This is a genomic window from Microbacterium sp. GXS0129, assembly GCF_044769785.1.
GTDB lineage: Bacteria > Actinomycetota > Actinomycetes > Actinomycetales > Microbacteriaceae > Microbacterium > Microbacterium nymphoidis.
Genome location: NZ_JBIZVZ010000005.1, coordinates 225,004 through 337,734, shown reverse-complemented (window position 1 = coordinate 337,734; position 112,731 = coordinate 225,004). Strand labels below are relative to the sequence as shown.

Below are 112,731 nucleotides of genomic sequence, written 5' to 3'. Positions count from 1 at the left end.
TCGCGAAGAGGAACTCGTTCCACGCGAAGTAGGCGGTGAGCACCCCGGCCGTGACGAGGATGGAGCGGCTGAGCGGGAGGTACACGTGACGGAACACCCCCAGCGAGCGGCATCCGTCTATGGTGGCGGCATCTACCAGCTCCAGCGGGATCGCGAGGAACACCGACCGGATCAGCAGGATCGCCATCGGCAGTCGGAAGGCCACGTACGGCAGGATCATCGCCCACAGCGTATCGAGCAGCCCCAGCGCATCGAGCATCTGGTAGAGCGGGATGAGGCTCACCTGGGGCGCGACGACCAGGCCTCCCACGGCCAGGATGAGGACCACGCCTGCCACCCGATTGGCCATCCTCACCATCCCGTATGCGCACAGAGCCGCCAGCAGCACCGTCGCGATGGTCGTGACGACGGTGACCACGAGGGAGTTCACGAAGTACCCGGAGATGCCCTTCTCCCACGCCTGGGCGTAGTTCTGCACCAGCCAGGTCTGCGGCAGTCCCCACGGATCACCGTAGATCTCCGCGGAGGTTTTGAAGGAGGAGATCACCATCCAGATCAGCGGATAGGCGATCACGATCGCGTAGACGGCCAGGAGCAGATAGACCGGACTGTTCCACACGTGCTCCCGCGTGCGCTTGGGCTTGTCGTGGATCGTCGAGATGGTGGTCGTCGACATGGCTCAGTCCTTTCCCGTGCGGAACGAGATCATCTGCACGAGCGACAGGATCAGGGTGATGAGGAAGATGAGGGTGGCGATGGCCGAGGCATACCCCATCTGGTTCTGGAAGAACCCCTGGTTGTACATGTAGGTGGCGAGCACCTGCGTGGTGTTTCCCGGTCCACCTCCCGTGAGGATGAACGGTTCGTTGAAGACCGTGAACGCCCCCGAGACGGTGAGGATCATCGCGACGAAGATCATCTCCTTCGCCTGCGGAACGGTGATGCTGAAGAACTGACGGATGCGGCCGGCGCCGTCGAGCGCGGCGGCCTCGTAGTAGTCCGCCGGGATCTGCTGCAGCGTGACGATGTAGAGCATGCAGATGTAGCCGATGCTCTGCCACTGGGAGACGGCGATCACCGCCCCCATGGCCGTGTCGACGTCGGCGAGCCAGGCCGTCTGCAACCCGCCCAGCCCGATGAGTTCGAGGAAGGCGTTGAGCAGCCCGCCGCGCGAGCTGTAGATGAATGTGAACATCAGCGCGATCACGGTGATCGAGATGACCGCGGGCATGAAGTAGACGCTGCGCAGGAAGGTGGCCATACGAGGGCCGAGCAGGTGCGTGAGCCATGCGGCGAGCACGAGGCCGCCGCCCACCTGGCAGATGATCGAGACCACGGCGTAGATCACGTTGTTCAGCAGCGCCGTGTGCACGATCGGATCGGTGATCAGCCGGGTGAGGTTGTCGAACCCGACGGGGCTCATGCCGCCCGAACCCGCGCGGAACGAGAAGAAGCTGTAGATGAGGTTCGCCAGCAGCGGGTAGTAGACGAAGAGTGCGATGAGGATGAGGGCCGGCAGCACATAGAGCCAGCTGCCGAGAGCACGGAGGCGAGGCTTCATCGTCGATTCCTCTTTCAGTATGGGCTTCGCCATCGGCGAAGCGGTGTCCGGGGCGGGCCGCCGGCGGCAGGAGGGACGCCGGCGGCCCGGGTTTCAGGACGCGTCGCGCACGCGCTTCGCGGTCTCCTGCACCTTCTCCATGACGCCCTCGGGCGTCTGCTGTCCGCCGAGCATGAGCTGCGTCTCGGTGAGGTAGGTCGCCACGATCTGCGGGTCGTAGGCGTTGTCGAGCCAGGCCGTCATCTCGCTCGCGTCGAGGATCTGCTGTGCGAGTTCCTTCGTCGTGTCAGAGACGTCGGCCTCGTCGACCGCTCCCTGCACCGCGCTGAGCTCGCCCGTGGTCTCGGTGTAGGCGATGCCGTTGGCCTTGCTCAGCATGAACTTCAGGAACTTCTTCGCTTCCTCGGGGTGCTTCGTGTTCTTCGAGATCGCGAAGCCCTCGGGCGCACCGGTCAGCTGATCCGGGTCGCCCTTGCCGCCCGCGACGGCGGGGAAGTTGAACACCGAATAGTCGAACGCGACGTCCGTGAAGTAGCCGATCTCAGCGCTCTGCGCGTAGAACAGCGGGGCGCCCTCCCCCGACATCCAGGCGTTTCGCGCCATCTCATGGTCGATCGCGAGGAAGTCGGCGTTGACGTGCTTCGAGATCTCGGCGAGTCGCTCGAGCGCCGTGACGTACCCGGGATCGGTGAACTCCCCCTTCGCCGGATCCTGATCCGCGACGAAGACCGCGGGGTCCACGACGCGCTGGTTGAGCGTTCCCAGGTAGTGCGCGATGGTCCACGTGTCGACCGCACCGAACTCGATCGCGTGCTTGCCCGACTTCTGCTCGATGGTGTCGAGCACCGTGAGGAACTCGTCCCATGTCTTCGGAGCGGTGAGACCGTACTCGTCGAAGATCTCCGTGTTGTAGTAGAACACCTTCGAGTGCATGCCGATCGGCAGGCCGTACTGGGCGTCCCCCTCCGCGAACGGCGGCAGCTGGCTCTCGTAGAAGCTGTCGCGGAAGTCGGTGTCCTCCGCCAGCCACGGGCCGAGGTCCATGAGGGCGTCGCCCTTCACGAGCTCGGCGATGAACGAACCGCTCCAGGTGAACATGACGTCCGGCGCGTTCGCGGACCCCGCGACGACCTTGATCTTGTCCTTGTAGTTGTCGTTGAGGACGCTCTCGGTTTTGATCGTGATGTCGGGGTTCTCGGCTTCGAACTCCTTCACCAGGTTGTCGAAGTAGGTCTTCTTCGGCTCGTTCGGCCAGCGGTGGAAGAAGTTCAGCTCCACCTGGCCGCCGGCGCTGCCACCTCCGGAGGAGTCTCCTCCGGAGCAGGCCGCGAGCGGCAGGGTGAGCGCGGCGACCGCCAGGGCGGCCGTCGCGATCCGGGTCTTGATACGCATCGTTGCGTGCCTTTCTTCTCAGTACTCCATGCGCCACATGTACCGGCGAACGCTCAGGGGGTGGCCGCGGTGGTCGGCCAGAGCGTCGGCGTACGTGCGGAGCACGATGTTGAACAGGATGTGAGCGAAGTCGCCGCGGATGCTCTCGGCGACATCGTCGAGACCGAATTCGTTCGCGTCGATGACGAGGACGTTGCCGGAGTGGGCGGTCGCGAAATCGATCGCGCGCTGTTCGACCGGGCGCGTAGCGTCCAGGCCCAGCAGCGCGATGAACGGAACGTCGACGTCGGTGACCTCGAACGGCCCATGGAAGTACTCACCCGCATGGATGCAGGCGGAGTGGACCCACTGCATCTCCTGCAGCAGGCAGATCGCGAACGAGTAGGCGCTGCCGTAGTTCGAACCGGAGGCCATCGTGTAGATGAGCTCCTCGCGACGGTTCGCGAACGCCCAGTCGTTCGCGCGGTCGGCATAGGCCTGCCGGAGAGCGGGCGCGCGCTCGGCGAGGCTCGCGACGGCGGCGTCGGTGTCTGCCGAGAGGGACGTGCCGTCGCGGTCGTCGACGATGCCGGCGGCGAGGCGGAGCAGCAGCGTCGGGCCGATGTGCGCTTCGCTCTTACCTTCACCGTGCTGGTACGCGATCACGTACTCCGACTCCTGGGCGAGCGGTGACGCGGGGTCGAACGTGTACGCGATCGTCAGCGCGCCCCGTTCACGGGCGTGCTTGGCGGCGGCCACCGTCTCGGGGGTGGTGCCGGAGTGCGAGCAGAGGATCACAACCGTGTCGGCGTCAATGCGCGACGAGTTCCGCGAGGTGAACTCGGCGGCGTTGATCGCCCGCGACTCGACCGAGGCGGCACGGGTGTCGAGGAAGTACTCGATCGGCATCATGTTGGCGTACGAGCCGCCGCACGCGGTGAGGATGATGCGGGCGACGCTCGGACGCGCCGCAACGGCCGCACGGGCTGCGGTGAGCTGCTGCTCGATCGTCTCGGCGTCAACGAAGGGGGCGGTGGCAGTCAAGAGTGACCCTTTCTCCAGTGAAATTCGTCATGACACGTTCTATAACGTCTCATGACGACTCAACGTACAGAGCGGCGCGTTCGCTGTCACGAGATTTCTCGGAAGAGAAAGGTCACGATTCAATAACGCCCCGGCGGGACGATCAGGAGCAGTGCAGCAGCACCGCGCGCACGGCAGCACGGTCATCTGCGGGCAGAGCGAGCCCGTAATCGGCCACGACCTGGGTGAAACGTGTGGCGTAAGTGCAGTGATAGGCGGCGTCAGGGGGGAGCCAGCGGGCGGGTCCCGACGCCGACTTCGACTGGTTCGCCGCACCGGCGACGGCCTGCAGGTTGGCCGGGTCGTTCGCCAGTTCCAGCCGGCGTTCGGGGCTCCAGCCATCGGCACCCTGACGCCACGCCCACGCCAGCGGGACGATGTGGTCGATCTGCACCAGTTCGCTCGTGCCCTGGCCACGACGGAACTCGATCCGCTCGCCGGTGTAGGCGTCATCGAGCACTCCGGTGAGCACGACGCACTCGCGGGTACCGGGTTTTGCCACCGCATCGTGCAGGTCGCGGCGCAGCACGTCATTGCGGGTGTCGCAGCCGTTGTGGTCGGTGTCGGCCCAGCGCTGACCGAACGCGTCACGGTCATATGGCAGACCCGAGGAGAGGGCAGGACCGGCCGGAATCGTGTCGAGGACCGCGAGCGCGGCGAGGATCTCGGCCGGGGAGGAATGCTGGCTCGCCGGGCCGTCGGCGCTCGGCGTGGCCGCGCCCGTCGGCGACGAGGGCCCTCCACCGGGCTCGCCCGCGGGCGTCGTCGCCGTGTCGGCCGGCGCCGTGGCACCCACCGACGACGTCGGCCCGGCGTCCGGAATCAGTTCCGGCAGCACCGCTCGCATCCCACCGAGCACCGCGACGGCCACGATGATCCCCACGATGACAGCGATCGGGGGAATCGCGGTACGTCTGCGCCGCCTCACGGGCCGGCGAACAGCGCTTCGCGCACGGCGGTTCAGGGCGTGGATGAGACAACTCCAGGTCGGGCCTTCCATCGTGTCACGCACCTCCGACACGGCCCGGCGCGCGCCGTCTGCCGCACCGGCACGAAGCCCCGCACCTCGGCGGGACCCGACGCACCCGGGCGTGAAGTCTGCCGCACCTCGGTGACCCGCTCCGCACCTCAGGGGAGATGCATTTCGCATCGCGCAGGCCCCCGCGCGATGCGTTTTCGATCCCCCAGCCCGCCGAGCGCACAACGAAGGCCCGCGACGGAGAGAGGATGGAGTCATGACGAACCCCGCGCCCGTCTCGCGCGCCATGGACACCGCAGCCCCACCCGCCATCTCCGCTCGCGGACTCGTGAAGCGATTCGGCGGTTTCACGGCTGTCGACGGTGTCGACCTGCACATCGAGCAGGGCGAGGTGGTCGCCTTCCTCGGGCCGAACGGCGCGGGAAAGACCACCACCATCGACCTGCTGCTGGGGCTGTCCCAGCCGGATCAGGGCTCGGTCGAGCTGTTCGGCGAGACACCGCGCGCCGCCATCGGCCGCGGCCTTGTGTCGGCCGTGATGCAGACCGGCGGGCTCCTGAACGATGTCACTGTCCGGGACACGCTGAGGATGACGGCGTCACTGTTCGCCCATTCCACCTCGGTCGACTCGGCGCTGCAGCGTGCGGGCATCAGCGAGATCGCCGACCGCAAGGTCGGCAAGTGCTCGGGTGGGCAGCAGCAGCGGCTGCGATTCGCGATGGCGCTGCTGAGCGATCCGGGACTGATCGTGCTCGACGAGCCGACCACCGGCATGGATGTGGAGGGCCGCCACTCGTTCTGGCAGGCGATCCACACCGACGCCCAGCGCGGGCGCACCGTGGTATTTGCCACCCACTATCTGGAGGAGGCGGACCGCTACGCGAACCGGATCATCCTCATCCGCAAGGGTCAGATCGTCGCCGACGGCACCACCGCGGAGATCAAGGCGATGGCCTCGGGGCGCACGATCGAGGCGGAGCTCCCGGGCGCTGATCGCGCCTCACTCGCGGCCCTCCCGGGCATCGACTCGGTCGAGGTCCAGGGCAATCGCGTGATCATCCGTGCCGCCGACTCGGACATCGTGGCCCGGCACCTGCTGACGCAGACCGAGGCCCGCGACGTCACCATCACCAGCCAGAACCTCGAGCAGGCGTTCCTCGCCCTCACCGGCGACGAGCAGCAGGAGGCCTGAATGTCCATCGATTCGCAGCGCCGGGACCGCATCGATCCCACCACGCGCCGGGTTCCTCCGCTGGGAGGGTTCAGCTGGACGTTCCTCGGGATCGAGCTGAAGCGCGTGTTCCGCAACTTCTCGGTGGTCGGTTTCACGCTGATCTTCCCCATCGCGATGCTGTTCGCGATCGCCCTGCCGAACAAGGGCTACTCGGCCACGGACGTGCCGGTCGCGGACGGCGGCATCTCGGCCGCGGTGCCGATCATGATCTCCATGGCGGTCTATGGATCGATGGTCGCCGCGTCGATGACCGGCGTCTCGGTGGCCGCCGAGCGCGCACAGGGGTGGAGTCGTCAGCTGCGGCTCACCCCCCTCAATCCGCTGGTCTACATGCTGATCAAGGTGATTACCGGCCTCGCGCTCGGGGCCATCGCGGTCGCGGTCACGCTGATCGCGGGCGCCATCCTGGGCATCACCGCGCCGCTCGATCACCTGATTCCCGCCGCGCTGCTGGCCTGGCTCACCGCACTCAGCATGACCAGCCTCGGCCTGGCCGTGGGTTACGCCTTCCCGGCCCAGAACGCGATGCGCTACCTCGGCCCGCTCCTGCCCATCCTCAGCTTCATGGGCGGCCTGTTCGTCCCCCTCCCACTGCTGCCCGAAGGCCTGCAGACCGCGGCCACCTTCACGCCGCTGTGGGGCATCGCCGATCTCTCACAGAAGGCGATCATCGGAGCGCCGCTGGACCCGATGGCCTGGGTGAACCTCTTCGCCTGGTTCATCGTCTTCACCGGACTGGCAGTGCTGATGTTCCGCCGCGACACCAAGCGCGTCTGAGGCGGCTCTCCTCATCCGCGAGGAGCGGGCGACGGGGTGGCTTCGCTCGGAGGTTGCCGAGAAGTTGCACAAGTGAGTGCACTTTAACTTGCACAGGACTGTGCAGATTCATACGCTGGGTACATGAGCACCGTTTCGATCCCGCGCCGACGCGACGCCGAGGAGAACCGCGCCGGCATCCTCGCCGCCGCGGTGGGCGTTCTCGCCTCCGACCCGGCGGCGTCCGTCGACGCCATCGCACGCGAAGCGGGACTCAGCCGGCGCGCGCTGTACGGGCACTTCGAGGACCGCGATGCGATCGTCGCCGCGGTGATCGCCGCCGGGGCCGAGAAGTTCAACGGCATCGCTGAGACCGTGCAGGACGACGATCCCCGGGCAGCGCTGGCTCACCTCGCTGCGGCACTGTGGGCGCAGGCCCGCCACGTCCACGCGGCCGCAGCTCTGGCCCTGAACGAGAAGCTGGTCGCGCAGACGGCCGAGGCCATCCTGCCGCTGCGTCGTCGGCTGATCGAGATCTGCGAGCGCGGCGCGGAGCGCGGGGTGCTCCGTCAGGATCTGCCGCCCCACCTCACGGCGCGTCTCGTCGAGGAGGCCGCCCGTGGCGTCATCACCCACGTGGACTCCCAGGAGGCCGACGCCACCCGCCTGGCGACCCGCGCAGCATTGAGTGCAGCAGGCCTGTCCTGGCGCGAGGTCGACACGCTCGTTCGCGAGTACGACGCCACAGAGTCTGCCGACCGTGCAGAATCTGCATCAACCACATCGACCACCGAGACCACCGGAACGAAGGTTCGCGCATGAAGCGCCGCCCCCTCTTTCGCGCCCGCCGGGCGTCCACCGACCCGCTGCGGATCGAGCTGATCGGCGTTGCGAAGGGATCGGAGCGATCCCCCATCCTGGCCCCGACGACCACCGGATACGCCACCGGTGAGGCAGTGCTGGTGGAAGCCGAGACCGAACAGCGCCCCACGGTGCTCGGCCTCATCGCCAGCGGACGCATGAAGCCGGACGCCGGAGAGGTGCTGATCAACGGCCGCCACCGCGCCGGGGAGCTGCGCCGTAAGGTCGCCCTCATCGACGCGCCGGATGTGAGCGACCCCGATCCCAACGTCATCACGGTGGGAGTCGTCGCGGAGGAGCTGATGTTCGCGGGACTGCCGTCCAATCCGATCTCCGCACGCAAGTGGATGGGCGAGCACGGCTTCGCCGACCTCACGATGATGCCGATCGGCAGTGTCGAGCCGTCGCGACGCGTTCGTCTGCTCACTGAGCTCGCCTCGCAGCGGGAGGGCGTCGAGGGCCTGGTGATCGTGTCGCCCGACCGTCACGGCGGCCGTCCGCAGACGTGGTGGGCCGTCGCGGAGGACTTCGCCCGCCGCGACTTCGCCGTCCTCGTGATCGCAGGGCGCGCGTCCTGGCAGGTGCTCCACGAGGACCGCACCGACACGGTCGGGCTGGCCGACGACGAGCGAGATGCCATTCTCGCCGCCTTCAGCCAGACCGAGGTGATCGTGTCCGATGCCGCCACCGACGAGGAGGAGGCGATCGCCGAGCACGCTCTCGGTGCCGTCGACTTCGACGAAGCGCTCACCGATGCCGGCGACCCACCCGACGAGGAGGAGGCCGTCGCCGAGCACGCTCCCGGTGCGGGCGACGTCGGCGAAGCGCTCCCCGATCCTGAAGACGCCACGGCGGCTTCGCCCGAGGACGCCTCCGCAGACGACGACGCCACCGACGACGCCACCGACGCCCTCGGTGCGCTCGACTTCGACGAGCAGCTCGCCACCGCGATGGATGACGCCGCCGAAGACGCGGCAGCCCTTCCGCACCCCCACACCCCGCTCCCGGAGGATCCGTCCTCCGGGGAGACGAACGACCTGTCCGCAGCGCGACCGGAGACGGCCGGCGACGACGCGGAGGATGCACGATGAAAATGCCCCAGATGATCGCAGCCGAGTTCCGTCGGCTGTTCTCCACCAAGATGTCGGTGATCGCCCTCATCGCGCTGCTCTGCGTCCCCATCCTCTACGGCGGGCTGTACCTCTGGGCCAACCAGGACCCGTACAGCAACCTCACCAACGTCCCGGTGGCCCTGGTGGTCAACGACAACGGCGCCGAGGTGAACGGCAAACAGCGCGACATCGGCGATGAGGTCGCCAAGGAGCTGCTGGATTCCGACACCTTCGACTGGCACCGCGTGTCCGCCGCGGAGGCGGAGAGCGGCCTCGATGCCGGCGCCTACGACTTCACGGTCGAGATCCCCGCGGACTTCACCGAGGGCATCGCATCCATCGCCACCGATGATCCCCACCCCGCCGACCTCGTGTTGCGCACCAACGACGCCAACAATTACCTCGCCTCCACGATCGGCAAGACGGCGATCGAGACCATCCAGCGCACCGTCACCGAGAAGGTGGTGTCGGAGGCCGGCCTCACCATGCTCGATGCGCTGCACGAGATCCGCACCAAGCTGGTCGACGCCACGGACGGCGCCACCCAGCTGGTCGATGGTCTGGTCACGGCGCAGGACGGCACGAGCAAGCTCGGCGATGGAGCTCAGCAGCTGGTCGACGGCTCGCAGGCCCTTGCGGATGGTGCCACCACGTTGGCGGACGGCGCGAGCCAGGTGGCCAGCGGATCCGCCAGCGTGCGCGATGGTGCCGGAACCCTCGCCGACGGCACCGTGCAGCTGCGTGACGGGCTCGCCACGCTCGCGGACGGTGCGAGCCAGGTGGCCGGCGGAACCGGTCAGCTCGCCGACATCGCCGACCAGATCGGCGATGCGGCTCAGAACGCGGCCGATCAGCTTCCCGCCGTGCGTGAGGACATCCGCACACGCCTCACCGAGCAGGGCCTCACCGCCGATCAGATCGATCGCGTGCTGGCGGCCCTCGACCCCGTGGGAACCGAGCTGACGAACGCCGTGGACAAGGTGCAGGGGGCGCGCGACAAGATCGACACGCTCAACAGCGGCGCGGTCCAGGTGGCCGACGGCGCCTCACAGCTCCACGACGGGGCGGTGACCGCCGCCGAAGGCGCCGCTGCGCTGCGCGACGGTGCGAGCCAGGTGGCCGACGGCGCCTCCCAGGTGAGCACCGGTGCCGCCACCCTCCGCGACGGCACCGTCACGCTCCACACCGGAACGGTGACGCTGAAGGACGGCGTGGGAACGCTCGCCGACGGCCTCACCCAGCTGCACGACGGGGAGGTCACTCTGCGCGACGGCCTCGCCGCCGGTGTCGAGCAGATCCCCAACAGCGACGACGCCACCCGCTCCGCCCAAGCGCACACACTCGGCGCCCCCGTACAGATCGCGAAGACCACGCTCACGCAGGCCCAGAACTACGGCGCCGGCCTCGCACCGTTCTTCGCAGCGCTCGCCGCGTGGATCGGCATCTACGCCCTGTTCCTCATCGTGAAGCCGATCTCGCGCCGCGCTGTCACCGCACTGCACTCGCCGGTACGCGTGACCCTGGCGGGCTGGGCGACGCCCGCACTCCTGGGTGCCGTGCAGATGGTCGGCCTGTTCGCCGTGCTCTCCATCACGCTCGGCTTCAACTTCGCGAACCCGGCGGCGGCGCTCGGGCTCCTGGTACTCGCCTCGGCCACCTACACGGCGATCATCCTCGCGCTGAACGTGTGGCTGGGATCGGTCGGCCAGTTCATGGGCCTCATCCTGATGGTCCTGCAGCTGGTGACCGCCGGTGGCACGTTCCCGTGGCAGACGCTGCCCGCCCCACTGGCATCGCTGCACCACATCCTCCCGATGGGCTACGTGGTCGATGCGATGCGCCAGATCATGTACGGCTCCGGCGGCTGGGACCGGGTGTGGAGCGACATCGGCGTGCTGCTCATGTGGCTGATCGGAGCCGTGGTGCTTGCGATCCTCGGGGTCTCGCGGATGACGCGTCGCCGGACGATGCGCGACCTCGCCCCGAGTCTGATCGGCTGATCTGCGCCTCGCGCGCGTCGTCTCGCTACGCGGTCGCCGACCGATCGTGGCGAGACGACGTGCGCCGGGAACCGAGCAGGACGGCGGCACCGAGCACAGCGCATAGCGGCCGGTAGGCACGCGCGTCGAGTCGGCGGAAGCGCGGATCCGCCGGCCCCATGCCCAGCACCCGCAGCGCGACCTCGCCGCCGAGAACCGCGCGTGTGAGCAACCCCAGGCCGATCAGCCGGCGCCCCGACACGATGAGGCGAGACTCGCCGAGCGCGCCCGCCGTCACCACTCCTCCGACGAGCGCAACCGCCCCCACCACCGCGGTGGGCCCGGGCGCCGGCATCGCGCGGGCGTTTCCCACGGTGGCTGAGGCGAGGCGAGCGCGGTTCTTCGCGGGCCAGTTCAATCCGGCCGACCAGCAGAGGTGAAGCACTCCCACACCGGCCAACCCGATCCCGCTGATGACCCGCGCGGCACCCCGGACGAAACCCATGCTCTGAGCCTAGGCGCAGGAGAGCACGCGTTGCGGTTGCCCCAAGACCGTGTGAAAATTACTCCCACGATCACGGGATGATCTGAAAAAGATTAACCAGTCCTCATCTACGGAGTTGCAATGACGCCCCCATCGATCCCCACCATGAACCGCCGCGGGTTCCTCACACTGGCCACCGCGGGTGCCGCCGGCGCTCTCTTCAGCGTCGCGATCGGTCCGCTGTCCGTCGCCCACGCGGATGACTCCACGAGCGCCGGCGTGACGCCCGGCACCACCGTCCGCAAGCGCGAGCTGCGCGCGATGTGGATCGCCTCCGTCGTCAACATCAACTGGCCATCGCGCACGGGATTGTCGGCCGACGAGCTCAAGGCCGAGCTCATCGGGTGGCTGGATCTCGCTGTCTCCTACCGCCTCAACGCGGTCTTCATCCAGGTGCGGCCCACCGCCGACGCGTTCTGGCCGAGTCCTCTCGAACCCTGGTCGAAGTACCTGACCGGCACGCAGGGCGGTGACCCCGGATTCGATCCGCTCGCCTTTATGGTGGAGGAGGCGCACGCCCGCAACCTCGAACTGCACACCTGGTACAACCCGTACCGCGTGGCCATGGACACCAATCGCGATGCCCTGGTGCCGGAGCACCCCGCGCGGGTGCACCCCGAATGGGTGTGGGCGTTCGGCGGCAAGCTCTACTTCGACCCGGGCCTGCCGGAGGTGCAGGAGCACATCTACGCCGCCATCCTGGATTCCGTCGCCAAGTACGACATCGACGGCGTTCACTTCGATGACTACTTCTACCCCTACCCGGTGGCCGGTCAGACCATCCCGGATGCGGCGACCTTCGCTGCTCACGGTGGCGGATTCACCGATATCGGCGATTGGCGCCGCCACAACGTCGACACCTTCGTCCGCACCATCAGCGAGCGGATCAAGCAGACCAAGCCCTGGGTGAAGTTCGGGATCTCGCCGTTCGGCATCTGGCGCAACCGCGCGACCGACCCGCTCGGCTCGGACACCAACGGCTCCCAGTCGTACGACGGGCAGTTCGCCGACAGCCGCAAGTGGGTGCTGGAGGGATGGCTCGACTACATCAACCCGCAGATCTACTGGCAGATCGGCCTCGCCGTCGCCGACTACGCGAAGCTCGCGCCCTGGTGGGCGGATGTGGCGAAGGCGTCGAACACGCAGCTGTACATCGGCGAAGCGGTCTACAAGGTCACCAGCGGAGCGTTCACCGACCCTGCCGAGCTCAGCAACCACCTCGCGCTGGATGCCCAGCTGACCGCGAGCGGCCGGCCGGTGCATGGCAACGTCTACTACTCGTCCGGCGATGTCCGCACCAACGCCCTGGGCGCCATGACCCGCGTTCGCGAGGACCACTACGCCCACCCCGCGATCATCCCGACGATGCCGCACCTACCCGCGGTCGCCGTCCGCCAGCCGGTGCTGTCCCGTGCCGCCGCCTCCGCCGGCGGCGTGGAGCTGCAGTGGCAGGACACCGGTCCCGCTCGCACCAAGGCCACCTCCTTCGCGATCTACCGCGTCGCCGGATCGGTGCGTTCGATCGACACGGATGACGCGCGCAACCTGATCGCCACCGTGCGCACCCAGGGCGGGACCGTCCAGCGCTGGGTCGACGCCACGGCCATCGCCGGAACCACGTACACCTACGTGGTGACGGCGCTCGATCGCCTGTGGAACGAGTCCGCCGCCAGCAAGCCCCGCACCACCGGGAACTGAACGCACGAAGTCGCCGGGGGCGCCCGTGATCGCTAACATCGAGAATGGGCGCCCCTGGCGCACTGCTGTTCGTGGGGAGCAGCGGGGAGGGAAGTTCTCAATGGCGAAGACACCTGGCGGCACGCGTACCCGAGGGCGCGCCCGCATCATCGTGACCCGGACGCTGTGGATACTACTGGCGGCCGTCGTCGCGATCATCGTGGTGGCGGGGGTGCTGATCAGCTGGACCATCCAGCGCTCATTCCCGCAGGTGCGCGGTGAGGTGCAGCTGTCCGGGCTGTCGGCCGAGGTCACCGTGCAACGCGACGCGGCCGGCGTGCCGACGATCACCGCCGACACCACCGACGACCTCTTCTTCGCCGAGGGGTTCGTGCACGCGCAGGACCGCTTCTGGGAGATGGACTTCCGCCGGCACACCACATCCGGGCGCCTGTCGGAGCTCTTCGGCGAATCGCAGGTGGACACCGACAAGTTCCTGCGCACACTGGGCTGGCACGAGATCGCGGAGCAGGAGGTGGCGGCGCTCGATGACACCACCCGCAGCTACTACGAGTCGTACGCGAAGGGCGTGAACGCGTACCTGGCAAAGCACCACGGTGCAGACGTGTCGCTCGAGTACGCGGTGCTGGGCCTGCAGAACCCGGACTATGAGATCGAGCCGTGGACGGCGGCGGATTCCGTGGCCTGGCTCAAGGCCATGGCGTGGGATCTGCGCACCAACATCGAGGATGAGACCGATCGCGCCATCCTTGCGCAGGACTTCACGCCCGAGCAGATCGCCGAGCTCTACCCCGCCTACCCGTTCGATCAGAACCCCACGATCGTGCCGCCGCTGCCCGAGCAGAAGAGCACCGGTGCCGTTCGCGTGCCGTCGGTGTCGGACACCGGCATCGAGTGGAGTGAGGTCGGCACGGTCATCGAAGCCGCCGACGCGCTGCTGGGCGACCCGGGCGAGGGGATCGGATCCAACTCCTGGGTGGTCGCAGGCGAGTTCACCGACACCGGTCTTCCGCTGCTCGCCAACGACCCGCACCTCGGCGCGGCGCTCCCCAGCGTCTGGTACCAGGTGCAGCTGCGGTGCTCCACCGTGTCGGAGGAATGCCCGTTCGATGTGGGCGGGTTCAGTTTCTCCGGGCTTCCCGGTGTGGTGATCGGCCACAACGCCCAGGTGGCGTGGGGTTTCACGAACCTCACCACCGACGTCGCCGATCTCTACATCGAACGGCTGCAGGGCGATCAGTACTGGCGCGACGGCGCACTGGTTCCGATCACCGAGAAGCAGGACGTCATCACGGTCGCCGGCGGCGCCGATGTGCCGCTGACGATCCGCTCCACGGTGCACGGCCCGATCCTCTCCGGCCTCACCGGCGACTTCACCTCCATCGCGGAGCATGCCGACATCGCGGGAGCCCCCGCCGGTGACGCATACGCCGTCAGCCTGCGATGGACAGCCCTTCAGCCGGGCAACACCGCGAAGGCGATCTTCGTGCTGAACACCGCGAAGGACTTCGACGATTTCCGCGCGGCAGCATCGGTCTTCGACGTTCCCGGCCAGAACCTCATCTACGCCGACAAGGAGAACACGATCGGCTACCAGGCTCCGGGGCTGCAGCCCATCCGCGGGGCCGGTGACGGATCCGTGCCCGCTCCGGGCTGGGACAGCTCCTACGACTGGACCGGCTACATCCCCTTCGATGAGATGCCGATGGTGAAGAACCCTGCGCAGGGCTTCATCGTGACCGCGAACAACGCCATCGTGGATGACAGCTACCCGTACTTCCTCAGCCAGGACTGGGACCACGGCTACCGGGCAGCGCGGATCACCGAGCTGATCGCCCAGACGCTCGCCGAAGGCAAGATGGACGCGAGCCGGATGCAGGAGATCCAGAACGACAAGCAGTTCTGGCTCGGCCCGCAGCTGGCATCCGCCATCGCCGACCTGCCGATCGACCGGAAGGGCCCGCAGGCGGCGGTTGCGCTCCTGGGCGAGTGGGACGCACAGAACTCGATCGACTCCCCCGCTGCGGCATACGCGAACGTGCTGTGGGACACCCTCGGAACGGCGCTCTTCCGGGATCACGAACCGGCCCCCGCGCCGGTGAGCGGTCAGGGCCGGATGTTCCAGGTGGTCTCGACGCTGCTGGAGCAGCCCGACTCACCCTGGTGGGTGGACCCGGTCTCCGGGGCCACCGGCCGGGACGCCGTGCTCACGGCCGTGGCGAATCGCGCTTACGACCGACTCGCCGCGTTGCAGGGTGAGGACGTCACGAAGTGGAACTGGGGCTCGCTGCACGCCATCACGCTGACCAGCGCGACGTTCGGGAAGTCGGGCATCGCTCCCATCGAATGGCTCTTCAACCGCGGCCCGTACGCCGTGGGCGGCGGCTCGTCCGTTGTGGACGCGACGGGGTGGAACCTCGGTTCCAGCTTCGCCACCACGTCGGTGCCGTCGATGCGGATGGTGCTGGACGTCTCGGACTTCGACAAGTCCACGTGGATCCACCTCACGGGCGCGAGCGGCCACGCCTTCCACCCCAACTACGTGGATCAGACACCGGACTGGTCGGTGGGCGTACAGCGCCCCTGGGCCTTCAGCTCCGACGCCGTCGCCGCGGCCGCGACGGACACCCTCATCCTGCGGCCCTGATCCGGCGAGACTCCCCGCGTGGGCGAGAGACAGCGCGTTGTTGGCAGTTCTCGCCCACGGACGGGCGTCTCAGGGGACGGGGCGGTGCTGAGAGCGCTCCAGTGCGCGGGAACGGTAGCCGAAGATGATCCACAGCAGGCCACCGGCCACCAGGAACGCACCGCCGATCGAGGCGATGAAGATGGCGATCCCGTCGGCCCGTGTCGCATTCAGGAGCACGATGCCCAGCGCCAGGAGGACAGCGCCCGCGATGGTCAGCGCCATGCCCATTCGCGTTGCGATGCGAAGCGAGCGCTCGACGCCGTAGATCGGCTCCACCTCGCCGTTCTTGGCGACGTACTGCGACCAACGCGCTCCCGTCCACCACCGTGTGCGGCCGGGCTGATCGCCGGGATACCAGCCTGCGCCGGCGGCCTCGGCCTCGCCCGGCAGAGGGCGAACAGCATCGAGCACGATTGCGGCGTCCACGGGTCGCGGTGCCCGTTCCCGCTTGCGAGCCCGCAGCGCTCCATAGAGCCAGAACGCGCCGAGCGCCAGGAACAGGCCGCCGCTCGCGATGAACCCGCGGTTGCTGATCGCCAGCGATGTCTGCATCATCCCGACGATCAGGTAGAGGATCGCGAGGATCAGGCCCTGCGACGAGCGCTGCGAGCCGGTGATCCGATCGGGCTTGGGAACGCCGTCACGCAGCGAATAGCCCGACCAGATCGTGCCGGTGTGCCAGCGCACCTCGCCGGTGCTCGGCATCCGGTACCAGCCCGGGATGATCCTCATATCCGGTGCTGCGGTGCCGGTCGCTGATATCGGGCCTGCCCCGAACCCAGGTGCCGGCGACCCGAGAGGCGCCGGCGGTGCCGGTGTCGTTCGCACGTGCTCCGTCCACCCCACACCGTCCCACCACCGCTGGAGTCCCGGCTGCTCAGCGTCGTACCATCCTGGCTGCGCGCTCATTCTTCCCCCTGTCGTCTTCTCCATCGTGCCGCGAGAGCTCTCTCTGCGGGCGAGACTCGGCGCGTTGCGGTGATTCTCACCCGCAGATGGACGTCTCGTGTCAGTCGTCGTTGTCCGAGGACTGCGCGTCGGCGAGCTCGTCCACCAGAAGCGAGTCCTGGTCGAGAGTGCGGTTGCGATAGGCCTGACGCCCGATGATGTGCGCGGACAGCGGAGCGGTGGCGAACTGCATCAGCACGATCGCCACGAGCATCCCGACCGCCGGCCAGGACCGCACGGAGATGCCCACGGCCAGCGCGATGAGCACGAGGCCCAGCACCTGCGGCTTGGTGGCGGCGTGCAAGCGGGTGGGCACATCGCGAAAGCGCAGCAGACCGATGGCGGCCACCAGACACAGCAGCGCTCCGATCAGGATCAGGACGAGAGCGGCGGTGTCCCAGAGAATGTCCCAGCTCACGGCTTCTCCCTCCGGGCGACGAATCGCGCGACGGCAATCGAACCGAAGACCCCGACCGCGGCGACGATCAGCAACACCGGCAGGTTGCGGGTGTGGTGGTTGATGGCCATCTCCGCACCCAGCACGCACAGCACCTCGGTGAGCAGCACGTCGGATGCGACGGCACGGTCGAGGATGGAGGGTCCGCGCACGATGCGCACGAGCGTCAGCAGCGCCGCGATGCCGAACACCACGATGATCACGATCAGCAGGGGATTCATGCCTTCGCCTCCGCTCGTCGCAATGCGTCCATCTGGTCTCGGGAGCCCACCGCACGGACGATGCGCCGCTCCCACCTGCGCACTTCGGCCTTCGCTTTGCGCAGGCTCTCCTCATCGTCGATGTCCAGCACGTGCAGGTACAGGATGCGGTTGGTGCGATCGGTCTGTACCACCAGGGAGCCGGGGATCAGGGAGGCCGTGACGCCCACGTGAGTCATGATGAGGTCGTCGTCCGTCTCCAGCTGGACGCCGATGATCGCGGTGCCCGGATAGCGGCGCGGGTTCAGCACCTGCAGCGTCACATGGAGCGAACCCGCCACCACGGCCACGCTGAAGGTCACGGCCAGCACCGCGAGGTACCAGACGTTCACGCGCCCGGACAGTTCGACCGGCGGCAGCAGGAAGATGCGCGTGACGACGAAGGCCACGATGACGCCGCTCACCAGTGAGAACGCGGAGAACTCTCCCCACAGCAGCATCCACACCACGATCAGCCAGACGAAGAACGGCAGCTGCCGCCAGAGTGATTGGCCGAACGTGCGACGGGTCTCCGGACTCATGAGGGCACCTCCTCCTCGAGCTGCGAGAGCGTGACGGGTGTGGTGAGTGCCGATCCGATCCGATCGCACAGCTCGAAGAGGGGACCGGCGAACACCGTCAGCGCGATGGTGACGGCGACCAGTCCCGCGGTCGCCGCGGTCATGATCCGGGAGTTCGCGCGCTGTTCGGACGCGTCGTCGGCCGCGGGTGCGTCGCCCAGGTGCCGGATGCGCGGCTCGATCTCGGCCGCGTCGTCTTCTTCGCGCCAGAACGCGAGGTTCCAGGCGCGCATCAGCGCGTACAGCGTGAGGAGGGAGGTGATCACGCCGGCGGCGATCATCACCCACATCAGCGGTGTGCCCACGTCCGCTGCGGCGACGAACAGGGCGTACTTGCCGATGAACCCCGAGAACGGCGGGATGCCACCGAGGTTGATCGCCGGGAGGAAGTAGAGGACGGCCAGCAGTGGAGCGGCCGTCATGAGGCCCCGCACGCGCAGGATCGAGGTGGACCCGGCCCGCCGCTCGATCAGCCCCACCGCGAGGAACAGCGTCGTCTGCACGATGATGTGGTGCACGGTGTAGTAGACCGTCGCGCCGTAGCCCGCCGAGGTTCCGATCGCGATACCCAGCACCATGTAACCCACGTGGCTGACGAGCGTGAACGACAGGATGCGCTTGAGCTCCGCCTGCGCGACGGCGCCGAGCACTCCGACCACCATCGTGGCCACCGCCACGACGCCCAGCACCAGGGACATGTCATTGTCGGGGAAGAGCTGGGTCTCTGTGCGGATCAGCGCGTACACGCCGACTTTCGTGAGCAGGCCGGCGAACACGGCCGTCACCGGCGCGGGCGCAGTCGGATACGAGTCCGGCAGCCAGAACGACATGGGGAACACGGCGGCCTTGATGCCGAACGCCACCAGCAGCATCACGTGCAGCACGGTCTGCGTCTCCTGCGGCAGCGTGGCCAGGCGCTCGCCGAGCTGCGCGAGGTTCACCGTGCCCACGGCGCCGTAGATCATCGCGATCGCGGCGAGGAAGAGGATCGACGACACCAGCGAGACCACGATGTAGACCACGCCGGTGCGGATGCGCGCCGCCGTGCCGCCGAGTGTGATGAGGACGAACGAGGCCACGAGCAGGATCTCGAAGCCGACGTACATGTTGAACAGATCGCCGGCGATGAACGCGTCGAAGATGCCGGCGCCGAGGATCAGATACGACGGGAAGAAGATCGACACCGGGGTGTCCTCATCCCGATCCGCCGCGCCCTGTCCGACGGAGAACAGGAGGACGGCGAGCAGCACGACCGCGGAGACGGCTACGAGCAGCGCCGAGAGCCGGTCGACGTAGAGCACGATGCCGAACGGCACCGGCCAGCCGCCGACGGATACCGCAAGCGGCATATCTCCCTGGTCGACGATGATGAGCATCGCAGCGGCCACCAGGAAGACCGCGGACAGCGTGATGACGGAGACCAGGATCTGCGTACGTCGCTGACGACCGAACACCAGCGTGAGGGCAGCGCCCAGCAGCGGCAGGATCACCACCATCGGGACGAGCGCGTGAGCGGTCATGCGTTCCCCTCCCGCGAGTCGTCGTCATCATCGGCCTTCGTGACGGGAACGGGCCGGTCGACCGGCGCGTCCTCGTCGATTCCGGGCACGTCCCAGCTGTGCAGGATGGTGATGGGCGATGTGTCGACGCCCACGAAGTCGGTGGTGGCGTCGTCGGCACTGAGGTCGGCGTCGTCGTGGATGACGTCTTCCTCCGCGTCCGAGCGCTCGCGCACCGCAAGGTCCTCCTCGTCGTCCTCGACGGTGTCGGCCTGCCCCAGCTGCCACGAGCGGTAGATCAGGGCGAGGAGGAACGCGCTCACGGCGAACGTGATCACGATGGCGGTGAGGGTGAGCGCCTGGGGCAGCGGATCGCTGATGTCGTCCGCGCTGGCGGGGTTGTCGGGATCGTAGAAGGCGGAGATCCCGGGCGCTCCCATCACGATGAGCAACAGCAGATTGATCGCATTGCCCAGCAGCAGGAAGCCGATGAGCACGCGGGTGAGGCTGCGCTCGAGCATCGCGTAGACGCCCGCCGCGGCCAGCACGGCCATGACGATGATGAGCACTCCGGATACGGTCATGCGATCACCACGTCATCAGCCGGGTCGTCGTTCTCGTGCAGCTGCCTGTCGACTTCCGCGCCGAGGCTGCGCAGCACGTCCAGCACCAGGCCGATGACCACGAGGTACACACCGAGGTCGAAGATGGTGGACGAGCCGAACTCGATGTGCCCGAGGAAGCCGGCATCCACACTCCAGAACGATGAGGTCAGTGCCGCCTGGCCGAACAGCATGGGAATCAGCGCCGACCCCACCGCGAGAAGCATGCCCACGCCCAGGAGTCGTCCCGCATCGGTCGGAGCGGCGGCGCCGAGCTCGTACCGGCCACCGGCGATGTAGCGCATCACGAGCGCCATTCCTGCGACCAGACCGCCCGCGAAGCCGCCGCCGGGGAGGTTGTGCCCGGCGAAGAGCAGATACACCGAGACCACGATGATCGTGTGGAAGAGCAGCCGGACGATCACCTCGAGCATGATCGAGCGGGACCGGGGGTCCATCGTGGAACCGCCCACCAGCCAGGCGCGCGGCGCGAGGGCGTTGCTCGGATTCTGCACGGCGATGCTGCCGGTGGTGGTCTCGACGAAAGGGCGGAGCCGGGCTTTGCGGTTGCGCGCCTTGGGCACGGCGCGCACCTGCGAGAGCAGATCGGTGCGGTTGGTGACGAACACCAGCGAGGCCACACCGGTGGCCGCCAGCACCAGCACCGACAGCTCCCCCATGGTGTCCCAGCCGCGCAGGTCGACCAGCGCCACATTGACCACGTTCTTGCCGTGGCCGAGTTCGTAGGCGAGCGCGGGGAAGTCGTCGGAGACGGGCCGCAGACTCCGGGCGTCGGTGGCCACCACCACGATGAACGCCAGCGTCAGGCCCACGGCGGCACCGATGATGGCGCGGGTGACCGGCCAGACGCTGGCGTGGCGGTCACCCATCCGGGCCGGGATACGGCGGAGCACCAGGGTGAAGGTGACGAGGGTCACGGTCTCCACGAGCACCTGGGTGAGTGCGAGGTCCGGGGCACCCATCGTGGCGAACAGCACAACCATCCCGAGACCGGTGACGGAGACCAGGACCACGCCGGTGTAGCGCTTGCGGGCGCGCACCGCCACGATGCCGGCGATGATCATCACCGGGGCGAGGACGAGCTGGACGGGATGCTGCCAGGCATCGATCGCACCGCGCCACGATGGCGACGCGAGCAGCGCGGGGATCTCGGCGCCGACGAAGACCACGAAGATGGTGCCGACGTAGATGGGAAGCGAACCCCGCTGGAAGAGTGCGGTGACCAGCACGGAGAGCCGGTCGACGGCGTGCTGGGTGCCGACATACGCATCGACGCCCGTGAACGGCAGCAGGTGCGGACGACGATCCCAGGTGGCGGCCCGGCTCCACCAGAACACCAGCGCACCGATCACGATCGCGCCGATGGTGATGAACAGTGGAGCCTCGAATCCGTGCCACAGGGACAGATGCGCGTCATATGCCGGTTCGGGAATACCGCTCGACGAGCGCGGCGCCGTGTCCGCGTAGAGCGCCAGGGGGTGATCGAGCAGAGGCGCGACGAGGCCGGCCACGAGGCTCAGCGTGGCCAGGATCGCCGGGGCCAGCACGAAGCCGAAGGGCGGCCGCGGCCAGGAGATCGTGGGCACGGCCACGCCTGACTCATCACGCTTGCTCCAGAACGCGCCCCAGACGAAGCGGATGCCGTAGGCCACGGTGAGCGCCGAACCCACCGCGAGGCCGACCAGGCCGATCCATCCCCACACCGATCCGCCGAACGCCTCATCCCAGAAGGCGGCGAGCGCGCCCTCCTTGCCCGCGAAGCCGATCGTGGGCGGAAGTCCCGCCATACAGGCCACCGCGATGATCGACACCGTCGCGAGGGCGGGCGCTTGACGACCGAGACCGGAGAGCTCGTAGACGTCGCGGGTGGACAGCTGGCGGTCGATCACGCCCACCACCAGGAAGAGGGCCGACTTGAAGAGCGCATGCCCGATGAGCAGCGCCATTCCGGCCAGCGCCGCGTCGCGCGTGCCGTAGCCGAGGATCGCGGTCAGCATGCCGAGCTGGCTCACCGTGCCGAAGGCCAGGATGCGCTTGAGGTCCGTCTCCCGCAGCGCTTGCGCACCGCCGAGCAGCATCGTGACGATGCCGAGGATCACGACGACCGGCCGCCACGGCATCACGTCCGCGAACGCCGGGGCGAAGCGGGCGAGCAGGTAAATGCCGGCCTTGACCATCGCCGCAGCGTGCAGATAGGCGCTGACCGGCGTGGGGGCGGCCATGGCTCCCGGAAGCCAGAAGTGGAAGGGGAAGATCGCCGATTTGCTGAGCGCGCCCACGAGGATGAGCGTGAGTGCGAGGCCCAGCCAGGCGTTCTGGGGCGGATCCGACAGGATCGCCGTGATGCTGGTGGTGCCGGACTGGACGACCAGCATCACCGCGCCGACGAACATCACCAGTCCGCCGAGTGTCGTCACCAGAAGCGCCTGCAGTGCCGCACGGCGACTGGCGGAGCGGCTGTGGTAGTAGCCGATGAGCAGGTAGGAGAGCACGCTCGTGGTCTCCCAGAACATCACCAGAACGATCAGATCGTCGGTGAGGACCAGCCCGTACATCGCACCGGCGAAGGCCAGCAGAACCGCGCCGAACAGGCCCAGGCCCCGCGCTTCCTTTCCCGCGAAGTACCACCGGCAGTAGAGCAGCACCAGCGCGCCGACGCCGGTCACGATCAGCGCCATAATCCAGCCGAGCAGATCCATGCGCATCGAGAGCGAGATGCCGAGTTCCGGAATCCAGGTCAGGCTCTCGTCCACCTCGCCGCCCGCGAGCACGGACGGTCCCTGCGCGGCGGCGTGGACGAACGCGGCAGCGGACAGCGCCGCTCCGATGAGAAAGCCATCAGAACGCCAGCGCTTCATCACCGCGGGCAGGATCAACGGAACCACCGCGAACGCGGTGAGAAGAAGCAGCATGGGCGACCTCCGGACTCGTCGGTCGGCAGTACGTCGACACAGGCGGGCGGGGTACGACCATTTTACAGGCTGGCTGCCTGTCTCCGGCGAAAAAACCAGGATCGCGGTAAAAGACGGACACGATGGCCCGCCGCAGATCGTCACCTCGGGCGGAGCACGCGGCCTCCTCCGGCACTTCTCCACATGGTGGATGCACAACTAAATGAGGACCCTCACATACACGTACGATCCGATCGACGATTCGCCCGAGTCGTCGCAGCCGTGTGGGGACGCGGCTATTTTCACAACCCTGGGGAAAGGTCACAGCAGTGGCTCACATGCGACTTGTCGCGCGCCCGAGACGGCATCTCGGCGCCGCACTCGGCATCGTTCTGGCGCTGGCCGCCGGGACGATGGTCAACATCAACAATCCCACGTCCGCGGCAGCGGAGACGGCACCGGTGGCAGCGGGCGATCCGTCTCCCGCGACGGTTTCCGCCGATCCGCTGCCCACCGTCCAGATCAACGGCGTCGTCTGGTCGCAGACCGTCGTCGGCGACTGGGTGTACGCCGGCGGGCAGTTCACGCAGGCGCGGCCCGCCGGTGCGGCACGAGGGGTCGATGAGACCCCGCGTCAGAACTTCCTGCGCTACAACCTCCAGACCGGTGAGATGGATCCCAACTTCAACCTGCCGGTCAACGGGGCGGTCTACGCGACGGAGCTGTCGCCCGACGGGAAGACGCTCTACGTCGGCGGCGCGTTCACGCAGATCGGCGGCCAGCAGCGCTACCGTCTCGCCGCCATCGACACCGCGACCGGCGCCGTGAACGCCCTCAACGTGGGCACGAACGCGGCGGTGTACGGGATCGCAGCCACGGACGACACGGTGTACCTGGCCGGCGGATTCAGCACGCTGAACAATGTGGCCCGCACCCGGGTCGGCGCGGTCAGCGCCACCACCGGCAAGGTCCTGCCCTTCCAGGCCACCCTCACGGGGAACGGGATCGCGCGCAGCGTGGTCGTCTCCCCCGACCGGTCCAAGGTCGTCGTCGCCGGAAGCTTCGAGCGCACGAACGGCTCGACCAACCCGGGTCGTGGCATCGCCGCCCTCGACGCCACGACCGGAGCGCTGCGTCCGTGGGCGATGAACTCGATCATCTACAACGCGGGATCGTCCGACGGCTTCATGGGCCTCGCGTCCGACGATCGCGGCGTGTACGGATCCTCGTACCAGTTCGCCACCGGCGCGGGCAGCGAGGGCACCTTCTACGCGAGCTGGGATGACGGATCCATGATCACGATGGAGGACTGCCACGGCGACTCCTACGACGTGGCGCTCTTCCGGGGCCTGATGTACAAGGCCACCCACCAGCACTCCTGCGACACCGTGCCCACCGGCTACCTGCGCACGAGCCCCGAGACCTTCTTCCACGCGTTCGCCTGGGACATGCGCCCCACCGAGGCAACCCTCACCAAGTCGCGGTACGGGTACAAGAGCTTCCCGGGTCAGCCGGCCGCGAAGCTGATGCACTTCAACCCCGCCTTCACGATCGGCACGTACACCGGTCAGCGCCAGGCCACCTGGACGGTCACCGGCGGGGGCGACTACGTCATCTACGGCGGCGAGTTCCTCGCCGTGAACAACACGCCGCAGCAGGGCATCGTCCGATTCGGAACCCGCGAGGTCGCACCGAACAAACAGGGTCCCGTGCTCACCGATCCGGCATCGTTCGCCCTCAAGGCGAGCAGCCCCAAGCGGGGACAGGTGCTGCTCACCTGGACGGGGAACTTCGACCCGGACGACGCCGAGCTCACCTACACCGTCACGCGCAAGGGCGTCGCAGCCCCCGTCTACACGACGAAGGCGACCTCGACGCGCTGGAACCGGCCGCAGCTGACCTTCCGTGATGTGGGCCTCACCCCGGGCACGGCGTACGAATACCGGATCACCGCCACGGACCCGTACGGCAACAGCGCCCAGAGCTCGTGGGTGAAGATGACCGCCACGACCTCGGCGGGAAGCAACGTCGCCCCCAAGGCCGCGTTCACGTCCTCCGTGACCGACGGGCTCGTCTCCGTGGACGGCACGACGTCGGTCGATCCCGACGGCGGCATCGTCAAGTACTCGTGGGACTTCGGCAACGGCCTGACGGGTGAGGGCGCCAAGGTCGACTACCGCTATGCCGCGGCAGGCAGCTACCCGGTGAGCCTGACCGTGACGGACGACTCCGGCGCCACGAACAAGGTGACGCAGACCGTCACCGTCGACGAGACGGGCATCATCGCGGAGAACGTGGTGGCCGCAGACGCCTTCGAGCGCACGACCACCGCGGCCTGGGGTGCCGCCGACACCGGCGGTGCCTGGGCGACGGCAAACGGCAGCACGTCGTTCGATGTGGACGGCAAGGCCGCCACGATGACGCTCGCCGCAGCGCAGACGCGCACCGGGCTGCTGAAGTCGGTGTCCGCCGCCGACACCATCTCCACGGTGCGTGTGTCGCTGCCCGCGGCACCCGTCGGCGGAGTGGTGAGCGCGACGGTCCTCGGACGCGTGGTCAACGGCATGAACTACTCCGCGCGCGTGCGGTTCGAGCCAGGCGGAACAGTGCGTCTGTACCTACTGCAGGGCGAGACTCCGCTGGGCGGCAAGAGCGTCGTGCTGACCGACTACAAGCCGGGAACCGACGTCTTCGTCTCCGTGAGCGTCCGGGGCTCTTCGCCCACAGAACTGGGGGCCAAGATGTGGTACGCGTCGACCGTGGAGCCGGTGACGTGGCAGATCGCCGCGATCGACTCGACGAACGAGCTGCAGACTCCCGGGGCCGTCGGGCTGATGGGCTCGGTGAGCTCGCTGTCCACCGTGCCGCGATCGGTCATCCGGTTCGACGACTACTCCGTGACCGACGGCAAGCCGCTGGTCGTGCCCGGTCAGAACAACCCGCCGGTCGCCGCCTTCACCGCCACCACCACTGGCCTGGACGTGGCGTTCGATGCGAGCGAGTCCTCCGACGTCGAGGGCCCGATCGTGAAGTACTCCTGGGACTTCGGCGACGGTCAGTGGGGCGAGGACGATGAGGGCGTCACCAGGACCGCCATCACCTACGCCGCCGAGGGGCAGTACACCGTCAAGCTCACGGTGACGGACAACACCGGCGCGACCTCGGAGACTTCGCAGGTGGTCTCCGTCACCGCACTGCCGCCGGGCGACGTGCTGGGACAGGACTCCTTCGCACGCTCGGAGGCCGGACAGTGGGGCACCGCGGCGACCGGCGGGGTGTGGCAGACGCTGGGCGGTGATTCGGCCTTCGCCGTAGCCAATGGCATCGGCGGCACCATGACCGTCGCCCCGTCCTGGACGCGTTCGGCGCTGCTGTCCGCTGTGCAGACCGATTCGGTCGTGGTGTCGACGGCATTCCGTGCCGACGCCGTTCCGGCCGGCACGGGCGCGGTCGCCCTGACCGTGGTCGGGCGGCAGACGGATACGGGCGCCTACCAGGCACGCGTGCGGATCGAGCCGAACGGCACAGCTCGCCTCTACATCCTCCGGGACGAGGCGGCGCTGGGCGGAGCAAGCTACGTGCTGCCGGGGAAGTACAACCCCGGGACGCTGATCCACGCTTCCGTCATGGTCACCGGAACGGGCACCACGACGGTGTCGGCGAAGGCGTGGATCGATGGCACGACGGAACCGACCAGATGGCAGCTGACGGGAACCGACAAGACGGACGGTTTCCAGAAGGCGGGCTCGGTGGGCCTGCGCGCCTCGATGTCGTCGACCATCACCAGTCCGCAGGTGATGTTCACCGTCACGGACTTCATCGCCCAGGCACGCGCCGCCGCGCGCTGATCCCGGATACACCGCAGACGCCCCGTCGAGCCCAGCTCGGCGGGGCGTCTGCGATATGCAAGCCGCCGCGAGCCCACCGACACACACCAACACCACAGCGGCAACCGCATGCGTCCCGGGCGGGGTGCGGGTAGCGTGGTCGTCAAGGGGGAAAGGTGTCTGCCGTCCCCGCGCACTGAAAGGGATCACGATGCAGCAGTCCGCCGCCGCACCCACCGAGCAGGAGATGGCGCGGGCGCGCGACGTCCTGAAGATCGTGTCTGATGCCTACTCGGCGCGCATGGTGGGACAGGAGCGGCTGCGCACCAGCCTTCTGATCGCGCTGATCGCCGGCGGACACATCCTGCTGGAGTCCGTGCCGGGCCTGGCGAAGACGACGGCCGCTTCCACTCTGGCGGCCACCGTTCAAGCCGACTTCAAGCGCATCCAGTGCACGCCCGACCTGCTGCCGAGCGACATCACCGGAAGCCAGATCTACGACGCGGCGCACGGCACCTTCCGCACGGTGCTGGGGCCGGTGCACGCCAACTTCGTGCTGCTGGACGAGATCAACCGGTCTTCCGCGAAGACCCAGTCCGCGATGCTGGAGGCGATGCAGGAGAGGCAGACCACGATCGGCGGCGAGCTCCACAAGCTCCCGCGGCCGTTCCTGGTGATCGCGACGCAGAACCCCATCGAGCAGGAGGGCACGTACGAGCTGCCCGAGGCTCAGATGGACCGCTTCCTCCTCAAGGAGATCGTCGACTACCCGAGCCCTGCGGAGGAGCTCGAGGTGCTGAATCGCATCGATGCGGGCATTCTGGACCCCGACCATCCGGGTGACGGGAAGGTGACCCTCGACGACGTGCGCGACCTCCAGTCGATCGCCTCCCGCGTGCACGTGGATCCGGCCATCCGCAACTACATCGTCTCGCTCGTGTACGTCACGCGGAACCCGGCGCCGTACATCGGCGAGGACCGCGCCCGCTACATCAAATACGGCGCGAGCCCGCGGGCCAGCATCGCTTTCCTGCAGGCGGCCCGCGCGTTCGCGCTGCTGCAGGGGCGGGCCTATGTGATTCCCGAGGACGTCCGGTCACTGCGTCACGTGATCCTTCGCCACCGCGTGCTGCTCACCTTCGAGGGTCAGGCCGACGGCGTGCGCGGCGAGGACCTGATCGACGCGATCTTCGGCGCCGTGCCCACCCCGTAACCGGACGCGAAACCTCTCATGGCCAGTCTCCTCCCGCAGGTGAAGAGCAAGCTCTTCATCTCTTCCGGGCGATCGTCGATGCACCAGCTCGACGGCGCCTACAAGTCGCTGCTGCACGGGCGCAGCCTCGACTTCGAGGACCTGCGACGGTACGAGACCGGTGATCAGGTGCGCGACATCGACTGGCGTGCATCGGCTCGCCTGGGCAACCTCGTGGTCAAGCGCACGCGCGCCACGCGAGCACAGACCGTGCTGTTCGTGGTGGACACCGGTCGCACCATGGCTGCACTGGCGGAGGATGGCGCCCCCAAGCAGGAGCTGTCGATCCTCGCCATGGGAGCGCTGGGCTATCTCACCGTCCGCCACGGCGATGACGTCGGCCTCGTTTCCGGCGATGCGGATCGGGTGCGGCGCATGCAGACGGGAAGCAGCGAAGCCGCGCTGGAGCACATGCTCCGAACGATCGAGACGACCACCGCGGCTGCGACCGCGCCCGGTTCTGTGGACGACCTGCTCGACTTCGTGGCGCGCACGATCGCACAGCGGATGATCGTGGTGGTCATCGCGGATGAGGATCCGCTCACCGAGCGCACCGAGCAGCTGATCCGGCGGCTCCGGTTGCAGCATGACCTGCTGTGGATCACCGTGGCCGATGCCGACGTGGTGCTGGCGCACCGGTCCGCATCGGTGCGCAGCGACGTGGTCAGTGGCTGGCGGGTGCCCGACTTCGTGAACGGGGACGCCGAGGTACTGGCTGAGCTCACCGAGTTGCGTGAGCAGGCGGAGGATCACCGCCGCGAGTTCTTCAAGCGCTGGGAGATCGATCACACCGTGCTCCGCAATCAGGACTATGCCGTCGGCGAAATCCTGCAGATGCTGAATCGGAGGTCGCGTGCCCGCTCCTGACGACCTCTACCCGCCCACCCAGTACGGTGGCGGCTGGCTGCTGCTGGCGTTCGGGATCATTCTGTTCATCGTGATCGCGGCGATCCTGCTGGTTCTGCTCACGCGCCCGAAGCGGGTCGCCGATGCGATCGCCGATCAGCCGGAGGCGCAGCTCACCCTGCCCGAGGTCGTGGCGCGGCTGCAGGGCGACTACCTCCATCAGATCGACGCGATCGAGCGGGCCTACCGCGAGCGCACGCTCCCGCCGCGCGAGGCCAATGTCCGGCTCAGCCGGCTCGTGCGCCGCTACGTGAACGAGTACAGCGGTCTGGAAGCCCCGGTGCTCTCGCTGCAGGATCTGCAGCAGCTCGGCGTCAATCCATCTCTGATCGACGCGCTTCGCCGCCACTACTACCCCAGCATCTTCCGCAGCGGCCCGCCCGTGGACCCGGTGGCCGGCGCAGAGGCCGCGCGAACGGTGGTGCGGTCATGGCGTTGAACTGGCCCTTCATGCTCCTCATCGTGGCCGGGGTGCTCGTGGTCGCGATCGGCATCGGCGTGGCCATCGGCCTGGCCGGTACCTCCCGGCGCGCGAGCGGCGGCGGCGCCCAGCTGGCGCGCGCGGAACGTCTGCGAGCGCTGCCCTCGTTCTCCCGGGCGGTGCGCACGCGGCGGATCGCGCTTGCGGGCATCCTCGTGCTCGGCGCGCTCGCGGTGCTGTCGGGAGGCATCGCTGCGGCACGTCCGATGACCGCGCAGACCATCCAGCCGGTGAGCACCAACCGGGACATCATGCTGTGCCTGGATGTGTCGGGGTCGATGAGCGAGGTCGACCTGGAGATCATCGACGTCTTCGAGAACCTGCTCGACGGCTTCCAGGGTGAGCGGCTGGGACTAACGATCTTCAACTCGTCACCGGTGCAGGTCTTCCCGCTCACCGACGACTACGACTTCATCCGTGAGCACCTGCAGAGCCTGCGTCGCAGCTTCGACTACACGGACAGCGTGCCGGAGCACTACAGCGGCACGCTCAACGGACCGGGCGCTTCGCTGATCGGCGATGGGCTCACCGCCTGCGCGATGCGGTTCGATCATGTCGAAGAGGAGCGATCACGCACCATCATCTTCGCGAGCGACAACGAGGTGAACGGCGCGTCCATCGTGTCGGTTCCTGAGGCGGCGGCTTTCGCGAAGTCGATGGGTGTTCGGGTGTTCGCCATCAACCCGGTCGCGGGCAAGGACGCCGCGATCACACAGGAGCTCGCCGACGCGGCGACGCTCACCGGGGGCAAGGCGTACGAACTGCGCGATGCCACCACCGTCGACGACATCGTGACGGAAGTCCAGCAGCAGGCGGCCACGCAGCTGAAGGGGCAGGTGCAGATCATCTGGAGCGATTCGCCCAACCTCGCGCTCGCCGTGCTGGCCGTGCTGTCGATCGGATTCGTGGCACTGATGTGGAGGGTGCGGCTGTGATCTTCCACCCGGTCCTGAACGTCTTCGTGCTGATCGTCCTCGTCGGCGGCGGCGTGTTCGTGGCGGTGCGCAACATCGTGACCGCACCGACGACGGCGCGGCGCTGGCTGTGGGCCGAGCGGACCCTGCTCGTCCTGCTCTGCTTCGTGATGCTGCTGCGTCCGGCGGTGCCGGGCGGGCAGACCCAGACCCTCACCACCAACACGGACATCCTCATCGCCGTCGACACCACGGCAAGCATCGTCGCGGAGGACTGGGGCGACGCACAGCCACGACTGGAGGGCGTCCGTCAGGATGTCCAGAGCATCGTGGATGCCTATCCCGGTGCGCGCTTCGCCCTGATCACCTTCGATGCGGAACCGGTTCTGCGCCTGCCGTTCACCACCGACGCGAACGCGCTGATGAGCTCGATCGATGTGCTGCGTCCCGAGGTCACCGGGCAGTCGCGCGGGAGCTCGGTGGGAATCGCCGCGCCGCTCGTGCAGCAGACCCTGCGCAGCGCCGCCGAGGCGGAGTCGGGGCGCGATCGCTCGCGCATGCTGTTCTATCTGGGTGACGGCGAGCAGACCGTGAGCCAATCGGTCGAGTCGTTCTCGGGCGCGAAGAAGTACGTCGACGGCGGACGCGTGCTGGGGTACGGCACCGCGGAAGGCGGGCCGATGAAGATCACCTCCGGCCGCGCCGACGGCGAGGACCCGGGCTACATCGAGTACCAGGGCGCCAACGCCATGTCGGTGATCGACGAGGCGAACCTCCAGCAGATCGGATCCGATCTCGGTCTGGAGTACGAGCACCGCACCGCCGACACGGCGATCACGCTGCCGGACGCGCCGCAGTCGTCGACGAACTACTCGGAGGCGGGAAGCACGGGCAACGTCACCGAGCTGTTCTGGGTCTTCGCGCTGGCCGTGGTGGCTCTGCTCGCCTTCGAGCTGGCGCGGGCGGCGCTGCTGGTCACGCGCATGCGCGGACTTCGCGCGACGAAGGCGGGTGCATCATGACGGATCCCCGTTCCACCGCCGACGCGCTGATCCGCGGCAACCGGACCCGGCGGCGCGTGCGATTCTGGGTCGCGATCGGGACGCTCCCGCTGACGATCGCCGCCCTGGTACTGGTGGCGAAGCTGTTCAGCATGTTCGTGTTCGCCCATTTCGCGATCACAGACTACGTCGGCGGCGACGGCGAGGGCACCGTGCGCAACGCCGGCTGGCAGAAGCCGCTGAACTGGTTCGAGCCCTACAAGGCGCCGTACAACGCCGGTGACGGATACGCGCTGTCGGAGAAGCTGCCGGAGGCTCGCGCGGAATTCGAGGACGCCCTCTCCCTGGCCCGCGGCCTGGAGGTATGCGCCGTGCGCATCAACCTGGCGTTCGTGATCGAGCGCCAGGGAGACGCCGCCACCGAGGCTGGCGACCTGAAGTCGGCGCAGGCCTTCTACGCGGAGGCGCTCACCGTCAACGCGGAGACACCGGAAGAGTGCAAGAGCGACGAGGCGCAGGACCAGTCACCCGACCCGAACCGCGACATGTCGGACACCCTCGAGCAGCAGCAGAAGGATCTGTCGGAGAAGCAGCAGCAGAATCAGCAGCAGCAGGACAGGCAGCAGAACGGCGAACAGGACCCGCAGCAGCCCACCGAGCCGGACGAGGAGAAGCAGCAGGACCAGCCGTCGCAGGAACAACTGGACGAACTGCAGCGGAAGCTCGAAGAGGGCCAGCAGGAGCGTGACCAGCGCGGGGACGACGGCACGGGCGGCGGCGGAACGGAGAAGCCATGGTGAACGACTCCGATCCGCGTCCGGAAGGCATCGAGGGCGCGGGCCGCATGGGTGATGTTTCGGGCGCTTCCGGTGCTTCCGGTGCACGATCGCGTGCGGAGTCAGCGACCACACCGGGTGCGCCAGCGCGCCCTGACCCGGCAAGCGCCGCACCGCTGAGCTCCGTGCCATCGGAGTCGGTCCCGGAACCGGCCCCGGCCCCGCCGTCCGCTGCGGTCGGCATGCCACCCGTGCCTCTTGCCGGGCAGAGGCCGGATGGCGGGTCCTCCGTCGCGGTGCCGGATGGGCCCGAGCGTCCAGGCACCCGCTATGTGACCAGTTCCGAGGGTGCCCCTCCCGTGCCCCCGCCCGGTGGTTATCGCGGCGCGCGCAATCCCGAGCTGGAGAAGGCCCGTCACGCCCTCGTCTCGCCCCTGGACGTGCTGGCGCGTCCCGTGGCGGCGCCACCCCCGATGGCCGACGGGCCTCGTCCCCTCGCTCGCGTGGGCGTGGCCGCGCTGGTCGTGGCCATCGGATGGGCGGTCGTGCTCCTCGGCGCGCTGGCGGTCTCGGCGACGGACTTCCTGTTCAACCTCAACGTGGTGGTCATCCAGCTGCTGATCGTCGGCGTGATCATCGCCGCCATCGCCCTCAAGGATGCACGACGGCTCGGCGGCATCGCACTGGCGATCGCCTTGGTCTTCAACGTGGTCACCATCGGCGGAGTGAGCGCGGTTCGCACCGCGGCTCAGGGCAGTTACGAGGGGCAGAAGAGCGACGAGCAGAAGTTCTGGGAGAAGTACCCGGGCGTGAAGGGGATGTCGGCCTCCGAGATCAAGGCTCAGCCCTCGCTCGAGGAGGTGCGCGCCCGCACCGAGGAGATCCTCGCCGCCGTACGCGAGAGGCTGAGCGCGGACTATGGCGTCACCTGGGTCGAGCAGCCCGTGCCCGAGGACATCTCACCCGAGCGCAATGGTTACGGCGGGGAGTCGATGCTGCGCACGTACACCTCGACGATCTGGTCGACGAACGAGGCCATCACCGACAACTCGCTGAAGCTGCAGATGATGAACACCATTGACGAGGTGCTGTACCCCTACGGCATGTCGCAGTTCTACCCGGTGAACGATCCCGCCGAGTCGACCATCGATCCGTCGATCATCGAGAAGATGTTCGGCTCCACCGATCCCGATCTTCAGGCGCAATGGGAGTGGGCCTCCTACGACTACGACACGGGCGGCTGGTTCTACGGCGATCTCTATGACCTGTCCAAGGACACGACGGGTCGGTTCCGCACCGAGAGGCAGGCCGATCACGACCGCACCGGTGTGCCTCTGGAGGGGCTCTCCATCATGCTGCGCGCCGAGAAGCTGCTGAGCGAGAGCGACGTGCAGACCTTCGACCAGCGGATGTCGGAGTACGAGTAGTCCGAAGCTCGCCGCCCCGTCCGTATCGCGTCGGCGACGGCGACCGCATCGGCATCGGCATCGCTTCGGCGACGGCATCCGCATCGGACGTCGCCAGCGGCATCAGGCGTTGGCATCGGGCATCGGGCATCGGGCATCCGGCATCGGGCATCCGGCGCCGGCACCGGCACCGGCACCGGCACCGAGCATCGGCATCGAGCATCGGCATCCGCATCCGCATCCGCATCGGCATCGGCACCGGCATCGGCATCGGCATCGGCATCGGCACCGAGCATCGGCATCGGCATCGGCATCGGTCCCCGATTCGTCGAAACCTCCTCGACCGACGACCCCGGTATCAGGCCAGACATCAGCGGAAGCGCAGCCGCTGAGGCACCGCTGCCCCACCCCGCCCCCGGAGGACTGTCGCGAGAACAGGAACATGACGCCAAACAAGGACCACATCCAGCGTCCCGTCCTCGTTTGAGCGAGATCCCCTCATTTCACGACCCCGCACCGCCGTCGAGCTCAGCCCATACCGGCCCGCTGAGGCATCCCTGCCCCACCCCGCCCCCGGAGAACTGTCACGAAAACAGGAAAGTGGCGCCAAACAAGGACCAGGTCCAGGATTCCGTCCTCATTTCAGTGAAATCCCCTCGTTTCACGACACCCGCACCGCCGCCGAACTCAGCCCAAGCCAGCCCGCTGAGGCACCGCTTCCCCCTTGGTCCCCCAGCGACTCGTCGCGAAGACAGGAACATGACGCCGAACAAGGACCAGATCCAGGATTCCGTCCTCATTTCAGCGAAATCCCCTCGTTTCACGACACCCGCACCGGCGCCGATCTCAGCCCATGCCAGCCCGCAGAAGCACCACTGCCCCTCCGGCCCGCGAAGAACCGTCGCGAAAACAGGAAAATGGCGCCAAACAAGGACCACATCCAGGATTCCGTCCTCGTTTGAGGAAGAATTCCTTGTTTCACGACCCCGTGTCGCCGCCGAACTCAGCCCGTGCCGGCCTGCTGAAGCACCACTGCCCCTCCGGCCCGCGAAGAACCGTCGCGAAAACAGGAGAATGACGCCGAACAAGGACTCTGTCCAAGATTCCGTCCTCATCTGAGCGAAATCCCCTCGTTTGACGACACCCGTACCGCCGCCGGCCTCGGCCCAGACGAGGGGCAGGGCGGTGGGCACCCAGGACGGAGGACGCCCGCGGTCAGACGGGGGCCGGGCCGGTGGTGTTGCCCTCGATGAACTCACACGTGAAGCGGAAGGAGGCGGCCGGTTCGTCGGCGAGGAGGCGCGCGAGGGCCTCACCGGCAGCGCGACCCTTGTCGAGTGCCGGCTGGGCCATGGTGGTGAGCCGGTACGGCGCGATGCCGTCCACCGTGATGCCGTCGAAGCCGGTGATGGAGACCTCCTCCGGCACGCGGAGCCCGGCGTCGAGGGCGGCGCGCAGCACGCCGGCCGCCAGCATGTCGCTCTGCGCGAGCACCGCCGTGGGGCGTTCGCCCGAGCCGAAGAGGAGCCGGCCAGCCTCATAGCCGTTGTCGATGGTCGAGCGTGCCGTGCTGACGACCACCGCGTCGGGGAAGATCTCGCGGGCCCCTTCGAGACGTTCACGCGTGACGTCGACCTCGGCCTGGACGGCGTGTGCGGCACCGGCCACCGACATCCCGGTCCGGCGGCTCAGCGGCAGAGTGACGAGCGCGACGCGCTCATGCCCGAGGGAGCGGACGTGACGTGCCAGCTGACGCTGGGCCTCCAGCGAGTCGATCGTGATCTGCGGAACGTCGGGTCCCGCGTCTCCCTCGATCACGACCATCGGAATGCCGCGGGAGCGCGCGGCATCGAGCGAGTCACGAAGCGTGGGGTTGCAGCCGATGAGCGCGACCGCGTCGATGGGCGCCGTGGCCAGTGTGGGACCGCCCCATTCCGGGTCATCACGCAGCAGCAGGATGCCCGCCCCGGACGAGGCGATGGACTCCGCAACGCCGTCCATGGTGACGGTGAGGATGGGATCCGCGAATGCGCTGCGCAGGTCGGAGCCGACCACGACCCCGACGATGCCGCTGCGACCGCGCCGCAGCGAGGCGGCGCGCGGGTCGGGCCCGGCATAGCCGAGTTCGGCGGCGGCGGCGAGCACCTTGTCTTTCGTGGTCTCCGCGACGGCAACCTTGCCGCTGTAGACCACGGATGCGGTCGAGGCGGACACCCCCGCTCGGCGGGCCACGTCTGCGAGCGTCGGTTTGCGCGTCATTCCGCCAGTGTAGCCCGAGCGTTCACACGACGACTTTCAGGATCGAATCGATTCGATGTAGGGTGTTGCCTATGCAGGTCACCCTCACCCATTCGCAGTTCGTGCGCTGGCGCGCGGCCATATTCGTGATCTTCGCCGCCTGCGGCCTCGGTTTCGCGACCTGGGCATCGCGCGTTCCCGCGATCAAGGAGGGCCTCGGCATCACGAAGTCCGAGGTGGGCCTGCTCCTGGTCTCCAGCGGCATCGCCTCGATCATCGGACTGTCGGTGTCGTCCGTCCTGATGCTCCGCTTCGGCGCGCGCCGGGCGATGCTGGGACTGCTGCTGGTGGCAGCCGCCGGCATCACCACCATCGGTCTCGGGGTCGACGTGTTCCACTCGTTCGGCGTCGTGATCGTGGGTCTGGCTTTGTTCGGTTTCGGCAACGGCTGCTGCGACGTGATCATGAACGTCGAGGGCGCCGGCGTCGAGAAGCACGGCGGCAAGACCGTCCTCCCGATGATGCACGGCTTCTTCAGCCTGGGCACGTTTGCCGGTGCCGGACTCGGCGCCATCGCGGAGGGCATCCGTCTCCCGGTGAGCGTGCACACCGGCGTCATTGGCGCTCTGATCGTGGCCTGCGCGCTGTGGGCGGTCGCGAACATCCCTGCCACGACGGATGCTGAGACGGCACCCGACGAAGGCGCGGGGCACCAGAGTTTCGGCGCGCGTCTCAAGGTGGCGCTATCGGCGTGGACAGAACCGCGTACCTACGGCCTCGGCCTCGTCATGCTGGGCATGTCCTTTGCTGAGGGCGGCGCGAACGACTGGCTCGCGCTCGGCATCGTCGAGGGTCACGACGGCTCACCCTCACTCGGCGCCGTGGGCCTGGCTGTCTTCTCCGGCGCAATGACCATCGCCCGGATGTTGGGCGGCCCGTTGGTCGATCGGTTCGGCCGAGTTGCCACGCTGCGCACGCTGGCCGCTCTCGCCGTCGTCGGTCTCCTGCTCTTCATCTACGCGCCGAACATGCCGCTGGTGATGGTCGGAACGGTGCTGTGGGGCATCGGCGTGTCGTTCGGCTTCCCGTTGGGCATGTCGGCCGCCGCCGACGATCCGTCCAAGGCAGCCTCCCGCGTCGCCGCGGCGTCGACCATCGGTTACGTGGCGTTCCTGGCGGGCCCGCCGGTGCTGGGCTTCATCGCCGACCACATCGGGCTGCTGAACACGCTGCTGATCATCGCCGGCCTCGCTCTCGTGTCCGGTCTCGCGTCGAACGCCGCGAAGCCCATCAAGAACTAGTTTCATTGCGCGCGATTGGCTCCCATCCCGCGGGTTTGGGAGCCGATTGCGCGCTATGAACGGGGGTCGCGAGCGATCGCGGCTGCCTCCGTGCGACTCTCCGCGCCGAGCTTTGCCAGCACGTTGGACACGTGGGTCTTCACCGTCGGCACGCTGATGCCCAGCTGACGGGCGATTCGGGCGTTGGAATGCCCCGCGACGATGCCGGCCAGCACCTCGTTCTCACGCACGGTGAGCCCTTCCGGGGCGGCGACCGGCTCTGGCGCCGCGGACACCGCGGCGAGGGCCCGTCTCGTGACCACCGGATCCAGCACACCCTCACCCGCCGCCACCCGCCGCACCGCGTCGGCGAGGGCGGGGCCGTCCGTGGTTTTCAGCAGAAAGCCCACGGCACCCGCACGAATAGCGCCGAGCACCAGCTCATCCTCGTCGAAGCTCGTGAGGACCAGCACGTCCGCGAGCGCCTCGGCAACGATCTGCGCCGTGGCGGCGATCCCGTCTGTGCCCGGCATACGCAGATCCATCAGCACGACGTCCGGACGCAGCGCACGCGCGTTGCGGATGGCGACCGCTCCGTCCGCAGCCTCCGCCACGACCTCGACGCCCTGTGCCTCGAGGATGAGGCGCAGACCCTCACGAATGGCCGCGTGGTCGTCCGCGATCAGCACCCGAACCGTCATGACTCCTCCGCTGCGACCGCGGCGCACGGCACCGACGCCTCCACCACCCACGACTCCCCCTGCGCCCCGGCGCGGAAATCGCCACCGAGCGCGCGGACATCCTGATCCAGGGACCGCAGCCCCCATCCGCCTCCCGGCAGCCGCGGCACCGGCTCCACCGCGAGCGGTGACACCACCCGCACACGTGCGAAGTCGACGTCGGCCGTGACGTCCACCTCGACGATGCCCGCTCCGGCATAGCGCGACGCATTGGTGAGGCTCTCGCGCACGACTCGTGCCAGCGCGCGCCCGGCGGACTCGGGCAGCGCGGGCGCGGCCGCGATGTCGGCAGTCACGGTGAGCCCCTGGTCCCGCGCCGCACCGATCACGCTCGCCAGTTCGCTCGTCTCCGAACCTGGCGCCGTGGTGGGATCGGCGAGAACGTCGATCATCCGCCGCAGCGCCGCGTGGGCATCGAGGCTGGCGCCGCGCACCGATCGCAGGGCCGTGCGCGCACCGTCGAGATCCGTGTCGGCCACCAGCGCCGCTTCGGCGCGCAGCGCCGCGGCGGAGACGTGACCGGCGACGAGATCATGGAGTTCGCGCGCCATGGCACGCCGGTCACTCGCCCGCTGCGACTCCAGCTCGACTCGGGAACGCGCCTGATCCTCCCGGCGCAGGCGGGCCTGCAGGTCGGCCAGTTCATGCGCCTGACCCAGCGACATGGCGGTGGCGAACGTGACGCCGAAGAGCGAACCGAGGCCGAGAGCCAGCATCACCGCCAGCTGGACGTTTCCCGAGCGCACACCGCCGATGAGCACGAGCGCAGCTACCCCGATCACCACGGTCACCAGGATCCGTCGCCGTCCCCGCTGATCGGCACGTCGAGTGGCGTTCCACAGCAGGTCCATGAGCATCACCATCGTGCCGAGGCTGCCCACCGTGACCAGATCGATGAGCCAGAGCACCGACCCGAGAACGAGCATCGCCATCGGAGCGCGCAGCTTGCCGAGGATCAGCAGGCATCCGGGCAACGCCGTGACGAGCCCCCACCACGGATCGGGCGCGGCCGGAAGCACGGAGAACACGTCCCAGAGGGCGCGGACTCCGAGCGACGCCGCAAGAACGGCGATGCCCGCGATGCCCGCGGCATCCACCGGCGCCTGGTGACGCGCGTACCAGCCACTGATCCCTGTGCCCACTCGCCCATGCAAGCACACGGCCCGGCGGCGTACCTCCGACCAAAGGATGAGGGGCATTCGGTCCGATGCCCGATCCGCGCGCGAGCGCGACGACGGACGCTGGGAGCATGGACGCACTTCTCGACGCCTCGCTCTCGCTTCCGCTGCTGGGCTTGGCCCTGCTGGACGGGCTGAGCATCGGGACTCTGCTCATCCCGGTGTTTCTGCTCCTGGCACCCGGGCGGCTGCGGACCGGCAGGATCGCCCTGTACCTGGTCACCATCTCGGTGTTCTACCTGCTGGTGGGAGTGCTCTTCTCGCTCGGCCTGGTGAACCTCGTATCGGTGGCCTCTGGGTTCCTCGACTCCACGGCCGGGCTGGTACTGCGGTTGATCGCGGGGGCGGCGCTCCTGCTGACCGGCATTCTGATGCCCACAGGCAAACGCAAGAGGGAGCGGGAAGCTGTAGCCACGGCAGCGACCGCCGGCGGTGATGACCCGCTGCTGCCACCCGCACCAGCACCGACGACGCCGACGACCCCGCCGCGCGCTCCCCGGCTGCTGCGCTGGCGCGACGCGCTGCTGGACGCACGCACCTCCCCCCTCGCCGTGATGGGCATCGCCCTGGCGGCGGGCATCGTGGAAGTCGCCACGATGCTCCCGTACATCGTGGGCATGACCATGATGGCGGAGGCGGACCTGCCGCTGTTCGCACGCGGCCTCGGTCTCGTCGCCTACTGCGCCGTGATGATCCTTCCGGCGGTGGTCCTGCTCGTGCTGCGTGCCGTCGCCGCCGGCCCCATGCGACGCCCCCTGGAGACGATCGCGGGCTGGATGCAGCGATCCGGCGCCGAGACCACCGCGTGGATCCTCGCCATCATCGGCTTGCTCATCGCCCGCGATGCGGCGAACAAGCTGGGGCTGTTCTCCGCGCTCGACACGATCACGAGGTGACTCAGGCGGTCTGCCCCCGCTCGAAGTAGGCCACCAGTTCGGCATCCAGCGCGGGCACCGCACGCGCCGACCCGTCGGCCCGCAGCGATTCCGTGGCGAGCACACCCGTGGCCACGGCCTCACGAGCGGCCACGGGCGAGGTCTGCGTGCGCCCGCCCTCGCGGACGAAGCGGCAGAACTCCGCCACCAGAAGGGCATCCGCTCCGCCGTGACCGCCCTCCGCGTCGGGGATCTCGAAGGACTCGTCCGGCTCCGCCCACCCGCGATGACGCCGGTTCCACAGCCCCACACGCTCGCCGGCACCGTCTCCGAAGTTCTCGATGCGCCCCTCGGTTCCGATGATCGTGTAGTTGCGCCAGTAGTCGGGTGTGAAATGGCACTGCTCGTACGAGGCCAGCACACCATTGTCCAGCCGCAGGTTCAGCTGGGAGATGTCCTCCACATCGATCACCGGGTTGAGGCCCGTGAGGGAGGCGGGCGGCCAGTTGTCGAGGCTGAACCAGTCGCCCATACGCTCGCCGGAGCGATCCCGGCGATCCGCGATGGCACCGTAGAGCACGTTGTCCCCCATCGCCGCGACGCTGCGGGTGTATCCGCCGGCCAGCCAGTGGATGACATCGAGGTCGTGCGCCCCCTTCTGCAGCAGCAGAGACGTGGTGCGCCGGCGGTCGGCGTGCCAGTCCCTGAAGTAGTAGTCGCCGCCGTGCCCCACGAAGTGGCGGCACCACACCGCCTTCACGTCACCGATGCGCCCGTCGTCGATCAGCTGCTTCATCAGCGTGATCACCGGCATGTGACGCATGTTGTGGCCGATGTACAGCCGGGAGCCCGTCCGGCGCGCCGTCTCGAGCACGCGGTCGGCATCGGCCACCGTCACCGCGAGCGGCTTCTCCACGAACACCGCGGCTCCCGCTTCGAGGGCTGCGGTCGCGGGAGCGGCGTGCAGATCATCGGGAGTGAAGATCATCACCGCGTCCAGATCGAGTGCCAGCAGCTCGTCCAGCTCCGCGGTGACGAGTGCGTCCGGGTATGCAGCACGCGCATCGGCCGCTCCCCGCTCGCTCACCTCGCACACCGCGACCACGGCGGCGGCGTTGCCGTCCCGCTCCAGCTCGCGGGCCAGCCGCGCCCGCTGGCCGTAGCCGATGAGACCGATCCGAAGTGTCATCTGTCTTTCCCGTCCTCCCCCGCCGCGGCGGAGATCATTCGTGTGGCGTCCTGCACGCACGCCAGGAGCACGACGGCTTCGTCCGCGAGCGCGATGACGTCCCCCTCCGCCGTGCTGTGGATTCCGTGGCGGTCCACGCTGTCCACCCAGCTCTGGTCGCGAGCCCACCATTCCGCTTCGGTGAGGGGCGCGGCGCCGCTTCCCGGCCGCGCCGCCGCGAGGAAGGCCGACCAGCGTGACCGGTAGAGCGTCCCGACGAGGCCCTGGGCATCCCGCCCCGCGTAGTCGGAGAGCTGACCCTGGGTGGCGGCGCGCTCCGGACCCCAGCTCGTGAGGATCAGGCGCTGACTGCGTTCGAGCCGATCGCTCTCGGCTTCATCCTCGCCTGCCGCGCGAGCCTCATCCAGCAGACGCCCGAGCAACCACAGCTGCTGTGTTCCCGCGATCCGGTCCAGCAGATCCATCGCCGACAGCCACAGGTCGGTGGCATGGTCGTACCGCGCGAGCTCTCCGGTCGCCGCGGCCTCCGCCAGAACCGGAAGCAGCTGGCGCGCGGTGTTCGTGACGGCCTGACGGGCGACGTCGGCGAGATCGAACCGGTAGGCGCGGTGCCCTGACAGTTCCTCGGCCGCAGCGAGCAGCACCGGCAGCGCCGCGGCGAATGCCGGCAGGTCGTAGGTGTCCTGCGCGGGAGAGAACGAGGACGAGGTGCCCACGGTGAACGACGGCCACGCGGCGAACAGCGAGTCGTGCGGTTCGGAGAAGCCGTTGTCGTCGGGCAGCGAATAGGCGGTGCGGACGATCCGGCGCCAGGCCTCCTCGGCCGCGACGTTGCTGCTCCCGTAGCGCTGCCGGACCCACTCGGTGGCCCAGGGCTCCAGCTGCACGGCATCGGCACGCCAGCTCAGCTCCGCGAGCAGGTCCATGGCCAGCGGATTGTTGAACCCGCCTTCGGGCATCGCGGCGACTCCGCGCAGGCGTGAACCAGGCCGATCCCGCCAGCGGGTGAAGCGCTGGGTCCAGGTGCTCGCCTGCGCACCCATGGCCGTGTCGCCGCCGAAGTTCCAGATCCCGCCGAAGGCGTAGTCGGTCCCGAGGAACTCCTCCTCACGATCCGTGTCCTCGTAGCGATCGGACAGACCATCCACGACCAGCACCCGATCCCGCTCGACGGCGGCCAGCACCTCGCGCGGCGGGTTGTGCTGCCAGCCGAGCATCACCCAGGTCGACTCCGGCGCCGCCGCGAGCATCGCGCGCTGAACGGCGACGCCTGCCGCACTCACATCGATGTCGCCGGGCTGTCCGCCCTCGTGCAGCAGATCCGTCTTGTACATCGTGACCGCACCGAGATGGCGAGCGGAGGAGGCGTAGAAGGTCGCAGCGAGGGCCGGGAACATCGGATCGGACGGATCCAGCCACCCGGGCCGGTCGAAGCCCTGCCAGTCGCCGGAGGGAACCGTGACGTGGGCGCCGGGATTGCGCTCGCCGAAGTCGCGAGGCACCGTCCCGCCATAGCCGGGGAGCACGGCGCGCATCCCGAGCTCCTGCAGTCGCTCGACGATCCGTCGTCCCAGCGTCGTGCGCTGTGCGAGCAGTCGCTCGTTCATCCCCGAGGGATATCCGGACATGTTCTGCAGCAGCCACCAGGGCTGATGGCTGGGCAGCGGGATCCAGGCGAGCGCTTCCTCGCGCGAGTACCCGTACGCGGTGAGCAGATCGACGTAGGCACTCTCCGTCCCCACCGGCACGAAGACCTCGGTGTAGCCGCGTGCGGCGATGCCGTCGATCAGGTCCTCCCACGCGGCGAAGTCGCGGTACGGCCCGACGTAGGCGTCTTCCGTGTCGTTGCCGTAGAACCGGTGAGGAAGCGTGAAGACGCGACGCAGTGGCTGCGCTGGCGGATGCGGCACGGCCCCGCGCGCGCCCGTGAGGATCTCGTCGAACTGGTCGCCCGTGGTCGCAAGGCAGGCGCGCAGTCCCGCGAGGGAGAGGGCCGGAGACGATGCCCGGATCACCGTGCGCCCGTCGCGGGCAGAGACCTCGAAGAAGTCCGGCGAGGACTCCTCGATGCTGACGTCGACGGTGGCCGCGCTGTTTCCGAGCACGCGTCTGATCGCGGCCTCAGCGGCCGCAGGGAAGGGTGACATTTACTCTGACTCTCCGTGCACTCGCGCGTGCGCTGCGCGGTCGGGAATGGATGTGGAGGCTCGGGCACGCAGCGACCAGTCGAACTCGTGCACGCTCCCCGTCCCGGGCGGCCGGTCGGCGGCCGCGATGATCAGCTGGGCCTCACGCGTGAACGCGTCGTCCGGGCCCGCCGAGGTGAGCGACGGCGTGGACTCCTGCCCGTCCTGCGTGTTGTCCATGCCGGCGATCAGCACGTCATCGGGGACGCGCTTTCCGAGGAAGTAGGCGGCCTGGATGACCTGCAGCGCCGCATCGTCGGTGTGGCACATGACAGCACGCGGCGCGCCGTCGCTCTGCAGCAGGGCCACCGCCTGGCGGAACGCGTCCGCGCGGCTGCCGTCGTACACCGTGACCGCACGCGGGCGGATGACGCCGCTGCTGACAGCCGCGAGATAGGGACGCGCGCGCGAGTTGTCGGCGAGGCTGTGCGGCTCGGTGGTGAGAAACGCGATGTCGTCGGTCTGCTCGGCCAGGTGCGCCACGATCTGCGCGGCACCGGGCTCCGGGCGAGGACGGATGACGTCGTAGCCCTCCGAGGGCATGAGTTCGTGGTGCACGACGATGCGCTGCCCCGCCGCGGTCAGCTCTCGCGCAGACGCACGGGTCTGGGGGAGGTCATCGAGCACCTCGATGAATGCGACGTCGGGCCGGAGCTCCGCCACCGAGTCGTACCAGTCCTCTCCGCGGGCCTCGCCCGGCAGCACGATCGTGGAGCGACCGGTCTCCCGCGCCGCGCGTTTGACGGCGTCGGTGAGCGCCACCGCCCAGGGATCGAACGCGCGATGCAACGACAGCAGGACCACGCCGGTGCGGCCAGTGCGCACCGCTCGCGCTGCGGTGTTCACCCGGTAGCCGAGCCGCTCCGCCACCGCGCGCACACGGGCCGCGGTCTCGGCCGACGCACCGCGTTCGATCCCCCGCAGCACGTACGACGCGGTGGCTGAGGACACCCCGGCCTCGCGTGCGACGGTCTGCAGGGTGGGACGCTGAGAACCGGTCACGTCAGCCCTTTCCGCCCGTGAAGGCGATGCCCTGGATGAACTGCTTCTGCAGCACGATGAACACGATCACCATCGGGATGGTCGCCAGCACCGAGCCTGCCATGAGCACCGGGATATCGGTGAAGTTCATCCCCTTCAGCGTGGCCAGCCCCACCGACAGCGGCATGTTCTCCGACGTCGAGGTCACCACGAGGGGCCACAGCAGGTCGTTCCACGAGTTCAGCGAGGTGAACACCGCCAGCGCGATGATGCCGGGTTTCGCGAGCGGCAGCATCACCTTCTGGAAGATCTGCCACTGGTTGGCCCCGTCGATGCGGGCGGCTTCTTCGAGCTCCACCGGCAGCCCCAGGAAGAACTGGCGCATGAGGAACGTGCCGAACGCGGCGAACATCCCGGGGATGATGATGCCCGGCAGGGAGTCCAGTAGCCCCAGGCTCTGGATGATCTCGTACTGCGGCAGCAGGAAGAGCTGTCCCGGCACCATCAGCACCGACAGGAACAGCACGAACACGAAGCCGCGACCACGGAACGGGATGCGGGCGAAGGCATAGCCCGCCATGGTGCAGAGGATGACCTGCGCGATCGTGCGGCACACGGTGATGATCGCCGAGTTGAGGAACATCTGCCCGAACGGCATCGCCTCGAACGCGCGAGCGTAGTTGCTGAAGTCCCACGGGTTCGGCAGCACCTGCGGGGGCACGGCCGTCGCACCGGCGAGCGTCTTGAACGACGTCATCAGCTGCCAGAAGAACGGGAACACCATGATGATGGCGCCCACGATGAGTATCGCGTGGATCAGATACGGCTGACGCCGTCGGCGTGGTCCGGGCGTAACCCGGTCTCCGGTGACGAGCGTTGCGGTGGCGAGCGTGTCACTCATAGTGCACCCACTTTCGCTGCATGCCGAACTGCAGCACGGTCACGACCAGGATGATCAGCAGCAGGACGAAGGCGATGGCAGCCGCCAGTCCCGGGTTGTGGTCGATGAAGCCGGCTTCGTAGAAGAGGTAGACGATGGTCTTCACGTGCGGCATGGCCGGGCTGGTCTTGGCGACCATCACGTAGATGAGATCGAACGCCTGGAAGGCGCCGATCACGGTGGTCACAGCGACGAAGAAGACGCTGGGCGAGATCATCGGCACGGTGACCGACACGAAGCGGCGCACAGGGCCTGCGCCGTCGAGCTGCGCGGCCTCGTACAGGTGTCCGGGCACTCCCTGCAGCGCAGCCAGGAAGATCACCAGCGTGGTGCCGATGCCCGACCAGATGCCGACGGCCGCAATCGCCCCCAGCGCCGTGGCGGGGTTGGTGAGCCAGCTGGTCCCCGCGATGCCGAAGAAGCCCAGCAGCTGGTTGAGCACGCCGTAGTCGCCGTTGTAGATGACCTTCCACACCGCTGCGACGGCGGCGGCCATGGTCACCACGGGCAGGAAGTAGAGCGTGCGATAGATGCCCCGCCCCTTCAGCCCCGCGGTGTTCAGCAGCGCGGCGATCACCATGGCGATCGGGATCACGAGCAGGGCGATGAGCGTGTAGATCAGGGTGTTCAGCAGCGCCTGCGGCAGATCCGGGTTGGAGAACAGCTTCTCGTAGTTCGACAGTCCCGTGAAAGTCGATCCACCGAACGGGCCGGTCTCGGTCAGCGACATCCAGGCCGTGCGGACGATGGGCCAGAGATAGAAGACCGCGAGCCCGATGCCGACGGGCCCCACGAACAGCAGTGCCCACCACCCGGACTGGCCGGGCGCGCGACCACGGTCGCGGCGCAGGCCCGGCGGGGCGGCGCCCGGCTGCGCCGAGCCCCGCCCCGCGAAGGAGATTCCGGTCATGCGGGAGGCCTCAGTTCTCGCCGTCCAGCGAAGCCTGGAGCGCGTCGGAGATCTTCGTCAGCCCCTCGGCCACGGGAGTGGCACCCGTCCAGATCTGCGTCAGCGTTTCATCCTCCACCGTGTGCCAGTCGGCGCCGGCCAGCGTCGAGGGGTACGGCTCGGCCGTCTCGGCCGCGTCGAGGAACACCTGCATGTTCAGTGAGCTGAAGCCGGCGAGCCAGGCATCTTGCGTGCCTTCGTAGGCGGGAAGGGCGTTGCCTGCCTTCGCCTGGATGTCCGCGGCGGCCTTCCCCGAGGCGAACTCGGCGAACTTCACGGCGATGTCGACGTTCTTGCCCTTGGCCGCCGCGACGTTGGCGAGGCCGTGGATCACGGAGATCGAGCCCGCGGGACCCTTCGGCAGCGGCGCGACCTGGATGTTCTCCCCCTCGGCACTCTTCAGGAAGAAGTTGGCGTTGGTGTTCTGGCTGAACATCATCGCGACCTTCCCGGAGCCGAACATCTCGGTGGGGGCGGTGTCGGTCATCTGCTCCTGGGTGGGCGAGGTGGCGTCGTTGATGAAGGAGAGAAGGAACTCGATGCCCTTCTGCGCGTCGGCGGAGGCGAACCCGCTCTTGCCTCCGGCAATCAGGTCGCCGCCGGCGGAGTAGATGGCCGGGTAGACGTTCTGCTGGGATGCGGCCACCGAGGCGAAGCCCTTCACATCAGCCGTGGTCAGCTTCTTCGCCGCCTCCTGCATGTCCTCCCAGGTCCAGTCCGCGGTGGGCTCGGCCACACCGGCCGCCTCGAACAGGCGCTTGTTGTACCAGAGCGCGATCGAGTCGAAGTCCTTCGGCGCTCCGTAGGTCTTGCCGTCGAGCGTGTACAGGTCGACGATGCCCTGCGGGTACTTCGAGGTGTCCAGATCGGTGAGCTCAGCGAGCTGACCGTTCGAGGCGTAGAGACCGAGGTTCGGCCCGTTCATCCAGAACACGTCGGGACCGCCGCCGCCGGTCATGGCCGTCTGCAGCTTGGTCCAGTAGCTGTCCCACGGTGTGACCTCCACCTTGACGGTGACGCCCTCGTTCTCCGCCTCGAACGCGGTGGCGATCTGCTGCATCGCGTCCTTCTGGGTGTCGTCCCAGATGGCGTAGGTGATCGTCGTCGACCCTCCCGCACCCCCGGTCCCGTCCGCCGAACCGCCCTCCGATGCACCGCATCCGGCCAACCCCAGACCGAGAACGGCAGCCGCTCCCGCGGCGATGATCCTGCGCTTCACGTCATCTCCTTCGACCGTGGCTGCTCGACTCCTTGCTAGGTTAGCTAATCGATTAGCCTCATGAATGAGACGACTGTATGTGATCGAGACTGATCGCGCAATCAGCGTTTCGATCACGTTTACGCAACGAGACGGCGCATCCACGCTTCACCGGCGGATTCCCCTGCTCCAGCGTCACTCCAGGGGATGCAGGTGCAGCCTCTCGCCGATCGAATTGAAGATGCTGATGACCTCCGTGCGCTGGGATCCGTCCGCCCGCATGCGGTGCGGCGTCGTCGTGGCGAACTCCGCCACCTCTCCGCGATGCAGCACGAACTCCGCATCCCCGAGGCCGAGCCGGAGGCGCCCGGACAGCACGTAGATCCACTCGTGACCGTCGTGCACCTGAAGCGGCCGCTCCGGCGCACCCGGATGATAGGTGAGCTTGTAGGCGCGCACCTCCGACTCCTCGCGCGTGAGAGGCGCCACGGTCATCCCATCGCGCTGCACGGCGACCTGCCGCACCCGCGGATCGCGATCCGCGGGCTCCAGAAGATCGTCGACCCGGATTCCTAGTTGCCGCGTCAGTGGGATGAGCAATTCCAGGCTGGCCTGGCGCTTTCCGGACTCGAGGCGCGAGAGCGTGCTGGCGGACATTCCGGCACGTTCAGCCAGTTCGTCCAGTGTCCAGCCGCGATCCTTGCGGGCGGCCCGGAGGCGCGGTCCCAGCCTCAGCAGTTCTTCCATCCGTCCATTCTTGCCGATACTGCAAGAAGACGTGCGATTGTCGCATGAACCTCGCAGACTGGTGCCATGACACAGCGCATCTGGGACGCCCTCATCATCGGAGCCGGAGCAGCCGGGCTCAGCGCCGCGCAGGCATTGGGACGATCCCTGCGCGCCACACTCGTGATCGACGCGGGCGAGCCCCGCAATCGCTTCGCCGCACACATGCACAACGTGCTGGGACACGACGGGAGACCGCCGGCTGAGATCCTCTCCCGAGGACGAGCCGAAGCTGAGGGCTACGGCGTTGAGTTCCACACCGGCTCGGTCACGGCCGTGCGCGAGGGGGACGGCGGCCTGGCGCGACTGATGGTGGAGCTCGCCGACGGCGAGGCGATCGCCACGCGTGCCCTGATCGTCGCCACCGGCGTGCGCGATGAACTGCCCGAGATCCCGGGACTCGCCGAGAACTGGGGCGCGAGCGTGCTGCATTGCCCGTACTGCCACGGATGGGAGGTGCGCGGCCGTCGGCTCGGCGTGATCACGACCTCGCCGGCGGGGATGCACCAGGCCCGGCTCGTGCGTCAGTGGAGCGAGGACGTGACGGTGTTCACCGCGGGCCTCGGTGAACTCGACGAGAACACCACCCGCGAGTTCGCGGCACGCGACGTACGGCTGGTGACCGAACCGGTGGTCGAGGTGGTGGGCGATGCCGAGGCGATTCGGTCGGTCCGTACCGCGGACGGCGCCGAGCATCCGATCGACGCCGTGTTCACGGCGAGCACTCCGGTGACCCGTGACGCGTTCCTGGACGGCCTGGATCTCACCCGCGCCCCGCGCGAGCAGGGCGGCGCGCTGATCGTGGACGCGATGCAGCGCACCAGCCACCCCCGCATCTGGGCGGCGGGCAACGTGGTGGTCCCGTTCGCTACGGTTCCCCTCGTGGCGGGCGCCGGCGCATTCACCGGGTCAGCGGTGAACGCCGCCCTCGTCGAGGAGGACTTCGAGCTCGCCGTCGGCTCCTGAGCGACGGCGGTGACGTAGGCTTTTCCGGTGCGCCTCGTCATTGCCCGTTGCAGCGTCGACTACACCGGTCGGCTCAACGCCCATCTGCCCGAAGCGACGCGTCTGCTGATGCACAAGGGCGACGGCTCACTGCTCGTGCACTCCGACGGCGGCTCCTACAAGCCGCTCAACTGGATGAGCCCGCCCTGCTCGTTCTCCGTCGAGGATCTCGATGACGACGACACCGCCGCGGGCGTCGTGGAACGCTGGCGCGTCGTGCACAAGAAGTCCGGCGACGCGCTCACGGTGCGCATCTTCGAGCTGATCCATGATTCGGCCCACGACCTGGGCGTCGACCCCGGGCTGCAGAAGGACGGCGTCGAAGCGGATCTGCAGCGGCTGCTGGCCGAGCAGATCGGCCTGGTGGAGGACGGCGCACAGCTCGTGCGACGCGAGTACCCCACGGCCATCGGACCCGTGGACCACATGGTGCGCGACATCAACGGCAACCACATCGCCATCGAGGTGAAGCGCAAGGCGAACATCGACGCCGTCGAGCAGCTCACCCGCTACCTCGAACTCCTCAACCGCGACCCGGTGCTCGCCCCCGTGCGCGGCATTCTCGCGGCGCAGTCCATCGCCCCGCAGGCGCGGACTCTTGCGGTGGACCGCGGCATCGAGGTGCTGCTGCTGGACTACGACGCCATGAAGGGCGTGGACTCCGGAGCCCCCACGCTGTTCTGATCAGACCGGGATGCGGCGGGCGCCCGAGCCCGAGTCGCCCAGTTGATCATCCGGGTTGAGCAGGCTGCACGCCTTCATGGAGAGGCAGCCGCATCCGATGCAGCCGGTGAGTTCCTGTTCCAGGCGTTCGATTCCCTGGCGCCGCTGTTCGAGCACCTTCTTCCACCGCCGCGACGCCCGCTGCCAGTCCTCGTGGGTGGGCGTGCTCGACAGCGGCACGCTCTCGAACGCCTCCTTGACGTTCTCCAGCGGGATGCCGAGCCGCTTGGCCACCGAGATCAGCGCCACGCGGCGGAGCATGTGGCGCGGGTAGCGACGCTGGTTTCCCGACGTGCGCAGGGATGCGATGAGCCCCAGCCGCTCGTAGTAGTGCAGCGCGGAGACGGCGACACCGGTGCGATGACTCATCTCGCCGACGCTCAGCAGCTCGTCCGGACGATGCGCGGCTTCCATGGCGTTCCCTTGACTTGACCTCAACTTCACTTGAGGTTTTAGCGTAGCCGTTGTGGGACCCGAAAGGTCCCGGATCATCGTGAGGGAGGTCTGCGTGACCTATGTGATCGCGTTGCCCTGCGTCGACGTGAAGGATCGCGCGTGCATCGACGAATGTCCCGTCGACTGCATCTACGAGGGCGAGCGGATGCTCTACATCCACCCCGACGAGTGCGTCGACTGCGGAGCCTGCGAACCGGTGTGCCCGGTGGAGGCCATCTACTACGAGGACGACCTGCCGGACGAGTGGTCTGCGTACTACAAAGCCAACGTGGAGTTCTTCGACGGTCTCGGCTCCCCCGGCGGAGCAGCCAAGACCGGTCTCATCCCGCGCGATCACCCGCTCGTCGCCGCCCTCGCACCCCAGGAGACCGAATGACCATCCCCGTGATCGCGATCGTCGGCGCGGGCCCCGCCGGGGTGTACGCCGCTGACATCCTCCGCACCCGCGTGCCCGACGTGCAGATCGATCTGTTCGAAAAGCTCCCGGCGCCCTACGGCCTGGTGCGCTACGGCGTCTCGCCGGATCATCCGCGCATCAAGAAGATCCAAGACGCGCTGCACGAGGTTCTCGAGCACCCGGGAATCCGTCTGCTCTGCAACGTCGAGGTCGGAACCGACGTATCGATGGACGAGCTGCGTGCCGCCTACGACGCGGTGATCGTCTCCACCGGGGCGGATCGGGATGCAGACCTCGGCATCCCGGGCGAGCAGCTGCCCGGATCCTTCGGCGGGGCGGACTTCGTCGCCTGGTACGACGGCCACCCCGATGCTCCGCGCGAGTGGCCTCTGGATGCCCAGGCGGTGGCCGTGATCGGCGCGGGCAACGTCGCGCTCGACGTCGCCCGCATGCTGATCACCCACGCCGAGGACCTCGCCCACACGGACATCCCGGACCATGTCGAGCGCGGCTTCGTCCACAATCCCGTGACCGACCTGCATCTGCTCATCCGTCGCGGCCCGGCAGATGTGCGCTTCTCCCCGCTGGAGCTGCGCGAGCTCGGCACCCGCCGGGACGTCGATGTGATCGTGGACCCCGCCCAGCTCGTGCTCGATGAGCACGCGGAGCGCATGATCGCCCAGTTCTCCCAGCGCCGCATCGTCGTGCGCACGCTGTCCGAATGGGCTGCGATCGACCCCGCCACGAGAACCGCCTCCCGCCGCATCCACCTCCACTTCTATCAGCAGCCCGCGCGCATCCTCGGTGAGCATCGCGTCACCGGGATCGAGATGGAGCGCACACGCCCGGACGAACTCGGGCGTATCGCGGGCACCGGCGAGATCATCCGCCACGAGGTCGGAGCGGTGTACCGCACCATCGGCTACCGCTCCTCCCCCCTCCCGGGCGTTCCGTTCGACGAGGCCACCGGCCGCGTGCCGAACGCGGCCGGGCGAGTGCTCGGCGCGGACGGATCGCCCATCCCGGGACTGTATGCGACGGGATGGATCCGGCGCGGCCCCGTCGGTCTGATCGGTTCGACGAAGTCGGACGCCGCGGAGACGGTCGACAGCCTGATCTCAGACCTCGGCGGGAAGGCCGGCGTCGGGCCGGAGGGCTCAGCGCGACTACGTGACCGCCTCGCCGGGGTCGTCGGCTGGGACGGGTGGCTGCGCATCGACACGGCCGAGCGCCTGCTCGGCGCCGAACGCGGTCGCGAACGCACCAAGATCGTCGACCGCGACCTCCTCCTCGACCACGCCCGCACCACGGAGCACGCACGATGACCCCCACCACCGTCGACCTCGCCACCGACTTCAAGGCCGCGTTCCGCGAGCACCCCGCCGGCATCGCGCTGATCACCGCACGCTCGCCGGAGGGGCCGGTGGGGCTGACCGCATCGAGCGTCGCCTCGGTCGCCATCGACCCGGCGGCCCTCGTGTTCTCCGTCACGCGCACCACCGGCAGCGCGGGTCTCATCCTGGCGGCGGAGTCGTTCCTGGTTCATCTCCTCGATGCCAGACATGCCGCCATCGCCGGCGCGTTCGCCGTCTCGGGCGGGGAGCGATTCACGCCGGAGCAGGGATGGGCGACGCTGGCGACCGGTGAACCACACCTCGCGGAGGCCCGGGTGGCCCTGCGCTGCCGGAGCCTGCAGCAGGTGCCGGTCGGCTCATCCATGCTCGTGGTGTCCGAAGTCCTCGACATCCACACCGCGGAACAGCCCGGAGGCGGCGTTCCGCTGATCTACCACGACCGCACCTTCCGAGCCGTCGGCGATCCGATCTGACCTCACCGACGTTTCCTGGCCACGGGCCGTCCGGCCCGCGACAACCGATGAAAGGAACGGACATGTCCGTCTACACCCTCCCCGACCTCCCCTACGACTACAGCGCTCTCGCTCCGCACATCTCCGCGCGGATCATGGAGCTGCACCACTCCAAGCACCATCAGGCATACGTCACCGGTGCGAACACCGCACTGGAGCAGCTCGCCGAAGCCCGCGAGTCGGGGAACTTCGCGAACATCAACAAGCTCGAGAAGGACCTCGCGTTCAACCTCGGCGGACACCTGAACCACAGCGTCTTCTGGGAGAACCTCTCCCCGAACGGCGGCGGCGAGCCCGAGGGCGAGCTGGCCGAGGCGCTCGGGTCGCACTTCGGCTCGATCGAGCGGTTCCGCGACCACTTCACAGCCACCGCCCTTGGCGTACAGGGGTCCGGGTGGGCCGTGCTCGCGTGGGATGACCTCGGCCAGCGTCCGGTGATCTTCCAGCTGTTCGACCAGCAGGGAAACGCCCCGCTCGGGGTGACTCCGCTGCTGCAGCTGGATGTGTGGGAGCACGCGTACTACCTGGACTACGCGAACGTCCGCGCCGACTACGTGAAGGCGTTCTGGAACATCGTGAACTGGGATGACGTGACCCGGCGCTTCACCGCTGCCCGGGGCTGATCTTCCCGTTCATTGCGCGCGAATGGCTCCAGAACCCCCGGTTTTGGAGCCATTTGCGCGCAATGAACGCCGCTACGCTGGGGAGGTGGCGAACTGGTCTTGCGTGCTCTGGGATGTGGATGGAACCGTCGTGGACGCGTCCGAGGGGATCCTCCGCCGCCTGATCGAGGCCCACGAGCACTTCGGCCACGTACCGCCGACGCACGACGACCTGATCCACTGGATCGGCCCGCCGATGTACCAGTCCTTCCAGGAGCGTCTCGGGATGACCTCGGAAGAGGCGACCGGGGCCGTCACCTTCTACCGCACGCTCAACAAGCGCGACGGATATGCCACTGGCGTGCGTCTGTACGACGGTGTCGCGGACCTCATGGCGGACATCGCCGCTGCCGGGATTCCCCAGTCCACCGCCAGCTCCAAGCCGGAGCCGCAGGTGGTGGCCCTCATGGACCATTTCGCCCTCGACGGACACCTCACCGCAACGGTGGGCTCGTCTCCGGATGAGCGCACTCGCGCAAGCAAGACCGACGTGATCCGGGAGGCGCTGCTGCGTCTCGAAGCGCAGGGCGCCGACATCTCGCGTCCGGTGCTCGTCGGCGATCGTCATCACGACGTCGACGGCGGCGCGGAGACCGGTGTTCCGGTGATCTTCGTGTCGTGGGGATTCAGCGAGCCGGACGAGTCAGACGGCGCGATCGCCGTCGCACACGATGCGCTGGAGCTGCGCGCACTGCTGTTGGGGGAATGACATGTGGGAGGCGATCTACCCGTCACTGATCATCTTCGGGGGCACTGCGGTGGCGATCACCGCCCTCACCTGGATCGTGCGACGCGTTCGGCGTCGTCCCTCGGCTGCGGTCGCCGCAGAGGCCGCGCGCGAAGATGCCGGCGGCGCGCTGGTGCGCCTGGACGATGCCATCGCCGAGGCGGACATCGAGCTGGGCCTCGCGGGAGCCGTCTATGGCGGCAGGGAGCCGGCTCTGCTGGCCCGTGCACGCCTGCGGGCCGTGCAGGTGCGCGACGACGGCTTTGCCCGCCATCGGGAGCTTTCCGATGCACCGCCCGCGGTCCCCACGCTCCGACAGCGATCGGAACGGCTGCGGACCGAGGCCGAGAGTGCTGTCGCGGAGCTCGAAGCCGCGCGTGAGCAGCACGCCGCCTGGCTGCGTCGCAACGCCGATGCGCCGCGCCAGATCACGGCGCTGCGGCGGCGCATCACCGAGGTCACCGAGCAGCTCGGCGAACCCGGGGTGCGCGAGCGAGAGCTGGCCGAGCGATTCGCCCAGGACGAGGCGAAGAACACCACTGAACCGCTGGGAGCCGCACGCCGGCACCTCGAGGCCGCAGAGCAGGCGCTGCTCGCGGCCGAGGAGATGCGCACCGACCCCACTCAGCCCATCCTCGAACGCCTCACGGACGCCGAGCGCGCGCTGCGCGATGCCGAGCGCGCCATGCAGTCGGCGGATCAGGCGTACGAGCAGACGCGCGCCGCAGCCAACGCGGCACCGGCAGAGATCGCCTCGGTGCGCGCGGAGATCCGTCGCGTGGTGGCGCTTCAGCGCGAGGTCCCGCCCGTCGCAGCGGCACGGCTCGGCGAGGCGGCCGAGGCGGCGACCGCCGCGGTGGACGCGCTGGAGCCACGTGCAGCGACCGAGCCCAGTGCGGTGATCGCAGGCATCACCCGGGTGCGCGATCGGCTGGACCTGGCCGCCGGCGATGCACGCACGGCCCGGGCGCGACTCGACGGCGCGAAGAACGCGCTGCCGGGGACCCTGGCGACGGCACGCATGCTCATCGGGCGCGCCGAGCAAGCGGTGGCGGCGGGGTCATCGGCCGAGGCCCGCATCCGATTGGCGTCCGCTCGCGATGAACTCGCGCGAGCGCGCAACGCGGACGACGTGGTGGCCGCGCTGGACGCGGCACGCCGTGCCGTCAGACACGCCGAAGACGCCGATGCGCTCGCCGCATTCGGGCGAGCGCATCGGATCTGAGATTCGGGGCGAATCCGAGATTCAGAGGGGGCGGATGTTCTCCGCCTGCAGACCCTTGGGGCCCTGGGCGACGTCGAACTCGACGCGCTGGTTGTCCTCCAGGCTGCGGTAGCCGCTGCTCTCGATGGCCGAGTAGTGTGCGAACACGTCAGCGCCACCCTCGTCGGGAGAGATGAAGCCGAAGCCCTTCTCCGAATTGAACCACTTGACGGTGCCTGTCGTGCTCATTACTTACCGTTCTTTCGGGTGCACTCCTGTCGCGCACCTTTGGGGATTGTGGTCCCAACTTAGTGGAAGCGATTCCCATATCACAGAGCCCCGTCTCGGATGGTGACCGAAACGTGACCGGAATGGGATACGAATAGCCCGAATGGGATACGAAACCGGGCTATGGGGCCTGCGCGTCGATGACCTTGCGGAAGTCGGCCTCGGGAAGGGCACCGGAGAGCACCTCGTCGCCGATCACGAAGAACGGCACACTGGTCACGCCCATCTGCTGCGCGCGAGCGGTGTCGGCGGTGACAGCGGCGGCGAGGGAGGGATCGTCCAGCGCCGCGGTGAAGGCGGCGATATCCGGTACTCCCGCCTTCTGCGCGAAGCCGACGAGGGTCTCGCGCGGCATGTCGGGGTGCCCCGAGGCGGGAGCGGCGGCATAGAGCACACGGAGGAACTCGCCGAAGCGGCCCTGTGCAGCCGCTGCGCGGGCGGCCACGGCCGCCGCGGTCGAGTCCTCGCCGAAGAAGGAGACGTCGTGCACCTCGTAGCGCACAGCGCCGGTGTCCACGTAGTCGGCGATGATGGCCGGCATCGTCTCGTTCGTGTACTTTGCGCAGAACGGGCACCGGTAGTCGACCCACTCCACGATGGTGACGGGGGCGTCGATGTCACCGAACGCCATCGGGTCGTCTGCGGTGCGGCGAGCGACCTGCTCGGCCAGCGGCGCCGCATCGCTTCCCGCGGCCGCGGCGCTGCTGCTGGGAGTGGGAGCCGACGTGGCCGTCGCCTGCGGCGCGGGCGCGGCCTCGGGGGCCGCGGGACGGAGCGCCAGCAGGATCACCGCGATCAGCAGGCCGAGCGAGACCAGCCCGAGGATCACGTTCAGGATCGTCGACGTGCGCAGCCGGCTGCGCAGCTCGCGCTCCAGCAGTGCCTGCGGGGCAGGGGCGCCGGGGACGGTCGTCGGGGATGCCGCGTGCTCGCGGCCGGTCGGGTTCTGGACGGGTTCGGACACCTCCTCAGGGTAGGCGACAGCCGCCAGGCCCGCGGGCCGGCGCAACCAGGCCCACCCGCGAGACCAGCCTCGGGATGGGCCTGTTGCCGTATCGCCGCCGACGGGGTCGGCGGGCGTGTCGCGTCAGCGAGCGGACGCGGCCGTGAGGGCGTCGAGCTCCGTATCGGTGAGCGCGAGGTCGAACGAGGCGACCAGTGCCGGAAGCTGCTCGGGCGTGCGGGCGGAGGCGATCGGCGCCGCGACCGACGGACGCGAACGCAGCCAGGCGAGGCTCACCGCGGTCACCGGCACGTCGTGCGCGGCGGCGACACCGTCCAGCACCTCCAGCAGCGCGAGGTTGCGCGGGTCGTCGAGGTACCGTGCCGAGTTCGAGCGCGCCGTGTCGACGTCAGCGCCCGGACGGAACTTGCCCGTGAGGAAGCCCGCCGCGAGGGCGAAGTACGGCACCTCGCCGATGCCCAGTTCCAGCAGGGTGGGAATCAGCTCGGTCTCGGCGTCGCGCTCGACCAGGTTGTACTGGTCCTGTGCGAAGGAGATCGGGGTGAGCGCGTTCTCGGCGATGACGGCTGCGGCGGAACGAATGCGCGCCGGCTCGAAGTTGGAGACGCCGACCGTGCGGACCTTGCCCGCGCGAACAGCCGCGTCGAAGGCGCCGAAGGCCTCGGCCTGCTCCACGTCCGGGTCGTCGCGGTGGGCGAAGTAGATGTCGATGTGATCGGTCTGCAGACGACGAAGCGAGTCATCGAGCGCCGCGGCGATGTTGGCCGCTGACAGCCCGGGGCGCGATTCCAGGGAGAAGACCTTGGTCCCGATCTGCACGCGATCGCGCACGCCCGGCCGCGCGGCCAGCCACTCGCCGATGATCGTCTCCGACTCACCACCCGAGTTGCCCGGGATCCACGCGCTGTAGACATCAGCGGTGTCGATCGTGGTGCCGCCGGCGTCCACGAAAGCGTCGAGAATGCGGAAGGAGGTGTCGCGGTCTGCGCTCCACCCGAAGACATTGCCGCCGAGGATGAGCGGGCCCACAGTGATCGTCTCAGTCATGCATCCAGCCTAGGAACCCCCGGCGCGGGCGGGGCCGCTGCCGACGAGGATGACGCCGCGTGACGTGGTGATCGGCCACCGGGGAAAGGGGAACGCCGCGCAGGAGCCATCCGCGCGGCGTTCATCCGCTCTCGGAGAAAGATCAGACCTGTGCCCCGTCGGCGGTCCCGGCCTCCTGCTCGGCGATCTGGCGGCGGACGTCGTCCATGTCCAGACCCTTCACTGCGGTGATGACCTGCTCGAGCGCAGGCTCGGGCAGTGCTCCGGGCTGCGCGAAGACGAGGATGTTGTCGCGGAAGGCCATCAGTGTCGGGATCGAGGTGATCTGGAACCCGGCGGCGAGCTGCTGCTCGGCCTCGGTGTCGACCTTGCCGAACACCACGTCGGGGTGCGCCTCGGAGGCCTTGTCGTAGATGGGCGCGAACATGCGGCACGGACCGCACCACGATGCCCAGAAGTCGACGAGCACGATCTCGTTGTCGTTCACCGTCGACTCGAAGTCGGAAAGGGTCAGGTCCTTGGTCGCCATGCTCCCACGCTACGCGGTCGGCGAGGCCGGCGGGCCGATTCCGTCTGTGGATCCCCTGCGCCGTGCACGCGGGTGGTCTACGATGACGGGACAAGCCCCGAGTGGACCGCTGGATCTCGACCACGTCGCCGGGGCTCTGCTCTGTCCACAGGGGCCTTCGGCCCTCATCGCCGGTGAGCGACGATGGCTGCATGTCCGACCTCTGGATCGACTCCTGGCTGAGCGGGCCGCGCTTCCAGCGCTACGTCGATGAATGCTCCGGTGATCGCAGCGCGGCGCTGCGACTGTACGAGTGGAACGCAGAGCTCTCGCACGTCATCATGCACGACATCTCGCACTTCGAGGTCGCGCTGCGCAACGCCTACGATGCGGCCATCATGCAGTCCTGGCCGCACCCCACCCACTGGCTGCTGCATCCCGACTCCCCCGCGGTCACCCCGATCTGGCGCACCCGCGAGATCAACGGCATCAAACGCGGAACCGACGTCAACGAGGCGAACCGCAAGAGCGTGGACGAGGCGATCGCCCGAAGCGGCTACGGGCGTGCGACCCCCGGCAAGGTGATCGCGGAGCTGTCGTTCGGGTTCTGGCGTCAGCTGACCACTGCGGCGATGGAGAAGACGGTGTGGGTTCCCTACCTTCACCGCGCCTATCCGCGCCGGACCTCCCGCCGCCTGATCGATCGCGACATCGCCGCGATCAACACCCTGCGCAACCGCATCGCGCATCACGAGCCGCTTCTGCCCTCGACGATCGACGTCCCGACGACGCATCAGGCGATGCTGGAGTGCCTGCGGACTCTGGCTCCCGAGGCGCACGCGCACGTTCTGACCACCTCGCGCGTCACCGAGACCCTCGCGCGGATGCACTGACGAAGAACCCCCACGCGGGGGGTCGATGCCTCGCTGTGTCAGGCGGCGCACATCTACGATGTTGCGATGACCGCACTCCCGAGCGACTACGCCTGGATGGACGACTTCTTCCTCGGCGACGCCTATTGCCTTGCCGTGATCCGCGATCGAGGGGCCACGGAGATCATCGAGTCCCTGGGCGGCGCCGAGCGACAATCGGCCATCGGGATCGAGGGGCTGGCCGCGCGGGCGGATGAGGAGTGGAACGCGGAGCTGGCGGGTCGTCCCACCATGCTCGCCGGTTTCATCGAGACGCCGGCGGCCACCCTCATGATGGAGCACAACGGCTATCTCGGCACCCTGGATGCTCTCATGCGCCCGCTGTCGCGAGGCACGACGATCGTCTCGCACTTCACGAACGTCAACGCGCTGGATCGCCTCACCTTCTGGTCGGACGGCGTGATGGCGCTGGACATGGAGCCTTTGCTCGCAACCGAGGCGGTCCCGGTACCGGCGCACTGGCGTCCGCAAGCGATCGAGTGCGGACTCCGCCTCGAGGACACCCCGGCACACGGCGACGAAGCGGCCGACGCGGAGTTCCTGGCGCACCTCGCCTCCGGAGTGTTCGCCTTCGCCGAGCGGCTGAGCGGGGTCCCCGTGACGGTCAGCATGGTTGAGGGCTCGATGAGGACAGCACTCATCCCGCTCCCCGCCGATCGCTGAGGTCACGTCGATGGGGGCGCGGCACCAGCGTGCGCCGGCGCCTCAGCGCCTCACCACCAGCGGGGTGCCGGTGACCGGATCGGAGATCACGACGGAGTCGATGCCGAACACCTCGCGGATACGATCCGCGGTCATCAGCTCGGCGGGAGAGCCGGTGGCCACCACCTGTCCCTCTTTCATGAGGACGAGGTGATCCGCGTACCGGGCCGCCTGGTTGAGGTCGTGGAGGACCGCGATCACGGTCTTGCCCTCGCCGTTCAGCGTGCGCAGCAGATCGAGCAGCTCGAACTGGTGCGCGATGTCGAGGAACGTCGTCGGCTCGTCCAGGAGCATCACGGGGGCCTGCTGTGCCAGCAGCAGCGCCACCCACACCCGCTGACGCTGACCGCCGGAGAGCTCATCGACGGCGCGTTCGGAGAGCTCCGCCGTGCGCGTGGCCGTCATCGCCTCCCGCACGGCCACGGCATCCGCCGCCGTCCAGCGCTGCAGCGGGGTGTGGTGCGGATAGCGTCCGCGGGAGATCAGATCGGCGACGCGCATGCCGTCGGGTGCGATGGCATCCTGCGGGAGGAGGCCCATGCGGCGGGCCAGCTCCTTCGTGCCGTACTCCGCGAGCGCCCGCCCGTCGAACAGCACCTGCCCGGCGGCGGGTTTCAGAACGCGGGCCAGCGCCCGCAGCGCGGTGGACTTCCCCGAGGCGTTCGGCCCGAGAATCACGGTGAAAGCACCGGCGGGCAGCTCGAGGTCCATGCCGTCGATCGCGATGCGCTGGTCGTAGGCGACCACCAGGTTCCGGGCCTCGAGCGCGGGAACGGATGAGGACATGATCTCCTTCGGGAAGGCCGCCCGTGAGCGCGGTATCGCGCACACGGGCGGAACAGCGGGTCAGCCGAGCAGCTTCTCGACCTGATCGATGACGAGTCCGGCACCCACCACACCGATGCCGACCATCCAGGTGTCATCGTCAACGGAGTGCGCGTTGCCCGCACTGACCGCCGGCAGCCCGCCCCAGAGGCCGGTGATCTTCTGCTCGGTGGTGGCGGCGGGGTCGCCGCCCGGGCTCGTGTAGAACACGACGTCGCCGTCGATCTGCTCGTACAGCTCGGGGCTGAGCTCCATCATGGAGTATTCGTTCCAGTCGCGATCGGCGCCGAGGTCGAAGCCCATGTCGGTGAGCAGGGTGCCGGAGAAGGTTCCCGGGCCGTACAAACGGAAGTTGTCGGAGCGGAATCGCACGATCGAGGCGGTCTTGCCCGCCGCGCCGACGGTCTCGCCGACGCTCTTCGCGCGCTCCTGGACACCGGCGATGAGCTGATCCATCTCCTTCGTCTGGTTGACGGCGGCGGCGGTGAGCTCTGCCTGCTCGGTCCAGTTGGTGCCGGTGTCCTCCGAGAAGACGGTGGGAGCGATCGCCGACAACTCCTCGTAGAGGGCCTCGTGGCGCACCTTGGAGCCGATGATCAGGTCGGGGGCGAGGTTGGCGATGGCGTCGATGTCGGGCTCGGCGATGTATCCCACCGGCTCGGTGGTGCTCAGCTCGTCGGCGAGATAGGCGGGGAAGCCGCGACCCGCACCGATCTCCGGCGCGCCGACGGGCGTGATCCCGAGGGCGACCAGCGCATCCAGCGGCGGCGAGTCGAGCACGACGATGCGCTCGGGCACCTGGTCGAACTCCTCCTCCCCCATCGCGTGCGTGACGGTGTACCCCGTCGTCGTCGCCTCGGCTTTTTCGGGCTGGCCCGACGCGGGGGCACTGCAACCGGCGGCCAGCAGGGCGAGTGCGGCGATGCCGGCGAGCACGGTGGAGGTTCGAAGGCGGCGCAGGGTGATTGTCTTCATGGGACTTCATCCTATGAAGGTTTGGATAGGCTAACCAAATATGAGTTCTTCGTCCCTGATCAGCAGGCGCGCCGAGGCCGGTGATCGCACCGGGCTGCGTTGGCCATGGCCGGCGACGCTTCTCAGCATCATTCTCCTCGCAGTCGCCATCGTGCTCAGCCTGGCGGTGGGCGCCCGCTTCATCCCGTTCGACGAGGTGGTGCGCTCGCTCTTCGGCACCGGGGATGAGAACGTCCTCAACATCGTGGGCGAGCTGCGCGTGTCACGCACCATCACCGGCCTGCTGTGCGGCGTGGCCCTCGGCGCCGCGGGAGTCTTGATGCAGGCACTCACCCGCAATCCGATCGCGGACCCGGGAATGCTCGGCGTGAACGCCGGGGCGTCCTTCGGCGTCGTGGCGGGGCTCGCGATGTTCGGCACCCTCGGCGTCGGCGGCACGGTGTGGCTGGCACTGGCCGGTGCCGCGGGGGCATCGGCCGTGATCTTCTGGTTCTCCGGTTCCCGCTTCGCGGCAGCGTCCCCCGTCCGTCTCGTCCTGGCCGGCGTGGCGTTCTCGGCCATCCTGGGAGGTGCCACCCAGGCGCTGGTCCTCACCGACGAGCGCATTCTCGACGTGTTCCGCTTCTGGCGGGTGGGCTCGCTCACAGCGCGTCCCGCGGATGAGGTGCTGGGGCTGGTCGCGTTCGTCATCGTTGGTGCCGTGCTGGCCCTGCTGCTGGCACCGGTGCTCAACCTGATGTCGCTGGGCGATGACAGCGCGATCGCCCTGGGCGTCCGTCCCGGACTGGTGCGGGCTCTCGGGCTCGTCGCCGTCACCGTGCTCTGCGGGACGGCGACCGCCGTCGCCGGTCCGATCTCGTTCCTGGGCCTCGTCGTGCCGCACCTGCTGCGACGCGTGGTCGGCCCCGACCTGCGCGCGGTCATGCCGCTCGCACTCGTGGTCGCACCGGCCTTGCTCCTGCTCGCCGACACCGTGGGGCGGCTCATCGGGCGCGGCGCCGAGGTGCAGGTCGGGATCGTGATGGCTTTCGTGGGTGCGCCGCTGCTGATCGCCTTCGTCGTGGGCCGACGACGGGCGGGGCTGTCATGACCGCACTGTTGCCCGACGACCTCGTTCTGACGCGGCGGCGCTGGTCGGTGCGCGCCAGCAGGCGCGCACTACTGTGCGCCGTGGCGATGGGTCTGCTGCTGCTGGCGCTCTGCGTCACCGCGCTCATGGTGGGCGAGTACGTGGTGACGCCGGAGGCGCTGGTGCGCACCCTCCTCGGCGATCCGCCCGCGCGCCTCGACGGCTTCTTCGTACTGGGCCGCCGGCTCCCCCGCGCTCTGGTGGCCATCGTGGTGGGCATCTGCCTGGCCGTCGCGGGCGCCGTCTTCCAGACCCTCACCCACAATCCGCTGGCCAGCCCCGACGTGATCGGCATCAGCAGCGGCGCATCGGTGGGTGCCGTCACGGTGTTCCTCGTGTGGGGCGGGTCGATCGACCAGGCCGCCCTCGGGGCGATCGTGGGTGCGGTCGTCATGGCGGGCGTCATCATGCTGCTCACCGCGCGATCGGGTCTGCACGGGGTGCAGCTCGTCCTCACCGGCGTCGCACTCTCGGCGATCGCGATGGCCGTGGTCGACTACGTGCTCACACAGGTCTTCGTCGCCAGTGCGACGACCGCACAGACCTGGCTCGTCGGCTCGCTCCAGGGTCGCGGCTGGTCGGATCTGCTCCCGGCCGCCGCGACCCTGGTGGTGCTGGTCCCGATCATCGCGACCACGGCGCCCGCCGTGAGGATGATGCCGCTCGGCGACCAGCTGGCCACCGCGCTGGGTGTGCGGCTCACACGTGCACGATGGGTGCTGCTGAGCTGCGCCACCCTGCTGGTCGCGATCGCCGTGGCCACGGCGGGCCCCGTGTCTTTCGTCGCACTCGTCGCGCCGCACATCGCACGCCTGCTGTGCGGTCGGACAAGCCTGATCGTCGCCGGGCTCACCGGCGCCGTGCTCCTGCTGGCCAGCGACCTGCTCGCCCTCTACGCCTTCCCCGCCCCGATCCCCGTCGGCGCGGTCACCATCACTCTCGGCGGCGGGTTCTTCCTGTGGCTGCTGTTCAGAGAAGGAGCCCGTCGTGACTGATCCCACCCGCACCGCCCGCGCCCCGCAGCGGCCCCGCCGCATCGGCGCGCGCGTCTTCCCCGCCACCGTGACGCGGACCCGCCAGCTCACCCCGCACATGCGTCGCCTCACGCTCACGGCGGCGGAGTTCGCCGACTACGCGCCGATCGGTCCGGACGAATACCTCGGGCTCCTGATGCCGCGCGATGAGGCTGCGCCGTTGCGCCTTCCCCCGGAGGGCGGCGAGAACATCCGCGCCGCTGTGGCGGACATCCCCGACCACGAGAGGCCCGACCTGCGCTGGTACACGCTGCGCGAGCACCGGCCGGAGCAGCAGGAGATCGATGTGGACTTCGTGGTGCACGGGGACGAGGGCCCCGGCACGCGATTCGCCCTGCGCGCTCGGGCCGGCTCGGTGCTCGGCGTCCGCGAATGCACCGCCCTGTATGCCGCACTGCCGCAGGCGCGCACGCGCGTCATCGTGGGCGATGAGACCGCACTGCCTGCCATCGCGCGGATCCTCGAGGACACGTCATGCGATGACACCCGCGTATTCGTCGAGATCGGCGACCCCGACGACATCCAGTCATTGGCCGGGGATGTCGCGTGGGTCCTCCGCGGCGACGCGCGGCCAGGCGATCGCCTCGTGGCCGCGGTGCGCGAGGCGCAACTCGCCGACCGGATCGACTACGCCTGGGTCTGCGGCGAACGTCTGGCGGTGCAGGAGATCCGCCGCCTGCTCGTGGAGCACGGCGTCGGGAAGGACCGGATCACCTTCTCCGGGTACTGGCGCCTGGGGGAAGCCCGCCTCTGACCGACCCGCACACGGTTACCCCGCGAGACCTCTGCCGGCAGAAGCCTCGCGGGGAACAGGAGGAGCTAGCGGATCGCGGTGGGTCCGGTCTCTCCGGTGCGGACGCGGATGACCTGCAGCACGTCGGTGACCCAGATCTTCCCGTCGCCGATGGCGCCCGTGCGGGCTGCGTCCTGGATCGCCGTGACGGCGGCGTCCACCTCCTCATCGGCGACGACGATCTCCAGCGAGATCTTGGGGAGGAAGTCGACGCGCACCCGCTGAGAGCGGTACACCTCCACCTTTCCGGCCTGTGCGCCGTGTCCCTTCGCGTCGTAGATCGTCATTCCGGTGATCCCGACCTCCGCGAGCGCTGTGCGAACCGGCTCCAGCGCACTCGGCTGCAGAACTGCGGTGATGAGCTTCATGATCGTGTCCTTGTCTCGGTCGCGGCGCTCAGGAGCGCACGTCGTCCAGGTCGTAGGCGGTCTCGGCGTGCAGCGTGGTGTCCAGACCCGCGCGTTCCGTGCTCTTGCTGACGCGGAGCCCCACCGTGATCTTCAGCAGCCAGGCGATGAGAGCCGTCACGATGAATGTGTACGCGAACACGGCGACGATCGCCAGCGCCTGCGTGCCGAGCAGACTCCAGTCGCCACCGAAGAAGATGCCGGTGGCGCCGGCGGGAGATGCCGGGTCGGCGAGGAACCCGATGGCGAGGGTTCCGAAGATGCCGGGGAACATGTGGATCGCCACCGCGTCCAGGGCGTCGTCGTATCCCAGCTTCTCCTTGAGCCCCAGGGCTGCGAAGGCCACGACTCCGGCGAGGAGGCCGATGATGACCGCACCCACCGGTGAGACGGAGTTCGCCGCGGGGGTGATGCCGACCAGGCCACCGAGGACGCCGGAGATGGCGCCGAGGGAGGTGGCCGCCTTGCGGACGATGCGCTCGATCACGATCCAGCCGAGGAGACCGGCGCAGGCCGCGATCAGCGTGTTGGTCACGGCGACGCCGGCACTGTCGTTGATGCCTCCCGACGACCCGCCGTTGAACCCGTACCAGCCCACCAGCAGGAGCCCGGCGCCCACTACCGCGATCGGGAGGTTGCCCGGCCGGCCGACGTGCGGGAAGTCCCGGCGCTTGCCGAGGAAGAACGCGAGCACGAGGGCCGCCACACCCGCGTTCATGTGCACCGCCGTGCCGCCGGCGAAGTCGATGGCGTGCAGCCCGTTGGCGATCCAGCCACCCGTGGTCGATCCGTCGGCGGAGTCGAACGCGAACACCCAGTGCGCCACCGGGAAGTACACCAGGGTGGCCCAGAGGCCGGAGAAGATGAGCCAGGCCGAGAACTTCATGCGGCCCTCGACCGCGCCGCCGATGATCCCGACCGTGAGACCGGCGAAGATGAGCTGGAACACGGCGATGAGGATGGCGGGCACGGCACCCTCCGGTGTCTCGGCGCCGAGCAGCGACTGGATGCCGAACAGGTCGGTGGGATCCCCCAGGAGGCCGGCGCCGCCGATGGAGTTGCCGAGCGTCAGACCGTAGCCGAACAGCACCCAGAGCACCGCGGTGACGGCGAAGCCGCCGAGCACGATCATCATGGTGTTCAGGATGTTCTTGGTGCGGGAGAGCCCGCCGTAGTAGAGCGCGAGTCCGGGGAGCATGAGCGTCACGGCGACGGTTGCGGTGAGCATCCAGCCGGTATTCACCTGCGAGGTGATGTCCATGTCGTTCCTTTCGTGAGGCGAGTCGGGTGGCCCGGGAGCGTTCGGGCGCTCCGGGCGGGTGTCATGAGGTGAGCAGGTCCTGAAGCACGGCGGTGAGCGCCGCGACGCCCGCCGTGACATCTGCCGCCTCGGCGGTCTCCGCGGGGGTGTGCGAAGACCCGGTGGGGTTGCGGACGAAGATCATCCCGGTGGGGATGACCTCCGCGAGCACACCGGCGTCATGGCCCGCACCCGTGTCGAGTACGGGAGCTTCGGGAAGGACGCCCTGCATGCGATCGCGCAGGGCGGGGTCGAAGGCGACCGTGGGTGAGAAGGACTGCTCCGTCACGGTGACGATGCAGCCCTCGGCGTCGGCGGCGCGTTCGGTGGCAGCGCTGACCTCGCTGACGATGCGCCGCACGGCGTCCTCCTCGCGATGACGCACGTCCATCCACAGATCGACCGCGGACGCGATCACGTTGGTTCCGCCGGGGGTCACCGCGATCCGCCCCACTGTCCCCCGGGCATCGTCGATGACGAGCGTGTGCACCCGCAGGGCGCGAATCGTCTCGGCCGCGACGACCACGGGATCCTGCCGGTCCGCCATGCGGGTGGCACCGGCGTGGTCGCCGCGCCCCTCGATGCGCACACGCCAGCGGCCGTGGGCGATGATCGTGCCGGCCAGCGCGACGGGTTCATCGAGGTCGATGAGCCCGCGCCCCTGTTCGACGTGCAGCTCGACGAAGGCCGAGATCGCGGCGAGGCGAGCGGAGTCGGCGCCCAGGGCATGCGGATCGAGGCCCGCCTCTGCGGACACCGAAGCGTAGTCACGACCGGACCCATCCGTCAGCGCGCGCACCCGCTCCGGAGTGATCGCGCCGGAGAGAAGACGGGAGCCGAGGCAGGCCACGCCGAACCGCGACCCCTCTTCCTCGGGAAAGACGGCGACGGCAAGCGGCCGCGATGGCTCCACACCGCGCTCGCGCAGCAGGTCCACGGCGGCGAGGGCGCTGGCAACACCTAGCGGCCCGTCGAAGTTGCCGCCGCCGGGAACGGAGTCCAGGTGCGACCCGGTGACGATGACGTCCGTGCGGTCGCAGCCCTCGACATCCCACCACGCCCAGAGGATCCCGTTGCCGTCGGTTTCCACCGCCAGCCCACGCTGCTCGGCGTGGCGGCGGAACCACGAGCGCAGTTCCCGCTCTGCCTCCGAGAACACCGGGCGGGAGTACCCGCCACGCTCGGCGTCGACGCCGATGACGGCGATCTCGGCGAGGAGGGCGTTGGCGTCGGCGTGTGTCGTCATCACACCACCGCCGCGAATCGCTGACCGGTCGCGCGGAAGCGCTCGCTCACGGACGCCCTGCCCGTGACGAGGTCGTACACGATCTCACCCAACAGCGGCGCGAACTTCGCTCCCTGCCCCGAGCACGGCGACACCACCGTGATGCCGGCCGCGCGATCGATGATCATGTCGTCGCGCGGAACGTTGGTGAACAGGCACGTGGTCTCCGCGTACGGCTCCGCGACCAGACCCGGCGCGAAGGCCGCGACGAAACGGGCGACACGCGCCCGGTTCGCCGGGTCGACGACACCATCCTGCGCATAGGCGGACACGATCCGCCTGCCGCCGTTGTACTCCGCGACCTTCTGTCCGCGAAAGTGCGCGTCCCGGCCACCCGGGAGGCCATAGGTCTGGATGCTCTCGCCTTTGTAGATGAAGGTGGGCCAGGACGTGGACTCCCCCGGTGCCGGCTCCCCGTGGTCCGCGAGCGCACGGTAGGGGAAGTGAAAGGCGTTCTCCTGGCGTACCTCGAATTCCGGGAGGGACCGGGCGAAGGTGCTCGGCAGATCGAGGTCTCGCAGCAGGGCGGGCAGCCACCCGCCGGCGGCCACGATGACCTGTTCGACGTACAGCGTCTCCCCGGTGGCCGAGGTGAGTACGTACCCGCCGCCGCGATGCGCCACCGAGACCACCTCCCAGCCCGTGCGCACCTGTGCGCCGGCGGCCGTCGCGAGCTCGAGCATCGCGAGCACCGACTCCTCGGCGTCGATCACGCCAGCGCCGGGGTGCCACAGCACGTCGGTGTCGAAGTCCAGGTGCGGCCAGCGTGACGCGGCCTCGTCGCGAGCGAGCAACTCGTGTTCCACGCCGACGTGGTCCAGGACGCCGGCGAGGCCGCGCGGATCGCGCACCGTCCCGAAGTCCAGAGCACCACTGGGCGTGATGAGGCGGCGGCCGCTCGCGGCCTCCAGCTCGTCCCAAGAGCGACGCGCCGTCACCACGAGGCCGGCGTAGAACGGATCCCGGTATCCGTAGCGGAAGATGCGCGCGGACCCGTGGGAGCTGCCCGCTGGCGACGCCGGGACGTCGCGCTCCAGCACGATGACATCGGCACCCGACTGGGCCAGTCGCCAGGCGGCCGAGGCCCCGGTGAGGCCTGCGCCGATGACCGCGTAGGTGGCGGATTCCGCGCGGGCGGAAACAGAACCGTGCATGATCAGGCCAGATCCGGCGTGTTCCAGAGGTTGAGCTGGGTGCCGATGCCGAGCTCCAGGGCGTTCTCGTAAACCGTCTTAGCCCACGCGACGTCCTCGACGCCCATTCCCCCGACGCTGAACAGCACGGGCTGTTCCGGGAACTCGCGACCGGCGGCCGTGCCCTGGAAGACGTCGCCGATGTTCACGACCCGGGACTCGTCGAGCTCGCCTGCATCGATCAGGTCCTGCCAGTACAGCCCGATCATGCCGAAAGCGGTCTCATGTGACGGCGACGGATACTCCTCGGCCCACGCCTCGTAGATCTTCTTCGCGTCGGCGATCAGCCGCGCCTTGCCGGACAGGGTGTACTCCTTGTCCATGCGCAGGTTCGCGGGGAGGCTGAGGAATGCTCCCGGCTTGATCCAGTCGCCGTCGATGTAGGGGTAGTTCTCCGATCCGACGAGCCCTGTCACGGCTTCGGACACGATGTCGCTGTCGCGCACCGCGGCCTCCACCGTGTCGGCGATCTCGATCGTCGTGAACTGCGGGTAGTGCTCGCGCACGTAGTCGGCGAAGGCCTCCGCCGTGGAGCGGCGGCGACCGTTGATGCGGATGGTGTGCAGCGTGGGCCGCGCGGCCGTCATCGCGTGCAGCGCGCTCTTGTTCATGGCGCCGGGACCGATGATGCCGAGCGAGGTGGCGTTCACCGGAGCGAGCTTCTTCGCTGCCGCGCCGGGGACCGCCGCCGTGCGGTAGGCGCTCTCCAGGTTGCCCGACATGATGGCGAACGGCGCGCCGGTCTCCTTGTCGTTCAGCACGATGAGGTGGATCGAGCGCGGCAGTCCCCGCTCGCGATTGTCGACGTTCGAGCCGTACCATTTGACGCCGGCGGTGTCGAAGCGCCCGCCGAGATAGGCCGCCATCGCCATGAACCGTCGGTCGGCGGCATCCAGCGGCATGGTGGGGAACGGGGAGGACTGCGGGAAGCTGATCTGGGCTCCGTGGGAGTTGGCGGAGTTGCCCGCCATCCGGTAGTCGCCGTTCGCGACCAGGATGAGCACCTCCTCCATCACCTCCATGCAGCGGTCCATGTCTTTCACCCCGGCGGCGATGACCTCGGGCTCGCTCAGGTAGAGCATGTCGATCCGGGTGTCAGCAGCGGTCTGTGCGGTCATGGTGGCGGCCTTTCATCGAGTCCTTCCCCCTCAGCGAAACCGCCGGAACAACCCCCGGTCAAATACCTTTTCCAGCACCGATTGATAGCGTTTCGCTCGCAATCGCCCCGAAACGTCTCGGTAATACGAGGCGCGTATCGTGCCGGCATGGAACTTCGTCAGCTGCGCTACTTCCTCGCGGTGGCCGACGAGCTCCACTTCGGCAGGGCGGCTCGCCGCCTGCACATGTCACAGCCTCCGCTGAGCGTCCAGGTGGGCCGGCTGGAACAGGAGGTGGGCGTCCCGCTCTTCGAGCGCAGCACGCGGCGCGTCACCCTCACTCCCGCCGGGCGTCACCTGCAGGAGCGGGCGCGACGGATCATCGATGAGGTCGACGGCGTCCGCGCCGAGATGCGCGACTTCGTCGACGGAATGGCGGGGCAACTGGCGGTCGGATTCGTCAGCTCCGCCAACTACACGGTTCTGCCGGAGGTCACGCGTCGCTTCCGGGCCGAACGCCCGCGCGTCTCCCTCTCGCTGTTCCCGCTGACCTCCGGGGAGCAGTTCGAGCGGCTGCGCGATGGCACCCTGGACATCGGAATCGTCCGTGATGATCTTCCCCGCACCGTCTCCGGTCCCGTGCTGGCGACCGAGGTGGTGTTCGAGGAGCGACTGGTGATGTGCCTGCCGCGCGATCATCCGCTCACCGTCCGCGCCGAGGTGAGCGTGTCCGAGGTGCTCGACGTGCCCATGATCTCGTACCCCCGCACGCTCATGGCGGGGTTCGTGGCGCGCGTCGACGACACCCTGGGGATCGCCGCCGGCGCCATGCGCGTGGTGGAGGAGGTGGTGCACCAGGAGACCGCTCTGGCCTTCGTCGCGGCCGGCGTGGGCGCCAGCATCCTCCCGGAGTCGGTGCGCCAGCTCGCACCGCCCTCGATCACCGTGGTGCCGATCACGGGGTCCCCGACCACGCGCCTGCTGGCGGCCTGGCGCGAGAGCGAAGACGAGGACGCCGCTCGCCACGCGTTCATCGGCTGTCTGCGCACGGCGGCGGCGCTCGTGTCCGCGGCGTGACCCCCGCGAGAGATCGCGCATCGGCAACCTCTAGGGTGGGAGCGTGAGTGACGCACCCGATCTCGGACTCCTGCTCGACGTGGACGGCCCCATCGCCTCGCCGGTCAGCCGCACCATCGCAATCCCGACGATCATCGACGACCTGATTGCGCTCACCGCCGCGGGCGTTCCCATCGCCTTCGTCACCGGACGCTCCGACGCCTTCATCGATGCCCAGGTGGTGGCGCCGCTGATGGCGCATGGCCTGGCCGACGCGCTGCGCGTTCCCGGCGCCCGGATGTTCGGGGTGTTCGAGAAGGGCGCGGTGTGGGCGCCCATCGACGAGAACGGGCTCGGTGAGATCACGGTCGACGAATCGGTCGCCTTCCGCCCCGCGGACATCGCCGCCATCCGCGAGCTCGCCGAGGGCACCTACGGCGACACGATGTTCTTCGATGAGACCAAGCGCGCCATGATTTCGGTCGAGCAGCGCACCGACGTCGATTCCGCCCGGTACTACGCCGCGCAGTCGGCGTTCCAGAACGACGCCTACGCACTGCTGACCGGCCGCGGCGTCGGCCTGCGCTACGGCGAGCGGGAGCAGGCCGACAACACGGGCGCCGTACCGTTCCGGGTGGACCCCACCGTCATCTCCACCGACATCGAGTCGGTTCTGCTGGACAAGGACCGCGGTGCCGTTCGCGCCCTGGAGCACTTCGCCGAGCGTGGACCCCTGCCGCGCACCTGGCGCTCGGTGGGCGATTCCCGCTCCGACTACAAGATGGCCGACCAGCTGCACGCCGACGGATTCGAGGTGGCGCACGTGGACGTGCGCCCGTCGGACGGCGTGCTCGACAAGCCCTATCGCGTGATCGTGGAGGGGGACCTCATCCACGACGAAGCGGGCGCCGCGTTCCTGCGCCACTGGCGCACGCGGTTCGGCCTCTGAGGGTGGGCGTCCGCCGCTTCGACGTGTCGATGATCGACGCGCGGTGGGCGCGCGGCTACTTCGCCGTTCAGGCCCTGGCGGGCGCGCTGTGGTGGATCGCTGTGTTCACGGTCCCGCCGGTGCGCGCGGCGACGCTCGGCGATCTCGATGCCGGGCTGATCGCGCTGGCGGACATTCCGCTGTTCGTGGGCGGATCGCTGCTCGCCGTATGCGGTCCGCGCTGGAGCGCCTGGATCATCACGCCGTGGACGCTGCTGGTCACCGCGGGCATGGCGCTGTATGCGACTCTCACCACGCAGGCCGGATGGGGCGCCCTCCTCATGGTCGCCGCCAGCGCCGGATCGGTGGCCGCGGGCGTCGTCCTGCTGCTGAACCGGGTGCCGGCGGAGTGGATCTTCCAGGGGCCGTTTCGCATCCGGCCCGCACGCGGCACCGGCGCGCGGCACCACCTCCTCAACACGGCGGCCCAGATCGTGGTGTTCTGGGCGGTGCTGCTCTGGCTGGTGCCGATCGCGATCCGGTTCATCGAGGAGCGCTGGCGACTGGATCTTCCCGTCCCCGGCTGGGTCCGCATCGCCGGTGTCGTCCTGTTCGCCGCCGCGGCTCCGGTCGGGCTGTGGTCGGCGGCCGTCATGGCGTCCCTCGGCGAGGGGACTCCGCTGCCCGCTGCCGCCGCTCGCGATCTGGTGGTCGTCGGACCCTACCGCGTCGTGCGCAATCCGATGGCCGTGGCAGGCATCGGCCAGGGCGTGGCCTCCGGACTCATCCTCGGGTCCTGGCTCGTGGTGCTGTATGCGCTGGCCGGCGCTCTCATCTGGAACTGGCTGGTGCGTCCCGGCGAGGAGGCGGATCTGGAAGCACGTTTCGGTGAGCCCTTCCGCCGCTATCGCGACAGTGTCAACTGCTGGTTCCCGCGCCTGCGCCGAAGTGCAGTCAGAACAGGGTCCAGCGCACCGCGAGGGTGACGCTCTCCCCCGGAGCGAGCTCGACCAGCGGGCTCAGCAGTTCCAGCTCCAGCAGCGCCGCCGTGGCATGGAACCCGCCCAGCTCGGCGATCGGCTGCGGCACCGGGGTCTGCATCCACAGCTGCGCCGGACTGTCGTCCGGGTGGGAGCCGGTGTGGAGCGCGCTCGACAGGCGCAGCCCGGTTCCCGAGGCCCGGCGGTACTCGATCCATCCGTCGTAGTCGGGGAATCCGAGTTTGCCCACCGCTTCCGCGATCGAGACCTCGGTGAACCCATCGCTGACCGAGACCGGCAGGTCGCCGACCAGACGATGCAGCACACGTGGTGGTCGCGTGTTCGACGTGCACACGCGTACCGAGCCGGAGCGCAGGTCATCGTCGTCGATGGGCAGCTGCACCACCTCCCAGGCCGCCCACCTGCGTCGCACCGCGCTGACGTTGGTGAGCGTGGTCTGCACGGTCACACCGTCACCGTGCAGGGCGATGTCCCGCCGCATCCTGAGACCCGTGGCGGGGTCGTCGCCGCTCACCAGGCCGACGGCATCCGCGTGCTCGTCGCTGACCGCGAACGCCCCGCCGTCGAACGTCGGGTCCGGCGGACCATGCCACTGCTCCGGCCCCTCCCACCCCTGCGGTGCCACCCAGGACTTGTCCCCGCCCCAGTTCCGCCAGTCACCGAAACCGGCCGCGGGCTCGGATGGCACCGCTGCGCGTGGCTGCAGATCGGGACCGAGGAGGTCGGTGTTGCGCCACAGCACCTCACTCCCCTCCCGCGTGAGGGAGAGGATGCGTCCGCCGAGTTCGGGGGCCACCGTAGCGACGAGGTCGCCGGAGCGAAGCACCAGGAGCAGGGTCATGCGTGCTCGGCACGGGGGTCGTAGGTGAACAGCAGGACATCGGGAAGGCTGGTGGCGAAGTAGTCCGTGCTGCCGTCCTCGTGCTGAGCCACCGGCGCGGTCACCTGCGGCCGCGCTTCACCGAGGCTGGCAGGGGGATCCGCGAGCGTGAGGCCCTGAGCGGCCCGTGCCTCATCCCAGGCCGCGAGAGTGCGCCCTTCGCCGCCCTCCCAGGGCTGGAACAGGTGACTCTCCAGCAGCTCCAGCGCGCCACCCGGATCTCCCGCGGCGGTGAGGAGACGGGCGTACTCGACCGTCAGGTCATCGCGCGTCTCGACCACATCGATCCGCGCTCGGAGCCGATCGAGCCGCTCGCTCACCGCGTGCCCGAGGCGGGCGGCGAGCTGATCCAGCTCGAACAGCAGACGCGCATCCCGGGGGTCCGTCTCCGCCGCGCGGAGGTAGTGCGCCCAGGCACCGGCGAGGTCGTGCTCCACCTCGAACAGGCCGAGGCCCAGGTTGCGGTGAAGACGAGCGCCATCGCCGAGCCGTGCCGCGTCACGCCACCGGTTTACGGCCTCGCTTCGGCGATGGGCGTCGTACAGCAGCATTCCCAGCAGCTCGCCCGCCACCGGATCGGCCGGGTCCGCGGCGAGGGCGCTGAGCAGGGCGTCGTGCGCATCCAGCCCCGCGGGGAAGCACCACCGGTTGTCCGCGCTTCGCGCCTGACGACGGGCTTCGGCGGCTCCGGGCACGTCACCGCGGTCGTCGAGCACCTCGGCCAGCACGTACCAGGCCACGGGCGCCGGGTTTCCCGCGCTGGTGGGGGCCGGCGCGGTGGCCGCCCGAAGAACGGTGACAGCATCATCGAGGAGTCCGAGATCGCGCAGGTCCAGCCCGAGATCGAGCCGGAGGCCCGCATCGTCCGGCACGGCGCCGTCCGTCAGGAACGACAGCAGCACGTCGCCGCGAGCGACGCGCACGGCGCGAGCGAGGACGTCCTCGGCTCCTTCGTCGTCACCGAGCCCCCGCAGCGCGACGGCGCGCACGGCGGCCAGCGCGGCATCGTCCGCACGCGTGACCGCGAGCGCCTCGGCATCGGCCAGCGCGCCGCGAAGATCGCCGCGTCGCAGGGCGATCCGCGCTGCCCGTAGCCCCGCGGCGGCGGCCCAGGTGACGTCCCAGCCGGCCCGCGCGAACCAGTCCAGGGCCGCATCGTCATCCCGCAGCCGTTCGCAGATCAGCCCCATCAGGTAGTAGGGCTCGGTATCGCGCAGTCGTTCGTTGCGCGCGGTGAGACGACGGATGGCACGCGCGGCGTGATCGCGCGCCTCCGCATACGACCCGCGCCGCAGGAGCAGCTCGGCGAGCGCCAGATTGGTGCGGGCGTCGGCCGGGTCACGACGCAGCGCCTCGTTCCAGTAGGTCTCGGCGCGGCGTGTGGGATGACGGTACTGCTCCAGATGCAGTCCGGTCAGGTAGAGCTCGTCCACGCTGGCGATCTCCTGCGCCGACGCGGGCGCGGTGGCCACCCACGGCTCCACCGGCTCTCCCGTGGCGGGACGCCACTCGGCGATGACCTCGCCGGCATCATCACGCGCCAGCACTCGCACATCGGCGCCGGTGCTCGCCGCGCGGACCTGCATGACCTCACCGGGCATCAGGTGTCCGCGCTCCTCGGCGGCGACCGAGCCGGCGTCAAGCACCTGCAGCACGATGGTTGCGGGAGAAGTCACGGCGCAGGAGACGACGAGGTCGTCGCCGGACGCGTCCACGTTCAGCGCACCCCGCGGGGTCGCCGCATGTGCGGGACCGATGGCGGGGACCGGGTACCAGAACTGCTCGAAGCGCTTGGTCTCGCCGGGCATGAGCCAGGCGAAGTCCGGCTGGTTGTCGGTGAACACGCCGGCCATCAGCTCGACGTAGGGTCCACCGTCGTCGGTGAGGTGCGCATCCCATGCGTGGCCGAACGGCGAGTTCCCCCACGTCCACTGCTTCTTGCCGGGAGAGATTCGCCGATCCGCCCAGTGCACGATGCCGGCGCCGGCCGCGTGATCGTAGCCACCGAAGAACGACTCCTCGGTATCGACGACCATGTACGAGGTGGGAGCCGGGATGTTGCGGTACCAGTCGATACGGTCGGCGCCCGGGCATGCGCGGCCCCGCGCCGGATAGTCGACGCCGTAGTACGGACGATCCGCCGCAGGGAAGGCGGTGATCGCCCGACGCGCGTGATCTGCCACGTAGTGCACGTCCTGCGGGAAGAAGGACTGGTAGTCCTCGTGCACACGCACCGCGGCGTTCGCCCACCACAGGAAGGTCTGCTTCAGCGGGGTGCGGTTGTGCAGCTGCACGGCGATCTCGATCGCCGTGCTGTCCCGGTGCAGCCGGATGCCGTGCGCCTCGGCCATGCGGGTGAACGGATCGTGATCGGAGCACCACACCGTCCGCGATCCGTCGGCACCTTCCTCGATGGAGAACTGCACCGGCAGGAAGGTGGCAGGTCGGTGATGCTGCGGCCAGTTGAACTCGATCCCCCCGCTGATCCATGGCCCGGTGAGTCCCACGAGCGCGGGTTTGATGACGTCGTTGCGGTACAGGAAGTCGTATCCGGTGGTCTTGTCGAAGCCGGTGGCGATCCGCCCGCCCAGCTCGGGCAGCACGGTCACGTGCAGGTACGCGTTCTCCAGGTGCACCACGCGCCATGCACGCTCCGCACTGTCCCGGGCGACGCCCTCGATGAACGGCAGCGGGTATACCCGCCCCGAGGAGCCCTGATAGACCCGCTGGTCCAGGAACATCGGCAGGTGCGACGGGGCATCGGGCAGGTAGGTGGGCAGCACCACCTCGTCCTCCCAGGCGATCACCTCACCCCGTTCGAGCTGCGCGCGCAGGTGCGCGGGCGGCTCGGTGCGGTAGGGGTCGATGCGGATGTCAGGTTGCATGCTCATACGCTAGGAGCGCCGCCCGCCCGGCTGAATGGCCGAACGTCTGATGCGCCTGGACTTTTCACTGATCTCAACGCGCATAGTGCACTGAAATTGCAGCGGACCTATTCGCGCACCTGGACGATCATCGTCAGTTGGCGTCGAGGATGAGGATGTCGGCGTCCGGCGCCCACGTGAAGGCCACCGCCACTCCGCGAACAACGGCCTCCTCCGCCGTGATCCGCGTGCCGGTCGCTCGCCCGTACCCGTCGAGCACGCTGTAGCGGGTACGAGCGCGGAGCCCCGCCGGGTACACCCGCGCCGCGTCGCGATCCCGGGTCCGGTCACGGTCCCGGTCGAACACGAACAGCACCGTCCGGGAATCCGTCGAGTACTCCACGCTGTACAGCCCTCGACGCGGATCGCCGTGCGTACGCACGTGGCCCGCGAGGATGATGTCGCGGATTCCCCGATAGGCGGTGATCCTGCGACGGCACTCGTCGAGATCCTCGTCGGATGTCCGGGAGAGGTCCAGCCCGATACCCAGGACGCCACACATCGCCACCGCGAACCGGTAGCCGAGCGACGCCGCCTCACGATCGCGATGGCCATCGTCCTCCGCCACCCAGGAGCTCATCGTCCACGACGGGTAGGCGCTGAGGAATCCGTGCTGAATCACCAGCCGGTCGCGCGGACCCACCTGATCACTGGTCCACACCACGTCGGAGCGCTGCAGCACCGCATTGTCGATGCGGGCTCCTCCCGACGCGCACGCCTCGACGACGACGTCGGGGAACTCCGCACGCAGCATGTCCATCACTCGGTAGTAGTTCCGCGTGTGCTGCACGCTCCACTCCCGCCCGTGCGGGTCGCCGGGACGCCCGCCATCGGTCACCGGCCGGTTCATGTCCCACTTGAGATAGCCGATCGGCGCCGAGGACAGCAGCTCCCGGAGGGTGGCCATCACCCACAGCGCGACCTCCTCGCGCCCGAGATCGAGCACGTACTGATTGCGGATCGTCAGCAGCGGACGCCCCTCCGCGCGGTAGACCCAGTCGGGGTGAGCGCGGAACAGATCGGAGTCGGGATTCACGCATTCGGGCTCGACCCACAGCCCGAACCTCATGCCCAGCGCTTCGACGCCGTCCGCCAGCTCGCTGAGGCCCCGCGGGAACTTGGCCGGATCGGGTTGCCAATCGCCGAGACCCGCACGATCGGACGTGCGCCCGCGGAACCAGCCATCATCCAGCACGAAGGTCTCCACCCCGATCGCCGCCGCCCGGCGTGCCAGCTCCAGCTGCTGGGCGATGTCCACGTCGAAGGTGGTGGCCATCCACGAGTTGTAGACGACCGGTTGCGTCCGCGGACCGCGCTCTCGTGCCAGCCCTCGCTGGAACTCGTGCCATCGTGAGGGGAGCTCGGTCATCCCGGCGGCGTGAACTCCCAGGCTGTCGGGGGTGCGGAACTCCTCGCCGGGAAGCAGGGTGATCGTGGTGACGTCGTCGTCCACGCCTGTCGACACCCGCGCATGCGAGCCGACCGCGGCCGATTCCACCTGCAGCCGCCACGATCCGCTCCAGTCCAGCGCCACGCCGTAGACGTGAGTGCCCGACCGTGTCGCGACATCGTCGTCGTCCGGCAGCGCACTCACGCCCACCACCGGGCTGAAGCTCATTCCTGTGACACCCTGCCTGCTGCCGATGCTGAAGGTACCCCAGTGCACCTCGGTGCTGCGTTGCTGGAACTCCCGCGCCCACGACCCCGCCAGATAGTCGACGCGCACGTGCTGGCCCACCGGGGCGTTCCAGGCCGCGGAGAACGCCCGTGGCAGGGTGACGGTGCCGGAACCGCGGTTCGCGACGCGTATCCATCGGCGGATCACATCGTGCTCGCGAGAGCTGCGATAGCCCAGGTACAGCTCCAGCGTTCCCGTCTCGTCCCGGAACGCCAGCTCCAGTTCGTCACCCTGCGGGCCCGAGTTCCACTGCGGCGTCCCATGCAGCTCCCACCGCGCGCCGGTACGGGCATCGCCACGGTCGACGAGCAACTCGCTGAAGGCGGTGTGGCGCTGACCGTCGCTGGCGTACTCGAGCGGCTGAGCGTCCGCGTCGGCCGCATAGCCCACGAAGCGGTCGGGCTCTGACCAGGGTTCGGGGTCCTCCCCGTCCGCGAGCGCGGGGCCCCAGTAGTCGGACACCGCACCGGACGCGTCCGGAGTCGTGCTGAGCACGTACGATGTGCGGCGGGTGCGCAGGTGCCACTGCGGCATGGTGCTCCTTCGGTGGATCACTTGCCCGTGCCGAGCGTGAGGCCCGACACGAACTGCTTCTGGAAGATGAAGAAGACGATCGCGGTGGGGAGTGCGGCGATCATGGCCCCGGCCGCCACCACGTTCCACTGGCTGACGAACCCGCCCTGGATGTTTAGCAGCTCCGCGGTGATGGGGAACTTGGACTCGGTCCGCAGCACGGTGAGGGCCCAGATCAGGTCGTTCCACACCCAGGTGGTGGCCAGCGCTCCGAGCGCGGCGAGCGACGGGCGCGTCAGAGGCAGGACGAGCTGCAGGTACACCCGGAGCTCCCCGGCGCCGTCCACACGTGCGGCCTCGAAGATCTCCGCGGGGATCGAGCGCATGAACCCGTAGAGCACGAAGGTGTAGAACCCGATGCCGAAGGCGACCTGCACCACGATGAGCGCGAAGAGGGTGTCGGCGATGCCGAGCGATTCGGTGATGCGAGCGACGGGGATCAGCAGGATCTGCGCGGGAAGGAGGTTGCCCGCGAGCATGATCAGCAAGATGGTGCGCCGCAGCGGAATCTCGTAGCGGCTCAGCGCGAACGCCGCCCACGAGGACAGCAGCAGCGAGAGCAGCACCGCGAACACCGTGACGATGACGCTGTTCCACAGCGCGTTGCCCGCGAGCCCCTGCGTGAAGACGGTGATGAAGCCATCCAGCGAGAACGAGTGCGGCAGGCCGCCCAGGCCATTGGCCGTGATGTCGGAGAAGGAGCGGAAGGCGACGAAGACCACGAAGATCAGCGGTGCGATCCAGAGCAGGGACACCGGGGCCATCACGGCGTGGAACACCCAGGATGCGCGACGACGGGGGCGGGTGTCCGTGACCTGATGCAGCGTGGCGGTGTGTGTGCTCATCTCAGTCCTCCGATCGCGCGGCGCTGGCCAGGTAGCCGATGATGAAGACGATCGCGAGCAGGAAGATGATCACGGCGATCGCCGATCCGTAGCCCAGATCGACCGTGGAGAAGGCCGTCTGGTACATGTATGTCGACAGCAGCTGGGTGGAGTTGTAGGGCCCGCCTCGCGTCATGGTCCAGACGATGTCGAACGTGCGCAGCGAGTCGATCACCGTCACGGCGAACACCACGGAGTTGACGCCTTTCATCTGCGGCATCACGATGCGCCAGAACCGCTGCCAGCGATTCGCGCCGTCCACCTGGGCCGCCTCCTCGAGCGTGGGATCCACGCCCTTGAGGCCGGCCAGGTAGAGCACCATGATGTAGCCGCACTGCCGCCACACCGCGGCGATCAGCACGGCGGTGAGGGCAGTGCTCGGATCGGCCAGCCACTGGCGGGCGACATCGCCCAGCCCGATGGCGTCCAGCGCCGAGTTCACCGCACCGTCGGGCTGGTACAGCAGCCGCCAGAACAACCCGGTGACCGCGAGGGAGAACACCATCGGCAGATAGATGGCGCTGCGGTAGAAGCCCACGCCCCGACGCGGCCGGTTCAGTGCGAGGGCCAGGAGCAGCCCGATCACCACCGAGGCACCACCGAACCCGACCACCCAGTAGACGTTGTTCAGCAGCGCCTGGATGAACACCGGATCGGTGGCGAGGTTCTCGAAGTTGCGGAAACCGACCCATTCCGGGGCACCGGCACCGTTCCACTTGGTCAGCGAGATGTAGAAGCTGTTGACCGCCGGCCAGAACACCAGGGCCAGCTCCACCACCAGCGGGATGAGGAGGAAACCCCAGATGATCGGTGGGACACGACGGACCGCGCTTCGCCGCCGGCGCCCGGCCACGATCGTCGCGGTCGCCGTGCCCACCGGGCGGCTCACGAGTTCCACACCTTCTCTGCGGCCGTCTGCCACTCCTTGAGGATGCTGTCGACATCATCCGGCTTGGCGAGGAACTTCGTCAGGGCGGTGTCCGCGGTGGTCTGCAGCGCGTCGGACGAGTCGCGGTTGAAGAACTGGGTGATCTCCTCCGTCTCGTTGAGCATCTTCAGGCCCTTCTGCACCAGCGGGCTGAACTGGGTCGCGTCCACATCCGGCGAGGTCGGCAGGTTCGAGGAGCCGGCCTTCTCGATGAACTCCTGCTGCGCCTTCGGGCTGGCCAGGTACGACAGCATCGCGATGGTCCCCTTCGGATCCTTCGTCTTCGCGCTGGCGAAGTAGCCGTCGGTGGGGGCTTCCTCGGCGGTCGGCACCGACGGGTCGATCACGGGAACGCTGAAGAAGTCCAGGTTGTCGGGATTGTCGGTGATGTTCTGGCTGATGAACGCACCCGTGAGGTACATCGCATCCTTGCCCTGCACCAACGGCGTGACGGCATCCTGCCAGGCGTAGGAGGTCATGTTGGGGTCGAAGTACGGCACCAGCTGCGCGTAGTACGACATCACCTTGCGCACCTCGGCGCTGTCGAACGAGTGCTTTCCGGCCAGCAGCTCGCGGTGAAAGGCGGCGCCGTTGACCCGGAGATTGAGGATGTCGAACCAGCCCGATGCCATCCACGGCGTGGTGCCGATGCCGTTGGCGAGGGGGTTGATGCCCATCCCCTTGAGCTTGTCGCACATGGCGATGAACTCGTCCCAGGTCTTGGGCTCGGAGACGCCCCACTTCGCGAAGTTGTCCTTCAGGTAGAACACGCCCCACCAGTAGTAGGAGGTGGGCAGGAAGATCTGCTTGCCGCTGTCGTCCGTCGACAGCGCCTTCAGCGCGGGCGAGAAGTTCGCGGCCGCGCCGCTGCCGGTCCACATCTCCGACAGGTCCAGCAGATATCCCTTGCTGGCGTAGTCCCGCGCCACCGACCCCGCATACCACGTGAGCACATCGGGGGGATTGCTGGAGGAGAGGTAGGTGGACAGCTGTGCGCGGAACTGCTCGATCGCCACCGTGTTCAGGGTGACCTTGCCGCCGGTGTACGCGTCCATCACGGCGGTGAGCGCAGCCTTGGGGGCGGGATCGGACAGCGACGACTGGAGCGTGAGGGTGCCGCTGGCGGCGCCGCCGCTGCCGCCCGTACCCGGGGAGCCTCCGGTGACGCAGCCGGAGAGGGCGAATGCGCCTCCCAGTGCGAGCGCACCCGCGAGGAAGGTGCGACGTGTGACCTGCAGTTCTGGTGCCATGGTGTCCTCCTCGACGACCGATGGATGGGGCGCGTGCGCCTAGTGGGTGAGATGTTCGGTGAACATCCGGTTGCATTCGATCTGGAGCGCGACATCGGCCCACATCGGATGATGCGGAGCCGCGTTGGAGCACACGATGGTGCCCCAGGCCCCGACGCGAGCGGACTCCCGCACCGCTCGTCGGCAGAACTCGCTGCCCACCGGCCCCTCCTCGAAGGTGCCGTGCAGCGGGGTGTAGCCGATCCACCCCTCCCCGAAAGCCAGCGGGACACCGCGCGAGCGCGACACATCGGCCGCGACGTCGAGCCAGATCCGCAGCACACGGTCCATCTCCACGCGATGCCCCTGATAGCGCTCGTAGAGGAACCGGTCGAACGCCTCGGCGTCCACCCAGTCGTGCAGGAAGATCTCGGGCTTGCCGACGATGGTCGCCTCCGCCTTCCACGCGCGCTCGGGCGGCAGCACCCAGCTCTCCGCGTCGGGTGCGTCGGCGCGGAGGATCCCGGCGGCTTCGACGGCGGCTCGCGGGAAGTCGGCGAGCGAGCCGCGCAGATCGAACGCCTGCGTCACCTCGTCGAGCACGCCGTAGATGTAGGGGTGAACGACGAGCACATCGATGTTGTGCGGTATGGCACGCATCGACGCCACCGGCACATGCGCGTAGTTGACCGTCACCGGCTGATCCGGCTGCAGCTCGTGGAAGCGGGCGAGTCCGCGGGTGAGGCGGGGCTCCAGTTCGACGACGGTGCGGGCGTCATCCACGAGCCAGCTGGTGAGCCCGTCGCTCAGATGGCCGATCTGGACCTCGTTGTGCAGCTCGGTGAACGCGATGCGATCGTCCAGACCGTGCTCCGCGAGGAAGTCGATCAGCGCGGCGAACGATTCCGCCAAACGCTCGGCGCGCTCCTCCGGATCGACGGCGCGCAGGGCATCCCACCAGTCGGAGCTGGCCGCGAACGACGATGACTGCTGGTATTCCCACGACGACAGGATCACGAACAGTCCGTGGCGCCGGCACACCTCGAACAGCTCGCGCAGGTGTGCGCGCCCATCGATCACCGTGGGAGCGCCGACGTCGTACCAGCGCACGTTCTGCGCGTAGTCGCCGCCGAGACGGTCCAGTTCCACTGCCGTGGTGTCGAGACCCGAGCCGAACAGGAGGAACGGCATGGCGCAGATGCGGATGGTGTTGTAGCCGCGCTCGACGGCCTCCGCGGCCGCCCGGTCGAGGTTCTCGAAGGGCTCACCCGCCCCGGTGCGGACATACCAGGAGAAGTCCCACAGGGTGATGGCGAGGCGATCGGGAACACCATCACGTGGCGGCACGGGAACATAGCGACCTGTCCGATCGGCTGATGGCGTCATCTCTCCTGTGAGCATGTCGCCACGATATCCGCGGTCAACACGGCGAAGGAATGCTGGTTTCTCCGGCATACCTGGACGATTCTCCGACAAGTGCTATCGTCGGCGCATGCTCCGCCGCGATGGGTTCCCCGGTCAGCGCCTGCGCGTGCTCCCGGTGCCGCTGTCCCGCCAGGCACGGGCGCTGCCGGTGACGCAGCGCCTGCTGGTGACCGACGCCGGCTACTTCCCGCGCGCAGCGGCGCACGGGCGGATCCGGCCGTCCGGCGCCGCGGAGGCCATCGTCATCGTGTGCACGCACGGCGGAGGCTGGGTGATGCAGGACGGCCGGCGCGTGCCCGTGGGCCCCGGTGACGCCGTGGTGCTGCCGCCCGATCGGGCGCACTCCTACCTGGCCGATGAAGACGACCCCTGGACCATCTGGTGGTTGCACGCCACGGGCACCGACGTCCCCGAGCTCGTGGCCCAGATTCGCGGCCCGGAGGACGATCCGGTCGTGCATCTGCACGACGTGTTCACCGCCGTGGCCCTCATCGAGCAGGCGGTCGCCCTGCTGGAAGCGGATGAGACCACGGGGACTCTCCTGCGCGCGGCCGGAGCGGCCTGGCACCTGCTGGCGATCCTCGCTGCGGACCGGCTGCGACGCGAACGCCACACCGCCGATCGCATCCACGTGGTGCAGGAGTATCTGCGCGACAATCTCGCCTCAGCCGTGCCGGTCTCGGAGCTCGCACGATTGGCGGAGCTGAGCACCTCGCACTTCTCCGCGCTGTTCAAGGCATCGACCGGATACAGCGTCGTGGACTACCTCAAGCGGCTGCGAAGCGCACGCGCGCGAGAGCTGCTGGTGACCACGGACCTGTCGGTCGCGGAGATCGCGGCGCAGGTGGGCTACTCGGACGCGTTCTACTTCTCCCGCCAGTTCCGGGCGATCAACGGCACCTCACCGACGCAGTTCCGCGACGCCTCCCGGCAGCACATGCCCTAACGGCCCTCGGGCTCGAAGCTCAGGTCGAGGTGCTCTGCGAGCGCCGCCCTTCCCGCGTCCGTCACCCGGATCGCCCGGGTGGTGCGATCGCCACGGACCCAGCCGTTCTCACCGAAGGATCGGAGGATCGCGGCCCCCAGAGCGCCGGCGAGGTGGTCCCGGCGCTCGGTCCAGTCCAGGCACAGGAGGACACGTGGTCGTCGGGTGCGGGGCCACGCGCCCAGGGGCACGCCCAGACGAGAGCACGCCGCTTCGCCTTCCGCGGTGAGGGAGGGAGATGCCGTCACGTCGATGTACCCGCGGGAGGTGAAGGCGTCACAGACGCGCACTCCCAGAGCCCCGGCGAGGTGGTCGTAACAGGTGCGCGCCGCGCGAAGGCGCTGGTCTCTCTCGACGCCGCGCAGCGAGGCCGCCGGTGCCGCCGGCGAGGTGGCGGAGGCCAATTGTTCGATGAGGGCGGCCACCTGAGGATCAGCCAACCGCACGTAGCGATGCCGCCCCTGACGCCGCTCTTCGACGAGCCCTCCGGCCACCAACTGGTGAAGATGCTCCGTTGCGGTCGATCGGGCAACGCCCGCGTGTGCTGCGAGTTCGGTGGCCGTCCACGCACGCCCATCCAGCATCCCGAGCAGCATCGTCGCCCGACTCGGCTCGGCGATCACGGCCGCCACGTTCGCCAGAGCCCGCCCATTCGCCCGGTCGTCCATGGAGCAAGTCTCTCGCGAGAACACTTCGGTCAGCGCCGAACTCCCCGGCTGCAACCATGGGTGCCATGCGCCGCCATCGAACAATCACGCCGTCAGTCCTCTACTTCGGCACTCCCGTCGCCGTGATCTCCACGGTGAACATGGACGGTACGACCAACCTGGCGCCGGTGTCGTCGTATTGGGCGCTCGATGACCTCCTGGTACTGGGGCTCGGCGCCGAAGGACACACGGTCGCCAACCTGCGCGAGCGCCCCGAGCTGGTGATCAACCTGCCCGAGGATTCCCACTGGCAAGAGGTCGAGACACTGGGGCGGACGACAGGAGCATCGCCGGTGCCCGCGGCGAAGCCTGCAAGCACGACGTACGTGCACGACAAGTTCGAAGAGGTGGGCTGGCACCCGCTCGCCGCGACGACGGTCCGGCCAGCCAGAGTCGCCGAGTTGCCCGTGCACATCGAAGCACGGGCCACACGGGTCGACGAGGAGGACGGTGGGCTCGTCGTCGTCCACGCCCGGTCGACGGCAGTGCATGTCGATGACCCCATCACACTCGCCGGAACGTCGTACATCGACCCGAGCCGGTGGCACCCGCTGATCTACAGCTTCCGGCACTACTACGGCCTGGGGAGGCGGCGCGGCATCGCCCAGCGCGCCGAGGTGCAACACTAGCGAGCACCGGGTGAGGCTCCGTGGCTCCTACTGCACGAAGCCGTCGCGGATCGCCACGCGGATGAGGTCGGCCTTGGTGCGCACCGGCGTTCCCGCGTTGCGGAACTTGAGCTTGACACGGTCGAGGTACTGCCGGGCCGTCTCCCATCCGATGTTCATCTGCTCCGCGACCTGACCGATCGTGAGGCCCGAGGAGTAGAGGACCAGAGCGCGTTCCTCCTGCATGCTGAGCTTCGGCGGCGCAGGCTCTCCCACCGCGAGGCGCTCGGTCAGGCGGGGCGTGACCCAGCTTCGACCGGCGACGACGGCGGACATGGCGTTCAGCACGTCTTCCTCTCTGTCGCGAGGACTGACCAGAGCGCGCGCACCCGCGGCGAGAACGGATCGGGCATGGCGCGTGTGATCGAAGTCGGCGAGGACGATCACCCGGAACCCTGCCGCGTTCAGTCGGGTGATCGTGGTGAGATCCGGCGCACCGGCGTCCACGGGGTCGAAGAAGGCGATCCCGGGTGCCGCGGTGTCGATCTCGCTCTCGAGTCGTTCCAGCAGCTCCTGGGCATCATCACCGCTGAACACCACGGTGAAGCGCACCAGCCCCTGGACATAGCTCGTCAGCCCGAGACGCTGAAACAGCCGCCGCTCGATGATCGCGACCTGGACAGGCCGCCGTCTGAGCGGCGCCACGCGTCCCTCCGCTTCCTCGTCTCAGGCCACCTCGGCATCCGCCCGGCTCATACGGCGCGCCGTTGGAGACGGCGCCGCAGAGGCCGAGCGCATCCCGCCACCGGGGCGCTCGCTGCTGACGAACCGTGGAGGTGTGCTCAGCCTGGAGGCGACCATCGGGACCGCTGACAAGCCTCGGGCAGGCTGCCGAGTCGCTCTCGCGGTGGGGACTTTTTGAGAATAGGAGGCAAGCGCGCGGCAGCGGCGCGACGAGGGCACTGCCATGGCAGAAAGACCCCACTCTTGGGGTCGCCCCGAGCGCGACGACCGTCACCCGACCGCTCAGCACGCGACCGGGCGGCACACCGGCTTGAGCACCGGTGCCGCTTCAGTGACCGGCGACGACCCCGCCGCGATCCGAGACGCTCAGACCCGCTCCCCCGCGAGAAGCGCGGCCAGCGGTGCGAGCTCGGGTTCCTCACCCGCCACCCGCAGCACGTCCTCCAGCGTCTCGTCGTGCACGGGCTTGGCGTGCTCGTAGAGCTTCCATCCTTCGGCGGTGAGCTCGGTGTAGATGCCGCGACGATCGTCGGTGCAGAGAATGCGCGTGAGCAGGCCCCGGTCCTCGAGCCGGGTGACGAGGCGCGTGGTGGCGCTGGGGCTCAGGGCCGTGGCATGCGCGAGCTGCTGCATCCGCATGTGCCAGCCGGCCTGGCGGCTGAGGGCATCCAGCACGGTGTACTCCACGACCGACAGCTCGGCGTGCGCACCGAGCGCCCGTTCCAGTTCGGACTCGATGCGGCCGTGCAGAGCGGCGAGCGTGCGCCACCCCTGGGCGCGGACTTCGACGGCGTCGTCGGAGATCCCCATGACACTCCTCCTCAAAGTAGTTGCTTGCGCCGGATAGTTGCGCGTGCAATTATTATTACTCGCGACGCAATATCCCGCGTTTGCAACTATCTTACAGGAGTGCTCCCCACATGCCTCTCGGACTTCTCGCACTCGCCATCGGCGGGTTCGGAATCGGACTGACGGAATTCGTCATCATGGGCCTGCTGCCCGAGGTCGCACGCGACTTCGGTGTCAGCGAGGCCGCCGCGGGCGGCCTCATCTCCGGCTACGCCCTCGCCGTGGTGGTCGGCGCGCTGGGCCTCACCGCCGCCACCACCCGGCTGCCACGCAAGACCGTGCTGCTGGGGCTGATGGTGCTCTTCATCGTCGGCAACGTCATCACCGCGCTGGCCCCGGAGTATGGCATCGCCCTGGTCGGTCGCATCATCGCCGCCCTCTGCCACGGTGCGTTCTTCGGCATCGGCTCGGTGGTCGCCGCCTCCCTCGTGCCGGCCGATCGTGCGGCCCGGGCGGTGGCCATCATGTTCACCGGTCTCACGGCGGCCAACGTCCTGGGGGTGCCCTTCGGCACGTTCCTCGGCCAGCAGTTCGGCTGGCGTTCCACGTTCTGGGCCATCGCCGCCATCGGCGTGATCGCCTTCGCCGGTGTTGTCGCTCTCGTGCCCGCTGCCTCCGGCCCCACGTCGGCGCCGAGCCTTCGTCGCGAGCTCGCCGCCTTCCGCTCCGGGCAGGTCTGGCTGTCCCTCATCGTCACGGCGCTCGCCTTCGGCGGGATGTTCGGCGCCTTCACCTACATCGCGTACACGCTGACGGAGGTGTCCGGCTTCGCCGCCGGCGCGGTGCCGTGGCTGCTCGTGCTGTTCGGCGCGGGCCTCGTCGTGGGCAATGCGCTGGGTGGCCGTCTCGCCGACAAGCACCGCGACGCCACGTTGCTCTGGTTCATCGGTGCACTGGTCGTCATCCTCGCGGCGTTCGCACTCCTCGCCAGCTGGCAGCCGGCGGTGGTCGTGCTGCTCGCACTGATGGGCGGCTTCGGATTCGGCACCGTTCCCGGCCTGCAGAGCCGCGTGATGGCCTACGCCGAGACGGCGCCCACGCTGGCCTCCGGCGCGAACATCGGCGCGTTCAACATCGGCAACGCCCTGGGAGCCTGGGCGGGCGGTCTCGGCATCAGTGCCGGTCTCGGCTTCACCTCGCCGTTGTGGATCGGTGCTGCGATCACCATCGTGGCCTTCGTCGTGATGGTCGCCGCCGCCCTCACCGCCCGCACTCCGCGCACGGCACCGGCTCCCGCCGTTCCCGCCACCGTCTAACTCATCCCCTCCAGCTCATCCCACAAGGAGAACCATGTCCATCGACATCCCCACGATCACGCTCAACAACGGCGTGTCCATGCCCCAGCTCGGATTCGGCGTCTTCCAGGTGCCCGACGAGGAGACGACCACCGCCGTGACCGCCGCGCTCCAGGCCGGCTACCGCTCCATCGACACCGCCGCCATCTACGGCAACGAAGCGGGCGTGGGCCGCGCCATCGCCGAGTCCGGGATCGCCCGCGACGACCTCTTCCTCACCTCCAAGGTCTGGAACTCCGACCAGGGATACGACGCCACGCTGCGTGCCTACGACACGACGCTGGCGAAGCTGGGCGTCGATGCCCTCGATCTGTACCTCATCCACTGGCCCGCTCCGGCGCAGGACCTCTATCGCGACACCTGGCGTGCGCTGGAGCGGATCCACGCCGACGGCCGGGTTCGTGCCATCGGCGTCTCCAACTTCGAGCCCGAGCACCTGGATCGCCTGCTCGCATCCGCGGAGGTCGTTCCGGCCGTCAACCAGGTGGAGCTTCACCCGGCGTTCCAGAACCGGGCGGTGGTCGCGGCGAACACCGAGCACGGCATCGCCACGGAGGCCTGGAGCCCGCTCGCGCAGGGCGCCGCCCTCGGCTCCGAGCCCGTCCTGACCGCCGCGGCCGCCCACGGCGTCACCCCCGCTCAGGTGGTACTGCGCTGGCACCTGCAGCAGGGACGCATCATCATCCCGAAGTCTGTCACCCCCGCGCGGATCGCCGAGAACCTCGCCGTGTTCGGCTTCGACCTCACCGATGACGAGCTCACCGCGATCGACGCCCTCGACGTGGACGGCCGCACCGGCCCCCACCCCGCGACGTTCGAGGGCTGACCCGCACGCGAGAAGCCCCTGCGAGTCTGAGATCCCCGCGTTGCCGGCTCTCTCGGACCTGCAGGGGTTTCTCGCGTCAGGAGGCGCTCCGGCCGCCGGGTTGAGCGGGCCACACCGTCGGACGAGAGGGCGGACCTCCGGCAGTGCGGAGCTCGGGGAGAAGGATGTTCAGCGTCGCCGCGAGTGTCGCACCGTCGGGATCCAGGAACGGAGCCATCCGGACCTCGGGCCCCGCGTGCAGGCCGTCACCCACCAGCACCAGGCAGACGTAGGTCGAAGACAGCACCCCGCCCCGGCCGGAGACCACGCCCGTGGTGGCCTCACGGATCTGCGACCACGGCACCGTTCGGCGGCGATAGTGCACTCCCGCGCGATCGATGCGAGCACGGGTGCGTGGCCACGCCAGCCGCAGGATCCAGATGATGCCCACGAGGCAGACGACGCCGAACACGGACATCAGCGCGATGCCGATCGACGGATCCAGGAAGCCGCCGAGCGCGACGAGGATGACGCACGGCAGCACCAGAGCACAGCGGATGAGGATCCAGGTCCGGCTGCTCCGCACGACGATCTCGCCGTCGCGATCGAACCTGCGGACGAGATCGGCCACCTCGGGACGCCAGCTCGGCGAGGGGACACGCTCCATGCGACCAACCTATGTCGACGGCGGATACGATCGTTGAGTGACCAGTCCCGCAGACATCCCCGACGTCGAGGTGGACGGCGACATGATCCGTCTCGGCCAGTTCCTGAAGTTCGCGGATCTCATCGAATCCGGTGGCGAGAGCAAAGAGGTCATCGCGGAAGGCCTCGTGGCCGTCAACGGCGAGATCGAGATGCGCCGCGGCCGGCAACTGCGCGACGGCGACATCGTCGACCTCGACGACCGCACCGTTCGCGTCCGGCTGCGGGGCTGACCCGCGAAACTTCCGTCCGCCGTTCCCGCCCCGTGCGCCGTGTCTTCCCCTTCGGTCGACACGCGAGACTTCCGTCTGTGCGCGAGAAGCGCCGCAACGCGGGCATTCTCGCCCACAGAGAAGTCTCGCGGCTAATTCGGACGACGGCGGCGGGGATTGAGCTCGCTCACGACCATGCCCGCGATGATCAGCGCGGCTCCCACGATGGCGAGCGCCGGCAGGCGCTCCCCAGCCAGGCGGCCGAATATCCCCGCCCACACCGGCTCGCCGGCGTAGATGATGGTGGCGCGAGTGGGCGACACGGAACGCTGGGCCCAGTTCATGGCCCACTGGATGGCCGCGCTCATCGCCCCCAGACCGACCGCGGCGAGCAGCCACACCCAGGAGAACGCGGGAACGGCCTCTCCGGTGACCGGCATGGTGAGAAAGGCCAGCAGGCTCGCGACGATCAGCTGCACCACGGTGACGCGCCCGACGTCCACGCGTCCGGCGAACACGCTGATCAGGATGATCTCAGCGGCGATCGCGAGCGTGCTGATCATCGTCACCACCTCACCTTGCCCCAGCGAGAATCCCGCCGCCGACGGACCCGCCACCAGGATCAGGCCGGCAAACGCAAGGACGACGCCGATCCACACCGTCCACCGCGGAGCTTTGCGGAACACCGCCCATTGCAGCAGCGGAACGAGCGGCACATAGAACGCCGTGATGAAGGCCGAGGTACTGGAGTCGATCGTCTGCAGTCCCACGGTCTGCAGCCCGTACCCGAGGTACACCATCACGCCGATCGCGGCGCCCGCGGCGATCTCTCGCGGACGCAGGCCCCGAAGACCGCGATTCAGGACGAGCGCGGCGATGACCCCCGCCGCGAGGAACCGCACGCCGACGAAGAACCAGGGTCCCGTCGTGGTGACGGCGAAGTGCACGACGAGGAAGGTGGCGCCCCACAGGAAGGTGATGGCGACCAGCACCCACTCCTGGCGGCTGAGACGGAGGCCTCGGACGGCGGTCGGGATCACTCCCTCATCCTGGTGCCGCGCACCCCGCAGACGCGAATCCGCGACGACTCCGTCACCACGGAAGGGGTCGGTCGGTGGCTCGCTCGCTGTCGTCGGGGAGATGCGGGAGCTCGCCGCCACCGGATCGGATGCACAGCCACCGCAGTTCCTCCGCGCTGTCCGGCCGCGCGCGCCACGTGCGCCACACCCCTTGACCCACCCGAACCACCGACCCCGGGCCGACGTCGATCACGTCGTCGTCGAGGCCCATCTGGCCGTGCCCGTGCAGGAACACGTACAGTTCCTCGATGCGCGCGTGACGGTGCCAGTAGGTGGCCGAGTCCCCCGGCTGGAGCGCGTTCGCCGTCATCCCGATGTACTGCATCTGCAGATCGTGATCGACCACGTGCCGGCCGGCCCACGTCGTCTCCGGCCGGAAGCCGCCCACATACTCGTGCCAGCGTTCCGGTGCACCGATCTCGACGATCTCGTAGTCAGGCATGCGCTTCCCTTTCCTCGTGTCCGCCACGCTACTGCGTGGCGGACACGAGGACAGCAGAATCAGGTGAGTTCGCCTGTTGCTCCGCCGCGGCTCGCAGCTCTCGCGCGATGATCGAGGGGCAGCGGCCCCCGCGTGAGAGGACGTGAAGACGTCCCGCGGGCGCGGATCGGATGAGGAGGGTGCAGATGACGCCGCATGTGCTGGTGGTCGGAGTCGATGGCGTGCGCGCCGACGTGCTGCGGGGCGCACACGTGCCCCACATCGCCGCCATCGGCGACGCCGGGTTCTGGGAGGACGTCCGGGTGGACGAGCGCAATCCCACGATCTCCGCTCCGGTCTGGGCGACGGTCGCCTCCGGGGTGCATCGCGATCGCCATGGCATCGATGACAACGACCTGCATGGCCACCGGCTGGAGCAGTATCCGGACTTCCTCTCCCGCATCCGTGCCCATGATCCCGCGGTGACGACGTTCGCCGCTGCTGCGTGGGCTCCGCTCGTGGGTGACGCCTCGGGGGGACCCGTGTTCGCGCCCGGCGGGTTCCGGCCCGACCTGCCCGCGGGCATCGAAGACGGTACGGACGATGCCGCGCTGACCGCCATCGCCGTGATGGACGAGGTGGTGACCTCCCGCACGGCACGGGAGCTTCTCGCCCGCGGCCACTCCGCCGTCTTCACGTACCTGCTCCTGCCCGACATGGTCGCGCATGCCGAGGGCGTCACCGACCGCTACCGCGAGGCGATCGAGCGCGCCGACGAGCAGGTAGGCGTGCTGCTGGCCGCCATCGACGCCCGCCCCGACCGCGTGAACGAAGACTGGACCGTCATCGTGGTGACCGATCACGGCCACCGCGACGCGGGACACCACGGCGGAGACAGCGATGCCGAACGCACCGCGTGGATCGCGGCGTCAGGCCCCGGCATCGACGCCGCCTCCGGCACTGGGGTCACGCACGCGGACATCGCCGTCCACACGCTCCATGCCCTCGGGGTCACAGTCCCCGAGGGCATGGATGGACGTGTGTTCGGCACGAGGTCGCCCGCATAACGGCACGGCGACGAGCTGCGGCCCCGGGGGACCCGCACTCAGCAGGGAAGCACGTCAACCCGTGCCCGCGGGCCCGCTTCAGCGCGCGCCGACGGTTTCTGTCGCGGCGGGCGCCGCGTCCTGCCCCGCACCGTCCGCAGCCTCCTTCGGCGCGGTACCGCGCCAGAGACGCCGGGCCGCCGCATCCAGGCGCGCCCAGCTCTTCTCCCGGATGAAGATCGAGTCGATGGCGATCATCGTCAACGAGAACCACGGCAGGCCCATGAGTACCCCGATGGCGATGTGGAAGCTCAGGATCGCGATGAGGGCGATGCGGCGGGTGAACGTGCTCAGCAGCATGAGCAGGAACGCGACCTGGATGATGATCGACCCCCAGGTGGCGATCGTCACCATCGGACCCCATTGCGTGATCAGATCGCTGAGCACCGGCCAGGTGCCGAACCGCATGGTGTGCAGCGGATCGTAGACCGCCCATCCGCCGGCCCACGGCTGTCCCTGCGCCTTGTAGAGACCACCGGCCGCGTAGACGAAGCACACCTGCGCCGTCAGCGCCACGAGGCCGAGGTTGTGAAGCACCGTCCCGATGTAGGCGCCCGATGTCCCCGGCGGGAACCACTCGCGCTTGGCGCGGCGGCGGGCATCCAGCGACCATTTCGCCGCGGGATCGGTGAAGAACAGGATCATCAGGGTGATGCGGAACATGTTGTCGCCCTGATCGCCGACCATGTCGTTCATCTCGATGAAGCTCACCCAGAGCACGAAGAACACCGGCAGCACGAGCCGGAAACGCCAGCCCAGCACGAACAGCACGGCCAGGATCATCAGCAGCACGTACAGGGCGGTGAATGCGAGGTCGTTGCCGGCGACGCGATGGAAGCTGCTGAACAGCCAGATCTTGACGAAGTCGCTCCGGGGCTCGGCCAGCTCGCCGTTCCAGGCCGATCCGGACCCGAACGTGTACAGCCGTGTGCTGAAGTTCGCCAGCAACAGGCCGAAGGCGGTGCTGCCCAGCAGGATACGGGTGACGGCGAGTCCGTGCAGCGCCTTCTTGCTGCTGAAGAGCCAGCGTTCGCCGATCTCGACGAGCGAGCCCAGCATCTCCAGGAACGTGTTGACCGCGGCGCGGACGGCGGCCGTCACGAAGCGCCAGACGTGCGCGATCGCGGGCAGGATCATCTGCTTCACTGCTGACGCATCCTCTCGTACTGCTCCCGGAAGACCCGAGCGAAGTTGTCCTCGTTCTGCCCCGGGTTCACCCGGGGCTCGCGCCAGCCGTCGAGCGAGATCTTGGGCTCGGGTCTCTTCGCTTCCGGATTGTGCCGCTGCCCGAAGGGAATGATGTTCTGCCGGCTCACACGCACCTGCACCTCTTCGACCGACGGCCCCCAGATCGCCCGCGCCACCTGGGTGGCGTAGGCGACGGATCGCTGCTCCTGCTGCAGATACGCATCGACCTGGTCGGCGGTGACCGATGACCCCTCGCCTTCGGTGATCGAACCCTCCAGGTCGGCGCGCAGCTGATCGGCGTTGCCGACGTAGCGCTCGGCCAGGATCGCACGCTGCTGATCGCCCAACGCGTCCCACGCCTTCTTGAAGTCCGATGCCAGCTCACTGGACTGGATGCCCGCACGCGGCGGCGTGAGGTTGTAGCGGATCATGGAGAGCTCCACGTCGGTGGCGCTCACCCAGCCCGTCTCCACCCGTTCGCCGCCCTCGACGATCACCGCGCGGACGTTGAAGTGGTAGTCGCCGTTGATGGGCTCGGGAGCGAAGACGCTCCAGGACTGTCCGAAGAACGGCAGCATGTACGACGACAGCGCCTTCCCAGGCACCACCTCCCGCAATGGAGACGGGGGCGCGATCCACAGGAAGGAAGCGAAGACGTGCCAGGCGGTGAAGAGCACCGCGACGAACGCGACGGCGCGCACCCATCGGCGCGGCGGCGCCGGCGTGCCGGAGCGCTGCAACGGTTCGGAGCGAGGCTTCGTCACGGCCGTCACGGCCGAATCGGCCCCGGGCTCAGCGGGGGTCGTCGACGAGTCGCTCCCCGCATCGATGACGAGGTGGTCGGTCATGGTGCTCCTTCAACGTGACCGGGACGGCAGCCGCCCGCGGGATGCCGGAGGGCCGGTGACTCCCCCCGTGGAAGTCACCGGCCCAACCGCTGGGACCCGAAGGGTCCTTACTCAGCGGCCCCGATTGCCTGGCGGCGGCGAGCCACCAGGGCGAACACACCAGCGCCGAGCAGGAGCATTCCCAGGATCCACAGGGCGGTGAAGTCGCCGCTACCCGTGGTGGGAAGGCCCGAGGAGCTGCCGTTCGCGTTCTGGTTCGCAGACGATCCCGACGCCGACGCCGAGGCGCTGCTGTTGGCGGAAGCGCTGCTGTTCGCGGAAGCGCTGCTGTTCGCGGAAGCGCTGCTGCTGGCCGAAGCGTTGCTGTCAGCCGAAGCGCTGCTGCTGGCCGAAGCGCTGCTGTCAGCCGCAGCCGCAGCCGTGGCGTCAGCGGCAGCCGTAGCGTCGGCCGCAGCCGCAGCCGTGGCGTCAGCCGCAGCAGTGCTGTCAGCCGCAGCAGTGCTGTCGGCCGCAGCCGTGGCGTCAGCCGCAGCCGCAGCGTCAGCCGCAGCCGCAGCGTCCGCCGCAGCGGTGCTGTCAGCGGCAGCCGTAGCGTCCGCCGCAGCGGTGCTGTCAGCGGCAGCCGTAGCGTCCGCCGCAGCCGCAGCCGTGGCGTCAGCCGCAGCAGTGCTGTCAGCCGCAGCAGTGCTGTCGGCCGCAGCCGTAGCGTCAGCCGCAGCCGTAGCGTCAGCGGCAGCCGTGCTGTCAGCGGCAGCCGTGCTGTCAGCCGCAGCCGTAGCGTCAGCCGCAGCCGTAGCGTCAGCCGCAGCCGTAGCGTCAGCCGCGGCCGTAGCGTCCGCACCGTTCGCGGCGGCGTCGGCGCTGGCGTCGTTGGACGACGTCGCCTGCGCTGCGACCGAGGCCGCTGCGCCACCGTCGGGGTTGCCGTTGGCGGCAGCCGAAGCGCTCGCGTTCGAGGAGGTGTTCGACGCGGAGTCGTTCGCACCCTCGGCTGCGGCCTGGGCCGAACCGCCGGCGGTGGCCGATGCGTCGTTCGACGCGTCGGCGTTGGCTGCCGTGCTGGCGGCGGCCTCGGCGTTCGCGGTCGCCGCGGCGTTGGCCGAGGTGGACGCGTCAGCCATGGCGGCAGCCTGCGCTGCGGCCTGTGCGGCCGCCTCGTTGTCGCCGTTCGCGGAACCCGAGGCCGACGCCGAAGCGGAGGCGTTCGTGTTCACGTCACCCGGGTTGGGGGCGTCCGCGTCGGCCTGAACGGTCGCGGAACCGAGCTGCACCGACACCAGCGGCTGGGCCGCGTTGGGCAGAACGCTGAGGGCCAGCGCGCGCACGGTGCGGCTGTCGCCACCGAAGTCGCCCGCGGTGGGCTGCTCGTTGATCGTCAGCGCCACGAGGTTCGACAGCACCGGGCCAACGGCGTCATCGAGCAGGCCGGTGACCAGCGGGTCGAGAACGGCGCTCAGCGTGGGTGCCAGGTTGGCCAGCAGGCCGTCGAGGATCGGGCTCACAACGGGGCCCACCACACCGGCGAGACCGGCGACGATGTTGCTCACCAGCGGCAGGACGATGTCGAGCAGACCACTGCCGCCACTGGGAACGGGCGTCACGGCCGGGTAGCCCGGGACACCCAGCAGGGAGCCCAGCGAACCCTGCAGCGCGAGAGTTCCGGAGCCCAGCAGCGCACCGCCGTCCAGTGTCAGGCTGATGTTGATCGACGAGTCGTAGATGCCGTCATTGATGAGGGCGACGATCTTGCCGATCAGCGAGTTCTCGCTCGAGCCCACGAGGAGGTCGAGCAGACCGGAGGTGATCGCGTTGACCACCGTGCCGGACAGCACCTCGGTGTTGGCCGGCAGCGAGTTCAGGTCGGTTGCGCCGGTGGCGTCCAGCAGGATCTTGGCCAGGTCGATGTGGATCGAGCCGTCAGCCAGGCTGATCGACAGCGACTCATCGGCGTTGGTCAGCGGGTTGGCGAGCAGCTCGGTGCGGACGGACTCGAACAGCGGGTCGAGGTCGACAGTTGCGGCATCCAGGGAAACGCCGCCGGCGCCGAGGGTGGCGAGCTTCAGCGCTGCGTCGAGGGCTCCGGTGAGCGTGCCGATGACACCCGCGAGTGCTCCGCCATCGAGGTCGAGCAGGTTGCTCAGTACGCCGAACGTGCTCTCCAGCGTCGTATCCACCGTGTCGGTGAGGCCGGCGATCAGGTTGCTCTGCAGATCCATCGAGACCGCGCTGAGCATGTACTCGCTCGTGATGTCGGCGCCGGACTGCTTCAGGTGCGAGCCCAGAGCACCGATCTCGACCGATGCGGTGTTGAGCAGCTCCTCGCGCACCGTGGCGCCGAGCAGCTGCTCGATCACATCGCTGACGTTGAGCGTGGCCGGCTGGAAGTCCGGGTCCTCGGCGGCGTCGATCGCGAGGGCTCCGTCCGAGGTCAGCAGGCCCGAGGACACCTCGGACACGCTCTGGAACGGGGTGTCGGCACGACTGGAGAGCAGCCCCAGCGAGCCGAGGTCGAGGAGTCCGGGCTCGCCCGGCTGCGCGATCAGCGGAAGCTGAAGCCCGCCGCCGAGGTCCACCTCGACACCCAGCAGGTTGAGGTTCAAAGCGTCCTGGTCATGGCTGGTCGACCCGTCGGGCGTCCACTGCGCGAGCGCGGAGGCGGTGCCTGCGACATCGAGGCCGACCACGTCGGCCCAGAGGCCGTGACCGTGTGCAGCCGAGACCGACGTCACCGTCTGGTCGTCGGCGAACGCGACAGGACCGAGGATTCCGGCCGTCGCGATGATCGTGGCAGTGGCGGCGCCGACGGCGACCGCCCTTCTGCCCTTCTTGCGATGAAGCTCGCTGAGCTTCGCGTGGGTCTGTCGCGTCATGTGACGCCCCTCCTGGTTGCGTGGGTGGGAAGCAGCCCCGCGCGCGACCACCGGGTCGGATCCGGCGCGCGCTTTCCTGAGAGGCAGCTGATCCCCACCGTATGGAGCATGCACACCAACCGCGCGGGGCAGTGGGGGGATTACTGGGGGAACCGAGAAGTGAGGGTACGAGTGGGGGATTTTGACGCGGTGTCGGGAATCGGGCACTGGGGTCGCTATAACTGGAGATGCGGAATCCCCCAGTCCGGCTCGCAGCATCTCACGGTGCGCATACCACTGCGCGCGTGAAAGGACGGGGCGATGACCGACCGGATCGACCCGATCCGGCAAGCGTGTGAAGAGTGTCTGGGGGGACGATCGGCTATGGTTCGTGGTCCCCGGGGCGCGTACCCGACTGCGCCTCTTGCCCGTATGCACGCGTCGCCCGCCCGTCACGGATCCACTCCGAGGCCACGATGTCGCAGGTCAGCGACGCACCGCCGCGCCCTCCTTCGGCCCTGCACCCGAGGAGGACCGCCCGGCACCGCCCGCACCCTCCGTGTCCTCGGCCCGCCCCCGGACCCCCGACGGGCCCTCGCCCCTCCCAGAACCAGGTCCCCCCGCCATGGCTCACGCACACTTCGTTCCGCACCTCCGCGCCGATCAAGTCCATCGCTCGGCACTCGTTGAGGCTGCGCTCAGTCAGCCTGCCCCGCTGACCGTTCTCGACGCCGCCGGCGGTATGGGAAAGACAGTCCTCGCCAGCCAGATCGCGCACGAAGCGGCACGCCGCGGTACGGAAACCGTCTGGGTGTCCTTCAGCAGGGACCAGCGTGAATGCGACACCGCCTGGGACCTCATCGTCGACACCCTGGCAAGCGCCGGTGTCGTGCGACCCGGCCAGCTCACCGCACCGGCGCCGGGTGATCCGTTCACCGAACGCAACGCGTGGTATCCGAGAGCGGAGATCGACGAGCTCCTCCTGGTGATCGATGATCACCACCTCATCTGGCGCCCGGACTCGCGCTTCACCGAGTTCGTCACCCATGCCCTCGAGGCGGCTCCCCGCGTGCGGATGCTGATCTGCGGACGGGACCTGTCCGGACTCGGCAGCGATCCGCTGCGCTCGCGGCTGGCGGCCCGGGTGTTCGACGATGCGGCACTCGCGTTCACGGAGACCGAGGTGGCACAACTCGTGCGGCGGATGCGCCCCGACGCCGACGCCGACGCCGCCGCGCGCATCACCCGCCGGGTCCACCGCCGGCTGCGCGGGTGGCCGGCCGCGACCCAGGCGGCCCTGGCGATGCCGCACGGTCTGCACGCGGAGGACCATTCGGCGCACGTGAATGAGAGCTTCCCCCGGGCCGTGCTGCGACGGCGGCTGCGCGAGGCCGATCCGGCGAGTGCGGCTGCCATCCACGCCGTCGCCTTCGCCGGGGAGCTGTCCGCCGAGGTGTGGAGCCGCGTCGCCGCCACGGAGATCGCCTCTCCGCGGGTGCTGCCGCACCTGTCCACCGACCTGCTGCTGTCGCGACGAGATGCCGACGGCACGGTCTGGTACCGGCACCACGATGCCGTACGCGAGCACGTTCGCCGCATGCCCGACCACGGCTCCACCGTTGCGGACAGCGTCGAGGCGGACCGCATGATCGCGCTCCTCCACGCGTACGACCCGGCGCTGGCCCTGCGAGGTGCGGGTGAGCTCGGCCGCTGGGACGAGGTGGACAGAATCCTGCACGCGGACTTCACGGAGGCGATGCTCGCCCCCGGCGGTCCACTCGCCCCGCTCCTTCCGCAGATTCCCCGTGACGTCATGCGTGACTATCCGCTCTTCAGCGCCCTCGAGACCTTCGAGGAGATGTACCGGCCCCGCGGGCGTGAAGGACTCATCCTCGCGAAGCTGCAGCGGATCATGATCGATATGGAGCCGTTCACCGCCGACGACGGACCCCATGGCGTGGTCGCCTCCGCGGCGCGACTCACGGCGGCGTGCTTCGCGGGCGAACCCGCGCTGATCCGCACGATGAGCGATCGCATCGACGACATCCTCACCGACCTGTCGGGTGAGGAGCTTCGTCGTGCCGAACGCACCCTCGCATCGGCCGCCAACCAGCAGGCATCGGGGCTCTTCTACCTCGGCGAATTCGACCGGGCCGAGGCCATCACCCGGCGAGTGACCACCACGAGCACCACGGGGGTCACCTCCGCCGTGCTGCGCGCCATGGCGATGTCCGCGCTGATCGCCGCCTGGCGTGGCGACATGCGAACCGCCGGTATCCGTCTCCGTGCGTGCGAGTCCGCGTTCGCCGAGCGCACCGCCGACGACCTCGCCTCGGCCACGGCCCCCCATGCGGTCGCCCGGGCGCTGTGGCTGCGAGAATCCGGCCGGTACGAGGATGCCGCCGGCGTGGTGGCCCACCTGCTCAGCGACGACGCGCTCGCTTTCGAGTTCTGGCCGTACGTCGTGTGGCTGGACACCGTCCTCATCGAGTCCATGATCGGTCCCCACGACGCGCTGGCTCGCCTCAAGCGCCATCTCGAGCTGCGATCACCACACGCCCCGCTGCTGTCCGAGTGGCAGCTGCTGCTGGACGAACTGCGCGCCCGGCTGAGCTTCCGGCTCTCGATGATCCACTTCGAGACCGATCTCCCGGCGGGCGAGAACCTGGTGGGAGCGTATCGCGCACTCGCCGAAGGCGACCCGCATCGCGCCGCGAACATCGCCGCCGGCGTGGCGGTGCAGTCCACGCGACGGGGAGACTCCCGTCGTCAGCTCCACGCCCTCCTGGTGGGCGCGGAGGCCGAGGCCGCGACCGAGGAAGGCGGCGCGGCCAGCGACCTCACCGCCCACGCGGCGGCTCTGGCGGAAACCTGCGGACTGCGCACCACCGTGATCCGCCCGTCGTCCGGGCCCGCCGACGCGACGGAGGCGGCCATCGCCACCCCGTACAACTTCCGCGCGCTGTCCCCCGCCGAAGTGCGCGCCCTCCGCGAGGTCGACATCGCCGGAAACGCCGTGCGCGCGGCCCGCTCACTGTTCCTCAGCCCGCACACCGTGCGCGATCAGCTCAAGTCCGCGTACCGCAAGCTCGGTGTCTCCAACCGTCAGGAGGCGATCCAGGTGGCGTACCGGGTGGGGATCCTCGGGGCCACGGCGGCGGAGGAGGAGGCCTCCTCGTGACGCGGGATCAGGGTGTCGCGGTGGTCGGATCGGGACCCAACGGCCTCGCCGCGGCCGTCACGATGGCTCGGGCCGGGCTGGCGGTGACCGTGTTCGAATCCGCCGGAACGATCGGCGGCGGTACCCGCACGATGGAGATCGTTCAGCCCGGGGTGCTGCACGATGTGTGCTCCGCCATCCATCCGATGGCCCTGGCCACCGGGTTCTTCCGCGCATTCCAGCTGGAGCGTCGCGTGCGATTCGCCGTCCCCGACGCGTCGTATGCGAATCCGCTCGACGGTCGGCCTGCGGCGATGGCCTATCGCGATCTCGACCGGACCGCCGCCGAACTGGGGCGCGACGGCGACGCCTACCGGAACCTGTACCGTCCGCTGCTCCGTTCGCTGGACGGCGTCACCGACGTGGCCCTCGGCGGCAGCATGCTGCGGGTACCGCGCGACGTCGTGGCGGCGGCCACGCTGGCTGCGCGTGTCCTGGAGCAGGGCAGCGCGCTGTGGGACGTGCGCTTCCGGGACTCCGCGGCACCCGCCCTCCTCGCCGGAGTAGCGGCGCACAGCATCGGACCGATGCCGCGCCTGTCCACCGCAGCGGTCGGCTTGGTGCTGGGGGCGCTCGGACATGCGGGCGGATGGCCGGTGCCGATCGGGGGCTCGCGGGTCATCAGCGACGCCCTCGAGGCCGATCTGCGCGCGCACGGCGGGAGGATCGAGACCTCCCGCGAGATCGAGGATGTGCGCGAGCTCGCCGGGTATCGCACCATCTTCTTCGACACGTCCGCGCGGGGCCTGGCACGGATCGCCCGGAGGGCGCTTCCCACCGCCTACCGGCGCCGCCTGCTGAATCTCCGGTACGGGAACGGAGCCACCAAGGTGGACTTCGTGCTGGACGGACCTGCACCGTGGAGGGATCCGCGGGTGGCGGAGGCGCCCACGGTGCACGTGGGCGGTGATCGATCCGAGATCGCACGCGCGGAACGCGACGTCGCACGCGGACGTCACCCCGAGCGGCCGTACGTGCTGCTGGCGCAGACCGCCCGGTTCGACCCATCCCGCAATCCCGCGGGGACAGAGGCGATCTGGAGCTACACGCACGTCCCGCGCGGGTCCGACGTGGACGTCTCCGAGGCGGTGCTCGCCCAGCTGGAGCGCTTCGCGCCGGGCTTTCGGGAACGGATCGTCGCCATGCGCGTCACCACCGCGGAGGAACTCTCCCAGTACAACGCGAACTATCACGGCGGTGACTTCAGCGCGGGGGCGGTCACCCTGCGGCAGCTGCTGGCACGTCCGACACTGTCGGCGGACCCGTGGCGCACACCGGTGCCCGGGGTGTATCTGTGCTCGTCGTCGACGCCTCCGGGTCCGGGTGTTCACGGTCTTGCCGGCTGGTACGCGGCGCGCTCGGCACTGCGTCACGACTACGGGATCACGTCCGTCGACCTGAGCGCAGACGCGTCGTCCTCACTGCCGTGACCGTGACCGATCAGACGCGGCGGTACTGCCTGACCATCGGGCAGTCGAACGGATCGCGCGCAGCGAGACCGACCGTGTTGAGGTAGTCGATCACGATCGCATACGAGCGCCACAACGACGTCTCGGCATAGGGCACGCTGTGCTTTGCACAGTACTCGCGCACGATCTCACGCGTGCGCGCGAGCTGGGGGCGGGCCATGCTCGGGAAGAGGTGGTGCTCGATCTGGTAATTGAGGCCACCCATGAGGATGGTGGCCCACCATCCCCCGCGGATGTTGCGCGAGGTGCGCACCTGCTTGGAGAAGAAGTCGAGCTTCGCGTCCGGGGCGATCACCGGCATGCCCTTGTGATTCGGCGCGAACGAGGCTCCCATGTAGACGCCGAACACGGCGAGCATCACGGCGATGAAAGCGAACGCCATCCCGAGCGGCAGCACCAGGAAGACGGGGATCAGCACCAGCGCGAACCGTGCCACGATCATCGAGAGCTCCGACCAGCGATCCGTGACCGGACCGCGAGAGAGCAGGTGACGCAGGCTCTGGGAGTGGAGGTTCAGCCCCTCCAGCGTGAGCAATGGGAAGAACAGCCATCCCTGCCGCGCCGTGATCCACCGGCGGAGCCCGCGGGCCTGCACCGCGTCGACCTCGAGGAAGGAGATCGTGTCCACGTCGATGTCCGGGTCCTTGCTCACCCGGTTGGGGTTGGCGTGGTGGCGGCTGTGCTTGCTGTTCCACCAGGAGTAGCTCATGCCGACGACCGCGGCCAGCACGCTGGCGAGGCGGTCGTTCGCGGGCCCCGTGGCGAGGATCTGCCGGTGTCCCGCCTCATGCGCGAGGAAGGCGACCTGCGTGAAGAGAATGCCCAGGGCACCCGCGATCAGCAGCTGGAACCAGCTGTCGCCGAGCAGGATGAAACCGGTGATCGCGCCACCGAAGCCGACGGCGATGGCCAGCGCTGTCAGCGCGTAGAACCAGCGGCTGCGGCGGAGAAGGCCCGTCTCGCGCACCACCTGGGCCAGTTCGGTGTAGGCGCGAGCGATCGGGGGAAAGTCCTCGCTTCGCGCATACGTCTGACGGATGGGACCGAGGGTGCTGACCGGGTCGGCGGTGATGGAGGAGATGAGGACATCGATTCTGTGAGCAGCCCCGTTGCGCGACTGGTGCGGAAGCGCCGGGCATGTGCCGGCGGCTTCCCCCTCACGCTACGTGGCAGCACATGCCGCCGATCGAATACGTCCCGGAATACGACACCGGGAGGGCGCGAATACTCGCGCCCTCCCGGTGTCTCAAGATTCAGAGAACCTGGATGTTCGCAGCCTGCATGCCCTTGGGGCCGCGCTCGGCGTCGAATTCCACCTTCTGGTTCTCCTCAAGGCTGCGGTAGCCGTTGCCCGCAATCGCGCTGAAGTGCGCGAACAGGTCGGCAGAGCCGTCATCGGGAGCGATGAAGCCGAAGCCCTTGTCAGAGTTGAACCATTTGACGGTGCCAGTGGCCATAACGTCATTCCTTCTGTGCTTGGGACCGCGTGTGCGATCCCCGTAACCGTGACGATGCCGCCGCGGAGCTTTGCGGGCGATACGCGAATGGGCGCTCGCCGGGGGAGTGGATGTCGCGGACACGAGAGCGTGGGCGGCATCGAGCGCATCGCGAGCCTCCGCCAGGGTGGCGGTGTACGCGAGCGGCACGGCGTGGGCGTCGTGCGTGACGAATCGTCCGGCGTCTTCAGCGACGAAGCCGGCGAATTCGCCGTGCAGGGTCGCGACGTGAACGTCGTGGTCGGCCTGACGCCACACCAGCTGGGCAGACGTCGGCGGAGGAGGAAATGCAGGAAAAGTGATGAAAACAGCCAATCAAAGTGACGGGGCGTGCACCGACTCTGGTGCCGCGGGGCAGGTGATCCGAGGAACACCCACTCGAAGTAAAACGAGCCATGAAGCCGGTCCGAAGATCTTCGGGGGAGAAACGCGACTTCAGTTGCCTGAACACACAACTCTAGCAGATCAGGACGAAGCGCGCGGCCCTCGTCCGAAATGATGAGGCGAAGTTCACCCGTGTTCACGATGCGGCGGGTGCGCCCTGCTGCTGAAGTGGATGACGGCTCCCCTCCCTCACCGCAAGACAGGACGTCCCATGAAGAAACTGCTCTACGCCGCGTTCGGCTACCTTCTCATCGGAGTCGGTTCCGGACTGTTCTACCGGGAATTCACGAAGGCGAACGACTTCCCCGAGGGCGCGGCCACACAGCTCGGGCTCGCCCACACGCATCTGCTGACCCTCGGATTCATCGTGCTGCTGATCGTGCTCGTCATCGAGAAGGTGTTCTCACTGTCTCGCAGTCCGAAGCTGTTCGCCTGGTTCTTCTGGCTCTACAACGCCGGCGTTGTGCTCACCTCCGCGATGCTCGTCTGGCATGGGATCCTCACGGTCCTGGGTCGCGAAGCGGGCGGGATGATCGCCGGAATCGCCGGCCTCGGTCACATCCTCATCACCGCGGGACTCATCATCTTCTTCGTCGCGCTCCGGCGAGCCGTGAGCGACAGCACCGCGGACGTCGCCGCGGTCGCCTGACGGCGTTAGGCTCGGCCGCATGACCCTCGAGGACCTCCTGCTCCGGCTCGACCGCATCGCGGGCGGACGTCAGGCCGGCGTCCTCATCTCCCCGGAGCACCGCGCGCACCCGCGCACGCGCCGCGCCTTCACCTGGATCATGTGGCTTCTGGTGGCCGAGCTCGTGCTCGGTGCCGCTGCGGTCGTGTTCGCCGTGGCCCAGGCGGCCGCCGGGGAATCCGTGCCGTTCGCGGTCTGGATGCGAACTTTCATCGTCTTCGCGATGACGGTCACACTGTTCTACTTCGCGTGGCGCGCCGCGCGCGGATGGCGGTGGGCCTATCTCCGATTGCGGCTGTTCTCGCAGATCTTCCCCGTCATCACGCTCGTGATGGCGGCTATTCCGGGACTGTATCCCGCGTGGATGGTCACCGAGCAGATCGTCTTCAGCCTGATCATGATCGGGGTGGCCGACTTCCTCACCAGCGATCACATGAGAATGGCCTTCGCTGCTCCGAAGGACGGCGAAGCAGGTGACACGCCCGCCTAGCGGTACCGGCCGACAGGTGGCCGGCGAGCTCCCCGATTTGACCCTCACGTTGCGTGAGGGCAGAGCGTGGAGTCCATGAGCACCTACTACAACGCCTTCGAGGTGAGCCCGGTCCCCGCCCCCGGTCCCGACGCGGTCGCCCCCGAGCCTTTCCACGGGATCTACGGGATGCCGTCCTTCGTGACGATCCCGACACCCGATCTGACCGCGTCCGTCGACTTCTGGACCCGCGGCCTGGACTTCTTCGAGCTGTTCAGCGTGCCGGGCCAGCTCGTGCACCTGCGCCGATGGGCCTTCCAGGATGTCCTGCTGGTCCCGACCACGTCCGTTCCGGATCGGGTGCCGGCGGTGAGCTTCAGCTTCGCGTGCGTGTTGAGCCAGGTCGACGGCCTGGTGACCACGTGCCGCGCCCACGGCGCGGGCGTGGTGAGTGAGCCTCGGGACACGCCGTGGGGCACCCGCGATGTCGAAGTGATCACGCCGGAGCGCGTTCGAGTCGTATTCACTGCCGCGAAGCCGTTCGACCCCGCCAGCCAGACCGCCAGGAACCTCGAAGCGATCGGCATCACCGCGCCAGAGCCCGACGGGGAGAAGAATGGAGCGCATGCCTGATCACCGCGACGCCGTGGATCTGACCGTGGGTCAGGCCTCGGCCCGCGTGGGCGTGACGGTGCGGACCTTGCATCACTGGGATGAGATCGCCCTCGCGAAGCCGTCGTCACGGTCAGCTGCCGGGTACCGGCTCTACGCCGAGGCCGACCTGGAGCGGCTGCGGCGCATCGTCGTCTACCGCGAGCTGGGGCTCAGCCTGGACGCCATCCGGAGCATCCTCGACGATCCGGATGCGGCCGTTGTCGATGCGCTGCGTGCCCAGCAAGACCAGCTGGCGACACGGATCGAGCATCTCAACGCCCTGAGCGATGACCTGGCCCGAATGGCCGCTGCCCACGAACGCGGTCTGCTCCTCACTCCTGAGGAACAGACCGCGACGTTCGGGCCGGGGTGGGATCCGCAGTGGCCGGTCGAGGCGCGGCACCGTTACGGCGATACTCCCGAGTGGAGGCAATATGCCGAACGCTCTGCGTCACGTACCGCAAAGGAGTGGCAGGCCGTCGCCGATGGGGCCACGGCGCTCGATCAGACATTGGCCGATGCCATGGACGCCGGAGTCGAGCCGGGGAGCCCCGCTGCGGACGTTCTCGTGGAACAGCACCGCGCGGTGTTCTCGGCCTACTTCCCGATCACCCGGCGCATGCAGGTCGTCCTCGGCCGTATGTATGAAGCCAATCCGGAGTACGCCGCCCATTACGACGCGATCCGCACCGGCCTGGCTTCGTGGTTGCGAACCATCATCGACGCCAGCGCGCGGACCCACGGCATCGACCCCGATGCGGCCTCGTGGGAGTAGAGGTCGCACGCCCTCACCGGGATGGGGAGTCGCGCCATGACCCTCCGCCCGCGATCCCGCAGGACAGCCGTGCGAGGCGTCACGCGACGGTCAGCGGCGTCCGCGGTGCGATCGCGCCGAGAAGCCGCAGCTTCTCCTGACTCTCCGAGCCTGGCGCCGCAGTGTAGACCAGCAGGGCGTGCGCCTGCTCGGGATCGAGCAGGGTCTGGCAGGTGAGGACGATCTCGCCCAGCTGCGGATGGCGGAACCGCTTGACGGCGCGGGGTCGCAACCCCACCTCCTGCCGGTCCCAGATGGACCGGAACTCCGCGCTGAGCTCACGAAGGGCGCGTCCATACTGCCCGGCGCGCGAGTTATCGCCGCGCCGGGCGATCACCTCGCGCAACCCCGACACCCACAGGCGGGACAGGAACTCGTGCTCGCTCGGTTCGTACAGGTCCCTGCTGCGAGGATCGCTGAACCACCGATACCCGAGGCTTCGCTCCGGCCCGCGCAACAGTGCCGTATCGCCCGTGAGCGCGACGCCCAGCGGTGTCTGCCGCAGGGTCTCTCCCAGTTCCGTGACCACCTCAGCCGGGGTGTCGGCCAGCCGATCCAGGATCCGCAGCATGCCGGGACTGACATGCTCGCTGTCGGCGCCGCGCGCAGGTGGCTGGTGCCCGGCCAGCCGGAACAGATGATCGCGTTCGTCGACGCTGAGGTGCAGGCCCAGGGCGATCGCGGCGAGCATCTGCTCGGAAGGGATCGGACCGTCGCCACGCTCCAGCCGGGCGTAGTAGTCGGGCGACATATGGCTGAGCCCCGCGACCTCCTCGCGTCGCAGCCCCTCGGTGCGCCGCCGCGAACCTCGCGCCAGCCCGACGTCTTCTGGTTGCAGCGACCCGCGCCGAGTGCGCAGGAACTCGGCCAGAGCCGTTCTGTTCACCGTCATCGGATCTCCCCTCGATCAGCACGATCCTCGCATCCATGCGGCGGCGTATCCACGACCTGGGAAGTCCTGGATGACGCGGAAGTGCCGGCACAGGATGAGAGCCATGAACTCGCATCTCGATCTGCCGTCACTCACCCACCAGCGCGCCGTGGTCACGGGCGCGAGCGATGGGATCGGCCTCCGTATCGCCACGCGCCTCGCCGAAGCGGGCGCCGACATCGTGCTCCCCGTGCGCAACTCCGCGAAGGGAGAGGCCGCGATGGACACGATCCGCGCCGCCGTCCCCGCCGCACGGGTGCGTACCGAACAGCTGGATCTGTCAGAGCTGGCATCGGTCGCCTCGTTCGGTGCGATGATGCGGGACCGGGGCGAGCCGATCCACCTGCTGATCAACAACGCGGGCGTCATGACACCGCCGGCGCGGCAGAGCACGGGCGACGGCTTCGAGGTGCAGCTGGGGACGAATCACCTGGGCCACGTGGCGCTGATAGCCCAGCTGTTCCCCCTTCTTCGCGCAGGCCGCGCACGAATCACCTCGCAGGTGAGTGTGGCCGCGAGCCGCGGGACGATCGCGTGGGACGATCTGAACAGCACGCGCTCCTATGACGGCATGCGTGCCTACCGGCAGTCGAAGATCGCGCTCGGGCTGTTCGCCCTGGAGCTGGACCGCCGGAGCGCGCGCGGCGGCTGGGGCATCACCAGCAACCTCTCCCACCCGGGAGTCGCGCCCACGAGCCTGCTGTCGGCGCGACCTGAGCTCGGTCGCGCGACGGACACGCCGGAGGTCCGGATGATCCGCTGGGCCTCGGCACGCGGACTGGTCGTCGGAACGCCGGAGACGGCGGCCCTTCCCGCCCTGCTGGCTGCCACATCCGGCCGCGGGGGTCTGCTCTTCGGCCCCCGCGGCCTCGGGCACCTCGGCGGCATGCCCGCGGAGCAGCGCCTCTACCGGCCGCTGCGCAGCGTCACCGATGCGGAGCGCATCTGGGAGGTGTCGGAAGGGCTCATCGGCACACCGTTGCCCAGCTGACTCAGGCGAGTACCGCGAGAGGCCGGCCCAGCGCACCGGTCAAGGAGATTGTTGCCTCCGGAGGGCGCGGAGCGTACGCTTTTGAACATGTTCAGTAATTCACGATCGCCTCGCATCGCGATCACCGGCGGCACCGGCTTCGTCGGCCGGCATCTGGCGGGTCGCTACCCGGAGGAACAGGTCGTGCTGGCATCGCGCCGGAGCGGCGTGGACGTCACCGATGCCGAATCGCTGGCGCGCGCCTTCGAGGGGTGCGATGTGGTCGCGCACTTCGCCGGGATCAACCGGGAGATCGGCTCCCAGACGTTCCAGCGCGTGCACGTGGACGGCACTGCCGCCGTGATCGACGCCGCGCGGCGAGCCGGGGTGCGCAAGCTCATTCTGCTTAGCTTCCTCCGTGCCCGGCCGGGGACGAACTCCGGGTACCACCAGTCGAAGTGGGAGGCAGAGGAGCTGGTTCGTGCATCAGGGCTGGACTACACGATCCTGAAGGCCGGCATGATCTACGGCCGCGGGGACCACCTCGTGGACCACCTCAGCCGCACGGTCCAGACCCTGCCGCTGTTCGCGGCGGTCGGTCTCCACGAGAAGCCGATCGCACCGATCGCGGTGGAAGAGCTCGTCGACGTCACCGTCGCCGCCATCGACGGCCGGCTCCCGCGGAGCACGGTGGCGGTGCGGGGCGGCGAGACCCTGATGCTCAGCGACGCCGTCCGGCGTGTGGCCGCCACGATCGGACGACGGGTGTGGGTTCTGCGCGCACCCATCGCCTTCCACTACGTCCTCGCGCAGCTGGCCGAGTGGACGATGCGCGTACCGCTGCTGGCCAAGGCCCAGGCGATGATGCTCGCCGAGGGCGTTGTGGAGGCGGCACCTCCCGCCGACGAGCTGCCCGACGATCTCGCCCCTCGTCGACTCTTCGACACCGACGCCATCCGTGCCGCACTGCCCGACGCCGGACGTTTCGGTCTCGCGGATCTCCGCGGGCGCGGATAGCCACCGTCCTGCGGCACGCTCACCCCGCGTCATGGAGCGAACGCGGGAGGACGGCCGGCAGGCATGCTATCGCGGGCGCGGGGACACCGCGTCCATATGCCCGTACGGGCATATGGACCTCGTCGGCCCGATCGGTGATCGTTGCGGATATGACGAAGTGCCAGTCCCTCGGGAGCCCGGTCAAACTCGGAGCGCCCGCGACGGCGTCAGCCCCACGTTACGGCGGCGACGACCTCCAAGAACTTGCGCGCCGTGGCGGAGGGCTCGGCCCCCAGCCACACAGCCGTGAGAGGACGTTCGATCCGCAGCCCACGGATCGGCACCGGCACGAGCCGGGCGGCACGGATGTCATCGGCCACCGCAAGGGAGCTGAGGGCGCCCGGGGCGAGCCCACCCATCACAGCGCTGCGAACGGCGAGGGTCGTCGAGAGCACCGCGGCAGGAGCCGCGAAGTCGCCGTGACCGGCATGGGCCAGCGCGTCCTCCAGCGCCTGTCGCGTGCCACTTCCCACTTCTCGGACCACGAGGCTCGTGGCCGCCAGGTCGGCGGCAGACACTCGACCGCGCGTCGCCCACGGATGCCCACGGGGGACCACCACCACGATGGCGTCGCGGGCGACGACGACGGATCCGAGATCGCCGGGGACGACGGGAGTCTCGACGAAGCCCAGGTCCGCGGAGCCGGAGCGCACCGCCTCGATGACGGCCGTGCTGTTCGCGGCCTCCAGCCGAATGGCGGGGCCGTCGTCGCCCGTCGAGACACGCCACGCGGCCACCCAGGCAGGCATCAGGTGTTCGGCGATCGTCAGGCTGGCCGCGACCCGGACGGTGCCGCGCCGGTCGGTGCGGAGTGCCGCGGTGGCCGCGGCGAAGTCATCGGCGGCGGCGAGCAGCGGCGCCGCCCACCCCACCACGAGTTCACCGGCCGTCGTCAATCGGGACCCTCGGGCAGAGCGTACGAGCAGGACGGCATCCAGTGACGACTCCAGCGCCCGGATGCGCGCGGACACCGCTTGCTGACTGATGCCCAGGTGCGCGGCGGCAGCGGAGATGCTGCCGCCGGTCGCGGCGAGCGTGAGCGCACGTACGGCGTCGAGGTCGGGTTCTGCAGCCATGTTCGCTCCTTCGGTCACAACCATAGCTTGTGACCTGAACGCGAACGCGGACTGCCGCCCGACCCCCGTCGGCACAAGCCTGGAGTCATGACCATCTCCCCCGTCGTTCGGTCCGCCCTTCCCGGAGTGGGCGTGTGTCTCCTCGCCGCAGGCGTGTCGTACGCGGTCAGTCGTGTCGTGCCGGGTGCCAGCGCCCTGATTGTCGCGATCGTCCTCGGCGTGGTCGTCACGAACACGGTTCCGATCCCGACGGCGCTCACGGGCGGCATCGACTTCTCCGCGAAGAAGCTGCTGCGTGCGGGCATCGTGCTTCTCGGGCTGCAGGTGGCTCTCACGGACATCGCGGGCCTCGGCGTACCCGTCCTGATCGTGGTGGCGGGCATCGTCGCGGGCGGGCTCCTGGGCACCCTGCTGCTCGGACGCCTGCTGCGAGTGCCCGCCGGTCTGACGCTGCTCATCGCCTGCGGCTTCTCGATCTGCGGAGCCGCCGCGGTCGCGGGTGCCGCCGGGGTCACGGATCCGGACGATGAGGCCGAGCAGGATACTGTCACAGCCGTGGCGCTGGTCGTGATCTTCGGCACGCTCATGATCGGGCTCATCCCTCTCGCCTCCGCGCTGCTGGGGCTCGATCCCCGAATTGCGGGGATGTGGGCGGGCGGCTCGATCCACGAGATCGCGCAGGTCGTCGCGGCGGGCGGCATCATCGGCGGCGGAGCGCTCACGGCGGCGGTCGTCGTCAAGCTCGCCCGGGTGCTGCTGCTGGCCCCGGTGATGGCGGCGCTGAGCGTCCGGGAGCGCCGTCTCAGCCGCCTCCACCGCACCGACGGGCCGTCCCGCAGACACCTTCCCCCGATCGTTCCCGCCTTCGTGATCGGCTTCATGCTGATGGTGCTCGTCCGGTCGTTCGTTCCGGTGCCCGAGCCCGTTCTCGCGGTCGGCGGCGCGTTGCAGACCACGCTTCTGGCTGCCGCGATGTTCGGGCTCGGCTGTGGCGTTCGTCTCCGCAGCCTGCTGCGCGTGGGCGCCCGCCCGTTCGCCCTCGCAGCCCTGTCGACGCTGCTGGTGACCGGCCTTGCCTACGTCGGCGTGACGCTCGCTGCCTGAGCCGGAACCCCGTTCATTGCGCGCGATTGAACCCTATTCGCGCGGAATTGGAGCCAGGTGCGCGCAATGAAACCGGGGGGCTACTCCGCCACGGAGCCGCCGCGGCCGATCTGCTCGTACGCCGCCGGGTCGATGCGCCGGATGCGCAGCGCCCACGCGATCCCGGCCAATCCGGGCACGATGACGAGCGCGGGCAGGACGAAGGTGGCCGCGGTGGGCTCGTCCTGATCGAGCAGGACGTTGAAGTTCACGAGGATCAGGACCAGCACGATGAAGAGCGCCGCCCCCGCGATGACCGGAGCGATGAGGCGGCTTCCCGCACCCACGTCACGCGCGTCCCGGCGGAAGAAGCCGATCACGGCGAGAGCCACCACGAACATCAGGAGCACGAGCCCCAGCGCTCCGGTGTTCGTCAGCCAGGAGAAGAGCGTCACGACGGGGAAGAGCGGACCCAGCTCCGAACCGGCCCCGAAGGCCGCGAACACGAGAACCACGACCACCGCGATCGCGCTCTGGGTGAGAGACCCGGCCCACGGGGCGCCGTGACGACGGCGGAGGGCGGCGAGGCGCCCGGGAAGCACGCGTTCGCGACCGAGGGAGAAGAGGTACCGCGCCACGGCGTTGTGGAAGGAGACCAGGGCGGCGAACAGGCTCGTGATGAACAGCACCGACATGAGATCCACCATCAGGCTGCCGAACTGAGCGCCGATGAACCCGAAGAACAACGGCGGACCCGCCTCCTCCGGTGTGATGCCGCTTCCGGTG

The 112,731-nt window shown here is 68.8% G+C and carries 105 protein-coding genes and 1 pseudogene (2 of these 106 cut by a window edge); 49 read left to right on the top strand and 57 right to left on the bottom strand.

Features of this window, described 5'->3' with window-relative positions; translation table 11 throughout:
• The 5 genes from ACIQJ5_RS15920 to ACIQJ5_RS15900 form a co-directional block, all read right to left on the bottom strand.
• Positions 1-676: the 5' portion of a carbohydrate ABC transporter permease gene (locus ACIQJ5_RS15920; RefSeq protein WP_402845266.1), read on the bottom strand. Its footprint begins 191 nt before the window's first position; the window shows 676 of its 867 coding nt (coding positions 1-676); it begins with the start codon at positions 674-676; the stop codon falls past the left edge of the window.
• A 3-nt stretch (positions 677-679) separates the two neighbouring features.
• Positions 680-1,561 (bottom strand): carbohydrate ABC transporter permease, encoded by an 882-nt coding sequence (locus tag ACIQJ5_RS15915; RefSeq protein ID WP_402845264.1) that lies wholly within the window; start codon positions 1,559-1,561, stop codon positions 680-682.
• Between the two features lie 93 nt (positions 1,562-1,654).
• Entirely contained in the window at positions 1,655-2,953 is a 1,299-nt protein-coding gene (locus ACIQJ5_RS15910) for an ABC transporter substrate-binding protein (RefSeq protein WP_231091076.1), read from the bottom strand.
• 18 nt (positions 2,954-2,971) lie between these two features.
• The gene (locus tag ACIQJ5_RS15905) at positions 2,972-3,976 is read right to left on the bottom strand and encodes an SIS domain-containing protein (protein WP_402845262.1); all 1,005 of its coding nucleotides are present in this window, start codon (positions 3,974-3,976) and stop codon (positions 2,972-2,974) included.
• A 142-nt stretch (positions 3,977-4,118) separates the two neighbouring features.
• Complete coding sequence (locus ACIQJ5_RS15900) at positions 4,119-4,898, bottom strand: HNH endonuclease family protein (protein ID WP_402845260.1); 780 nt, start codon at positions 4,896-4,898, stop codon at positions 4,119-4,121.
• A gap of 352 nt (positions 4,899-5,250) precedes the next feature.
• Between ACIQJ5_RS15900 and ACIQJ5_RS15895 the strand changes: the two genes are divergently transcribed.
• The 5 genes from ACIQJ5_RS15895 (at position 5,251) to ACIQJ5_RS15875 (ending at position 10,957) form a co-directional block, all read left to right on the top strand.
• Positions 5,251-6,186: an ABC transporter ATP-binding protein gene (locus ACIQJ5_RS15895; RefSeq protein WP_402845258.1), complete on the top strand. Its 936-nt coding sequence runs from the start codon at positions 5,251-5,253 to the stop codon at positions 6,184-6,186.
• On the top strand, positions 6,187-7,005 hold the full coding sequence (locus ACIQJ5_RS15890) for an ABC transporter permease (protein ID WP_402845256.1): 819 nt from the start codon (positions 6,187-6,189) through the stop codon (positions 7,003-7,005).
• 123 nt (positions 7,006-7,128) lie between these two features.
• Positions 7,129-7,806, top strand: a complete 678-nt coding sequence (locus ACIQJ5_RS15885; protein WP_231091081.1) for a TetR/AcrR family transcriptional regulator — start codon at positions 7,129-7,131, stop codon at positions 7,804-7,806.
• On the top strand, positions 7,803-8,936 hold the full coding sequence (locus ACIQJ5_RS15880) for a hypothetical protein (RefSeq protein ID WP_402845254.1): 1,134 nt from the start codon (positions 7,803-7,805) through the stop codon (positions 8,934-8,936). Before ACIQJ5_RS15885 ends, ACIQJ5_RS15880 begins: the two co-directional genes overlap by 4 nt.
• Positions 8,933-10,957 carry a YhgE/Pip family protein gene (locus ACIQJ5_RS15875; RefSeq protein WP_402845252.1) on the top strand — a complete coding sequence of 675 codons (2,025 nt, stop codon included), beginning with the start codon at positions 8,933-8,935 and terminating at the stop codon, positions 10,955-10,957. Before ACIQJ5_RS15880 ends, ACIQJ5_RS15875 begins: the two co-directional genes overlap by 4 nt.
• A gap of 25 nt (positions 10,958-10,982) precedes the next feature.
• On the opposite strand, the gene ACIQJ5_RS15870 is transcribed toward ACIQJ5_RS15875, so the two are convergent.
• Positions 10,983-11,441, bottom strand: coding sequence for a DUF3995 domain-containing protein (locus ACIQJ5_RS15870; RefSeq protein ID WP_231091084.1), 459 nt, complete (start codon positions 11,439-11,441; stop codon positions 10,983-10,985).
• A 120-nt stretch (positions 11,442-11,561) separates the two neighbouring features.
• Between ACIQJ5_RS15870 and ACIQJ5_RS15865 the strand changes: the two genes are divergently transcribed.
• Together ACIQJ5_RS15865 and ACIQJ5_RS15860 are read left to right on the top strand one after the other, a co-directional pair.
• Entirely contained in the window at positions 11,562-13,178 is a 1,617-nt protein-coding gene (locus ACIQJ5_RS15865) for a glycoside hydrolase family 10 protein (RefSeq protein WP_231091085.1), read from the top strand.
• Between the two features lie 100 nt (positions 13,179-13,278).
• A complete protein-coding gene (locus ACIQJ5_RS15860) occupies positions 13,279-15,825 on the top strand; it encodes a penicillin acylase family protein (protein ID WP_402845250.1) in 2,547 nt (848 codons plus the stop codon).
• A gap of 69 nt (positions 15,826-15,894) precedes the next feature.
• On the opposite strand, the gene ACIQJ5_RS15855 is transcribed toward ACIQJ5_RS15860, so the two are convergent.
• From ACIQJ5_RS15855 to ACIQJ5_RS15820, 8 genes and pseudogenes are all read right to left on the bottom strand, one after another.
• Positions 15,895-16,599, bottom strand: a complete 705-nt coding sequence (locus ACIQJ5_RS15855) for a DUF2510 domain-containing protein (RefSeq protein WP_402845296.1) — start codon at positions 16,597-16,599, stop codon at positions 15,895-15,897.
• Positions 16,600-16,680: 81 nt separating this feature from the next.
• Positions 16,681-16,776: pseudogene (locus ACIQJ5_RS15850) on the bottom strand (DUF2510 domain-containing protein); the annotation flags it as partial.
• A 100-nt stretch (positions 16,777-16,876) separates the two neighbouring features.
• On the bottom strand, positions 16,877-17,233 hold the full coding sequence (gene mnhG, locus ACIQJ5_RS15845) for a monovalent cation/H(+) antiporter subunit G (RefSeq protein WP_231091088.1): 357 nt from the start codon (positions 17,231-17,233) through the stop codon (positions 16,877-16,879).
• On the bottom strand, positions 17,230-17,493 hold the full coding sequence (locus ACIQJ5_RS15840; RefSeq protein WP_231091089.1) for a monovalent cation/H+ antiporter complex subunit F: 264 nt from the start codon (positions 17,491-17,493) through the stop codon (positions 17,230-17,232). Before ACIQJ5_RS15840 ends, mnhG begins: the two co-directional genes overlap by 4 nt.
• Positions 17,490-18,053 carry a Na+/H+ antiporter subunit E gene (locus ACIQJ5_RS15835; RefSeq protein WP_231091090.1) on the bottom strand — a complete coding sequence of 188 codons (564 nt, stop codon included), beginning with the start codon at positions 18,051-18,053 and terminating at the stop codon, positions 17,490-17,492. Before ACIQJ5_RS15835 ends, ACIQJ5_RS15840 begins: the two co-directional genes overlap by 4 nt.
• Positions 18,050-19,612, bottom strand: a complete 1,563-nt coding sequence (locus tag ACIQJ5_RS15830) for a Na+/H+ antiporter subunit D (protein WP_231091091.1) — start codon at positions 19,610-19,612, stop codon at positions 18,050-18,052. The genes ACIQJ5_RS15835 and ACIQJ5_RS15830 overlap by 4 nt, the downstream gene beginning before the upstream one ends.
• Positions 19,609-20,175 carry a Na(+)/H(+) antiporter subunit C gene (locus ACIQJ5_RS15825; RefSeq protein WP_402845246.1) on the bottom strand — a complete coding sequence of 189 codons (567 nt, stop codon included), beginning with the start codon at positions 20,173-20,175 and terminating at the stop codon, positions 19,609-19,611. The genes ACIQJ5_RS15830 and ACIQJ5_RS15825 overlap by 4 nt, the downstream gene beginning before the upstream one ends.
• Positions 20,172-23,126, bottom strand: coding sequence for a Na+/H+ antiporter subunit A (locus ACIQJ5_RS15820; RefSeq protein WP_231091093.1), 2,955 nt, complete (start codon positions 23,124-23,126; stop codon positions 20,172-20,174). The genes ACIQJ5_RS15825 and ACIQJ5_RS15820 overlap by 4 nt, the downstream gene beginning before the upstream one ends.
• 317 nt (positions 23,127-23,443) lie before the next feature.
• Here ACIQJ5_RS15820 and ACIQJ5_RS15815 point away from each other — a divergent pair, with 317 nt between their 5' ends.
• The 8 genes from ACIQJ5_RS15815 to ACIQJ5_RS15780 all read left to right on the top strand — a co-directional run bounded on the left by ACIQJ5_RS15815 (position 23,444) and on the right by ACIQJ5_RS15780 (position 33,689).
• Positions 23,444-26,953, top strand: coding sequence for a PKD domain-containing protein (locus tag ACIQJ5_RS15815; protein ID WP_402845244.1), 3,510 nt, complete (start codon positions 23,444-23,446; stop codon positions 26,951-26,953).
• A gap of 190 nt (positions 26,954-27,143) precedes the next feature.
• A complete protein-coding gene (locus ACIQJ5_RS15810) occupies positions 27,144-28,145 on the top strand; it encodes a MoxR family ATPase (RefSeq protein ID WP_231091095.1) in 1,002 nt (333 codons plus the stop codon).
• 18 nt (positions 28,146-28,163) lie between these two features.
• A complete protein-coding gene (locus ACIQJ5_RS15805) occupies positions 28,164-29,051 on the top strand; it encodes a DUF58 domain-containing protein (RefSeq protein ID WP_402845242.1) in 888 nt (295 codons plus the stop codon).
• The gene (locus ACIQJ5_RS15800) at positions 29,038-29,529 is read left to right on the top strand and encodes a hypothetical protein (protein ID WP_402845240.1); all 492 of its coding nucleotides are present in this window, start codon (positions 29,038-29,040) and stop codon (positions 29,527-29,529) included. Before ACIQJ5_RS15805 ends, ACIQJ5_RS15800 begins: the two co-directional genes overlap by 14 nt.
• Positions 29,520-30,506, top strand: coding sequence for a VWA domain-containing protein (locus ACIQJ5_RS15795; RefSeq protein ID WP_231091098.1), 987 nt, complete (start codon positions 29,520-29,522; stop codon positions 30,504-30,506). The genes ACIQJ5_RS15800 and ACIQJ5_RS15795 overlap by 10 nt, the downstream gene beginning before the upstream one ends.
• A complete protein-coding gene (locus ACIQJ5_RS15790; protein ID WP_402845238.1) occupies positions 30,503-31,507 on the top strand; it encodes a VWA domain-containing protein in 1,005 nt (334 codons plus the stop codon). The genes ACIQJ5_RS15795 and ACIQJ5_RS15790 overlap by 4 nt, the downstream gene beginning before the upstream one ends.
• Positions 31,504-32,286 carry a hypothetical protein gene (locus ACIQJ5_RS15785; RefSeq protein ID WP_231091100.1) on the top strand — a complete coding sequence of 261 codons (783 nt, stop codon included), beginning with the start codon at positions 31,504-31,506 and terminating at the stop codon, positions 32,284-32,286. The genes ACIQJ5_RS15790 and ACIQJ5_RS15785 overlap by 4 nt, the downstream gene beginning before the upstream one ends.
• Before the next feature lie 308 nt (positions 32,287-32,594).
• A complete protein-coding gene (locus ACIQJ5_RS15780) occupies positions 32,595-33,689 on the top strand; it encodes a hypothetical protein (protein ID WP_402845236.1) in 1,095 nt (364 codons plus the stop codon).
• Between the two features lie 1,194 nt (positions 33,690-34,883).
• On the opposite strand, the gene ACIQJ5_RS15775 is transcribed toward ACIQJ5_RS15780, so the two are convergent.
• Entirely contained in the window at positions 34,884-35,927 is a 1,044-nt protein-coding gene (locus tag ACIQJ5_RS15775) for a LacI family DNA-binding transcriptional regulator (RefSeq protein WP_231091102.1), read from the bottom strand.
• A gap of 71 nt (positions 35,928-35,998) precedes the next feature.
• Here ACIQJ5_RS15775 and ACIQJ5_RS15770 point away from each other — a divergent pair, with 71 nt between their 5' ends.
• Positions 35,999-37,207: an MFS transporter gene (locus ACIQJ5_RS15770; RefSeq protein ID WP_402845233.1), complete on the top strand. Its 1,209-nt coding sequence runs from the start codon at positions 35,999-36,001 to the stop codon at positions 37,205-37,207.
• 53 nt (positions 37,208-37,260) lie between these two features.
• Here ACIQJ5_RS15770 and ACIQJ5_RS15765 read toward each other — a convergent pair whose 3' ends face one another.
• On the bottom strand, positions 37,261-37,887 hold the full coding sequence (locus ACIQJ5_RS15765; protein WP_231091104.1) for a response regulator transcription factor: 627 nt from the start codon (positions 37,885-37,887) through the stop codon (positions 37,261-37,263).
• Positions 37,884-39,068, bottom strand: coding sequence for a sensor histidine kinase (locus ACIQJ5_RS15760; RefSeq protein ID WP_402845231.1), 1,185 nt, complete (start codon positions 39,066-39,068; stop codon positions 37,884-37,886). The genes ACIQJ5_RS15765 and ACIQJ5_RS15760 overlap by 4 nt, the downstream gene beginning before the upstream one ends.
• A gap of 107 nt (positions 39,069-39,175) precedes the next feature.
• Between ACIQJ5_RS15760 and ACIQJ5_RS15755 the strand changes: the two genes are divergently transcribed.
• On the top strand, positions 39,176-40,000 hold the full coding sequence (locus ACIQJ5_RS15755) for a GAP family protein (RefSeq protein WP_402845229.1): 825 nt from the start codon (positions 39,176-39,178) through the stop codon (positions 39,998-40,000).
• Between the two features lies 1 nt (position 40,001).
• Here ACIQJ5_RS15755 and ACIQJ5_RS15750 read toward each other — a convergent pair whose 3' ends face one another.
• The 7 genes from ACIQJ5_RS15750 to ACIQJ5_RS15720 form a co-directional block, all read right to left on the bottom strand.
• Complete coding sequence (locus ACIQJ5_RS15750) at positions 40,002-41,168, bottom strand: Gfo/Idh/MocA family protein (protein WP_402845227.1); 1,167 nt, start codon at positions 41,166-41,168, stop codon at positions 40,002-40,004.
• Complete coding sequence (locus ACIQJ5_RS15745) at positions 41,165-43,315, bottom strand: alpha-N-acetylglucosaminidase TIM-barrel domain-containing protein (RefSeq protein WP_402845225.1); 2,151 nt, start codon at positions 43,313-43,315, stop codon at positions 41,165-41,167. The genes ACIQJ5_RS15750 and ACIQJ5_RS15745 overlap by 4 nt, the downstream gene beginning before the upstream one ends.
• A complete protein-coding gene (locus ACIQJ5_RS15740; protein WP_402845223.1) occupies positions 43,316-44,356 on the bottom strand; it encodes a LacI family DNA-binding transcriptional regulator in 1,041 nt (346 codons plus the stop codon).
• 1 nt (position 44,357) lies between these two features.
• Positions 44,358-45,236: a carbohydrate ABC transporter permease gene (locus tag ACIQJ5_RS15735; RefSeq protein ID WP_402845221.1), complete on the bottom strand. Its 879-nt coding sequence runs from the start codon at positions 45,234-45,236 to the stop codon at positions 44,358-44,360.
• Entirely contained in the window at positions 45,229-46,185 is a 957-nt protein-coding gene (locus tag ACIQJ5_RS15730) for a carbohydrate ABC transporter permease (RefSeq protein ID WP_231091111.1), read from the bottom strand. The genes ACIQJ5_RS15735 and ACIQJ5_RS15730 overlap by 8 nt, the downstream gene beginning before the upstream one ends.
• A 10-nt stretch (positions 46,186-46,195) precedes the next feature.
• The gene (locus tag ACIQJ5_RS15725) at positions 46,196-47,443 is read right to left on the bottom strand and encodes a sugar ABC transporter substrate-binding protein (protein ID WP_231091112.1); all 1,248 of its coding nucleotides are present in this window, start codon (positions 47,441-47,443) and stop codon (positions 46,196-46,198) included.
• 174 nt (positions 47,444-47,617) lie between these two features.
• Complete coding sequence (locus tag ACIQJ5_RS15720) at positions 47,618-48,169, bottom strand: helix-turn-helix domain-containing protein (RefSeq protein WP_402845218.1); 552 nt, start codon at positions 48,167-48,169, stop codon at positions 47,618-47,620.
• A 66-nt stretch (positions 48,170-48,235) separates the two neighbouring features.
• Here ACIQJ5_RS15720 and ACIQJ5_RS15715 point away from each other — a divergent pair, with 66 nt between their 5' ends.
• Positions 48,236-49,174 carry an NAD(P)/FAD-dependent oxidoreductase gene (locus ACIQJ5_RS15715; protein ID WP_402845216.1) on the top strand — a complete coding sequence of 313 codons (939 nt, stop codon included), beginning with the start codon at positions 48,236-48,238 and terminating at the stop codon, positions 49,172-49,174.
• Between the two features lie 27 nt (positions 49,175-49,201).
• Positions 49,202-49,897: an endonuclease NucS gene (gene nucS, locus ACIQJ5_RS15710; protein WP_231091115.1), complete on the top strand. Its 696-nt coding sequence runs from the start codon at positions 49,202-49,204 to the stop codon at positions 49,895-49,897.
• Here the strand turns inward: nucS and soxR are convergent, their stop codons facing one another.
• On the bottom strand, positions 49,898-50,350 hold the full coding sequence (gene soxR / locus ACIQJ5_RS15705) for a redox-sensitive transcriptional activator SoxR (RefSeq protein ID WP_231091116.1): 453 nt from the start codon (positions 50,348-50,350) through the stop codon (positions 49,898-49,900).
• Positions 50,351-50,444: 94 nt separating this feature from the next.
• Here soxR and fdxA point away from each other — a divergent pair, with 94 nt between their 5' ends.
• The 6 genes from fdxA to ACIQJ5_RS15675 all read left to right on the top strand — a co-directional run bounded on the left by fdxA (position 50,445) and on the right by ACIQJ5_RS15675 (position 55,270).
• Entirely contained in the window at positions 50,445-50,768 is a 324-nt protein-coding gene (fdxA, locus tag ACIQJ5_RS15700; protein WP_231091117.1) for a ferredoxin, read from the top strand.
• On the top strand, positions 50,765-52,114 hold the full coding sequence (locus tag ACIQJ5_RS15695) for an FAD-dependent oxidoreductase (protein WP_402845213.1): 1,350 nt from the start codon (positions 50,765-50,767) through the stop codon (positions 52,112-52,114). Before fdxA ends, ACIQJ5_RS15695 begins: the two co-directional genes overlap by 4 nt.
• The gene (locus tag ACIQJ5_RS15690; protein WP_231091119.1) at positions 52,111-52,617 is read left to right on the top strand and encodes a flavin reductase family protein; all 507 of its coding nucleotides are present in this window, start codon (positions 52,111-52,113) and stop codon (positions 52,615-52,617) included. The genes ACIQJ5_RS15695 and ACIQJ5_RS15690 overlap by 4 nt, the downstream gene beginning before the upstream one ends.
• 62 nt (positions 52,618-52,679) lie before the next feature.
• Positions 52,680-53,279, top strand: coding sequence for a superoxide dismutase (locus ACIQJ5_RS15685; RefSeq protein WP_402845211.1), 600 nt, complete (start codon positions 52,680-52,682; stop codon positions 53,277-53,279).
• Between the two features lie 85 nt (positions 53,280-53,364).
• A complete protein-coding gene (locus tag ACIQJ5_RS15680) occupies positions 53,365-54,027 on the top strand; it encodes an HAD hydrolase-like protein (protein WP_231091123.1) in 663 nt (220 codons plus the stop codon).
• A gap of 1 nt (position 54,028) precedes the next feature.
• The gene (locus ACIQJ5_RS15675; RefSeq protein WP_402845209.1) at positions 54,029-55,270 is read left to right on the top strand and encodes a hypothetical protein; all 1,242 of its coding nucleotides are present in this window, start codon (positions 54,029-54,031) and stop codon (positions 55,268-55,270) included.
• Positions 55,271-55,291: 21 nt separating this feature from the next.
• On the opposite strand, the gene ACIQJ5_RS15670 is transcribed toward ACIQJ5_RS15675, so the two are convergent.
• The 4 genes from ACIQJ5_RS15670 to trxA form a co-directional block, all read right to left on the bottom strand.
• On the bottom strand, positions 55,292-55,498 hold the full coding sequence (locus tag ACIQJ5_RS15670) for a cold-shock protein (protein ID WP_231091125.1): 207 nt from the start codon (positions 55,496-55,498) through the stop codon (positions 55,292-55,294).
• Between the two features lie 160 nt (positions 55,499-55,658).
• Entirely contained in the window at positions 55,659-56,501 is an 843-nt protein-coding gene (locus ACIQJ5_RS15665; RefSeq protein WP_402845207.1) for a DsbA family protein, read from the bottom strand.
• 123 nt (positions 56,502-56,624) lie between these two features.
• Positions 56,625-57,548 carry an aldo/keto reductase gene (locus ACIQJ5_RS15660; RefSeq protein WP_231091127.1) on the bottom strand — a complete coding sequence of 308 codons (924 nt, stop codon included), beginning with the start codon at positions 57,546-57,548 and terminating at the stop codon, positions 56,625-56,627.
• A gap of 142 nt (positions 57,549-57,690) precedes the next feature.
• Positions 57,691-58,077 carry a thioredoxin gene (gene trxA / locus ACIQJ5_RS15655; RefSeq protein WP_231091128.1) on the bottom strand — a complete coding sequence of 129 codons (387 nt, stop codon included), beginning with the start codon at positions 58,075-58,077 and terminating at the stop codon, positions 57,691-57,693.
• A gap of 191 nt (positions 58,078-58,268) precedes the next feature.
• Between trxA and ACIQJ5_RS15650 the strand changes: the two genes are divergently transcribed.
• Together ACIQJ5_RS15650 and ACIQJ5_RS15645 are read left to right on the top strand one after the other, a co-directional pair.
• Positions 58,269-58,949: an Abi family protein gene (locus ACIQJ5_RS15650; protein WP_402845204.1), complete on the top strand. Its 681-nt coding sequence runs from the start codon at positions 58,269-58,271 to the stop codon at positions 58,947-58,949.
• Between the two features lie 66 nt (positions 58,950-59,015).
• Positions 59,016-59,651 carry a DUF6461 domain-containing protein gene (locus ACIQJ5_RS15645; protein WP_402845202.1) on the top strand — a complete coding sequence of 212 codons (636 nt, stop codon included), beginning with the start codon at positions 59,016-59,018 and terminating at the stop codon, positions 59,649-59,651.
• A gap of 42 nt (positions 59,652-59,693) precedes the next feature.
• Here ACIQJ5_RS15645 and ACIQJ5_RS15640 read toward each other — a convergent pair whose 3' ends face one another.
• Positions 59,694-60,476, bottom strand: coding sequence for an ABC transporter ATP-binding protein (locus tag ACIQJ5_RS15640; protein ID WP_402845200.1), 783 nt, complete (start codon positions 60,474-60,476; stop codon positions 59,694-59,696).
• Between the two features lie 60 nt (positions 60,477-60,536).
• A complete protein-coding gene (locus tag ACIQJ5_RS15635) occupies positions 60,537-61,490 on the bottom strand; it encodes an ABC transporter substrate-binding protein (RefSeq protein WP_231091132.1) in 954 nt (317 codons plus the stop codon).
• A 40-nt stretch (positions 61,491-61,530) separates the two neighbouring features.
• Here ACIQJ5_RS15635 and ACIQJ5_RS15630 point away from each other — a divergent pair, with 40 nt between their 5' ends.
• From ACIQJ5_RS15630 to ACIQJ5_RS15620, 3 genes are read left to right on the top strand one after another with little or no spacing between them, the layout of a single operon-like run.
• On the top strand, positions 61,531-62,580 hold the full coding sequence (locus ACIQJ5_RS15630; RefSeq protein ID WP_402845197.1) for a FecCD family ABC transporter permease: 1,050 nt from the start codon (positions 61,531-61,533) through the stop codon (positions 62,578-62,580).
• Positions 62,577-63,614: a FecCD family ABC transporter permease gene (locus ACIQJ5_RS15625; RefSeq protein ID WP_402845196.1), complete on the top strand. Its 1,038-nt coding sequence runs from the start codon at positions 62,577-62,579 to the stop codon at positions 63,612-63,614. The genes ACIQJ5_RS15630 and ACIQJ5_RS15625 overlap by 4 nt, the downstream gene beginning before the upstream one ends.
• Complete coding sequence (locus tag ACIQJ5_RS15620; RefSeq protein ID WP_231091135.1) at positions 63,607-64,407, top strand: siderophore-interacting protein; 801 nt, start codon at positions 63,607-63,609, stop codon at positions 64,405-64,407. Before ACIQJ5_RS15625 ends, ACIQJ5_RS15620 begins: the two co-directional genes overlap by 8 nt.
• A 65-nt stretch (positions 64,408-64,472) precedes the next feature.
• On the opposite strand, the gene ACIQJ5_RS15615 is transcribed toward ACIQJ5_RS15620, so the two are convergent.
• From ACIQJ5_RS15615 to ACIQJ5_RS15595, 5 genes are all read right to left on the bottom strand, one after another.
• Positions 64,473-64,814, bottom strand: coding sequence for a P-II family nitrogen regulator (locus tag ACIQJ5_RS15615; RefSeq protein WP_231091136.1), 342 nt, complete (start codon positions 64,812-64,814; stop codon positions 64,473-64,475).
• 28 nt (positions 64,815-64,842) lie between these two features.
• The gene (locus ACIQJ5_RS15610) at positions 64,843-66,114 is read right to left on the bottom strand and encodes an ammonium transporter (protein WP_402845193.1); all 1,272 of its coding nucleotides are present in this window, start codon (positions 66,112-66,114) and stop codon (positions 64,843-64,845) included.
• A gap of 61 nt (positions 66,115-66,175) precedes the next feature.
• Positions 66,176-67,399 carry an allantoate amidohydrolase gene (locus tag ACIQJ5_RS15605; protein ID WP_402845191.1) on the bottom strand — a complete coding sequence of 408 codons (1,224 nt, stop codon included), beginning with the start codon at positions 67,397-67,399 and terminating at the stop codon, positions 66,176-66,178.
• The gene (locus tag ACIQJ5_RS15600; protein ID WP_402845190.1) at positions 67,399-68,592 is read right to left on the bottom strand and encodes an FAD-dependent oxidoreductase; all 1,194 of its coding nucleotides are present in this window, start codon (positions 68,590-68,592) and stop codon (positions 67,399-67,401) included. The genes ACIQJ5_RS15605 and ACIQJ5_RS15600 overlap by 1 nt, the downstream gene beginning before the upstream one ends.
• 2 nt (positions 68,593-68,594) lie before the next feature.
• Complete coding sequence (locus tag ACIQJ5_RS15595) at positions 68,595-69,749, bottom strand: tyramine oxidase subunit B (RefSeq protein WP_231091140.1); 1,155 nt, start codon at positions 69,747-69,749, stop codon at positions 68,595-68,597.
• A 147-nt stretch (positions 69,750-69,896) separates the two neighbouring features.
• On the opposite strand from ACIQJ5_RS15595, the gene ACIQJ5_RS15590 reads away from it, so the two are divergent.
• From ACIQJ5_RS15590 to ACIQJ5_RS15580, 3 genes are read left to right on the top strand one after another with little or no spacing between them, the layout of a single operon-like run.
• On the top strand, positions 69,897-70,805 hold the full coding sequence (locus ACIQJ5_RS15590) for a LysR family transcriptional regulator (protein WP_231091141.1): 909 nt from the start codon (positions 69,897-69,899) through the stop codon (positions 70,803-70,805).
• A gap of 43 nt (positions 70,806-70,848) precedes the next feature.
• On the top strand, positions 70,849-71,733 hold the full coding sequence (locus ACIQJ5_RS15585) for a hypothetical protein (protein ID WP_231091142.1): 885 nt from the start codon (positions 70,849-70,851) through the stop codon (positions 71,731-71,733).
• A 2-nt stretch (positions 71,734-71,735) separates the two neighbouring features.
• The gene (locus ACIQJ5_RS15580; protein WP_402845186.1) at positions 71,736-72,698 is read left to right on the top strand and encodes a methyltransferase family protein; all 963 of its coding nucleotides are present in this window, start codon (positions 71,736-71,738) and stop codon (positions 72,696-72,698) included.
• Here ACIQJ5_RS15580 and ACIQJ5_RS15575 read toward each other — a convergent pair.
• The 7 genes from ACIQJ5_RS15575 to ACIQJ5_RS15545 form a co-directional block, all read right to left on the bottom strand.
• Positions 72,667-73,554, bottom strand: coding sequence for a DUF4380 domain-containing protein (locus ACIQJ5_RS15575; RefSeq protein WP_402845185.1), 888 nt, complete (start codon positions 73,552-73,554; stop codon positions 72,667-72,669). The genes ACIQJ5_RS15580 and ACIQJ5_RS15575 overlap by 32 nt on opposite strands.
• The gene (locus tag ACIQJ5_RS15570; RefSeq protein WP_402845183.1) at positions 73,551-76,478 is read right to left on the bottom strand and encodes a DUF5107 domain-containing protein; all 2,928 of its coding nucleotides are present in this window, start codon (positions 76,476-76,478) and stop codon (positions 73,551-73,553) included. Before ACIQJ5_RS15570 ends, ACIQJ5_RS15575 begins: the two co-directional genes overlap by 4 nt.
• Positions 76,479-76,611: 133 nt before the next feature.
• Positions 76,612-78,729 (bottom strand): alpha-galactosidase, encoded by a 2,118-nt coding sequence (locus ACIQJ5_RS15565; protein WP_402845181.1) that lies wholly within the window; start codon positions 78,727-78,729, stop codon positions 76,612-76,614.
• 17 nt (positions 78,730-78,746) lie between these two features.
• Entirely contained in the window at positions 78,747-79,613 is an 867-nt protein-coding gene (locus ACIQJ5_RS15560; RefSeq protein WP_402845179.1) for a carbohydrate ABC transporter permease, read from the bottom strand.
• 1 nt (position 79,614) lies between these two features.
• The gene (locus ACIQJ5_RS15555) at positions 79,615-80,541 is read right to left on the bottom strand and encodes a carbohydrate ABC transporter permease (RefSeq protein ID WP_402845177.1); all 927 of its coding nucleotides are present in this window, start codon (positions 80,539-80,541) and stop codon (positions 79,615-79,617) included.
• Positions 80,538-81,830 (bottom strand): ABC transporter substrate-binding protein, encoded by a 1,293-nt coding sequence (locus ACIQJ5_RS15550; protein ID WP_231091149.1) that lies wholly within the window; start codon positions 81,828-81,830, stop codon positions 80,538-80,540. The genes ACIQJ5_RS15555 and ACIQJ5_RS15550 overlap by 4 nt, the downstream gene beginning before the upstream one ends.
• A 39-nt stretch (positions 81,831-81,869) precedes the next feature.
• Positions 81,870-83,210 (bottom strand): cellulase-like family protein, encoded by a 1,341-nt coding sequence (locus ACIQJ5_RS15545; RefSeq protein WP_402845175.1) that lies wholly within the window; start codon positions 83,208-83,210, stop codon positions 81,870-81,872.
• Positions 83,211-83,301: 91 nt separating this feature from the next.
• On the opposite strand from ACIQJ5_RS15545, the gene ACIQJ5_RS15540 reads away from it, so the two are divergent.
• Entirely contained in the window at positions 83,302-84,180 is an 879-nt protein-coding gene (locus ACIQJ5_RS15540; protein WP_231091151.1) for an AraC family transcriptional regulator, read from the top strand.
• On the opposite strand, the gene ACIQJ5_RS15535 is transcribed toward ACIQJ5_RS15540, so the two are convergent.
• The gene (locus ACIQJ5_RS15535; RefSeq protein ID WP_231091152.1) at positions 84,177-84,887 is read right to left on the bottom strand and encodes a helix-turn-helix transcriptional regulator; all 711 of its coding nucleotides are present in this window, start codon (positions 84,885-84,887) and stop codon (positions 84,177-84,179) included. The genes ACIQJ5_RS15540 and ACIQJ5_RS15535 overlap by 4 nt on opposite strands.
• Before the next feature lie 65 nt (positions 84,888-84,952).
• Between ACIQJ5_RS15535 and ACIQJ5_RS15530 the strand changes: the two genes are divergently transcribed.
• Positions 84,953-85,555, top strand: a complete 603-nt coding sequence (locus tag ACIQJ5_RS15530) for a flavin reductase family protein (protein WP_402845172.1) — start codon at positions 84,953-84,955, stop codon at positions 85,553-85,555.
• 27 nt (positions 85,556-85,582) lie between these two features.
• Here the strand turns inward: ACIQJ5_RS15530 and ACIQJ5_RS15525 are convergent, their stop codons facing one another.
• On the bottom strand, positions 85,583-86,239 hold the full coding sequence (locus ACIQJ5_RS15525) for a hypothetical protein (protein ID WP_231091154.1): 657 nt from the start codon (positions 86,237-86,239) through the stop codon (positions 85,583-85,585).
• 405 nt (positions 86,240-86,644) lie between these two features.
• On the bottom strand, positions 86,645-87,088 hold the full coding sequence (locus ACIQJ5_RS15520; RefSeq protein ID WP_231091155.1) for a MarR family winged helix-turn-helix transcriptional regulator: 444 nt from the start codon (positions 87,086-87,088) through the stop codon (positions 86,645-86,647).
• Between the two features lie 110 nt (positions 87,089-87,198).
• On the opposite strand from ACIQJ5_RS15520, the gene ACIQJ5_RS15515 reads away from it, so the two are divergent.
• Together ACIQJ5_RS15515 and ACIQJ5_RS15510 are read left to right on the top strand one after the other, a co-directional pair.
• Positions 87,199-88,383 carry an MFS transporter gene (locus ACIQJ5_RS15515; protein ID WP_231091156.1) on the top strand — a complete coding sequence of 395 codons (1,185 nt, stop codon included), beginning with the start codon at positions 87,199-87,201 and terminating at the stop codon, positions 88,381-88,383.
• A 34-nt stretch (positions 88,384-88,417) separates the two neighbouring features.
• A complete protein-coding gene (locus ACIQJ5_RS15510; RefSeq protein WP_402845169.1) occupies positions 88,418-89,248 on the top strand; it encodes an aldo/keto reductase in 831 nt (276 codons plus the stop codon).
• Positions 89,249-89,324: 76 nt separating this feature from the next.
• Here ACIQJ5_RS15510 and ACIQJ5_RS15505 read toward each other — a convergent pair whose 3' ends face one another.
• A complete protein-coding gene (locus ACIQJ5_RS15505) occupies positions 89,325-89,894 on the bottom strand; it encodes a hypothetical protein (protein WP_402845167.1) in 570 nt (189 codons plus the stop codon).
• 37 nt (positions 89,895-89,931) lie between these two features.
• Between ACIQJ5_RS15505 and ACIQJ5_RS15500 the strand changes: the two genes are divergently transcribed.
• On the top strand, positions 89,932-90,165 hold the full coding sequence (locus ACIQJ5_RS15500) for an RNA-binding S4 domain-containing protein (protein WP_402845165.1): 234 nt from the start codon (positions 89,932-89,934) through the stop codon (positions 90,163-90,165).
• Between the two features lie 131 nt (positions 90,166-90,296).
• Here the strand turns inward: ACIQJ5_RS15500 and ACIQJ5_RS15495 are convergent, their stop codons facing one another.
• Positions 90,297-91,184, bottom strand: coding sequence for a DMT family transporter (locus ACIQJ5_RS15495; RefSeq protein ID WP_402845163.1), 888 nt, complete (start codon positions 91,182-91,184; stop codon positions 90,297-90,299).
• A 52-nt stretch (positions 91,185-91,236) separates the two neighbouring features.
• Complete coding sequence (locus tag ACIQJ5_RS15490; protein ID WP_231091160.1) at positions 91,237-91,665, bottom strand: cupin domain-containing protein; 429 nt, start codon at positions 91,663-91,665, stop codon at positions 91,237-91,239.
• A 185-nt stretch (positions 91,666-91,850) separates the two neighbouring features.
• Here ACIQJ5_RS15490 and ACIQJ5_RS15485 point away from each other — a divergent pair, with 185 nt between their 5' ends.
• The gene (locus ACIQJ5_RS15485) at positions 91,851-92,711 is read left to right on the top strand and encodes an alkaline phosphatase family protein (protein ID WP_402845160.1); all 861 of its coding nucleotides are present in this window, start codon (positions 91,851-91,853) and stop codon (positions 92,709-92,711) included.
• 78 nt (positions 92,712-92,789) lie between these two features.
• Here ACIQJ5_RS15485 and ACIQJ5_RS15480 read toward each other — a convergent pair whose 3' ends face one another.
• From ACIQJ5_RS15480 to ACIQJ5_RS15470, 3 genes are all read right to left on the bottom strand, one after another.
• Positions 92,790-93,887, bottom strand: a complete 1,098-nt coding sequence (locus tag ACIQJ5_RS15480) for an HTTM domain-containing protein (protein WP_402845292.1) — start codon at positions 93,885-93,887, stop codon at positions 92,790-92,792.
• Between the two features lie 5 nt (positions 93,888-93,892).
• Complete coding sequence (locus tag ACIQJ5_RS15475) at positions 93,893-94,786, bottom strand: DUF5819 family protein (RefSeq protein WP_402845158.1); 894 nt, start codon at positions 94,784-94,786, stop codon at positions 93,893-93,895.
• 107 nt (positions 94,787-94,893) lie between these two features.
• Positions 94,894-97,656, bottom strand: a complete 2,763-nt coding sequence (locus ACIQJ5_RS15470) for a choice-of-anchor G family protein (RefSeq protein WP_402845156.1) — start codon at positions 97,654-97,656, stop codon at positions 94,894-94,896.
• A 604-nt stretch (positions 97,657-98,260) separates the two neighbouring features.
• Here ACIQJ5_RS15470 and ACIQJ5_RS15465 point away from each other — a divergent pair.
• On the top strand, positions 98,261-100,816 hold the full coding sequence (locus tag ACIQJ5_RS15465; RefSeq protein ID WP_402845154.1) for a hypothetical protein: 2,556 nt from the start codon (positions 98,261-98,263) through the stop codon (positions 100,814-100,816).
• A complete protein-coding gene (locus ACIQJ5_RS15460) occupies positions 100,813-102,285 on the top strand; it encodes an NAD(P)/FAD-dependent oxidoreductase (protein ID WP_231091165.1) in 1,473 nt (490 codons plus the stop codon). Before ACIQJ5_RS15465 ends, ACIQJ5_RS15460 begins: the two co-directional genes overlap by 4 nt.
• Positions 102,286-102,295: 10 nt before the next feature.
• Here ACIQJ5_RS15460 and ACIQJ5_RS15455 read toward each other — a convergent pair whose 3' ends face one another.
• Together ACIQJ5_RS15455 and ACIQJ5_RS15450 are read right to left on the bottom strand one after the other, a co-directional pair.
• Positions 102,296-103,405, bottom strand: a complete 1,110-nt coding sequence (locus tag ACIQJ5_RS15455; RefSeq protein ID WP_372459793.1) for a fatty acid desaturase — start codon at positions 103,403-103,405, stop codon at positions 102,296-102,298.
• 172 nt (positions 103,406-103,577) lie between these two features.
• Positions 103,578-103,781, bottom strand: coding sequence for a cold-shock protein (locus tag ACIQJ5_RS15450; RefSeq protein WP_231091166.1), 204 nt, complete (start codon positions 103,779-103,781; stop codon positions 103,578-103,580).
• Between the two features lie 129 nt (positions 103,782-103,910).
• Here ACIQJ5_RS15450 and ACIQJ5_RS15445 point away from each other — a divergent pair, with 129 nt between their 5' ends.
• The 5 genes from ACIQJ5_RS15445 (at position 103,911) to ACIQJ5_RS15425 (ending at position 106,790) form a co-directional block, all read left to right on the top strand.
• The gene (locus ACIQJ5_RS15445) at positions 103,911-104,144 is read left to right on the top strand and encodes a hypothetical protein (protein ID WP_231091167.1); all 234 of its coding nucleotides are present in this window, start codon (positions 103,911-103,913) and stop codon (positions 104,142-104,144) included.
• 271 nt (positions 104,145-104,415) lie between these two features.
• Positions 104,416-104,853 (top strand): DUF2871 domain-containing protein, encoded by a 438-nt coding sequence (locus ACIQJ5_RS15440; RefSeq protein WP_231091168.1) that lies wholly within the window; start codon positions 104,416-104,418, stop codon positions 104,851-104,853.
• A 19-nt stretch (positions 104,854-104,872) separates the two neighbouring features.
• Entirely contained in the window at positions 104,873-105,382 is a 510-nt protein-coding gene (locus ACIQJ5_RS15435; protein WP_231091169.1) for a hypothetical protein, read from the top strand.
• A 75-nt stretch (positions 105,383-105,457) separates the two neighbouring features.
• Positions 105,458-105,994: a VOC family protein gene (locus ACIQJ5_RS15430; RefSeq protein ID WP_402845150.1), complete on the top strand. Its 537-nt coding sequence runs from the start codon at positions 105,458-105,460 to the stop codon at positions 105,992-105,994.
• Positions 105,987-106,790, top strand: coding sequence for a MerR family transcriptional regulator (locus tag ACIQJ5_RS15425; RefSeq protein WP_231091171.1), 804 nt, complete (start codon positions 105,987-105,989; stop codon positions 106,788-106,790). Before ACIQJ5_RS15430 ends, ACIQJ5_RS15425 begins: the two co-directional genes overlap by 8 nt.
• A 79-nt stretch (positions 106,791-106,869) precedes the next feature.
• On the opposite strand, the gene ACIQJ5_RS15420 is transcribed toward ACIQJ5_RS15425, so the two are convergent.
• Complete coding sequence (locus ACIQJ5_RS15420) at positions 106,870-107,721, bottom strand: helix-turn-helix transcriptional regulator (RefSeq protein ID WP_402845148.1); 852 nt, start codon at positions 107,719-107,721, stop codon at positions 106,870-106,872.
• A gap of 94 nt (positions 107,722-107,815) precedes the next feature.
• Between ACIQJ5_RS15420 and ACIQJ5_RS15415 the strand changes: the two genes are divergently transcribed.
• A complete protein-coding gene (locus ACIQJ5_RS15415; RefSeq protein ID WP_402845146.1) occupies positions 107,816-108,751 on the top strand; it encodes an SDR family oxidoreductase in 936 nt (311 codons plus the stop codon).
• 87 nt (positions 108,752-108,838) lie between these two features.
• Positions 108,839-109,747 carry an NAD(P)H-binding protein gene (locus tag ACIQJ5_RS15410; RefSeq protein WP_231091174.1) on the top strand — a complete coding sequence of 303 codons (909 nt, stop codon included), beginning with the start codon at positions 108,839-108,841 and terminating at the stop codon, positions 109,745-109,747.
• A gap of 206 nt (positions 109,748-109,953) precedes the next feature.
• Here the strand turns inward: ACIQJ5_RS15410 and ACIQJ5_RS15405 are convergent, their stop codons facing one another.
• A complete protein-coding gene (locus tag ACIQJ5_RS15405) occupies positions 109,954-110,862 on the bottom strand; it encodes a LysR family transcriptional regulator (protein ID WP_402845144.1) in 909 nt (302 codons plus the stop codon).
• Positions 110,863-110,949: 87 nt separating this feature from the next.
• Here ACIQJ5_RS15405 and ACIQJ5_RS15400 point away from each other — a divergent pair, with 87 nt between their 5' ends.
• Positions 110,950-111,966: a YeiH family protein gene (locus ACIQJ5_RS15400; protein ID WP_402845142.1), complete on the top strand. Its 1,017-nt coding sequence runs from the start codon at positions 110,950-110,952 to the stop codon at positions 111,964-111,966.
• Positions 111,967-112,046: 80 nt separating this feature from the next.
• Here ACIQJ5_RS15400 and ACIQJ5_RS15395 read toward each other — a convergent pair whose 3' ends face one another.
• Positions 112,047-112,731 carry the end of an APC family permease gene (locus tag ACIQJ5_RS15395; RefSeq protein ID WP_402845140.1) on the bottom strand. The gene runs 800 nt beyond the window's last position, so only the last 685 of its 1,485 coding nucleotides appear in the window; its start codon lies beyond the right edge, outside the window — the gene reads right to left on this strand; the stop codon is at positions 112,047-112,049.

Excerpts from the sequence above, each read along its gene's own strand:
- ACIQJ5_RS15685 (WP_402845211.1), top strand. The coding sequence starts at position 52,680 with ATGTCCGTCTACACCCTCCCCGACCTCCCCTACGACTACAGCGCTCTC.
- ACIQJ5_RS15720 (WP_402845218.1), bottom strand. The coding sequence starts at position 48,169 with ATGGAAGAACTGCTGAGGCTGGGACCGCGCCTCCGGGCCGCCCGCAAG.
- ACIQJ5_RS15510 (WP_402845169.1), top strand. The coding sequence starts at position 88,418 with ATGTCCATCGACATCCCCACGATCACGCTCAACAACGGCGTGTCCATG.
- ACIQJ5_RS15505 (WP_402845167.1), bottom strand. The coding sequence starts at position 89,894 with ATGGAGCGTGTCCCCTCGCCGAGCTGGCGTCCCGAGGTGGCCGATCTC.
- ACIQJ5_RS15695 (WP_402845213.1), top strand. The coding sequence starts at position 50,765 with ATGACCATCCCCGTGATCGCGATCGTCGGCGCGGGCCCCGCCGGGGTG.
- ACIQJ5_RS15915 (WP_402845264.1), bottom strand. The coding sequence starts at position 1,561 with ATGAAGCCTCGCCTCCGTGCTCTCGGCAGCTGGCTCTATGTGCTGCCG.
- ACIQJ5_RS15600 (WP_402845190.1), bottom strand. The coding sequence starts at position 68,592 with ATGCACGGTTCTGTTTCCGCCCGCGCGGAATCCGCCACCTACGCGGTC.
- ACIQJ5_RS15465 (WP_402845154.1), top strand. The coding sequence starts at position 98,261 with ATGGCTCACGCACACTTCGTTCCGCACCTCCGCGCCGATCAAGTCCAT.
- ACIQJ5_RS15575 (WP_402845185.1), bottom strand. The coding sequence starts at position 73,554 with ATGACCCTGCTCCTGGTGCTTCGCTCCGGCGACCTCGTCGCTACGGTG.
- ACIQJ5_RS15425 (WP_231091171.1), top strand. The coding sequence starts at position 105,987 with ATGCCTGATCACCGCGACGCCGTGGATCTGACCGTGGGTCAGGCCTCG.
- ACIQJ5_RS15450 (WP_231091166.1), bottom strand. The coding sequence starts at position 103,781 with ATGGCCACTGGCACCGTCAAATGGTTCAACTCTGACAAGGGCTTCGGC.
- ACIQJ5_RS15480 (WP_402845292.1), bottom strand. The coding sequence starts at position 93,887 with ATGATCCTGCCCGCGATCGCGCACGTCTGGCGCTTCGTGACGGCCGCC.
- ACIQJ5_RS15610 (WP_402845193.1), bottom strand. The coding sequence starts at position 66,114 with ATGGACATCACCTCGCAGGTGAATACCGGCTGGATGCTCACCGCAACC.
- ACIQJ5_RS15870 (WP_231091084.1), bottom strand. The coding sequence starts at position 11,441 with ATGGGTTTCGTCCGGGGTGCCGCGCGGGTCATCAGCGGGATCGGGTTG.
- ACIQJ5_RS15675 (WP_402845209.1), top strand. The coding sequence starts at position 54,029 with ATGTGGGAGGCGATCTACCCGTCACTGATCATCTTCGGGGGCACTGCG.
- ACIQJ5_RS15440 (WP_231091168.1), top strand. The coding sequence starts at position 104,416 with ATGAAGAAACTGCTCTACGCCGCGTTCGGCTACCTTCTCATCGGAGTC.
- ACIQJ5_RS15630 (WP_402845197.1), top strand. The coding sequence starts at position 61,531 with ATGAGTTCTTCGTCCCTGATCAGCAGGCGCGCCGAGGCCGGTGATCGC.
- ACIQJ5_RS15645 (WP_402845202.1), top strand. The coding sequence starts at position 59,016 with ATGACCGCACTCCCGAGCGACTACGCCTGGATGGACGACTTCTTCCTC.
- ACIQJ5_RS15640 (WP_402845200.1), bottom strand. The coding sequence starts at position 60,476 with ATGTCCTCATCCGTTCCCGCGCTCGAGGCCCGGAACCTGGTGGTCGCC.
- ACIQJ5_RS15825 (WP_402845246.1), bottom strand. The coding sequence starts at position 20,175 with ATGACCGTATCCGGAGTGCTCATCATCGTCATGGCCGTGCTGGCCGCG.
- ACIQJ5_RS15910 (WP_231091076.1), bottom strand. The coding sequence starts at position 2,953 with ATGCGTATCAAGACCCGGATCGCGACGGCCGCCCTGGCGGTCGCCGCG.
- ACIQJ5_RS15770 (WP_402845233.1), top strand. The coding sequence starts at position 35,999 with ATGCAGGTCACCCTCACCCATTCGCAGTTCGTGCGCTGGCGCGCGGCC.
- ACIQJ5_RS15475 (WP_402845158.1), bottom strand. The coding sequence starts at position 94,786 with ATGACCGACCACCTCGTCATCGATGCGGGGAGCGACTCGTCGACGACC.
- ACIQJ5_RS15625 (WP_402845196.1), top strand. The coding sequence starts at position 62,577 with ATGACCGCACTGTTGCCCGACGACCTCGTTCTGACGCGGCGGCGCTGG.
- ACIQJ5_RS15890 (WP_402845256.1), top strand. The coding sequence starts at position 6,187 with ATGTCCATCGATTCGCAGCGCCGGGACCGCATCGATCCCACCACGCGC.
- ACIQJ5_RS15605 (WP_402845191.1), bottom strand. The coding sequence starts at position 67,399 with ATGACGACACACGCCGACGCCAACGCCCTCCTCGCCGAGATCGCCGTC.
- ACIQJ5_RS15830 (WP_231091091.1), bottom strand. The coding sequence starts at position 19,612 with ATGACCGCTCACGCGCTCGTCCCGATGGTGGTGATCCTGCCGCTGCTG.
- ACIQJ5_RS15765 (WP_231091104.1), bottom strand. The coding sequence starts at position 37,887 with ATGACGGTTCGGGTGCTGATCGCGGACGACCACGCGGCCATTCGTGAG.
- ACIQJ5_RS15430 (WP_402845150.1), top strand. The coding sequence starts at position 105,458 with ATGAGCACCTACTACAACGCCTTCGAGGTGAGCCCGGTCCCCGCCCCC.
- ACIQJ5_RS15635 (WP_231091132.1), bottom strand. The coding sequence starts at position 61,490 with ATGAAGACAATCACCCTGCGCCGCCTTCGAACCTCCACCGTGCTCGCC.
- ACIQJ5_RS15410 (WP_231091174.1), top strand. The coding sequence starts at position 108,839 with ATGTTCAGTAATTCACGATCGCCTCGCATCGCGATCACCGGCGGCACC.
- soxR (WP_231091116.1), bottom strand. The coding sequence starts at position 50,350 with ATGGAAGCCGCGCATCGTCCGGACGAGCTGCTGAGCGTCGGCGAGATG.
- ACIQJ5_RS15400 (WP_402845142.1), top strand. The coding sequence starts at position 110,950 with ATGACCATCTCCCCCGTCGTTCGGTCCGCCCTTCCCGGAGTGGGCGTG.
- ACIQJ5_RS15865 (WP_231091085.1), top strand. The coding sequence starts at position 11,562 with ATGACGCCCCCATCGATCCCCACCATGAACCGCCGCGGGTTCCTCACA.
- ACIQJ5_RS15520 (WP_231091155.1), bottom strand. The coding sequence starts at position 87,088 with ATGGGGATCTCCGACGACGCCGTCGAAGTCCGCGCCCAGGGGTGGCGC.
- ACIQJ5_RS15745 (WP_402845225.1), bottom strand. The coding sequence starts at position 43,315 with ATGTCACCCTTCCCTGCGGCCGCTGAGGCCGCGATCAGACGCGTGCTC.
- ACIQJ5_RS15615 (WP_231091136.1), bottom strand. The coding sequence starts at position 64,814 with ATGAAGCTCATCACCGCAGTTCTGCAGCCGAGTGCGCTGGAGCCGGTT.
- ACIQJ5_RS15715 (WP_402845216.1), top strand. The coding sequence starts at position 48,236 with ATGACACAGCGCATCTGGGACGCCCTCATCATCGGAGCCGGAGCAGCC.
- ACIQJ5_RS15530 (WP_402845172.1), top strand. The coding sequence starts at position 84,953 with ATGCGCCGCCATCGAACAATCACGCCGTCAGTCCTCTACTTCGGCACT.
- ACIQJ5_RS15545 (WP_402845175.1), bottom strand. The coding sequence starts at position 83,210 with ATGCTCACAGGAGAGATGACGCCATCAGCCGATCGGACAGGTCGCTAT.
- ACIQJ5_RS15660 (WP_231091127.1), bottom strand. The coding sequence starts at position 57,548 with ATGACTGAGACGATCACTGTGGGCCCGCTCATCCTCGGCGGCAATGTC.
- ACIQJ5_RS15405 (WP_402845144.1), bottom strand. The coding sequence starts at position 110,862 with ATGGCTGCAGAACCCGACCTCGACGCCGTACGTGCGCTCACGCTCGCC.
- ACIQJ5_RS15860 (WP_402845250.1), top strand. The coding sequence starts at position 13,279 with ATGGCGAAGACACCTGGCGGCACGCGTACCCGAGGGCGCGCCCGCATC.
- ACIQJ5_RS15755 (WP_402845229.1), top strand. The coding sequence starts at position 39,176 with ATGGACGCACTTCTCGACGCCTCGCTCTCGCTTCCGCTGCTGGGCTTG.
- ACIQJ5_RS15885 (WP_231091081.1), top strand. The coding sequence starts at position 7,129 with ATGAGCACCGTTTCGATCCCGCGCCGACGCGACGCCGAGGAGAACCGC.
- ACIQJ5_RS15650 (WP_402845204.1), top strand. The coding sequence starts at position 58,269 with ATGTCCGACCTCTGGATCGACTCCTGGCTGAGCGGGCCGCGCTTCCAG.
- ACIQJ5_RS15570 (WP_402845183.1), bottom strand. The coding sequence starts at position 76,478 with ATGCAACCTGACATCCGCATCGACCCCTACCGCACCGAGCCGCCCGCG.
- ACIQJ5_RS15490 (WP_231091160.1), bottom strand. The coding sequence starts at position 91,665 with ATGCCTGACTACGAGATCGTCGAGATCGGTGCACCGGAACGCTGGCAC.
- ACIQJ5_RS15435 (WP_231091169.1), top strand. The coding sequence starts at position 104,873 with ATGACCCTCGAGGACCTCCTGCTCCGGCTCGACCGCATCGCGGGCGGA.
- ACIQJ5_RS15595 (WP_231091140.1), bottom strand. The coding sequence starts at position 69,749 with ATGACCGCACAGACCGCTGCTGACACCCGGATCGACATGCTCTACCTG.
- ACIQJ5_RS15515 (WP_231091156.1), top strand. The coding sequence starts at position 87,199 with ATGCCTCTCGGACTTCTCGCACTCGCCATCGGCGGGTTCGGAATCGGA.
- ACIQJ5_RS15535 (WP_231091152.1), bottom strand. The coding sequence starts at position 84,887 with ATGGACGACCGGGCGAATGGGCGGGCTCTGGCGAACGTGGCGGCCGTG.
- ACIQJ5_RS15550 (WP_231091149.1), bottom strand. The coding sequence starts at position 81,830 with ATGGCACCAGAACTGCAGGTCACACGTCGCACCTTCCTCGCGGGTGCG.
- ACIQJ5_RS15690 (WP_231091119.1), top strand. The coding sequence starts at position 52,111 with ATGACCCCCACCACCGTCGACCTCGCCACCGACTTCAAGGCCGCGTTC.
- ACIQJ5_RS15420 (WP_402845148.1), bottom strand. The coding sequence starts at position 107,721 with ATGACGGTGAACAGAACGGCTCTGGCCGAGTTCCTGCGCACTCGGCGC.
- ACIQJ5_RS15840 (WP_231091089.1), bottom strand. The coding sequence starts at position 17,493 with ATGAATCCCCTGCTGATCGTGATCATCGTGGTGTTCGGCATCGCGGCG.
- ACIQJ5_RS15735 (WP_402845221.1), bottom strand. The coding sequence starts at position 45,236 with ATGAGTGACACGCTCGCCACCGCAACGCTCGTCACCGGAGACCGGGTT.
- ACIQJ5_RS15835 (WP_231091090.1), bottom strand. The coding sequence starts at position 18,053 with ATGAGTCCGGAGACCCGTCGCACGTTCGGCCAATCACTCTGGCGGCAG.
- ACIQJ5_RS15855 (WP_402845296.1), bottom strand. The coding sequence starts at position 16,599 with ATGAGGATCATCCCGGGCTGGTACCGGATGCCGAGCACCGGCGAGGTG.
- ACIQJ5_RS15810 (WP_231091095.1), top strand. The coding sequence starts at position 27,144 with ATGCAGCAGTCCGCCGCCGCACCCACCGAGCAGGAGATGGCGCGGGCG.
- ACIQJ5_RS15895 (WP_402845258.1), top strand. The coding sequence starts at position 5,251 with ATGACGAACCCCGCGCCCGTCTCGCGCGCCATGGACACCGCAGCCCCA.
- ACIQJ5_RS15875 (WP_402845252.1), top strand. The coding sequence starts at position 8,933 with ATGAAAATGCCCCAGATGATCGCAGCCGAGTTCCGTCGGCTGTTCTCC.
- ACIQJ5_RS15730 (WP_231091111.1), bottom strand. The coding sequence starts at position 46,185 with ATGACCGGAATCTCCTTCGCGGGGCGGGGCTCGGCGCAGCCGGGCGCC.
- ACIQJ5_RS15880 (WP_402845254.1), top strand. The coding sequence starts at position 7,803 with ATGAAGCGCCGCCCCCTCTTTCGCGCCCGCCGGGCGTCCACCGACCCG.
- ACIQJ5_RS15775 (WP_231091102.1), bottom strand. The coding sequence starts at position 35,927 with ATGACGCGCAAACCGACGCTCGCAGACGTGGCCCGCCGAGCGGGGGTG.
- ACIQJ5_RS15485 (WP_402845160.1), top strand. The coding sequence starts at position 91,851 with ATGACGCCGCATGTGCTGGTGGTCGGAGTCGATGGCGTGCGCGCCGAC.
- trxA (WP_231091128.1), bottom strand. The coding sequence starts at position 58,077 with ATGGCGACCAAGGACCTGACCCTTTCCGACTTCGAGTCGACGGTGAAC.
- ACIQJ5_RS15415 (WP_402845146.1), top strand. The coding sequence starts at position 107,816 with ATGAGAGCCATGAACTCGCATCTCGATCTGCCGTCACTCACCCACCAG.
- ACIQJ5_RS15540 (WP_231091151.1), top strand. The coding sequence starts at position 83,302 with ATGCTCCGCCGCGATGGGTTCCCCGGTCAGCGCCTGCGCGTGCTCCCG.
- ACIQJ5_RS15590 (WP_231091141.1), top strand. The coding sequence starts at position 69,897 with ATGGAACTTCGTCAGCTGCGCTACTTCCTCGCGGTGGCCGACGAGCTC.
- ACIQJ5_RS15670 (WP_231091125.1), bottom strand. The coding sequence starts at position 55,498 with ATGAGCACGACAGGCACCGTCAAGTGGTTCAATTCGGAGAAGGGCTTC.
- ACIQJ5_RS15560 (WP_402845179.1), bottom strand. The coding sequence starts at position 79,613 with ATGAGCACACACACCGCCACGCTGCATCAGGTCACGGACACCCGCCCC.
- ACIQJ5_RS15795 (WP_231091098.1), top strand. The coding sequence starts at position 29,520 with ATGGCGTTGAACTGGCCCTTCATGCTCCTCATCGTGGCCGGGGTGCTC.
- ACIQJ5_RS15785 (WP_231091100.1), top strand. The coding sequence starts at position 31,504 with ATGACGGATCCCCGTTCCACCGCCGACGCGCTGATCCGCGGCAACCGG.
- ACIQJ5_RS15470 (WP_402845156.1), bottom strand. The coding sequence starts at position 97,656 with ATGACGCGACAGACCCACGCGAAGCTCAGCGAGCTTCATCGCAAGAAG.
- ACIQJ5_RS15565 (WP_402845181.1), bottom strand. The coding sequence starts at position 78,729 with ATGCCGCAGTGGCACCTGCGCACCCGCCGCACATCGTACGTGCTCAGC.
- ACIQJ5_RS15750 (WP_402845227.1), bottom strand. The coding sequence starts at position 41,168 with ATGACACTTCGGATCGGTCTCATCGGCTACGGCCAGCGGGCGCGGCTG.
- ACIQJ5_RS15805 (WP_402845242.1), top strand. The coding sequence starts at position 28,164 with ATGGCCAGTCTCCTCCCGCAGGTGAAGAGCAAGCTCTTCATCTCTTCC.
- ACIQJ5_RS15815 (WP_402845244.1), top strand. The coding sequence starts at position 23,444 with ATGCGACTTGTCGCGCGCCCGAGACGGCATCTCGGCGCCGCACTCGGC.
- ACIQJ5_RS15820 (WP_231091093.1), bottom strand. The coding sequence starts at position 23,126 with ATGCTGCTTCTTCTCACCGCGTTCGCGGTGGTTCCGTTGATCCTGCCC.